Origin of the sequence: Thalassospira sp. NFXS8, from assembly GCF_040148805.1 — a bacterium.
Taxonomy (GTDB): Bacteria; Pseudomonadota; Alphaproteobacteria; order Rhodospirillales; family Thalassospiraceae; genus Thalassospira.
On the sequence record NZ_JAGEMF010000001.1, the window covers coordinates 1,902,866 to 2,018,208 of the forward strand.

The 115,343-nt window shown below is 53.3% G+C and carries 105 protein-coding genes and 1 riboswitch (2 of these 106 running past the window's edge); of the genes, 56 read left to right on the plus strand and 49 right to left on the minus strand.

All coding sequences use genetic code 11. The annotated features are described in order from the left end of the window. From J4E05_RS08625 to J4E05_RS08655, 7 genes are all read left to right on the plus strand, one after another. Nucleotides 1-226, plus strand: the 3' end of a protein-coding gene (locus J4E05_RS08625) for an aspartate-semialdehyde dehydrogenase (protein ID WP_085588494.1). Its footprint begins 794 nt before the window's first position; only the last 226 of its 1,020 coding nucleotides appear in the window; the start codon falls outside the window, past its left edge; its stop codon occupies nt 224-226. Between the two features lie 302 nt (nt 227-528). Further along, entirely contained in the window at nt 529-1,479 is a 951-nt protein-coding gene (locus J4E05_RS08630) for a sugar-binding transcriptional regulator (RefSeq protein ID WP_349594326.1), read from the plus strand. Nucleotides 1,480-1,677: 198 nt separating this feature from the next. Further along, nucleotides 1,678-2,991: an ABC transporter substrate-binding protein gene (locus tag J4E05_RS08635; RefSeq protein ID WP_085588490.1), complete on the plus strand. Its 1,314-nt coding sequence runs from the start codon at nt 1,678-1,680 to the stop codon at nt 2,989-2,991. 112 nt (nt 2,992-3,103) lie between these two features. Then, nucleotides 3,104-3,976 (plus strand): carbohydrate ABC transporter permease, encoded by an 873-nt coding sequence (locus J4E05_RS08640; RefSeq protein ID WP_085588488.1) that lies wholly within the window; start codon nt 3,104-3,106, stop codon nt 3,974-3,976. Nucleotides 3,977-3,985: 9 nt separating this feature from the next. Next, nucleotides 3,986-4,819, plus strand: a complete 834-nt coding sequence (locus J4E05_RS08645; RefSeq protein ID WP_085588486.1) for a carbohydrate ABC transporter permease — start codon at nt 3,986-3,988, stop codon at nt 4,817-4,819. Between the two features lie 40 nt (nt 4,820-4,859). Then, entirely contained in the window at nt 4,860-5,864 is a 1,005-nt protein-coding gene (locus J4E05_RS08650) for an ABC transporter ATP-binding protein (protein ID WP_349594330.1), read from the plus strand. Between the two features lie 89 nt (nt 5,865-5,953). Continuing rightward, entirely contained in the window at nt 5,954-6,724 is a 771-nt protein-coding gene (locus J4E05_RS08655) for an SDR family NAD(P)-dependent oxidoreductase (protein WP_085588483.1), read from the plus strand. Nucleotides 6,725-6,989: 265 nt separating this feature from the next. Here the strand turns inward: J4E05_RS08655 and J4E05_RS08660 are convergent, their stop codons facing one another. From J4E05_RS08660 to J4E05_RS08690, 7 genes are all read right to left on the minus strand, one after another. After that, nucleotides 6,990-8,228, minus strand: coding sequence for a winged helix-turn-helix domain-containing protein (locus J4E05_RS08660; RefSeq protein ID WP_349594333.1), 1,239 nt, complete (start codon nt 8,226-8,228; stop codon nt 6,990-6,992). A gap of 165 nt (nt 8,229-8,393) precedes the next feature. Beyond that, nucleotides 8,394-9,293: a bifunctional methylenetetrahydrofolate dehydrogenase/methenyltetrahydrofolate cyclohydrolase FolD gene (gene folD, locus J4E05_RS08665; protein WP_349594335.1), complete on the minus strand. Its 900-nt coding sequence runs from the start codon at nt 9,291-9,293 to the stop codon at nt 8,394-8,396. Nucleotides 9,294-9,295: 2 nt separating this feature from the next. Continuing rightward, nucleotides 9,296-9,625: a DUF167 domain-containing protein gene (locus tag J4E05_RS08670; RefSeq protein ID WP_349594337.1), complete on the minus strand. Its 330-nt coding sequence runs from the start codon at nt 9,623-9,625 to the stop codon at nt 9,296-9,298. Between the two features lie 33 nt (nt 9,626-9,658). Next, the gene (locus J4E05_RS08675; RefSeq protein WP_085588473.1) at nt 9,659-9,949 is read right to left on the minus strand and encodes a YggT family protein; all 291 of its coding nucleotides are present in this window, start codon (nt 9,947-9,949) and stop codon (nt 9,659-9,661) included. A 144-nt stretch (nt 9,950-10,093) separates the two neighbouring features. Continuing rightward, nucleotides 10,094-11,785 (minus strand): ABC transporter permease, encoded by a 1,692-nt coding sequence (locus J4E05_RS08680; RefSeq protein WP_349594339.1) that lies wholly within the window; start codon nt 11,783-11,785, stop codon nt 10,094-10,096. Between the two features lie 10 nt (nt 11,786-11,795). After that, nucleotides 11,796-12,752, minus strand: coding sequence for an ABC transporter substrate-binding protein (locus tag J4E05_RS08685; protein ID WP_349594341.1), 957 nt, complete (start codon nt 12,750-12,752; stop codon nt 11,796-11,798). A 16-nt stretch (nt 12,753-12,768) separates the two neighbouring features. Continuing rightward, nucleotides 12,769-13,902: an ABC transporter ATP-binding protein gene (locus J4E05_RS08690; protein ID WP_349594343.1), complete on the minus strand. Its 1,134-nt coding sequence runs from the start codon at nt 13,900-13,902 to the stop codon at nt 12,769-12,771. Nucleotides 13,903-14,149: 247 nt separating this feature from the next. Here J4E05_RS08690 and J4E05_RS08695 point away from each other — a divergent pair, with 247 nt between their 5' ends. Further along, the gene (locus J4E05_RS08695; protein WP_349594345.1) at nt 14,150-14,788 is read left to right on the plus strand and encodes a DNA-3-methyladenine glycosylase I; all 639 of its coding nucleotides are present in this window, start codon (nt 14,150-14,152) and stop codon (nt 14,786-14,788) included. A gap of 39 nt (nt 14,789-14,827) precedes the next feature. Here J4E05_RS08695 and J4E05_RS08700 read toward each other — a convergent pair whose 3' ends face one another. The 4 genes from J4E05_RS08700 to J4E05_RS08715 form a co-directional block, all read right to left on the minus strand. After that, complete coding sequence (locus J4E05_RS08700; RefSeq protein WP_349594346.1) at nt 14,828-15,799, minus strand: SMP-30/gluconolactonase/LRE family protein; 972 nt, start codon at nt 15,797-15,799, stop codon at nt 14,828-14,830. Between the two features lie 77 nt (nt 15,800-15,876). Then, nucleotides 15,877-17,154 (minus strand): TRAP transporter large permease, encoded by a 1,278-nt coding sequence (locus J4E05_RS08705; protein WP_085588464.1) that lies wholly within the window; start codon nt 17,152-17,154, stop codon nt 15,877-15,879. A gap of 30 nt (nt 17,155-17,184) precedes the next feature. Then, nucleotides 17,185-17,760, minus strand: a complete 576-nt coding sequence (locus J4E05_RS08710; protein WP_085588462.1) for a TRAP transporter small permease — start codon at nt 17,758-17,760, stop codon at nt 17,185-17,187. A 52-nt stretch (nt 17,761-17,812) separates the two neighbouring features. Beyond that, the gene (locus J4E05_RS08715) at nt 17,813-18,844 is read right to left on the minus strand and encodes a sialic acid TRAP transporter substrate-binding protein SiaP (RefSeq protein WP_349594348.1); all 1,032 of its coding nucleotides are present in this window, start codon (nt 18,842-18,844) and stop codon (nt 17,813-17,815) included. Between the two features lie 169 nt (nt 18,845-19,013). Between J4E05_RS08715 and J4E05_RS08720 the strand changes: the two genes are divergently transcribed. Beyond that, nucleotides 19,014-19,760 carry an FCD domain-containing protein gene (locus J4E05_RS08720; RefSeq protein ID WP_168184829.1) on the plus strand — a complete coding sequence of 249 codons (747 nt, stop codon included), beginning with the start codon at nt 19,014-19,016 and terminating at the stop codon, nt 19,758-19,760. A gap of 59 nt (nt 19,761-19,819) precedes the next feature. On the opposite strand, the gene J4E05_RS08725 is transcribed toward J4E05_RS08720, so the two are convergent. Both J4E05_RS08725 and J4E05_RS08730 read right to left on the minus strand, forming a co-directional pair. Beyond that, the gene (locus J4E05_RS08725; protein WP_246832842.1) at nt 19,820-20,917 is read right to left on the minus strand and encodes a LacI family DNA-binding transcriptional regulator; all 1,098 of its coding nucleotides are present in this window, start codon (nt 20,915-20,917) and stop codon (nt 19,820-19,822) included. Nucleotides 20,918-21,305: 388 nt separating this feature from the next. Next, nucleotides 21,306-21,920: an alpha-ketoglutarate-dependent dioxygenase AlkB family protein gene (locus tag J4E05_RS08730; protein ID WP_085588454.1), complete on the minus strand. Its 615-nt coding sequence runs from the start codon at nt 21,918-21,920 to the stop codon at nt 21,306-21,308. Between the two features lie 657 nt (nt 21,921-22,577). Here J4E05_RS08730 and J4E05_RS08735 point away from each other — a divergent pair. From J4E05_RS08735 to J4E05_RS08755, 5 genes are all read left to right on the plus strand, one after another. Beyond that, a complete protein-coding gene (locus J4E05_RS08735) occupies nt 22,578-23,810 on the plus strand; it encodes a methyl-accepting chemotaxis protein (protein ID WP_349594352.1) in 1,233 nt (410 codons plus the stop codon). 187 nt (nt 23,811-23,997) lie between these two features. Further along, nucleotides 23,998-24,354 carry an ArsR/SmtB family transcription factor gene (locus J4E05_RS08740; protein ID WP_349594354.1) on the plus strand — a complete coding sequence of 119 codons (357 nt, stop codon included), beginning with the start codon at nt 23,998-24,000 and terminating at the stop codon, nt 24,352-24,354. Further along, a complete protein-coding gene (gene arsC, locus J4E05_RS08745) occupies nt 24,351-24,764 on the plus strand; it encodes an arsenate reductase (glutaredoxin) (protein ID WP_349594357.1) in 414 nt (137 codons plus the stop codon). Before J4E05_RS08740 ends, arsC begins: the two co-directional genes overlap by 4 nt. Further along, nucleotides 24,764-25,489 carry an arsenical resistance protein ArsH gene (arsH, locus tag J4E05_RS08750; RefSeq protein WP_349594360.1) on the plus strand — a complete coding sequence of 242 codons (726 nt, stop codon included), beginning with the start codon at nt 24,764-24,766 and terminating at the stop codon, nt 25,487-25,489. The genes arsC and arsH overlap by 1 nt, the downstream gene beginning before the upstream one ends. A gap of 13 nt (nt 25,490-25,502) precedes the next feature. Beyond that, on the plus strand, nt 25,503-26,813 hold the full coding sequence (locus tag J4E05_RS08755; protein WP_349594363.1) for an arsenic transporter: 1,311 nt from the start codon (nt 25,503-25,505) through the stop codon (nt 26,811-26,813). Between the two features lie 20 nt (nt 26,814-26,833). On the opposite strand, the gene J4E05_RS08760 is transcribed toward J4E05_RS08755, so the two are convergent. From J4E05_RS08760 to J4E05_RS08775, 4 genes are all read right to left on the minus strand, one after another. Next, nucleotides 26,834-28,375, minus strand: coding sequence for an efflux transporter outer membrane subunit (locus J4E05_RS08760; protein WP_349594365.1), 1,542 nt, complete (start codon nt 28,373-28,375; stop codon nt 26,834-26,836). Next, the gene (locus J4E05_RS08765) at nt 28,375-31,515 is read right to left on the minus strand and encodes an efflux RND transporter permease subunit (RefSeq protein ID WP_349594368.1); all 3,141 of its coding nucleotides are present in this window, start codon (nt 31,513-31,515) and stop codon (nt 28,375-28,377) included. Before J4E05_RS08765 ends, J4E05_RS08760 begins: the two co-directional genes overlap by 1 nt. 1 nt (nt 31,516) lies before the next feature. Next, entirely contained in the window at nt 31,517-32,689 is a 1,173-nt protein-coding gene (locus J4E05_RS08770) for an efflux RND transporter periplasmic adaptor subunit (protein WP_349594370.1), read from the minus strand. Between the two features lie 302 nt (nt 32,690-32,991). Next, nucleotides 32,992-35,409: a methyl-accepting chemotaxis protein gene (locus J4E05_RS08775; RefSeq protein WP_349594373.1), complete on the minus strand. Its 2,418-nt coding sequence runs from the start codon at nt 35,407-35,409 to the stop codon at nt 32,992-32,994. A gap of 403 nt (nt 35,410-35,812) precedes the next feature. Here J4E05_RS08775 and J4E05_RS08780 point away from each other — a divergent pair, with 403 nt between their 5' ends. From J4E05_RS08780 to J4E05_RS08790, 3 genes are all read left to right on the plus strand, one after another. Continuing rightward, a complete protein-coding gene (locus J4E05_RS08780; RefSeq protein ID WP_349594376.1) occupies nt 35,813-36,700 on the plus strand; it encodes an AraC family transcriptional regulator in 888 nt (295 codons plus the stop codon). A gap of 88 nt (nt 36,701-36,788) precedes the next feature. Next, nucleotides 36,789-37,571 (plus strand): AzlC family ABC transporter permease, encoded by a 783-nt coding sequence (locus J4E05_RS08785; protein WP_349594379.1) that lies wholly within the window; start codon nt 36,789-36,791, stop codon nt 37,569-37,571. A 3-nt stretch (nt 37,572-37,574) separates the two neighbouring features. Then, complete coding sequence (locus tag J4E05_RS08790) at nt 37,575-37,895, plus strand: AzlD family protein (protein WP_349594382.1); 321 nt, start codon at nt 37,575-37,577, stop codon at nt 37,893-37,895. A gap of 294 nt (nt 37,896-38,189) precedes the next feature. Here J4E05_RS08790 and J4E05_RS08795 read toward each other — a convergent pair whose 3' ends face one another. Both J4E05_RS08795 and J4E05_RS08800 read right to left on the minus strand, forming a co-directional pair. Next, a complete protein-coding gene (locus J4E05_RS08795) occupies nt 38,190-38,846 on the minus strand; it encodes a hypothetical protein (protein WP_349594385.1) in 657 nt (218 codons plus the stop codon). 124 nt (nt 38,847-38,970) lie between these two features. Next, complete coding sequence (locus tag J4E05_RS08800) at nt 38,971-40,566, minus strand: peptide chain release factor 3 (protein WP_349594387.1); 1,596 nt, start codon at nt 40,564-40,566, stop codon at nt 38,971-38,973. Nucleotides 40,567-41,182: 616 nt separating this feature from the next. On the opposite strand from J4E05_RS08800, the gene J4E05_RS08805 reads away from it, so the two are divergent. After that, the gene (locus J4E05_RS08805) at nt 41,183-41,947 is read left to right on the plus strand and encodes a PhoH family protein (protein WP_085588759.1); all 765 of its coding nucleotides are present in this window, start codon (nt 41,183-41,185) and stop codon (nt 41,945-41,947) included. Nucleotides 41,948-42,054: 107 nt separating this feature from the next. Here J4E05_RS08805 and thiC read toward each other — a convergent pair whose 3' ends face one another. Beyond that, a complete protein-coding gene (gene thiC / locus J4E05_RS08810) occupies nt 42,055-43,872 on the minus strand; it encodes a phosphomethylpyrimidine synthase ThiC (protein ID WP_349594391.1) in 1,818 nt (605 codons plus the stop codon). A gap of 147 nt (nt 43,873-44,019) precedes the next feature. Beyond that, nucleotides 44,020-44,147, minus strand: a riboswitch (TPP riboswitch). Nucleotides 44,148-44,215: 68 nt separating this feature from the next. After that, on the minus strand, nt 44,216-45,226 hold the full coding sequence (locus tag J4E05_RS08815; RefSeq protein WP_349594394.1) for a cation diffusion facilitator family transporter: 1,011 nt from the start codon (nt 45,224-45,226) through the stop codon (nt 44,216-44,218). Between the two features lie 183 nt (nt 45,227-45,409). Between J4E05_RS08815 and J4E05_RS08820 the strand changes: the two genes are divergently transcribed. The 3 genes from J4E05_RS08820 to J4E05_RS08830 all read left to right on the plus strand — a co-directional run bounded on the left by J4E05_RS08820 (nt 45,410) and on the right by J4E05_RS08830 (nt 49,501). Next, a complete protein-coding gene (locus tag J4E05_RS08820) occupies nt 45,410-47,401 on the plus strand; it encodes a heme lyase CcmF/NrfE family subunit (RefSeq protein WP_085588421.1) in 1,992 nt (663 codons plus the stop codon). A 32-nt stretch (nt 47,402-47,433) separates the two neighbouring features. Beyond that, nucleotides 47,434-48,729 (plus strand): c-type cytochrome biogenesis protein CcmI, encoded by a 1,296-nt coding sequence (ccmI, locus tag J4E05_RS08825; protein ID WP_349594396.1) that lies wholly within the window; start codon nt 47,434-47,436, stop codon nt 48,727-48,729. A 331-nt stretch (nt 48,730-49,060) separates the two neighbouring features. Further along, the gene (locus J4E05_RS08830) at nt 49,061-49,501 is read left to right on the plus strand and encodes a response regulator (protein WP_085588417.1); all 441 of its coding nucleotides are present in this window, start codon (nt 49,061-49,063) and stop codon (nt 49,499-49,501) included. 73 nt (nt 49,502-49,574) lie between these two features. Here the strand turns inward: J4E05_RS08830 and J4E05_RS08835 are convergent, their stop codons facing one another. Continuing rightward, entirely contained in the window at nt 49,575-50,480 is a 906-nt protein-coding gene (locus tag J4E05_RS08835) for a LysR family transcriptional regulator (protein WP_349594399.1), read from the minus strand. A gap of 96 nt (nt 50,481-50,576) precedes the next feature. On the opposite strand from J4E05_RS08835, the gene J4E05_RS08840 reads away from it, so the two are divergent. Beyond that, nucleotides 50,577-51,419 carry an SDR family oxidoreductase gene (locus tag J4E05_RS08840; protein ID WP_349594402.1) on the plus strand — a complete coding sequence of 281 codons (843 nt, stop codon included), beginning with the start codon at nt 50,577-50,579 and terminating at the stop codon, nt 51,417-51,419. Nucleotides 51,420-51,590: 171 nt separating this feature from the next. Here the strand turns inward: J4E05_RS08840 and atpC are convergent, their stop codons facing one another. Genes atpC through J4E05_RS08865 form a run of 5 tightly spaced genes read right to left on the minus strand, consistent with a single transcriptional unit; the run spans nt 51,591 to nt 56,525 of the window. Continuing rightward, the gene (gene atpC, locus J4E05_RS08845) at nt 51,591-51,995 is read right to left on the minus strand and encodes an ATP synthase F1 subunit epsilon (protein ID WP_085588412.1); all 405 of its coding nucleotides are present in this window, start codon (nt 51,993-51,995) and stop codon (nt 51,591-51,593) included. 41 nt (nt 51,996-52,036) lie between these two features. Continuing rightward, on the minus strand, nt 52,037-53,455 hold the full coding sequence (gene atpD, locus J4E05_RS08850) for a F0F1 ATP synthase subunit beta (protein ID WP_085588410.1): 1,419 nt from the start codon (nt 53,453-53,455) through the stop codon (nt 52,037-52,039). A 51-nt stretch (nt 53,456-53,506) separates the two neighbouring features. Next, nucleotides 53,507-54,403, minus strand: coding sequence for a F0F1 ATP synthase subunit gamma (locus J4E05_RS08855; RefSeq protein WP_085588408.1), 897 nt, complete (start codon nt 54,401-54,403; stop codon nt 53,507-53,509). A gap of 32 nt (nt 54,404-54,435) precedes the next feature. Further along, a complete protein-coding gene (atpA, locus tag J4E05_RS08860) occupies nt 54,436-55,968 on the minus strand; it encodes a F0F1 ATP synthase subunit alpha (protein ID WP_085588406.1) in 1,533 nt (510 codons plus the stop codon). Next, nucleotides 55,968-56,525: a F0F1 ATP synthase subunit delta gene (locus J4E05_RS08865; RefSeq protein ID WP_085588404.1), complete on the minus strand. Its 558-nt coding sequence runs from the start codon at nt 56,523-56,525 to the stop codon at nt 55,968-55,970. The genes atpA and J4E05_RS08865 overlap by 1 nt, the downstream gene beginning before the upstream one ends. Before the next feature lie 229 nt (nt 56,526-56,754). Between J4E05_RS08865 and J4E05_RS08870 the strand changes: the two genes are divergently transcribed. Continuing rightward, nucleotides 56,755-57,054, plus strand: coding sequence for a hypothetical protein (locus J4E05_RS08870; protein ID WP_349594407.1), 300 nt, complete (start codon nt 56,755-56,757; stop codon nt 57,052-57,054). Between the two features lie 57 nt (nt 57,055-57,111). Here the strand turns inward: J4E05_RS08870 and J4E05_RS08875 are convergent, their stop codons facing one another. After that, nucleotides 57,112-57,408: a nucleoside triphosphate pyrophosphohydrolase family protein gene (locus J4E05_RS08875; RefSeq protein ID WP_349594410.1), complete on the minus strand. Its 297-nt coding sequence runs from the start codon at nt 57,406-57,408 to the stop codon at nt 57,112-57,114. A gap of 87 nt (nt 57,409-57,495) precedes the next feature. On the opposite strand from J4E05_RS08875, the gene J4E05_RS08880 reads away from it, so the two are divergent. Then, nucleotides 57,496-58,302: a substrate-binding periplasmic protein gene (locus J4E05_RS08880; protein ID WP_349594413.1), complete on the plus strand. Its 807-nt coding sequence runs from the start codon at nt 57,496-57,498 to the stop codon at nt 58,300-58,302. A gap of 48 nt (nt 58,303-58,350) precedes the next feature. Here J4E05_RS08880 and J4E05_RS08885 read toward each other — a convergent pair whose 3' ends face one another. Further along, nucleotides 58,351-60,564, minus strand: coding sequence for a primosomal protein N' (locus J4E05_RS08885; RefSeq protein WP_349594416.1), 2,214 nt, complete (start codon nt 60,562-60,564; stop codon nt 58,351-58,353). 135 nt (nt 60,565-60,699) lie between these two features. On the opposite strand from J4E05_RS08885, the gene fsa reads away from it, so the two are divergent. The 13 genes from fsa (at nt 60,700) to J4E05_RS08950 (ending at nt 72,436) form a co-directional block, all read left to right on the plus strand. Next, a complete protein-coding gene (fsa, locus tag J4E05_RS08890) occupies nt 60,700-61,356 on the plus strand; it encodes a fructose-6-phosphate aldolase (RefSeq protein ID WP_085588397.1) in 657 nt (218 codons plus the stop codon). 133 nt (nt 61,357-61,489) lie between these two features. Then, the gene (locus J4E05_RS08895) at nt 61,490-62,179 is read left to right on the plus strand and encodes a DUF484 family protein (protein WP_085588395.1); all 690 of its coding nucleotides are present in this window, start codon (nt 61,490-61,492) and stop codon (nt 62,177-62,179) included. Then, nucleotides 62,158-63,120 carry a tyrosine recombinase XerC gene (locus tag J4E05_RS08900; RefSeq protein WP_349594420.1) on the plus strand — a complete coding sequence of 321 codons (963 nt, stop codon included), beginning with the start codon at nt 62,158-62,160 and terminating at the stop codon, nt 63,118-63,120. Before J4E05_RS08895 ends, J4E05_RS08900 begins: the two co-directional genes overlap by 22 nt. Before the next feature lie 149 nt (nt 63,121-63,269). Then, nucleotides 63,270-63,563, plus strand: coding sequence for a YrhK family protein (locus J4E05_RS08905; protein ID WP_085588391.1), 294 nt, complete (start codon nt 63,270-63,272; stop codon nt 63,561-63,563). A 109-nt stretch (nt 63,564-63,672) separates the two neighbouring features. Then, nucleotides 63,673-64,278 (plus strand): glutathione S-transferase family protein, encoded by a 606-nt coding sequence (locus J4E05_RS08910; RefSeq protein WP_349594423.1) that lies wholly within the window; start codon nt 63,673-63,675, stop codon nt 64,276-64,278. A 12-nt stretch (nt 64,279-64,290) separates the two neighbouring features. After that, nucleotides 64,291-64,758, plus strand: coding sequence for a fosfomycin resistance glutathione transferase (locus tag J4E05_RS08915; protein WP_503012326.1), 468 nt, complete (start codon nt 64,291-64,293; stop codon nt 64,756-64,758). Between the two features lie 3 nt (nt 64,759-64,761). Continuing rightward, nucleotides 64,762-65,253, plus strand: a complete 492-nt coding sequence (locus J4E05_RS08920) for a class I SAM-dependent methyltransferase (protein ID WP_085588385.1) — start codon at nt 64,762-64,764, stop codon at nt 65,251-65,253. A 5-nt stretch (nt 65,254-65,258) separates the two neighbouring features. Further along, the gene (locus tag J4E05_RS08925) at nt 65,259-66,647 is read left to right on the plus strand and encodes a glutamine synthetase family protein (protein WP_349594426.1); all 1,389 of its coding nucleotides are present in this window, start codon (nt 65,259-65,261) and stop codon (nt 66,645-66,647) included. 207 nt (nt 66,648-66,854) lie between these two features. After that, a complete protein-coding gene (locus tag J4E05_RS08930; protein WP_349594429.1) occupies nt 66,855-67,646 on the plus strand; it encodes a DUF3800 domain-containing protein in 792 nt (263 codons plus the stop codon). Nucleotides 67,647-67,769: 123 nt separating this feature from the next. Continuing rightward, nucleotides 67,770-68,804, plus strand: coding sequence for a quinolinate synthase NadA (gene nadA / locus J4E05_RS08935; protein ID WP_349594432.1), 1,035 nt, complete (start codon nt 67,770-67,772; stop codon nt 68,802-68,804). Nucleotides 68,805-68,914: 110 nt separating this feature from the next. Then, nucleotides 68,915-69,754 (plus strand): carboxylating nicotinate-nucleotide diphosphorylase, encoded by an 840-nt coding sequence (gene nadC / locus J4E05_RS08940; protein ID WP_349594434.1) that lies wholly within the window; start codon nt 68,915-68,917, stop codon nt 69,752-69,754. A gap of 796 nt (nt 69,755-70,550) precedes the next feature. Next, nucleotides 70,551-71,285 (plus strand): LuxR C-terminal-related transcriptional regulator, encoded by a 735-nt coding sequence (locus J4E05_RS08945; RefSeq protein WP_349594437.1) that lies wholly within the window; start codon nt 70,551-70,553, stop codon nt 71,283-71,285. 455 nt (nt 71,286-71,740) lie between these two features. Next, on the plus strand, nt 71,741-72,436 hold the full coding sequence (locus J4E05_RS08950) for a response regulator transcription factor (RefSeq protein ID WP_085588375.1): 696 nt from the start codon (nt 71,741-71,743) through the stop codon (nt 72,434-72,436). 211 nt (nt 72,437-72,647) lie between these two features. On the opposite strand, the gene J4E05_RS08955 is transcribed toward J4E05_RS08950, so the two are convergent. Both J4E05_RS08955 and J4E05_RS08960 read right to left on the minus strand, forming a co-directional pair. After that, entirely contained in the window at nt 72,648-73,031 is a 384-nt protein-coding gene (locus J4E05_RS08955) for a hypothetical protein (RefSeq protein WP_349594440.1), read from the minus strand. A 345-nt stretch (nt 73,032-73,376) separates the two neighbouring features. Next, a complete protein-coding gene (locus J4E05_RS08960) occupies nt 73,377-74,015 on the minus strand; it encodes a hypothetical protein (protein ID WP_349594443.1) in 639 nt (212 codons plus the stop codon). A gap of 300 nt (nt 74,016-74,315) precedes the next feature. Between J4E05_RS08960 and J4E05_RS08965 the strand changes: the two genes are divergently transcribed. The 3 genes from J4E05_RS08965 (at nt 74,316) to J4E05_RS08975 (ending at nt 76,981) form a co-directional block, all read left to right on the plus strand. Continuing rightward, the gene (locus J4E05_RS08965) at nt 74,316-75,176 is read left to right on the plus strand and encodes a CsgG/HfaB family protein (RefSeq protein WP_349594446.1); all 861 of its coding nucleotides are present in this window, start codon (nt 74,316-74,318) and stop codon (nt 75,174-75,176) included. A gap of 5 nt (nt 75,177-75,181) precedes the next feature. Beyond that, nucleotides 75,182-76,465 carry a hypothetical protein gene (locus tag J4E05_RS08970; RefSeq protein ID WP_349594449.1) on the plus strand — a complete coding sequence of 428 codons (1,284 nt, stop codon included), beginning with the start codon at nt 75,182-75,184 and terminating at the stop codon, nt 76,463-76,465. 72 nt (nt 76,466-76,537) lie between these two features. Beyond that, entirely contained in the window at nt 76,538-76,981 is a 444-nt protein-coding gene (locus tag J4E05_RS08975; RefSeq protein WP_349594452.1) for a hypothetical protein, read from the plus strand. A gap of 214 nt (nt 76,982-77,195) precedes the next feature. Here the strand turns inward: J4E05_RS08975 and J4E05_RS08980 are convergent, their stop codons facing one another. The 3 genes from J4E05_RS08980 to J4E05_RS08990 all read right to left on the minus strand — a co-directional run bounded on the left by J4E05_RS08980 (nt 77,196) and on the right by J4E05_RS08990 (nt 82,383). Further along, entirely contained in the window at nt 77,196-77,942 is a 747-nt protein-coding gene (locus tag J4E05_RS08980) for a copper chaperone (protein ID WP_349594455.1), read from the minus strand. Between the two features lies 1 nt (nt 77,943). Then, nucleotides 77,944-79,491 carry a DUF7868 domain-containing protein gene (locus J4E05_RS08985; RefSeq protein ID WP_349594458.1) on the minus strand — a complete coding sequence of 516 codons (1,548 nt, stop codon included), beginning with the start codon at nt 79,489-79,491 and terminating at the stop codon, nt 77,944-77,946. Nucleotides 79,492-79,767: 276 nt separating this feature from the next. Beyond that, complete coding sequence (locus J4E05_RS08990) at nt 79,768-82,383, minus strand: DUF3772 domain-containing protein (RefSeq protein WP_349594461.1); 2,616 nt, start codon at nt 82,381-82,383, stop codon at nt 79,768-79,770. Nucleotides 82,384-82,664: 281 nt separating this feature from the next. Between J4E05_RS08990 and J4E05_RS08995 the strand changes: the two genes are divergently transcribed. The 8 genes from J4E05_RS08995 (at nt 82,665) to lpdA (ending at nt 94,903) form a co-directional block, all read left to right on the plus strand. After that, the gene (locus J4E05_RS08995; RefSeq protein ID WP_085588361.1) at nt 82,665-83,654 is read left to right on the plus strand and encodes a CorA family divalent cation transporter; all 990 of its coding nucleotides are present in this window, start codon (nt 82,665-82,667) and stop codon (nt 83,652-83,654) included. A gap of 254 nt (nt 83,655-83,908) precedes the next feature. After that, nucleotides 83,909-85,033, plus strand: a complete 1,125-nt coding sequence (gene zapE, locus J4E05_RS09000; RefSeq protein WP_085588359.1) for a cell division protein ZapE — start codon at nt 83,909-83,911, stop codon at nt 85,031-85,033. Nucleotides 85,034-85,886: 853 nt separating this feature from the next. Beyond that, nucleotides 85,887-86,837, plus strand: a complete 951-nt coding sequence (mdh, locus tag J4E05_RS09005; protein ID WP_349594466.1) for a malate dehydrogenase — start codon at nt 85,887-85,889, stop codon at nt 86,835-86,837. Nucleotides 86,838-86,984: 147 nt separating this feature from the next. Next, the gene (gene sucC / locus J4E05_RS09010; RefSeq protein WP_349594672.1) at nt 86,985-88,214 is read left to right on the plus strand and encodes an ADP-forming succinate--CoA ligase subunit beta; all 1,230 of its coding nucleotides are present in this window, start codon (nt 86,985-86,987) and stop codon (nt 88,212-88,214) included. Between the two features lie 2 nt (nt 88,215-88,216). Then, nucleotides 88,217-89,092 carry a succinate--CoA ligase subunit alpha gene (gene sucD, locus J4E05_RS09015; protein WP_085588351.1) on the plus strand — a complete coding sequence of 292 codons (876 nt, stop codon included), beginning with the start codon at nt 88,217-88,219 and terminating at the stop codon, nt 89,090-89,092. A gap of 69 nt (nt 89,093-89,161) precedes the next feature. After that, on the plus strand, nt 89,162-92,077 hold the full coding sequence (locus tag J4E05_RS09020; RefSeq protein WP_349594470.1) for a 2-oxoglutarate dehydrogenase E1 component: 2,916 nt from the start codon (nt 89,162-89,164) through the stop codon (nt 92,075-92,077). A gap of 114 nt (nt 92,078-92,191) precedes the next feature. Then, a complete protein-coding gene (gene odhB, locus J4E05_RS09025; protein WP_085588347.1) occupies nt 92,192-93,472 on the plus strand; it encodes a 2-oxoglutarate dehydrogenase complex dihydrolipoyllysine-residue succinyltransferase in 1,281 nt (426 codons plus the stop codon). 24 nt (nt 93,473-93,496) lie between these two features. After that, nucleotides 93,497-94,903, plus strand: a complete 1,407-nt coding sequence (gene lpdA, locus J4E05_RS09030) for a dihydrolipoyl dehydrogenase (protein ID WP_085588345.1) — start codon at nt 93,497-93,499, stop codon at nt 94,901-94,903. A 99-nt stretch (nt 94,904-95,002) separates the two neighbouring features. Here lpdA and J4E05_RS09035 read toward each other — a convergent pair whose 3' ends face one another. From J4E05_RS09035 to dctP, 6 genes are all read right to left on the minus strand, one after another. Beyond that, on the minus strand, nt 95,003-95,932 hold the full coding sequence (locus tag J4E05_RS09035) for a glycoside hydrolase family 18 protein (RefSeq protein ID WP_349594474.1): 930 nt from the start codon (nt 95,930-95,932) through the stop codon (nt 95,003-95,005). Nucleotides 95,933-96,073: 141 nt separating this feature from the next. Continuing rightward, nucleotides 96,074-97,063 carry an alpha/beta hydrolase gene (locus J4E05_RS09040; protein WP_349594477.1) on the minus strand — a complete coding sequence of 330 codons (990 nt, stop codon included), beginning with the start codon at nt 97,061-97,063 and terminating at the stop codon, nt 96,074-96,076. After that, nucleotides 97,060-97,413, minus strand: a complete 354-nt coding sequence (locus J4E05_RS09045) for a hypothetical protein (protein ID WP_349594480.1) — start codon at nt 97,411-97,413, stop codon at nt 97,060-97,062. Before J4E05_RS09045 ends, J4E05_RS09040 begins: the two co-directional genes overlap by 4 nt. Before the next feature lie 17 nt (nt 97,414-97,430). Beyond that, entirely contained in the window at nt 97,431-98,711 is a 1,281-nt protein-coding gene (locus tag J4E05_RS09050) for a TRAP transporter large permease (protein ID WP_349594483.1), read from the minus strand. 14 nt (nt 98,712-98,725) lie between these two features. After that, on the minus strand, nt 98,726-99,244 hold the full coding sequence (locus tag J4E05_RS09055; RefSeq protein WP_349594486.1) for a TRAP transporter small permease: 519 nt from the start codon (nt 99,242-99,244) through the stop codon (nt 98,726-98,728). A gap of 27 nt (nt 99,245-99,271) precedes the next feature. Next, nucleotides 99,272-100,285 (minus strand): TRAP transporter substrate-binding protein DctP, encoded by a 1,014-nt coding sequence (dctP, locus tag J4E05_RS09060; protein WP_349594489.1) that lies wholly within the window; start codon nt 100,283-100,285, stop codon nt 99,272-99,274. Nucleotides 100,286-100,418: 133 nt separating this feature from the next. Here dctP and J4E05_RS09065 point away from each other — a divergent pair, with 133 nt between their 5' ends. Beyond that, nucleotides 100,419-101,357 (plus strand): LysR family transcriptional regulator, encoded by a 939-nt coding sequence (locus J4E05_RS09065; protein WP_349594491.1) that lies wholly within the window; start codon nt 100,419-100,421, stop codon nt 101,355-101,357. A gap of 36 nt (nt 101,358-101,393) precedes the next feature. Here J4E05_RS09065 and J4E05_RS09070 read toward each other — a convergent pair whose 3' ends face one another. Continuing rightward, nucleotides 101,394-102,665 carry a family 8 glycosyl hydrolase gene (locus J4E05_RS09070; protein WP_349594493.1) on the minus strand — a complete coding sequence of 424 codons (1,272 nt, stop codon included), beginning with the start codon at nt 102,663-102,665 and terminating at the stop codon, nt 101,394-101,396. 87 nt (nt 102,666-102,752) lie between these two features. Here J4E05_RS09070 and J4E05_RS09075 point away from each other — a divergent pair, with 87 nt between their 5' ends. Continuing rightward, nucleotides 102,753-103,199, plus strand: a complete 447-nt coding sequence (locus tag J4E05_RS09075) for a methylglyoxal synthase (RefSeq protein WP_085588337.1) — start codon at nt 102,753-102,755, stop codon at nt 103,197-103,199. A 66-nt stretch (nt 103,200-103,265) separates the two neighbouring features. Next, complete coding sequence (locus J4E05_RS09080; protein ID WP_349594496.1) at nt 103,266-104,192, plus strand: AEC family transporter; 927 nt, start codon at nt 103,266-103,268, stop codon at nt 104,190-104,192. Here J4E05_RS09080 and J4E05_RS09085 read toward each other — a convergent pair. Next, nucleotides 104,118-104,909: an RluA family pseudouridine synthase gene (locus J4E05_RS09085; protein WP_349594498.1), complete on the minus strand. Its 792-nt coding sequence runs from the start codon at nt 104,907-104,909 to the stop codon at nt 104,118-104,120. The two genes, J4E05_RS09080 and J4E05_RS09085, sit on opposite strands and share 75 nt — an antisense overlap. A gap of 147 nt (nt 104,910-105,056) precedes the next feature. On the opposite strand from J4E05_RS09085, the gene J4E05_RS09090 reads away from it, so the two are divergent. The 3 genes from J4E05_RS09090 to J4E05_RS09100 are packed head-to-tail and all read left to right on the plus strand — an operon-like array spanning nt 105,057 to nt 107,082. After that, nucleotides 105,057-105,866, plus strand: a complete 810-nt coding sequence (locus J4E05_RS09090; RefSeq protein WP_349594501.1) for a DUF6134 family protein — start codon at nt 105,057-105,059, stop codon at nt 105,864-105,866. Further along, nucleotides 105,863-106,636 (plus strand): SDR family NAD(P)-dependent oxidoreductase, encoded by a 774-nt coding sequence (locus J4E05_RS09095; RefSeq protein WP_349594504.1) that lies wholly within the window; start codon nt 105,863-105,865, stop codon nt 106,634-106,636. The genes J4E05_RS09090 and J4E05_RS09095 overlap by 4 nt, the downstream gene beginning before the upstream one ends. Before the next feature lie 26 nt (nt 106,637-106,662). Next, nucleotides 106,663-107,082, plus strand: a complete 420-nt coding sequence (locus tag J4E05_RS09100) for a nuclear transport factor 2 family protein (protein WP_246832837.1) — start codon at nt 106,663-106,665, stop codon at nt 107,080-107,082. Here J4E05_RS09100 and J4E05_RS09105 read toward each other — a convergent pair. From J4E05_RS09105 to J4E05_RS09125, 5 genes are read right to left on the minus strand one after another with little or no spacing between them, the layout of a single operon-like run. After that, nucleotides 107,048-107,602 (minus strand): DUF3833 domain-containing protein, encoded by a 555-nt coding sequence (locus tag J4E05_RS09105; protein WP_349594507.1) that lies wholly within the window; start codon nt 107,600-107,602, stop codon nt 107,048-107,050. The two genes, J4E05_RS09100 and J4E05_RS09105, sit on opposite strands and share 35 nt — an antisense overlap. A gap of 31 nt (nt 107,603-107,633) precedes the next feature. Beyond that, on the minus strand, nt 107,634-109,082 hold the full coding sequence (locus tag J4E05_RS09110; RefSeq protein WP_349594509.1) for an MFS transporter: 1,449 nt from the start codon (nt 109,080-109,082) through the stop codon (nt 107,634-107,636). A gap of 34 nt (nt 109,083-109,116) precedes the next feature. Beyond that, nucleotides 109,117-110,436: a class I SAM-dependent methyltransferase gene (locus tag J4E05_RS09115; RefSeq protein WP_349594511.1), complete on the minus strand. Its 1,320-nt coding sequence runs from the start codon at nt 110,434-110,436 to the stop codon at nt 109,117-109,119. Between the two features lie 5 nt (nt 110,437-110,441). Continuing rightward, entirely contained in the window at nt 110,442-111,278 is an 837-nt protein-coding gene (locus J4E05_RS09120; RefSeq protein ID WP_349594513.1) for a DUF1365 domain-containing protein, read from the minus strand. Further along, nucleotides 111,279-112,604, minus strand: a complete 1,326-nt coding sequence (locus tag J4E05_RS09125; protein ID WP_349594516.1) for an NAD(P)/FAD-dependent oxidoreductase — start codon at nt 112,602-112,604, stop codon at nt 111,279-111,281. Between the two features lie 232 nt (nt 112,605-112,836). On the opposite strand from J4E05_RS09125, the gene J4E05_RS09130 reads away from it, so the two are divergent. After that, nucleotides 112,837-113,427 (plus strand): sigma-70 family RNA polymerase sigma factor, encoded by a 591-nt coding sequence (locus J4E05_RS09130; protein ID WP_246832836.1) that lies wholly within the window; start codon nt 112,837-112,839, stop codon nt 113,425-113,427. Beyond that, on the plus strand, nt 113,424-114,128 hold the full coding sequence (locus J4E05_RS09135) for a ChrR family anti-sigma-E factor (protein ID WP_085588316.1): 705 nt from the start codon (nt 113,424-113,426) through the stop codon (nt 114,126-114,128). The genes J4E05_RS09130 and J4E05_RS09135 overlap by 4 nt, the downstream gene beginning before the upstream one ends. A gap of 72 nt (nt 114,129-114,200) precedes the next feature. Here the strand turns inward: J4E05_RS09135 and J4E05_RS09140 are convergent, their stop codons facing one another. Continuing rightward, the gene (locus tag J4E05_RS09140) at nt 114,201-115,115 is read right to left on the minus strand and encodes a 23S rRNA (adenine(2030)-N(6))-methyltransferase RlmJ (protein WP_349594521.1); all 915 of its coding nucleotides are present in this window, start codon (nt 115,113-115,115) and stop codon (nt 114,201-114,203) included. A 7-nt stretch (nt 115,116-115,122) separates the two neighbouring features. Beyond that, nucleotides 115,123-115,343, minus strand: partial view of an rRNA large subunit pseudouridine synthase E gene (locus tag J4E05_RS09145; RefSeq protein ID WP_349594524.1) — the end only. The gene runs 724 nt beyond the window's last position; only the last 221 of its 945 coding nucleotides appear in the window; its start codon lies beyond the right edge, outside the window; it ends in the stop codon at nt 115,123-115,125.

Genomic DNA, 115,343 nt, shown 5'->3' on the forward strand with positions numbered 1-115,343 from the left:
ATTTCCGGGCGTATCTGTTATCGATCATCGCCAGGACGAAGGCTATGTCACCCCGCAGGAAGTCGCTGGCGAAGACAATGTCTTTATCTCTCGTATTCGCAAAGACCCCAGCAATCCCAACACCCTGTCGCTGTGGTGTGTCAGCGACAATTTGCGCAAAGGGGCGGCCCTGAACGCGGTGCAGATTGCCGAAATGCTGGTTTCGGATTACCTGCCGAAGAAATAACGCTTTTTTCTAATTTGGCACATTTTTGCTATGGCCGCCCGGTTCCGGGCGGCCATATTGTTTTATGGTGCTATTTGTGATTGGTACTGGTCATACCACTTAAAAAGAGCTAGAGGAAATCCTTGCTAACCCACTGTCAATGCGCTGCGGGTATCAAAAAATATGGCTGCCAGTCGGCATTGCCCGGCAACATGGTGCGCCGATTTTGATTTGCCCTGCCCGTTTGGGCAAGTTCATGGCAATAACAACGCAAAACTTTTACGCGCACGCACAGCCAACAAAAATAAAATCGGAAAACAGGGATGGTTAAACGTACCCGCAAAGAAGCAGCCCGCCTTGATGAAGCCGCCCGTGCCGGGTGGCTGTATTATTGCGCCGGAAACACCCAGGACGAAATCGCAACCAAACTTGGCGTCTCCCGCCCGACAGCCCAAAGACTGGTGTCGGCCGCAGTTAGCGAAGGACTGGTCAAGGTTCGGCTGGATCATCCGATTGCTGATTGCATGGAACTGGGCGCACGCCTGCGCGACCGCCACGAGCTGGAACATTGCGAAGTTGTGCCAACCGACCCTGCCGCCCCCGATGCCATGTTTGGCATGACACAGGCCGCTGCAATGTTGCTGGAACGCGTTTTACAATCCCCCGACCCCAAGGTGATTGCCCTTGGCACCGGGCGCGCCATGCGCGGTATGGTCAACGAAGTACAGCGTATCGATGCAAGTCACCATAAAATCGTATCGCTGGTTGGCACCATTGCCACCGATGGCGCCGCCAGCTTTTATGATGCCGTAACCGAACTTGCCGATTTAACCCGCGCCCCACATTACCCGTTATCTATTCCCGTGATTGTACCTCGCGCCGAACAGCGCAAACCAATGCAGGAACAGGCACCGATGGACAATATTTTGCATCTGGCCGCCCGTGCCGATGTCAAATTTGTCGGTATTGGTCAAATGGGTGACGATGCGCCGCTTCTGGTCGATGGTTTTATCACCCCGGCCGAACTTAAAAGCCTGCAGGAACATGGCGGCATTGGCGAATTGATCAGCTGGACCTTTGATAAAAACGGCCAAATCCTTGATCACGACGTTAATAACCGCGTTACCAGCGCGCCGTTGCAAATACCCGGGCAAAATACCGTTGCGGTTGCCAAGGGGGCAAAGAAAGTTTCCGCGATTCGCGGTGCAATGGCGGGAAAATTAATTACATCTCTGGTCACAGACGAAGCAACCGCACGGGCATTGCTGCGCTAATACCTGAAAATTAAAACAATAAAAACAATCAACTAAAGCAAACCCGCAGCATTAGACTGCGGGTTTTTCTGTTGCAACGCACAATCGAATTCGGTTGACAAGGGATGTGAAAATTGAGTGAATGCTCATGTCCTGAACAAATGATCAAAATGGATGACGAAGGTTGTCCGACGGGAAAGAGTCCTTTTGGGAGGAATTATGAGAAATATTATGGGAGCAGCGCTGTGTGCGCTGTTGGCCGGCGGCGTCGCTTTTGGTGCCAGTGCCGAGACCAAACTGACGATTGCCACGGTTAATAATGGTGACATGATCCGCATGCAGAAGCTGACGGATGACTTCACCAAAAAAAATCCCGACATCTCGCTTGAGTGGGTGACGCTGGAAGAAAATACCCTGCGTCAGCGTGTCACAACCGACATCGCCACCAATAGCGGCCAATACGACATCATGACCATCGGCACCTATGAAGCCCCGATCTGGGCGAAAAAAGGCTGGCTGGCACCGCTCGAAGATCTGGGCGCTGATTATGACGTCGACGACCTTATGCCCGCCATTCGCGCGGCACTGAGCAACGATGACAAGCTGTATGCGGCACCGTTCTATGCCGAAAGCTCGATGATGATGTACCGCAAGGACCTGTTCGAGAAAGCTGGCATCGAAATCAATGGTCGTCTGACCTGGGACCAGACCCTCGACATCGCCAAAAAGCTGCACGACCCGGATAACGGCGTTTATGGCATCTGCCTGCGCGGTAAAGCGGGCTGGGGCGAAAACATGGCGTTGATTTCGACCATGGGCAATGCTTATGGCGCACGCTGGTTCAACGAAGAATGGAAGCCGGAATTTGACGGTCAGGAATGGAAAGATGCCCTGTCCATGTATGTCAACATTCTTGGCAAATACGGTCCTCCGGGTGCGACCTCGAATGGTTTCAACGAAAACCTTTCGCTGTTTAACGCCGGCAAATGCGCCATGTGGATTGACGCCACCGTTGCTGCGTCCTTCGTGACCAACCCCAAAGATTCCAAGGTTGCCGATCAGGTTGGCTTCACCGAAGCACCTTGCGCTGTAACCTGCACCGGCGCCAACTGGCTCTGGGCATGGAGCCTGGCAATTCCGGCTTCGTCGAAAAACACCGAAGCAGCCGAAAAATTCATCTCGTGGGCAACTTCGAAATCCTATGCCGAACTGGTTGCCAGCAAAGAAGGCTGGGCGAACGTTCCCCCGGGAACCCGTATGTCGCTTTACCAGAACGAAAAATATCTTGATGCCGCACCGTTTGCCATCAAGACCCTTGCTGCCATCGACAGCGCTGATCCGATCAACTCCACTCTGAAACCGAAACCTTATGTTGGTGTTCAGTTTGCGGCCATTCCTGAATTCCAGGGTATCGGCACCGTTGTCGGTCAGCAGTTCTCTGCAGCACTTGCCGGTCAGGTCTCTGTTGACCAGGCTCTGGCAAACGCACAGGAAAGCACGGATCGTACCATGCAGAAAGCTGGTTACTACTGATCTCGATCCTGTGATCTGACCTCCTTGACCTGGTAGACTTGGGTGGCGGCAAAATTCCGCCACCCCTTTTCTTCCCGGGTCAGTCAAAGACACTGCAAACGGGGAGCGCACCATGTCGACACGGGCCTCGACCCTGGCCGGGCGCGTTATGTCCGCACCGTCGATCATCGCCTTGTTTTTGTGGATGATCGTGCCTTTGGGCATGACAATTTACTTCTCTTTCCTTCGTTACAACCTGCTAACACCAGGGATGGAGGAATGGATTGGTTTTGTTAATTATAAATTCTTCCTGACCGACCACGCCTTTTTTGCCTCCCTTGCCAATACGCTTGTTCTGGTAGGTTCCGTTCTGGTGATTACCGTTATTGGCGGTATTTTGCTGGGACTGATGCTGGACCAGCCTATTTTTGGCCGCGGCATTTTGCGTATTCTGGTTATTTCTCCGTTCTTTATTATGCCGACGGTGAATGCACTGGTCTGGAAAAACCTGCTGATGAATCCGGTGTCCGGCTTTTTCGCTTGGATATCAACATCGCTCGGGTTCCAGCCAATCGACTGGTTTACCAACGCCCCGCTTACGGCCATTATCATTATGGTGGCCTGGCAATGGCTTCCTTTTGCAACGCTGATTTTGCTGACCGCCTTGCAGTCGCTTGATCGCGATCAGAAAGAAGCCGCCCAAATGGACGGGGCCGGTCCGATATCGATTTTCTTTTATATTACCCTGCCGCACCTTAGCCGTGCGATCACGGTTGTCATCCTGATCGAAACCATTTTCCTGCTCAGCGTGTTTGCCGAAATTTTCGTCACCACGGGCGGCGGCCCCGGTTTGTCGACCACCAATATTGCCTTTCTCGTTTATACCCAGGCCCTGCTTCAATATGACGTTGGCGGTGCTTCGGCGGGCGGTATTGTTGCTGTCATTCTTGCCAATATTGTTGCGATCTTTCTGGTTCGCCTCATTGGCAAAAACCTGGACGCATAGGGGGCGACAATGGAAAGTAAATTCAAGACACCTTTCGGTCAGTTCGCCTATACGGTGTTTGCCTGGATTATCGGCCTGGCAATTTTCTTCCCCATCCTGTGGATGGTGCTAACCAGTTTCAAATCCGAGCTTGATGCGGTCAACATGCCGCCCCTGTTCCTTGATTTCAACTGGACGCTGGAAAATTATACCGGGATTCTGGAGCAGTCCAACTACTTCAAATTCGCCATGAACTCGGTCATCCTGTCGTTTGGGTCCACCTTTATCGGCCTGATCTTTGCGGTGACCTGTGCATGGGCCATGGCCTTTAACCCGACCAAACGCACCAAGGATACCTTGTTGTGGATGCTGTCGACGAAAATGATGCCGCCGGTTGGTGTGCTCGTACCAATCTATCTGGTGTTTCGCGACTGGGGCCTGCTTGACAACCGTTTTGGCCTGATCATGGTTCTGTTTTTAATGAACCTGCCGATCATGGTCTGGATGCTTTACACCTATTTCAAGGAAATCCCCAAAGACATCCTTGAAGCCGCCCGTATGGACGGGGCAACCCTGCCCAAGGAAATTATCTTTGTGCTGTTGCCCATGGCCATTCCCGGCATCGCATCCACCATGCTGCTGAACGTTATTCTCGCCTGGAACGAAGCCTTCTGGACGCTGAACCTTACGACGTCGGATGCAGCCCCGCTAACCGCCTTTATCGCGTCCTACTCCAGCCCCGAAGGGTTGTTCTGGGCAAAACTATCGGCGGCATCAACCCTGGCGGTTGCCCCCATTCTGATCGTCGGCTGGTTCTCGCAGAAACAGCTTGTCCGTGGTTTGACCTTCGGCGCGGTGAAATAAACCGCCGCCGGACCAAAATATACAAGGAAGGAACACCACAATGGGTGCAATCCGACTGGAAAATGTCAAGAAAACCTTCGGGAATATCGACGTTATTCCCAGTGTTAATCTTGAAATTAACGATGGCGAGTTTGTTGTATTTGTCGGCCCGTCGGGCTGTGGCAAATCAACGTTGCTGCGCCTGATTGCCGGGCTGGAAGACGTTACCGACGGCAAAATCATGATCAACGGCGTTGATATGGCAAATGAATCGCCAGCCAGACGCGGCCTGTCGATGGTGTTTCAGTCCTATGCGCTTTATCCGCATATGACGGTTTACAACAACATCGCCTTTGGCCTTAAAATGGCGGGTGAAACCAAGGCCGTTATCGACGAAAAAGTACGCAATGCGGCCAAAATCCTCAACCTGACCGACTATCTTGAACGTCGTCCGGGTGCCCTTTCGGGCGGGCAGCGCCAGCGTGTGGCAATTGGCCGTGCGATTGTGCGGAACCCCGCAGCCTTCCTGTTTGACGAACCGCTGTCAAACCTTGATGCAGCGCTCCGCGTGAATATGCGCCTTGAAATCACCGGGCTGCATCAGGAACTGAAAACCACCATGATCTATGTGACCCACGACCAGGTCGAAGCCATGACCATGGCCGACAAGATTGTGGTGTTGCAGGCAGGTCGGGTCGAACAGGTTGGCAAACCGATGGATCTTTATGCCAAACCTGCCAACAAATTTGTCGCAGGCTTTATCGGATCGCCCAAAATGAATTTCATTGAAGGGGATTACGCCAGGGCCCGTGATTGCGCCTGTGTCGGTGTCCGCCCTGAACATTTGCTGCTAAGCACAGAGCAGGGCGACATTGCAGCAACCGTCAAGATTGCCGAACATCTTGGTGCTGAAACCTATTTGCATGTGAATGCAGACAATATTGGCCCGATGACGGTCCGTGCTACCGGCGAAGTGCCGCTAAGCGGAAATGACCGCATCTGGTTAACGCCGGACCCCGAACGTATTCACCGCTTTGACAAAAACGACAAAGCCATTTCGAACTAGGGCTGGCACCAATCCGGACTTTCGGCTGGAAAATTGAATAAACACCGGCCGAAGGCCTATTTTCCCACTGACCAAACTGCGAGATCAAAATGTATCTGAAAATGTTCGATCTGACCGGACGCCGCGCCTATGTCACAGGGGGTGGCCGCGCCATTGGTCTTTCCTGCTGCGAGGCACTTGCAGAGGCAGGGGCACATGTGGTTATCGGCGACATCAGTGCAGAAGTTGCCGAAGAAGGCCGCGACTACCTGAAATCCAAGGGCTACGATGCCAGCATCGACCTGATGGATGTCACCAACCCTGACCAGGTTCGCACCAGTGCCGCCAAACAGGCGGAACATGGCGGCATTGACATTCTTGTCAACAATGCTGGTATCGCCCGTTCGGAAACCCCGGCTGAAACCGTGGCCGATGAACATTGGCGCAATGTCATTGACGTAAACCTGAACGGTACGTTCTGGTGCTGCCGCGAATTTGGCAAACAGATGCTGGAAAAGAAACGCGGTGCCATCGTCAATATCGGTTCCATGTCGGGCTTCATCGTCAACAAGCCGCAGGAACAGGCCTATTACAACGCATCAAAGGCTGGCGTGCATCACCTGACCAAATCACTGGCCGCCGAATGGGGTGCCCGTGGGGTTCGCGTTAATGCCGTTGCACCAACCTATATCGCAACGCCGCTGAACGAATTTGTCAAATCAAAGCCGGAAATGTACGACGCCTGGATCAGTGGCACGCCGATGGCACGCCTGGGTGAAACCCACGAAATCGGGTCTGTCGTTCTGTTTTTGGCATCTGATGCCGCAAGCCTGATGACCGGTTCCATTGTTTTGGCTGATGGGGGCTATTCCTGCTGGTAAGGAGGCAGGATTAGCCGACGATCACATTGTCCTGAAACTCATTTGTGATCGGGTCAAGACAACGGATGAACGGGGCGTGGTTGTGGGACCTACGCCCCGTTCGCTTTTACAGGACCACTTTCAACGCACGTGACTTATCATCGTTTGATCACATCTGATTGCACCCAAAAGCCCCCATCGCCGGGCACTGACGAGTAGGCAAACGACGGCGAGGATCCCTGCCCGCCTGCGGATCGCAACACCGGCTGAAATTACAGTATTTTCCTTACGCCATCGCCCGTTGCCCGGCGAGACGTTTGGAAAACCCGTTCATTTCCGTTATGTCCACCGCGTCCATCTCAAGGAATTGCGCCAGTTGATGCAAATGTGCATTTAACTGTGCTGCGACATGATCGGTATCACAGCCCGGTTCGGCATGGGCCGAAAATACCCGCAACAATTTGGCTTGCCGGTCGGTTTTCAAATCGACACGGGCAACAAAATCCCCATCAAGCATAAAGGGCAGCACGTAATAGCCATATTGCCGTTTTTCCGCGGGGGTATAAATTTCGATACGGTAATTAAAACCGAAAATCCGTTCTACCCGGTCGCGTTCCCACATGACCGGATCAAACGGCACCATCAGGGCTGATGGCGTTGCCCGACGGCGTATTTTAGCATCAGGTGCAATAAAGCCCGGCTGTTGCCACCCCTCAACCAATGCCGGAATCAAATCGCCATTTTCAACCATTTCGGCAACACGGGCCTTGGCATCTTCGGTTGGCAAGCGAAAGTATTTTCTTAAATCGGCAATGGTGGCAACGCCCATGGCAACAATGCCCTTTGCAATCAGGGCGCGCTGGGCCACATCGCGCGGTAATACAGACTCATGTGCGACGTCGCCAATAATACGGTGGGGCAAATCATATTCACGCTCAAACGACCCCCGCCGTTTGCGTGCCATGACCTGCCCGCTCCAAAACAGATATTCCATCGCCGTTTTGGCCTTGGTCCAGCCCCACCACTGGCTGCCGCCTTCGCGGGGTTCTTCATTTAAGGTACTGGCAGCCGTTGTGCCTTCGCGTTCCAGATGGCGCAAAAGACTGGCAACAAAATCGGGTTCATCACGTGCAATGGCCGCCATTCGGCCCCACATCCCCTCGCCGCGCAGGGCATCTTCCATCCGCCAGCGATAAAGCGGGTAATCCTCCACCGGGATCAGCGATGCTTCATGGCCCCAATATTCAAACAATTTGCGTTGTTTTGCCGTGCCCCAGCTTAACTGGTCCAGCAAGGCACGGTCATAAACACCGAGCCGGGAAAATACCGGCATGTAATGTGCCCGGCTTAGCACATTCACGCTGTCAATTTGCAGCATGTTGGTTTTGCGGATCATCTTCATGATGCGGCGCCGATCCACCGGGCGCGCGGGGTCCGGCGTTTCAAAACCCTGCCCGGCCAGCGCCAGGTGGCGGGCCTGTTTTGCAGAAATCGAAACGGGTTTTAGCTCGGTGACATCAGGCATGGCTTCCCCAAAGAAAACGTCTTCTGATCATACGATCAATTGGTTGAGCCGATGCTATCACACCCTGCTGACAAATTTGGCAGGAGCTTTTCTGTTTTTGTTCTTCTACACGGCCATAAAAAAAGGGCGGGCAAAACTGCCCGCCCCAAAATAGGAAAACCCAGATCAGCCGCCAAAACCCAGCTTGGGTGGTGTTATGCCATTGGCACGACACGCCGCAATCAGGGTGTTATTAAGCAGGCAGGCAATGGTCATGGGGCCAACACCGCCGGGAACCGGGGTAATGGCACCGGCAACCTCAACGGCGCTGGCAAAATCAACATCACCCACCAGTTTCATTTTGCCGTTGTCGCCTTCAATGCGGTTAATCCCCACATCAATCACGGTGGCGCCCTTGGCAATCCAGTCACCGGTAATCATGTTTGGGCGGCCCACAGCGGCAATAACAATATCGGCACGGCGCACTTCATCTGCCAAATCGCGGGTGCGCGAATGGGCAATGGTCACGGTGCAGTTTTCTTTCAGCAGCAACTGTGCCATCGGCTTGCCAACAATATTGGACCGGCCCACAACAACCGCCCGCTTGCCCGACAAATCGCCCAGCGTATCTTTTAGCAGCATCAGGCAACCATAAGGCGTGCAAGGGGCAATGCCATCGCCGCCTGTTGCCAGCGCACCGGCATTGATAATGTGAAAACCATCCACATCCTTGGCCGGGTCAATCGCGGCCAGAACGGCGTTTTCATCAATATGTTTGGGGACGGGCAACTGGCACAAAATGCCATGCACATTGGGGTCATTGTTTAACTGGGTAATGATCGCCAGCAAATCTTCCTGGCTGGTTGCCGCCGGAAGTTTATGTTCATAGGAATTCATGCCGCATTCAAGGGTTTGCTTACCCTTGTTACGCACATACACTTGGCTGGCCGGGTCTTCACCCACCAGCACCACGGCCAAACCGGGAACAACGCCGTGGTCGGCTTTCAGCTTGGCAACTTCGCTGGCAATATCACCGCGCAGTTTTGTGGCAAATGCCTTGCCATCAATAATTTTTGCACTGCTCATATCTAATCCTCGCCCGTCCATAGATTGATTTGCGCCACAATCTGCGCTGCATCACCGGTAATGGTCAAAACCTTGTTACGGTCGGTCTGGCCGCTAACAATGGTAAATGCCGATTTAGGCCACCTGGCCGTTTTTGCCAGCAACTTAACCAATGCGTCGTTTGCTTTACCATTTTCTGGCACGGTGGTTACCATTGCCTTCAAACGTACCTGTCCGTCTGCGTCCTGATATAGTCCACCCACGTGATTACGCGATGCCTTGGGTGTCAGCCTTAAATACAGCCGAACATCCTTGCCACCGGGTAAAATTTCACCTGCGGGTTTTGCTATCATTAACGTGCCGTTATCAACAGGACAAAGGCGACGTTAATACATCATCTGTGCGAACAATTCGAACATCAGGCTTTTAAGAAAGCTCAGCAGCAAAATCAGCACGACAGGCGACAGATCAATGCCCCCCATATTGGGCAATATCGCCCGAATTGGTCGCAAGGCAGGCTCGGTAATCCGATACAGAAAATCCCCAACCATATAAACGAAACGGTTACTGGTGTTGATCACGTTGAAAGCTACCAGCCAGCTCAGGATTGCCTGAAGAATCAGACACCAGATATAAAGGCTGATTACTGTGCTTATCAGCATCAGGACAGACTGCATTACCGCTCCTTCTTGTTGTCGGGCCCGTGCCGGTGACGGAAACCAATTTCATCGCGAAGGTAATGACAAGGACACAGTGGCGCAAGCGCCAAGCCACCCAAACGGGCGGATTTGGTCAATTTTCCCTGTATTTCCAATCAAAAATCAGAACAACCGGCCCTGTTTGCGCGCCCAGATAGCCACAGCGACCGGAATGGTCATGGTTATGGCAATTGCCATCACGCTCATTGCCATGCCCATCCCGACCGATCCCTGCTCGAACTGCCGCCAGATAAACAACGCGACCGTCCTGGTTCCGATCGGGGCTAACAAAATGGTTGCCACCAGTTCGCGCGCCGCCACAGCAAAAACCAGCAACATGGCAGCCAGAATACTGGGAAAAATCAACGGCATCAAAATGCGAAAAAACACCTTGATACCGCCGGCCCCGGCCACCCGGGCGGCATCTTCCAGGCTGACACTGACCTGCCGCAGGGCCGCATTGGCATAACGCACCGGATAGGGCAGCAACAAACAGCAATAAGCCAGCACCAAAATACCAATGGTATTATAAGGGGTTATTGGCAACCACGGCTGGTTCCACGCCAATATAAGGCCAACTGCCACCACAACACCGGGAATGGTATTGGGCATCAGCGTTAGAAAATCGAGGATACGCGACGACACTGTGCGCTGGCGCACCACGACATAGGCCGTCATCGTACCTAAAATACCCGTAATCAGCGCAGCACCCAGCCCCAGCGACAGGCTGGTGCCCAGAGCCTCCATTGCACCGCCGGAATTTGCAAAAATTTCGGTGAAATTATCGGTCGAAAAATTATCCGCTGCCAACCCGCCTGAAATAGTCCGGGTCGATGCCGTTAAAATCACCGATAAAATCGGCATTACAGCACCCAGGAAACCGATAACGGCAAAAAACATTACCACCGGTATCCGCCATGCCCCCAGTTCAGCCGGGCGGCTGGCACCGGGTTTGCCCGAAACTGTCTGAAAATCGCGGCGCAAAACAATGCGGTTTTGCAAAACAAAGGCCGCCATCGCGATTAAAACCAGAATAACCGACAATAGCGACGCACCGGGCAAATCAATCGGATAATCCGACAGACGTTGTTCAATACCGGTTACCAGCACCAAAAATCCACTGCGGGCCGCCAATGCCGCCGGTGTGCCAAATTCTTCAATCGCCATGGCAAAAACCAAAAGCAGGCTGGCGGCAATGGCCGGGGTCGTCAACGGTAAGGTGATCCGCCAGAACGACCGCATTGGCGGACAGCCCGACACACGGGCCGCCTCAAGGTAACGCCCGCCAATCGAGGCCACCATGCGCGACACCGCAAAATAGACAACGGGAAAAACATTCAGCGTCATGACAAAGACGACGCCCCAGAATGAAAAAAGAAACCCGCCAAAATTAAGACCGGTGATTTGTTCCAGATACCCGCGCGGCTGCAACGCCATAATCCAGCCAAGGGCGGCTATATAGGGCGGAATGGTAAAGGGCACCAGAAACACCACATCCCACAGCCCGGCAAAGGGAATGCGAAACAGGCCACGCAAAATACCCAGCGGCACGGCAACCAAAGCAGACACCAGCACAACACTGCCGCCCAGCATCAGGGTGTTTAACGTCCAACTGATCAGATGTTTGTCAAAAAGCGTTTCGACAAACCGGGAAAACGGATTGGCAAAAATACCCCGCGCGATATCGGGGAAAATGGCCTGCAACACCACAAACAGCAGCGGAAACGCCACCAGAAGGGTCAAAACAGGGGCAACGGCGGCAAAAATCATGCCGCCGTTGCCAAATACTCGCGATTTCAAAGATGTCAGGCGCACGTCGGGCCTATTATTCCAGACCAAAGGTTTTCGCGAAGCGATCGAGAACAGCCTTACGGTCGGTTTTCGGATCAACTTCCAGAATTTTCAGATCCGCGATCAACGGACGGTCGGCTTTGACATCGGAACGGGCCGGCATCAACTGGGTTTTAGCAACCAGTGCCTGACCGGCATCGGACAATACATAATCGATGAATTTTTTGGCATCGTCCTGATGGGCCGAGGTTTTTAATATCATCATCGGACGCGGGGCAATCACGGTCCCGCTTTTCGGGAACACCACTTCGATGGATTCGCCTTTGGCCGCCTGTGCCAGACCAATATAATCAACTGCGCCAAAAACAACGGCCTTGGCACCTTGCAAAACCGGGTTAAGGGCCTGGGCATTGGCACCGGGAACAATCATTTTGTTTTCAGCCAAACCTTCAAACAGTTTCCAGCCCAGATCCGGCTGTGCTGTCAGGGCGGCTACCAGTTCATAGGCCGAACCGGACTGTGCAGGGTCGGGCATCGTGATCAGGTCGCGATATTCCGGTTTGGTCAGGTCTGTCCAGTCTTCCGGTTTTGGCGTGCCGCTTTTCGGGTTCCAGGCGATGGCCAGAGCCGAAATGCCCTGCGCGACATAACCCGGACCTTTCAGAAAGTCAGGAACGTTTTTGGCATTGGCGCTGGTGTAATCCAGCAGCATGTCTTTTTTGGCAAAGCTGGTGGCGGTTTTCCACGATGCCGAAATAACAATATCGGCAACCGGGTTCGAGGATTCAGCTTCCAGGCGCGCCATCACCTTGCCGGTGGTTGCCTGAAACACGTTTACATCAATCCCGCTTTCATCCTTGAAACCGGCAGCCAGTTTTTCAATCAGGCTACCCGGGCCAGCGGTGTACACGGTAACACTTTGCGCCATGGCCGTACCGGAAAGTGCCAGGCAAGCAAAACCGGCCAGCAAAGCAGTCTTAAAGCTTTTCATCGTAGATATCCCCATTTTACGCGTTATGTGTATGGTCGGTCTGCACGTCTTCATGCGGAAACCAGAAAGCCCGGTCCCACGAAATATCAAGGTCATGGATGGTGCCGTCGCCCAGGCGGGTCGTGCTGAACATTTCCAGCGAAATATCGTTGTCAAAGCGCATCTGCACGGCATAGCCATCCCCCCGGAACATGCTATGTACAACGGTGCCACTTATGGCATGTCCGGCAGCGACCCGATTTCCACCGTTTGACGGTAAAAGAGCGGACCTTGGCAAAAACAACTGGCCTGATCGGCTGCCGTTTACCAGCCCGGCGGGCGGGCTTAAGCGACGCGCCCCACCGCCGATCATTAAATCGCCCCCCTGCACATCGGCAGGTAACACCAAGCCCAGTTTCAAAAAATCGACAACAATGGGCGAAGACGGATTGCCGACCAGTTGTTCCGGTGCGTCAATTTGCAAAATGTTGCCGCTGTGCAAAATTGCGACACGATCGGCAATGGCAAAGGCTTCGCCGTGATCATGGGTTACATAAACCGCTGTCATGCCCAGCTTGCGCAACAAGGACGCAATATCGACCACAAGGCTTTCGCGTAATTCACGGTCCAGGTTGGATAAAGGTTCGTCAAACAAAACAAGGCGTGGCCGCGATACAATCGCACGTGCCAACGCCACACGTTGTTGCTGCCCGCCCGACAATGTTCCGGGCTGACGATCTGCCACATGGGCCAGGCCAACCATGCCAAGGGCTTCGGCAATGCGGGTATCGCGTTTAGCACGGCCAACATTTTGCATTTCCAGCGGAAAGCCTACATTTTGCGCCACTGTCATATGCGGCCACAGGGCATAATCCTGAAATACCATGCCGATCGACCTGCGCTCGGGCGGCACAAACGTTCCGCCGCCGGCATCGGCCACCAGTTGATCACCAATATGGATTGATCCGGTGGTTGGGCGCGATAACCCGGCCAGTAACCGCAACAAGGTTGTTTTTCCACAGCCCGACGGCCCCAACAAGGCAACCACCTCGCCCGGGGCGACGTTTAAATCAATGGTTTTAAGTACGGTATTGCTGCCGAAACGTTGTGAAACGCCGGTCGCAATTACCGGGGAACCGGTTTGCAGGGAGGGGTTTGCAGCATTGACCATGGGGGGGCGAACGGACTTTTGTAATTTATTGACCGCCCAAGGATTTATCACGCCGAATTTATTTCAATTTTTAATATTCGGTTGCATTTTCATTGCACATTTATGTCACTCCACCCCAAAAGGCAAAATTGCACAACATTTGGGCAACCCGGCCGTTTAAAGAGTTGAACAATCGTGAATTAGGCCCTGTTCCGACCCCCAAATATTGCTATGCTGCCTGTCCATTGCCCGCAACCAAGGCCCATCCATGACCAACAGCATAAAACAGGCCAACACTCCGGCTGGTACACCTGCACCAGCTGCAAATGCAGAACCGCCGCGATGCCAATGGGCGTTAACCCATATCGATAAACCGTTTTATGTTGCCTATCATGATCACGAATGGGGCACGCCAGTACATGATGACCGGCATTTTTTTGAAATGCTGATACTGGAAGGGGCGCAAGCGGGGTTAAGCTGGCTAACGGTTTTATCACGGCGCGAGCAGTACCGGGCGGCCTATGATAATTTCGATGTGCAAAAAGTCGCCGCCTATGACGATGCCAAACAGGCCGAATTACTGGCAAACCCCGGCATCATCCGCAACCGGTTAAAAGTTTCCAGCAGCGTTGGCAATGCCCGTGTTTTCCTGAAAATCGTCGAGGAATTTGGCAGTTTTGATGCCTATGTCTGGCGGTTTGTCGGCGGTGCGCCCATCGTCAATCACTGGCAGAACCACAGCGACGTTCCCGTTACCACCGATGTCAGTGATGCCCTGTCAAAAGACCTTAAAAAACGCGGTATGCGGTTTGTGGGATCAACCATCATCTATTCATTTTTACAGGCAACCGGCCTGATCATGGATCACACTACAAATTGTTACCGGTACCGCGATCTAAGCACCTGAAACCCGAAATGTCAGCCTGCCCGCCCTGCCGCTGTCATCCTATCCCCAATTCCAATGCACTGGCGGCATCCCGGCCACAGGGGAGCGAAAGCTGGCAATTTTCCCGTCATGAAGGCAGCCCAGATAAACTGTGCGTAAATCGGGGCCGCCAAATGCCACACTGGAAACATTGGCAAGGAAACGGCCCCGCGATTCCGACATGTGTTCGGCGCCAAAACGACCGGCAAGAAATGCCTCCTCAACGAACTCAACCCGTTCGGGATCGCTGTCTTCAAGCAAAATTTGCGGGTCCTCGCCAGGGACCACCCGGATCAGCCGATTGCTAATAACACTGGTCAGCCAGATTGCCCCGGTGCTGTCAAAGGTCAAACCATCGGGAAACGTCCCATGACCAAAGCTTGCCACGACCTCGCGCTTTCCCAGCGTGCCATCTGCGCGCAATGCCAATCGCGTCAGGCGGCGACCAAACGTTTCATTCACATAAAGCCATTCCCCTGCCGGATCGACGGCGACCTCGTTGGTAAACCCGAAACCATCCGCCACAATCCGGGCACCATGCTGATCGACGACAAAAACAAAACCGTCATCGGCATCAAGCCGGTTGGCGCGCGTACGTGGCTGTAATCGGGTACTAACCGTGCCCCAAATCCGGCCTTTGGCATCAAGGGCAACAAAATTACAGGGCAATAGTGGTTCACCATCGACCTTGGTAATAAAAGGCGTTACCTGCCCATCCGGGGTTATTCGCCAAATACCACCGCTATCGGCCAGATTGGCAGCAAGAAACGACCCGTCACACATCAGGGCAATGCCATTTGGCAAAAGTGCGGATGAACCTGGTGCTTTTGGCACGCCAATAAAGGATTGCTGACCATCCGCGCCCAACCGGACGATGCCGCCGCGCCAGTCACATACAAAAACAGATCCCGACGCAGTGGCCAAAACGCATTCCGGGCGTTCAAGCCCCTGACCAAGATAGGTTAACCGGGACGGATCGATTGGAAATGACATGGTTCGGGTAACCTCGCAAACTCACGCAAAGGACGTGATGACAAAATAACAATTTATAACAAGGCTTTAATATGCGCCTAACGATACAAAGCCGTTGGCAGCCACATCGAGAATTGGGGCACAAAAGTAACCAGCATCAGCACGATCAACAGCGGCACGAGGAAAGGCATGGTGGCACGCGCCGATTGCTCGAAGGTGACATTGGAAACCTTGGCAAGCACATAAAGGACCATGCCGACCGGCGGGGTTAGCAGGCCGATCATTAAATTTAGCACCATAATCACGCCGAACTGCACCGGATCCACGCCAACGCCAACAGCAAGTGGCAACAAAACCGGAACCAGAATTGTAATTGCCGCCACCGTTTCCATAAAACAGCCCACCACAAACAGGATCAGATTGATCAGCAGCAAGATTGCGATCTTGTTGTCGGTCGTCATCGAAATCATGTGGGCGAATTGCTCGGGCACGCGGTTTTCAGTCAAAATCCACGAAAAAATCGACGCGCTGGCGACAACGAACAGGATCACAACGGTGGTTTCCATCGATTCCCGGCTGACCGCGACAAAACTTTTCCAGCTCAGATTACGATAAACCACGGTCCCCAGAAACAAGGCCCAGGCAACGGCGGCAATTGCAGCTTCAGTCGGGGTGAAAATACCCAGCAAAATGCCACCAACAATCAATAACGGCGTCATCAGCGACAGAAAGGCGCGCGAAAAACTATGGGCCAAAAGCCGCAAGGCAAACCTGTTGGCCGGGGTATAACCGCGCTTTCGCGCATACCAGGCAACCATCACCATAAGGGCAGCAGCCATCAAAAGACCCGGCACCATGCCCGCAGCAAAAAGCTGCCCGATCGAGGCTGAAGCCAGAACCCCGTAAATCACCATCGGCAAACTGGGCGGAATAAGCGGCCCGATTGTCGAGGATGAGGCGGTGATCCCGATTGAAAAGTCGGTATCATAGCCGGCATCGCGCATTGCCTTGATCTCGATCGCCCCCAGCCCGCCGGCATCGGCAACCGCCGCCCCCGACATGCCGGCAAACAAAACCGAAGCCCCGACATTCACATGCCCCAGGCCTCCGCGCATCCAGCCCACTACGGCGGTCGCAAATCCAAAAATCCGCTCGGTAATCCCGGTCGAATTCATCAGGTTACCCGCCAGAATAAAAAACGGCACGGCCAGCAAAGGGAAGGAATCAACACCACCGACCATCCGGTGAATAACCACCAGCCCCGGAATATGTCCGGAAACCAGAATATAAATCAGCGACGATCCCGCCAGTGACAGGCCAATGGGCAAGCCCAGAAAAATGAACACCGCCAACGCAGCAAACAAAAGAATAATCAACGGAAGGTCTCCCGAAAAGCGTGGCGCAGTTCAGCGTTCGCTGTAGCGTTGCCTGATATTACGGCGCGCGATAAAAAGCGTACGCACGGTCATCGCGCCAATGCCAACAGCGACAGTCCAATAAACAATCCCCATCGACATATTGATGGACGTCATGGGCTGATTGCCCATCGCATTGGCCAGCTTGATCGCGAAATAGGTCAGCGCCCCAAGGATGACGATGCTGAACAGGTCAATCAGCGCGTGCATCACACGGCGGACCGGGGCGGCAACAATCGTATGAAAATAGGTCATGTTGACATGGGCGTGACGCCGGACCGCCGCTGCCGCCCCGATAAAGGTCATCCCGATCAAAAGGTAGCGGCCAATTTCCTCGGTCCAGCCAAAGGAATCGTTCAAGGCATAACGGGTAAAGAACTGCAAAAAAATGACCGCGCCGGTTACCCAGAAAAACCCCAGCCCCACCATATCCTCGACCCCGAGGCGGGGTACTGGCGCATCCTTAACAACGGTTATTCCGTCTGTTTCACCCGATATCGCAAATGGCGGTTCGGGGTGCCCCCGCTCAAAGAGCGAGGACACAGGTGTGCGTTTTTTGTCGTCCATTTTCTTTACCCCGGCACATTCCCAAAAGATCTCGTACCAATGAGCACCATAATCAGGTGATCAGCTGCACTTTTTCATAATCGGACTTGCTCCACGGCACGTTCTCGCCAGTCAGTTCCGGGATCATCTTTTTGCGGAAGGCTTCGCGATCAACCTCATCAACCGAGACATTGTATTTTGTCTTGAAATCATTGATCAGCGACATTTCAGTGGCACGCACCTCGTCGGTGCATTTCGCCATCGCTTCATCGAAAACCTGCGAAAATATCTGTTTGTCTTCGTCTGAAAGCTGCGACCACAACGAAGAACTGGTCATTGCGACCAACGTATCGATCATATGGCCGGTCAGCGCGATATGCTTTTGAACTTCATAGAATTTCTGGGCAAAAATCGTCGGTAACGGGTTTTCCTGACCATCGACCACACCTTGTTGCAGGGCCAGATAAACCTCGGAAAAGGCAATCGGGGTCGGGTTGGCACCGACCGAGCGCGGGAACAAAAGGTAAAGCGGCACATTGGGAACGCGGAGCTTCAGCCCCTTCATATCATCGGGTTCGGCAATTTTTTTGTTCGATGTGACATGGCGCAGCCCGTAATAAACCGTGCCAACAACATTCAGGTTCGAGCGTGTGTTGAATTCGGCAGTTACCTGTTTGCGCATGTCGCTGTCGCGATAGGCGGCCCAATGATCGAAATCGCGGAACATATAAGGCCCGCTGATCAATGCCATCGGCCCATAGGCACGGCTGGCCGTCGGGCTGCCGGTAAAGCCCATGTCAATCGTACCAAGGGTCAAACCCTGATAAATCTCGACCTCGCCCCCCAGCGAGGATGACGGAAACACACTGATTTTGTAACGACCCTGGGTTTTCTCAAGAATTTGATCAGACGCCCACAACACCCATTTATGGAAGGGTTGGCTATCATTAAAGATATGAGCAAATTTTACCTCCTGGGCTGCGGCAAAGGCCCGGGTGCTAAAGCTGCTCGCAGCAAAGGTTGCCGCAGCCGCCATCCCGGCCCCTTTTAAAAACTGACGCCGCCCAACACCCCTAACAGACCCGTTCCGGTTTTCTTTCGACATGAATTCCTCCTGTGTTATTTTTTATCTGCGTCATACTTCTTGTATTTTTCGCATGTCCCGCTGGTTTACCAGTGGCGTTTGAGCTACACTAACAGCGACCTATCAGATAGGTCAACAGGCAAAAGAAGAGACCTGAAGGTTTGAGATGAAAACACGCAGAAAAACGAAGATGAATGAAGCGGTTTCCGCTTCTGGCAAGGCATTGCCGGAACGCCGGGTCAAGCGCCAACGCCTGCACGAGCAGGTCGCCTTGCAAATCGAAGACATCATTCGTGACAATTACAAACCAGGTGATCCGCTGCCATCTGAACGGGAATTCATGGAGTTGTTCGATGTCGGGCGCTCTGCCGTGCGCGAGGCGCTGACCCTGCTATCGCGTATGGGGCTGGTTGTGGTGCGCAACGGCGAAAAGGCCCGGGTTGCAGAACCAACCGCCAAGGCCATGATCGACGATTTATCGGGGGTGGCACGCCTGCTTCTTGCCGATGCCCAAGGGATTCATCATTTTCAGGAAGCGCGCGCGTTACTGGAAATCGGGCTGGTGCGAATTGCAGCACAGCAAGCCACTGACAAGGATTTGCAGGTTTTACGCGCATTGCTAGATGACAATCGCGATTCCCAGGACGATTCCGAAGCCTTCCTGCGCAGCGACGAGGCCTTCCATATCGCGATTGCCAAAATTGGGGGCAACCCCATTTTTACGGCCGTTTATACCGGTGTTGTCGAATGGCTAGACGATCAGCGCAATATTTCGGCCAAATCGCTGGACGGTAACCGGACGGCCTATCAGGCGCATGAAAAAATCTATGCCGCAATTGCCGCCCACGACCCGGTAACAGCCGAACAGGCGATGGAGGACCACCTGACCGCTGTCGCAGAACGTTACTGGAGGATGAAGGCAATTATTGAAGCATAAAAACACAATTTCATGAGGAGCGACGGATAAGCATGGCGGGTTCGTCAGCCACCTTGCTATCAGGAAACAGTTGTGTCTGTGCTGCTGCCACGAACCAACAATCGCGTTTTTAACAAAACCGGCTCGGCCACATCTTCGCCCGCCAGTGCCAGTTCGGCAGCGATCCGGCCTTTTTCAACCGAATTTTGCGCCACACTGGTCAGTGGGGGTGTGGTGCGGGCACCGCGTGCAACACCATCAATCCCCACCACCCGCACCTGGCCTGGCACGGCACAGCCAATATCGGCCAATCCCTCCAGGGCGCCAATAGCAATGACATCGGACATTGCCAGAATACCATCAATATCGGGAAATTCAGCCATCAGTGCCACCACCTGCGCCCGCACATTTTCCGACAGGTTTTCGCATTCAATATGCACAATATCGGCAACCGCAATTGCGCCATCACGCAGCGCGGCGTGATACCCGGCCAGCCGCTCGCGCACCACACGATGACTAACCGAACCGCGCCGTCGGGCATCCATCAAACCAAACTGCCCTTGTTCGTCGGCCTGAAGCGATAAAATGGCAAATTTGCGCGCCCCGCATTCCAGCAAGTGCCGGGCGGCTGTTGCCGCCCCTTCATAATCATCAAGTACAACCGTCGCCGTCGCCCCCACAATATCGGTATCAATACCAACCATGGGCAGATTACGCCGCCGAATGGCCGCGATAATTTCATTATTGTCAGAATAACAATGCACCAGAAACGCATCGACCGCCGCGTTATTCACCGCGGATACCGCCTGTTCCTGATTTTCGGCCGAAATGATCATCATGTTTACGGCCTGTCGCGCACATTCCCGGCCAATGCCGCGTAACAGCTCAATCGCCACCGGGTCGCTAAAGGCATATTCAAGGTTATCGGGGAAAACGACGCCCAGCGCACCCGCCTTGCCGGTGCGCAACATACGCGCCATCACATGCGGGCCGCGATAGCCAAGGTCGCTTGCAACGGCCAATATCTTTTCGCGCAATTCATCCCGCACCAGATGCGGTTTGCCAAAAGCATTTGACGCTGTTCCCTGGGATACGCCCGCAGCCCTGGCGACATCTACCAGTCGAACCCGTTTTCCCATAAGCCGATATTCCCCCGGTTTGTCTGCGTCATTTTGCATGACACAATCGCATAGTCGATGACATTTTTTTGAATCGGTTCAACATAATATTGACAGATGCCACATTGCATCGCCACAATGCATTCATTGAATCGATTCATTCCGGTTCTTCCCGGCGAATTGCCCCTTGCAATTTGCCATGCCGCGCGCTGTTGGTGTTTGCGGTTTTCCCGGCAATCTCGTATTGCACTTCGATATCCTGCCGCCCCGATTGGGGCGGTTTTTTTTGCGTCGGTTCAAAAACCTATGCCCTTAAATAATGCCCGCATGAAACAGGAAACCATCACATTGCCCTGGGCCTTCCCTTCGTTATTGAGCAAAGACATACGACCCGCCACATAATATGGCGGTGCGAGGGATATATGGCAGGGCGTCACGGCACAAGGTGTTAACTGCGACGATCGGCAACGGTTTGACGGAAGGTCAGGTTAATGCGGGGGGATACCGGACGGGCCGTTTTGGGAATTTGATGAACCCAGTGATGCTGGGTCGCACCCGCCATCACCAGCAGCGAATTATGGGGTAAATCAATATTAACCCGTTCGCCATTCGTTTTATGGCGCATGTGAAAACGCCGTTCCCCCCCAAATGACAGGCTGGCAATAACCGGGTTTTCACCCAATACATCTTCGTCATCGGCGTGCCAGGCAACGCTATCGCGCCCGTCACGATACAGGTTCAACAATACGGTATTAAAAGTATGGGCCGATTTTTCTTCCGCCAGTTGGCGCAAGGGTACCAGCACCTTGGGAAACGGCGCAGCCGGGTGATAAACACCGCTATAACGATAGGCAACCTCGCCATACCACGATGTCAGACGCGGCACCGCAACATCCCGCCCCATAATAAACGCCGTTTCCTGCTGCCAGTTCAGGGCTGCGTGCAAGCGCTCAAACACCCGGTCGGCTTCGGCGGTTGGCAACACATCGCGATACAGCCATGCCTCGCCATCACATGGCAGAATGTTTTGTGGTGGCTGGTCGGCAAACAGATCGCGTATCATCCCGTTCTTTCCTGGCTGGAATGGGCAACTTCCATAACAAAGGTTTAGGAGGTTTTGCGCGAAATTTGAAGTATTGACCTGCCATACGACCCTGCCGGGGGTGATGTCCTTCATATTGCAGCGCAATAATTTGACAATCCAGCACCGCAAAAACAATTCACCGAAACATTTCACATAACCTACCAAGACACGAGTTTTCTCCGCCCGCCATATTTATTAATGAACAAAAATCAATAAACCATTCATTATCATTATCTTATACGCAGACAGCAAAACCATTACGGCACGCTTTCGGGCTAAAACCCGTCGCAATACCGACACCGTCCATCATGCGACTCCTTATGTCGCGCCGCGAAAACGATTCGACAGGCCTGTCGTTCTTACCGTCCAAATTTACAGGCAAAATTATCGTAAAACACATACGTAAGATTATAAATACTATGCCCTAAACACAGGACACACCGCCCGTTCGGAAGGTGCTTCGCAGGCAATTTTCTTTTCCATTTGATATCGCGCCCAAAATCCCGCGACATACACATTCTGGCTACGACACTTTTCAACTTTGGATGCCAATAATGCAGGCAGGGGTTCCGGGGGAAAGTCGCCAGACAGCAAGCCATCACAATGGCTGCTGAAGGTTCTAACAGGGGGAATAAAATGTTTCTGTCGAAACGCAACCAGATCGCCGAAAACCAGGCCGCCCTTTCACAGGCGCAGGCCCTGCAGCAGGAAGAAGCGCTGCTTTACAAACACATTCTCAATGCCATTCCCAGCCGTCTGCTTGCCTGCGACCTGGATGGGGTTGTGCGTTATATGTCCTATGGTTTTGGTGAACTGATTTATTCGGGTCGTGGTGAAGCCGCCGCATCGGCCAAAGGCAAACGCATCAATGATCTGCATCGCGTTTTGGGGCAGGACAAATTTCGCAACATTGGCCGCTCGCTTAACCGTTTACCGCTGGAATACCGCGTCCGCATTGAAGAAGACACCATCCTGATAGCCATCACGGTCATGAAAAATGATGATGGCACCCCCAATGGTTATGCCCTTTCTGCCGATATCATCACCGATGAAGTCACGATGGGTAAAAGCTGCGTCGATCTTTCCAGCGAAGTCAGCAATTCGGCCGTTGCCCTTAAAAAGCTGTCGGGTGAACTTACCCAGACATCAGCAACCAGTGCGGACCTGGCCGGTTCCGTGCGCGGGGCTGCCGATAATACCGCCGTCACCGCCCAGCGTGTTGCTTCGGCCTCCGAAGAAATGACCCAGTCAATCAATGAAATTTCCAGCCAGATCGACCGTTTGACCGAAATCGCCAACCGTGCTGTCAAGGAAATGGACCATACCGGTTCGGTCATGAACCAGCTAAGCGAAGCTGTTGATGAAATTGGATCGGTTGTGAAAATCATTCAGGATATCGCCAGCCAGACCAACCTTTTGGCCCTGAATGCCACCATCGAAGCCGCCCGTGCCGGGGATGCCGGCAAAGGTTTTGCCGTGGTTGCCAACGAGGTGAAAACCCTTGCAACCCAGACCGCACGTTCCACCCAGGAAATTACCGATCGCATCAGTGCCATTCGCGACAATACCAGCCGCGTTGTCAATGAACTGGGCGATACTCGCACCGTGATCGAGGAAAACGAGGAAATCGCCGGTAATCTGGGCGCCGTTGTTGAACAGCAGCGTTCTGCGTCCCAGGAAATCACGGTTAATATTCAGGAAGTCGCCAATGGCGTGCAACTGATCTCGCGCGATCTGGGTAATCTTGATGCACTTGCCGATCAGGCATCGGATCAGGCCGGCCGTCTTGCCAGCTTCTCGTCCGATTTGTCGGGTCATTCCGAAACTCTTTATAGCCAGGTTAAGAGTTTGCTAAAGAACGCCGAGTAATCTTTCGACATCAAACTCGCCCCTATGCGAACCCCGCCAACATTTTTGTTGGCGGGGTTTGTTTTTAAATCCCGTTTCAGGTTCCAGCAAAAAAGGGCCGTGGCACCGCTGGCCCCAAACCTCCCGCCTTCCCCGATCATAAAAAAGCACCTTGCCTGTGATTTAATATGTCCATATTATTGGACATATGGACACAAACGAAATTATCGAAGCCTTTACGGCCCTGTCACAGATCACCCGGCTGGATGCCTTTCGTCTGCTGGTGCGCAATGAACCTGCCGGTCTGGCTGCGGGTGAACTGGCGCGGTTGCTTGATGTGCCCCATAACACCATGTCATCTCATCTTGGTGTGTTGTCGCGATCCGGGCTGGTCAAATCGAAACGCCAGGGGCGGTCCATCATTTACCGCGCCAGCCTAAGCCGAATGAACGACATGCTGGGTTTTATGGTCAATGATTGCTGTGCAGGCCACCCGGAACTTTGCCAGCCCCTGTTGCAGGAATTATCCCCTGCCCCTTCCTGTAAAACGGATCCGAAAACATGATCACACTGATTTATCACAACCCCGATTGCGCAACATCGCGCAACACCCTGGCCATGATGCGCCAGTCCGGGGAAGAACCCCATGTAATTGAATATTTAAAAACGCCACCGACGCGCGAAAAACTGGTGGAACTAATCACCGCCATGGACATCACCCCGCGCGATCTGTTGCGCCGCAAAGGTACCCCCTTTGACGCGCTGGGGCTTGATGATGAAGCTAAAACCGATGCCGAACTGATCGATGCGATGCTGACCCACCCCATCCTGATCAACCGGCCGATTGTGGTGACTGAAACGGGCACCCGCCTGTGCCGCCCCTCGGAACTGGTGCTGGGTCTTTTGCCCCATCCAGCCACGACATTCACCAAGGAAGACGGCGAAACCGTCACACTCAAGGCCCCGACCACATAATGTCAGACAGCGATTTAACCAACCTTCCCAACATCGAGGCCGCAAATTTGCAGCCGGTTGATTTTTCATCCCTTGCCGGGGCAGATGGCCCCCGTCATGCGCCGCGTATTCTGGTACTTTATGGCTCATTGCGTGACCGGTCCTATTCGCGACTGGTGGCCGAGGAAGCAACCCGCTTGCTGCAATGGTTTGGTTGTGACGTTAAAACCTTTAATCCCACCGGCCTGCCCCTGCCCGACGATGCAGGAACCGATCACCCCAAGGTGCATGAATTGCGCGGGCTGGCAGAATGGTCCGAAGGCATGGTCTGGGTAAGCCCGGAACGCCACGGCGCCATGACATCGGTAATGAAAGCACAAATCGACTGGATCCCGCTATCGCTGGGCGGGGTGCGCCCGACCCAGGGTAAAACCCTGGCGGTCATGCAGGTTTCGGGTGGCAGCCAAAGTTTTAACACCGTCAATCAGCTACGCATTCTTGGCCGCTGGATGCGGATGTTGACCATCCCCAATCAATCGTCCGTCCCCAAGGCATTCAATGAATTTAATGAACATGGACGGATGAAGCCTTCCCCACTTTATAACCGTATTGTCGATGTGTGCGAGGAACTGGTCAAATTCACCTGGCTCACCCGCCATCGCACGCCTTATCTGACCGACCGTTATTCCGAGCGTGTGGAAACCGCCGACGAACTTTCGCGGCGCGTCAATCAACCTTCCCTTTGATCAAGGAACAATCATGCTTGCGCTGCTGATTTTTGCGGTCACGCTTATGCTGGTGATCTGGCAACCCCGCGGCCTTGGCATCGGCTGGAGTGCGATGGCTGGTGCCATCGTAGCCCTGGCGCTGGGCGTGGTAAACTGGGGCGATGTCATCATTGTCTGGGATATCGTCTGGGATGCGACATTCACCTTTGTCGCCCTTATTATTATCTCGCTTGTTTTGGACGAAGCAGGCTTTTTTGCCTGGGCGGCCTTGCATATCGCCCGCTGGGGCAAGGGCAGCGGGCGATTGTTATTTCCATTAATTATCGTTCTGGGCGCAGCAATTTCGGCGTTTTTTGCCAATGACGGGGCGGCATTGCTGTTAACCCCGATCATGCTTGCCATTCTGACCCGGCTGGAATTTAGCGAAAAGTCCGCTCTGGCCTTCATCATCGCGACCGGTTTTGTTGCCGATTCCACCAGCCTGCCGCTGGTAATTTCCAACCTGGTCAATATCGTCAGCGCCAATTTCTTTGATGTCAGTTTTTCGCGCTATGCCCAGGTCATGGTGCCGGTCGATATTGTATCGCTGCTAGCCACCTTGCTGGTTTTATGGCTGTATTTCCGCCGCGATATTCCCCAAAACTACGCCCTGAACAGGTTGGAAGAGCCCGGCCACGCCATTCGCGATCATCAGGTTTTTTATGCGGCTTTTCCCATTATCGCAATTTTGCTGGTAGCCCTGTTTGTGACCGCACACTGGAACATCCCTATTTCGCTGATCATGGGCCTTGCCGCCCTAACCCTGATCACCATTGCCGGGCGCTGGTTAACAGGCAAACAAAAACCGGTTATTTCCCTGCCGCATGTTCTTAAAAATGCACCCTGGCAAATTGTACTGTTTTCGCTCGGTATGTATCTGGTGGTTTACGGGCTGGGTCAGGCATGGCTTACCAACCGGGCAGCAGGCGTTCTGGCAATGCTGGCAACACACGGCAACATGGTGGCCACCATCGGCACCGGCTTTGCCGCGGCCGTTTTGGCATCAATCATGAACAATTTGCCCGCCACCCTGATCGGCGCATTGGCAATTGATCAGGTTCATGTCCCGCAAATGACCCAACAGCTGATGGTTTACGCCAATGTCATTGGCAATGATCTGGGGCCAAAATTTACCCCCATCGGCAGCCTCGCAACCTTGTTATGGTTACATGTTCTGGCGGGCAAGGGCCACAAAATCAGTTGGGGCCATTATATGAAAGTGGGCGTTATCATCACAACGCCGGTGCTGTTTATTACGCTGCTGGCACTGGCAATCTGGTTACCAATGATATCCGCCCCGTAAACCCGAACGTCAATTTCACTTTACCCGGCAACATTATGTGTTGCCGAGGCAGACGCATTCGGGGTGTTCCGGGCGGCATCCGCCGTTGGCGAAACAAAAAACGGATCAAACGGCAGGCTATCACGGTTGGTTGTTTCCGCCATTTTATCCACTTCCTCGGCATCCAGCCCGACGGCGGAATAAAGATTAATGGTTTCAAGTTCCAGGCTGGTCTGGGCATCCGCCAGATCCTGTTCCGATTTGGTCAGGGTTCGCTGGGCGTCCAGCACGTCGAGAAAGTTTGACAGGCCTTGTGTATAGCGTACCCGCGATTGTTCAAACGCCTGTCGATGATGGGCGACCGCCAATATCAGGCTGTCGCGTTGTGACACCGCCCCGACATAACCAAATATTGCCGATTCAACATCGCTGATCGCAGCCAGCAAGGTTTGCCGATACTGGTAAAATGCCTGGTGGGCACGTTCCTCGGCCACGGTGATGTTGGCCTTGCGCACCCCGCCATCGTAAAGGGTGGCATCAATTACCGCACTGATCGCGGCCAGGGCCGTGCGCACGATTGGCCCGGTGCCAAAGCCTGTTGCCGCCATCGACAAACTGCCTTGCAGGGTAAGTTCCGGGTATAAATCCGCCGTTTGCACACCAATTTCGGCGGTTGCCGAAATAAGGCCCAGTTCGGCAGCACGCACATCGGGGCGACGGCGCAATAAATCGGCAGGCACACCAATCGGCGGGGCACTGTCAAATTCGGGCAAGGCATCGGCCCGGCTTAGGACATCACGGTACGTGCCGGGCTGGGCACCGGTTAAAATGGCAATGGCGTTAATCGACCGGTCGATGCTGGTTTGCAATATCGGCAAGGTCGCCTCGATATCCGCAACCTCGGCCCGGGCACGCGAAAGGTCCAAATCGGATGCCAAACCGGACTGCGCCCGCAAATCAACGATGTCACGGGTTTGTCGTTGCAAATCAAGCGAATTACGCAGCAAGATCTGGCGTTGCTGGGTGCCACGCAGCGTAATGTAATTGCGGATAATATCGGCAATGACGGTGCGATACACATCTTCGCGCAGATAAACCTGCTGCAAAATGTCGGCCTCGGCCACCTGGCCTTCGCGCGCCTGCCCGCCCCATAAATCTGCCGTCCATGACAGGTTCAAGCCTGCATTCGCGCCAAAATCATCCTGATAATTACCGTCTTCCCTGGTTGACCATTGCCTTTCGGCACTGCTCCCGCCCGATGCGGTTACCCTGGGGCCATTATCGCCGCGCACACCACGGGCAACGGCGCGGGCCTCGGCAATGCGACTGGCCGCAATTTTAAGGTCGATATTACTTTTGATCCCCTCGCTGATCAGCTGGCTTAATACCGGGTCCGACGTGCTTTCCCACCAGCGGGTCTGATCTGGTTTATGGTCGGCAATTTGCGGCACCTGCGGGCTATAGGTTGCCTTTAAATCAAACCGGGGCGCTTCATATTCCGGGCCACTGGTGACACACCCGGCAAGAATCAGAAGTGACAAGGTTAAAACCGGGCTTCGCATGAACATTGTTCGCATCCGCATCAGCCCGCACTCCCTTCATATTCATCCTTGTCGGGAATGGTTCGGGCAATACGAAGCTGATCTTCCAGTTTCTGGCTGCCATCAACACGGGCCGCCACCAGCGGGGCCAGCAACAGATACAAAACCGGCGTTAAAAACAGGGTAAATACCGTGGCAAAACCCAGCCCGCCAAAAATAACCCAGCCAATGGCGGCACGGGCTTCGGCCCCGGCACCCGTGCCCAAAACCAGCGGCAAACCACCTAACACGGTTGAAATCATGGTCATCATAATCGGCCGCAAACGGATCATGGCGGCATCATGAATGGCATCACGCACCGATTTGCCCTGATCGCGCAGCTGGTCGGCAAATTCCACCACCAGAATCCCGTTTTTCGCCATCAGCCCCACCAGCATCACAAGCCCGATCTGGCTATAGATGTTGATCGATGTATGACTGATCACGAGGGCAAAAATAGCAGCAGCCAGCCCAAACGGCACGGTTAGCACCACAACCGACGCCGACATGAAACTTTCAAACTGCGCAGCTAACACCAGCAACACGACCAGTACAGCCACCAGAAACGTAATCACAACGTCATGTGAAGTTTCGCCAAGGGCCGCCGCATCCCCCAAAAACAGCAATCCGGTGCCGGTGGGCACAACGGATTTCGCTGCATTTTCAATGTCACCCACAGCCTGTTGCAAGGTGTAACCCGGCGTCATATTGGCCGTAACGGTCACGGCACGTTGCTGCCCTTCGCGGTCCAGCTGCGACGCCACCGCTTCTTCATCCAGGTGAATAATCGACGATAGCGGCAATATCCGCCCGTTTTTACCGGGCACAAACAGGTTATCAAGGTCGGAAGGGTCGTTAATGGCCCCCGCACTGCTGCGCAATTTCACCGGCACAGTTGTGTCATCCACCGAAAGATCGGTCACTTCGTAGCCGTCAATCATGGCGCGAAGCGTGGTATCGAGACTATCGATCGACACGCCAAGATCAAAGGCGCGTTGCCGGTCGATATTCACCAATAGCTGCGGCTGTGTGGTTTGATAGCCCACCCGAATACCGGTGATATTGGGATAATTCTTTTCCAATTCCTTTTGCAGGGCCTGGGCATTGGCGGCCAGCTTGTGGTAATTCGTGCCTGTCAGGGCAAATTCCAGGCTTTCACCCGAACTGCTGCCGCGCAGCCCCAATGAATTGGGCTGATAAACAAAGGCCTGCACACCGGGCAAGGCATTTAGCTGCCCCCGGATCGATGCCGTAATTTCCTGCTGGCTGCGGTCACGTTCTTCCCACGGGGTCAGGCTGGCAATAACCAATGCGCGGTTATTATCGCGAAAACCAACAATGGTATAAATGTTCTGGGCTTCGCCACGGTTCACAATTGGCCGCAAAATGTTTTCAACCGCTTCAACCTGGCGGTCCATATAATCAATACCGACCCCGTCCGGCCCGCGCAAAGACACCAGCAACCGGCCCCGGTCTTCGTCGGGCAGCAGTTCCTGTTTAACCACTTTGAACGCCCCGATGGCCAGTACCGCGACAATGATCGATGCAATCACCGTCATGACCGGAAATTTCAACACCAGTTCGAGAATGCGTTTGTAAAGCCCACCGAAAAAATCGCCGGTCCGATCCAGTAAATGAAGTTTGCCATCGCCTTTTTTCGGGGCTTCGGGGTCAATATGTTTTAACCGTGATGCCAAAAGCGGGCATAGCGACAAGGCGACAAAGGACGAAATCGCCACCGACACCGCCAGCACAAAGCCGAATTCCCGAAACAGGCGACCCGCCGTACTGGGTAAAAACGAAATCGGCACAAACACCGACATCAATGTAAGGGTGGTCGCGATAACAGCGAAAAACACCTGCCGTGTGCCCAACACCGCCGCAGCCAGTGAACCTAACCCCTGATGCCGCCGCCGCTGGATATTTTCCAGCACCACAATCGCATCATCCACGATCATGCCGGTGGATAAAACCAATGCCAGCAAGGTTAGAATATTGATCGAAAACCCCAGCATCCAGACCGCTGCCACCGTTCCAATCAACGCGATGGGAATGGTCACGGTTGGAATGAGTGTTGCGGTAAAGGACCGTAAAAACAGATACAAAACCCCGATCACGATCACAACCGCCAGCACAAGGCTGCGGATCACTTCCCACAGTGCCCCTTCGATAAAAACCGCATCGTCGGAATTAACCAGCACCTTAACCCCGTCAAGCTGGGTATTGAGCTTTTCGGCAGTCGCGCGCACGCCCTTGGAAATTGAAATGGTATTCGATTGCGCCTGGCGCACAATACCAAGGCCAATCACCGCCCGGCCATCAAGCCGGACATAGGATGTGGCGTCATCAGGGCCATAATAAATATCGGCCACATCGCCCAAACGCACACCGTCGCGCACGAATATGGCCTTGATGTCTTCGGGTTTCCAGACCGATGCATTGGCACGCACAAACAGGTTCTGGTCGCTGGAATCAAAACTGCCTGCCGGAATGTCGAACTTCGCGGTTTCAAGAACGCTGGCAATATCGTCAATCGAAAAGCCGTGGCTGGCAAGGCGCAGCGGGTCCACCCGCACATGCAGCACTTTTTCGCGGTCGCCGTTTTCGTTGACCTCGGCCACCCCGGGTACCGATAACAGGGCCGGTATCACCTGGTCTTCGACCACATTTGCCAGTTCATCCTCGGTCAAACGGCTGCTGACTACAGCCAGCCGCATGATCGGGCTGGCATCTGAATCGGCCTTGACCACACGAATATCGTCAACCTCGTCGGGCAGGCTGCGCTGCGCCCGGCTTACGGCCTCGCGAATGTCATTGGCAGCATCGTTAATTTCAACATCAGGTGAAAATTCAATGCGAACCCGCGACCTGCCCTCTTCGCTGGTCGAACTGATATCCTGCACACCGCTCACCCGCGATGCTGCCCCCTCTATCACGCTGGTAACTTCGGTATCCACCGTTTCGGGCGATGCCCCTGTATAGGTTGCCGATATGGTAACAACCGGCCGGTCGACATCGGGCAGCTCCCGAATTTCAACGCCGGTCATGGCGGCCAGGCCCGCCAGAATGATCAACAACGAAATAACAACAATCAGGATCGGTCGTCGGACACTCAGCGACGCAATATCGTTATTTTCCGACATATCAGGAGCCCCCGTCTGAAGACTCGTTTCGTTGTGCAATGCCCGGCTGTTCATCCCCGCGAATGGTGGCGGCAACATCGCGCCCCGGCCGCAGGCGCTGAACGCCTTCCACCACAATCAGGTCGCCTTCTGCAACGGGGCCATCAAGCAATATGTGGCCATTGGTACGCTTCACCACGCGTACCGGCACCCGATTGGCTTTTCCATTTTCGATCCGCCAGACATAGGTGCCGCCATCGCCCCACAAAACCGAAATTTCAGGAACGGATGGATAAGACTTACCGGCAATATCAATATAAACGGCAAAAGACATGCCCGAGCGTAACCGCCCACTGGGGTTGGGGATGCGGGCACGTACGCTAAAGGTCCGGCTTTCGGGGTCCACCCGGCTGCCAATGGCATCTACCACACCTTCAAATTTCTCGCCGGGCAGGCTCCATGTTTCCACGCGCAGGGACTGGCCCGGTTGCACATCGCGAAACCGGGTTTCTGAAACCTCAAAATCCACCAGCACGCTTTCAACGTTATCAAGCGTGGCAATCATGGTGCCTGTATCGATCCGGTCACCGGCTTCGACGGCAGGAATACCCATCATCCCGTCAAACGGGGCCAAAACAGTGCGATCATCCAGATCGACCCCGGCCTGATCCAGGCGAATGCGCGCCTCGGCCAGAGCGGTGCGGGCTTCGTCAACTTCACTATCGGAGACAGCCCCCTTGGGACGGGCTTTTTCGTAACGATCCAGCATCTGTTTGGCATCCCGCACCTGAACAGCAGCAAGGTCACGCGCCAGTTTTTCCCGTGCGGAATCAAGGATCAGCAACACCTGTCCGCGTTTCACCTGGTCGCCTGCATGAACCAGAACGTCTTTAACCTCGCCTGCGACGGGCGGGTAAAGCTGCACCCCCATGGCAGACCGGCCCGTACCCACGGCTTCGACCACCGTATTATCAGCAGTTAAAACAGCATGTTCGGCGATAACAGGCAAAGCCGGGCCCGATGACGCCGGTTTGGCAGGGCTGCCCGCCCCAGTACCACTACCGGCTTCGTTTTGAACAATAATCGGTCCATCACCAGACAGGAACGGCAGTTTGCCATCGCGATAGGCAATCAAGCCACCGCCAATGGCCACCGCCACCACCAAAATCACAATCAGCCTAACCATTCGTGACATCGAATGTCCCGTCCCCTGAATTCAAATCGAGAAAAGCCCCTCAACAGGTTTGAAAGAAATTAAAAACCCGTTGCCCGGTTTTTGAAAACCGCCCTTGGAATTACACTGCCACCCACTGCAAAAATGTACGAGTGTAAAATTGTACGTCATTGTATCAAACTGTACGGTCCAATGCGGCCCCACCATGACGTATATGTCCAAACGCTGCACAATCACCCGTTTGGCATAAAAACAGCCGGGCGACGAACATATCGTCACCCGGCCTGCCATCATTTCAAACTCGTCAAAGGCACCGTTCGGCGTTATCCGGCAATCAGCCGGGAATCGGCATATAAATCATTGGCGACTTCGGCACGAAGCCGGTCTGCATCGTCCACGATAACATTGGCGTCGGTCAGGTGTTTTTGCCACATACGGGCAACAAACATCACCAGATCGCCGCGCTGCTCCAGCGGGTCGATAAATTTCAACCGCATTTTCGGTGCATCAAGGCCCCTGCGGCTCATGACTTCAACGTTATAGCGCCCTTTAAGACCGGCAATTTCAACCACCATTTTGCGTCCCCGTTCCCAGTCCTGCGACGGGGTAACCGAAATCCCCCCAATCGACAGGTCATACAGGCTGGTTTGTGTCATTTTGCCCTGATCATGAAACGTCACGCGAATATCACGCCCTGCCATAACGCGCGGGTCCTTGCCATCGCCATCATCTTTTTCGGCAGCATCGCGCACCGCCCGGTTCAACGACAGGGTAAGTTCGCTTACATGGGCGGTTACATCTTCGGCGTGTCCGGTTAAATCCAGGCTCAGGCTGCGGGTATGGTCAATATCGCGCGATACTTCCAAAATCGCATCACCCACATTTTTTGCCGCATCACTGGCCGCCCGAATGGCAATTGAAATTTCTTCTGTCTCGCGGCGCTGCTGTTTCACATCCCCGGCAACTTCATCTGAAATTGCCATCATGTCGCGCACGGTAACACCCACATTTTCCATCGCTGCAACACAACGGTCGGTCACATTGCCCATGGCCCCAACATGGGTGGTAATCTGCTCGGTCGCTTCGGCAGTTTGACCGGCCAGGTTTTTAACCTCGGCCGCCACAACGGCAAATCCACGCCCGGCTTCACCCGCCCGTGCGGCCTCGATGGTGGCATTCATTGCCAGCATGTTGGTCTGGGCGGCAATACCCCGAATCAGGTCCACCATCTGTTCAATACTGCTGGCAACCGTGCGCAAATCATCAACGGCAGCGGCCGATTCACGCGTACTATCCACAGCCGATTGCGCGATGGTGCGCTGGCGGTCCACCCGCCCGGCGATGGACCCGATGGCACCGGACAACCGGGTTGCCGCATCACTAATCGACTGGGCATGTTCCCGGCTTTGATCGGCAGCGGATGTTGCGGCCTCGGTTTGGCCGTTTACCCGGTCGGCGGCGGCGGAAACTTCGTTTACGGCATCGCGCATCCGGTTTACCTGGCGCGAAACCGATTCAACCAGCCCCGATGTTTCACCCTCAATGGTTTCGGCCATGCCGCCCAGCGATGCCCGGCGTTTTTCTTCTTCCTGGCGTTGCAATTCAATGCGGTCTTCGGCCATGGTTTCAATTTTCAGGGCGTTATCGCGAAAAATTGAAACGGTGCGTGCCATGACACCAAATTCATCACGGCGGGCAATGTCGGCAAGGTCAATATTGGTATCGTTGGTGGCAAGGCGGGACATATCGCCATTCACCCGGCGCAGAGGGCGCAAAATGCTGGTTGCGGTTCCTGCTGCCAGTAAAATGGCAATCAACGCCCCAACCATCGCCACTACCATATTGGTCATGGCCGAGCTTTCGGATTTGCCGTGAACCGCTTCTACCAGTTCATTCTGTCCGGCAATCGCTTCCGCACGGATTTGGCCGGTAATTTTTTGTACTTCGCGCACAGCCGCCTTAAAATCATTCATCGACTGGCTAAATCCGCTAAACGATCCTTCCAGCTGGTTTGCCCCCTGTTTTAACAAATCATTGTCGCGCGTAGCGTATGAAAACAGCTTTTTATCCGCGCGCTTTAACGACCCCATCGCCGTTTTGATTTCCTCGTGCAAATCGGTCAGTGACGACGTGGCATTACGGGCTGTTTCAAGGGCCGCGGGCGTATGAACAATGGCGTATTCCAGATTGCTCACAATTGCGCTTAAATTATCCTTCGACAGGCGATCACCATATTTTTCGGCAATTTCAGGATCACGCTTATTGATAAACGACACCAGATCCGACGATGAACCGCCCATCTGGTTGGCACCCAGCAAAATGGTATCTGCCGATGCCGTCATGTTTTCGGCACGCAATACCAGCGGCTCCAGCGTGGCAATATATTTTTCCGCCAGCACCTTCAGGTCATTGGCCTTGTCATCATCCCCAATCGCAATAAGGGCGCTGGTCAGGTCTTCGCGGCTGGAAATTGCGTTGTCCTGAATGGTGGCAATCTCGCTGCGAACTTCAGGATCCACCGTTTGCGCATACAGCAATACCTGGTTTGAAAGCCGTTCCAGCTTCAGGGCGTAATCATTGGCCAGGCCGACCAGTTCTGTTCGCTTGGCAATGCGGTCGGCATCACCGGCAAACCCCAGCAAGTACCATGACGACAGCGCACTTAACCCCAGCAGCATCAACACCAGAATTAAAAAACCTGCATAAATGCGATGGCTAATGCGAATACGGTCAAACAACATGACGTCTCCGAAGGTTCGGTAAAAAAACGTTCAGGTTGTTGACTTACAGCCAAACCGGCGCCGTTTTTGTAACACTTCCATGAAGATCATGTTTCAGCCGCTTTATGACCGGAACGACCAGCTAAAAAACATCAAACGAACTTTTTTCCGCATAAATACGCATCAAACGAACCTATTCTTCCGGGCAGGAATAATATTTTCCGCATCCGCGCTTTAAACTTCAGGCGAATCGTAAGTTTACGTGCATTCATATGGAATTTCCCGGCAACGAAAGCCTGCCTGATACCGGTGCTATCACGCCGAACCGGTTTTCAAATACAGCGCATTTCATGTTTCATCGGTGAAATTGTATCGCATCAATATAGTGCAAGCTGACACCCGAAAACCGCGTTATACTTGCCCCATGACCCGTTCAAACCAACCGCGCAGTGCCGCCCGGCACCGATCAGAAAACCCGCGTGATTATACACGCGAACATGCGCGCCACTGGCGGGCAGCGGATGGTATTGACCTGTTTGAAGCCGACTATAAACGCTTTACCTTTCCCAAACACAGCCACGATTATTACGCCTTTGGCACGATCCTGAACGGGGCCGAAAAGTTTCTGACACGCGGCACCAGCCATGTTGCACGGCGGGGTCAGTTGTTATTGATGAACCCGATGCAGGTACATGATGGCGGCCCGGCCTGTGATGAAGGTTATCATTACCAAATCATGTTTATTGCCCCGCAAATCTTTGCCGGTCTGGTCGATGAAATATCACCCAAAAGCAAGGGCCTGCCGTTTTTCAGCCAGCATGTCATCGACGATCCGGCCCTGCATTTGCAGTTGCAAAAACTGCACCGCATGTTTCTGCCCGAAACCCGGCATTTAACCAGCACCCTCGAACGCGACAGCCAGCTTTTATACAGCGCTGCCCGCCTGGCCCTGCGCCATGCCGATGCCCCGCCGTTTGACTTTCAACCCGGTGCCGAAGACAGACGCATTCGCACGGTCATTGATTATATGATGGCCCATCAAGAAGAAAACATATCGCTGGAAACACTGGCGACACTTACCGGATTAAGCCGTTTTCATTTATTGCGCGTTTTTCGCGATGCCACCGGTTTACCGCCGCATACTTACCTTAACCACATGCGCCTGCGCCGGGCCAAACGCATGTTATTTGATGGTCACAGCATTGCCGATACCGCCGCGGCCACCGGTTTTTCCGATCAAAGCCATTTAAGCCGGCATTTCAAAATCATGTGGGGGGTTAGCCCCGGTATTTTTATCGCCAATCGTCGATAACAGCAATTTCGTTCAATATCAGAACGGGCGAAGGCGGGCATAAATCATTCCAATGATAAATGCCTTTAAGAAATGTCGGGAAAACGTCATGTCATCCGCTCCGCATTTTACCGCTGCCTCCCTTCGGCGCGGTGCCATTGCCTGTCTGCCGCTGTTGCCAAGCACGCTTATTTTTGGCGCGGTTCTGGGGGTGCTTGCCACCCAGCGCGGCCTAAGCCTCGGTGAACTGTTATTCATGAGCCTGACCGTCTTTGCCGGTTCGGCACAGTTCGTATCAGTCGATTTGTGGCGTGAAACCATTCCCTCGCTCACCATCATTGTCGCCACCATTGTCATTAATCTGCGCTATGTGCTGATCGGGGCGTCCCTTCGTCCGGTTTTTCGGGGTCGCCCGTTATGGGTTAAAATTTGCGGGATGCATATGGTGGCCGATGAAAACTGGGCCATGACCATGGCACAGGAAGAAACGCCAATACCGGGTTTCCTTTTGGGCGGCGGCATTTTTCTTGCCATTGTCTGGGGGACGGGCAACACAATGGGCTATTTGCTGGCGGGTGGTATTCCCGACCCCAATGTCTATGCGCTTGATTTTGCCTTTACCGCCATTTTTGCCGCACTGACGGTAGGCATGTGGAAAGGTCAGGCCGACCTGCTGCCCTGGATCGCAGCCGCCATTGGCTCGATCGTTGGTCATTACCTGTTGCCTGGCACATGGTCCATTCTGGCAGGTGCAGGGGCCGGTGTAGTGGTTTCTGCATTAACATGGAAAGGCGACACACCGGGCAACCAGAATAACGATGCAACACGCCCGCAAACCGACCTTAGCCCCACTGATGGTCCCTATTCCCCTTCCCCGCGCGCCGGAGAATAACCCATGACCGATTTCATGACCTTCACCCCCGAAGCCATCCTGACCATTCTGGGCATGGCTGTTGTGACCTATGGCATGCGTCTGGGCGGGCTTTTAATGGCAGACCGTTTGCCACAAACCGGGCGCTGGGCCCATGTGCTTGAACGTCTGCCCGGTGCGGTTTTAATTTCGGTCTGGGTGCCAAGTGCTCTTTCTGCCGGGGTGATTGGCATGACCGGGGCAGCAGCAACCCTGATCGCCATGGTCGCCACCCGCAACCTTTTTGCCGCCATGATTGCGGGTATGGGCCTGGTGGCCCTTGGCCGCTATTTTATCGGATCATAATGATAAATATCTCCGAAATTGAATCAATTCACCATGCGCTATATTTAATGCTGAAAAACAGAGAAAAATATTATAAACTATAACAATTAAAATTCACGGAATTCAAAACTCACTTAGCATGGAGCTTACACATGACCAAAGACCTCGGACATAAAGGTTATCGTCCATCTACTGTTAATGATGGCGTACGTCCGTCACCAACGTCTCAATCCCCCTCACAACGCGGAATTACTCCAACCCAAACATCTGGAAACAGTCAAACTAGCACCCCAACTCCTAACAATGGAACTCCGCCTAAGTAGCTTTGACTGCGCGAACCTCAACGCGAGATATTTCAGATACAGGTATCCACTGTATTTTCACTCCCCATGGATCTTCAACATGAAGATCCTCAACTTTCACCCATTCTCCAGATTCTTCTGTTCGAATTCTATTGGCAATAAAATAAACATCACCCTCCGCACAAGTATAGTGAGAATAAAGCCCTATTTTCATCCATTCTTCCTTTGAAAAATACGACGTGTCATCACATTTAAGTGAAACACCGTTCTTCATATGAACAGTTATCTGGCTTAAAGAAACTTGAGGATTATTAAACAACTGCATCCAAGGAGATGAATTATTATCTTCATTGGTAACTTTGATTTTATACAAAAATTTGTGAAATCTTGTGTGCCCAAATAGACGCCATAACAAACCCAACACAATCGCTATCGGCGTACTTATCAGCGCAAAAACATAGCTTTGAAGAACAAAATTTAAGTCAAAAAAGGCATAAACCATGCCAAACACAATCAAATAAGAAAAAAATGAGAAAACTAAACTTCCATAGAAAACATTGATCGGCGACAAATTATTCCAAGACTTATCTATGAAGTAAATTCTAAACCCCAAGTATCCAGGAAATAAAAATGAAAGAATAGAAAACGCCTCATTCGTGAACTGAAACACAGCATTCAGCCTTTCAACTTGAAAAAATTCAAACTAAAACTTAGCACAAACTATAAAATATACTAACAAAAAACCCGCTAGCCTTATAAAGCTAACGGGTTTTTAATAGAAACATCCAAAACTCTTAGGTCAAAACCATATTCTGTTCGCGGGTAGCTTCAAATTTGCATTTCGGCCAGTCGCGCTGCGCTGTTTCCAGATGCCAGGCATTGCGGGCAATGAACACCAGGGTTTTGTCATGGTCTTCAAACAAGGCCGACTGGTTGGTATCGCGGAACTTTTTAAGTTCGATCGGGTCATCACACATCACCCAGCGTGCGGCATAGGCTGGTGTCTGTTCAAAATGAACCTTGATGCCATATTCCGCAGCAATGCGTTCCTTTAACACTTCAAACTGAAGCTGACCGACCACACCGACAATCCAGTCCGCCCCCATCATGGGTTTGAACACCTGTGAAGCACCTTCTTCGGCCAGTTGTTCCAACGCACGCTGAAGATGTTTGCCCTTTAACGGGTCATCCAGACGCACTTTTTGCAACAATTCAGGCGCAAAGGCCGGCACACCGCGGAAGCGCAAGTCTTCGCCTTCGGTCAGGGTATCGCCAATGCGCAGCGTACCGTGGTTGGGAATACCGATAATATCACCCGGCCAGGCTTCCTCGGCAATGTCGCGTTCATTGGCAAAAAACAGCATCGGGTTATGCACCGCCATTTGTTTGCCCGCACGCACATGTTTTAATTTCATGCCGCGTTTGAAATGCCCCGAACACAACCGGATAAAGGCAATACGGTCACGGTGGTTCGGGTCGATATTGGCCTGCACTTTAAATACAAAGCCCGAAACCTTGGTTTCGTCAGCCTTGACCGTGCGGGTTGCGGCTTCTTGCGGGCGCGGGGTGGGTGCATTTTCGGCAATGCCACGCAACAATTCACGCACACCGAAATTGTTAATGGCAGAACCGAAAAACACCGGGGTCAAATGGCCTTCGCGATACGATTCAATGTCGAATGGCGGGCACATTTCGCGCACCATTTCCACATCTTCACGCAACTGCGCAACCAGATAATCCGGCACCAGCTCGTCCAGTTTCGGGTCATGCAGACCTTTAATCTGAATGGCTTCCTTAACAACCTTGCCGCCCTTTTCCATGAACAGGATCTGGTCGTTGATCAGGTCATAACAGCCATGAAAATCACGGCCCGACCCAATCGGCCAGGTTACCGGCGTCACATCCAGCGCCAGATCCTGTTCGATCTGGTCCATCAGTTCAAAGAAATCCCGCGTTTCGCGGTCCAGCTTGTTCACAAACGTCGTGATCGGCACATCACGCAGGCGGCAAACCTCAAACAGCTTGCGTGTCTGGGCTTCGATGCCCTTGGCGGCGTCAATCACCATCACCGCACTGTCAACGGCGGTCAGAACCCGATAGGTATCTTCGGAAAAATCTTCGTGGCCTGGCGTATCAAGCAGGTTGAAGATGTTATCTTCAAACTCGAACGTCATCACCGCCGAGGATACCGAAATACCACGGTCCTGTTCGATTTTCATAAAGTCCGAACGCGCCCCGCGCTGTTCTTTCTTTGCCTTGACAGCACCGGCCATCTGAATGGCACCGCCGAACAGCAACAGCTTTTCCGTCAGCGTGGTTTTACCCGCATCGGGGTGCGAGATGATGGCAAAGGTCCGGCGGCGCGAGACCTGATGGTCGATCGACGACATGGTGGTTCCAATAATCCTGAGACATTCAATTGCGGCGCACTGTACTGATTTTTAGCCATGATACCACAATGAAATCGTCATATCGGGCATGATGCGCGCCATTCAGGGGCAAAAACACACCCTGCCGCCGCTATGCCAACAACGACACGGCCCGACCCCGCCATAAAAGCAGTCAAATTTTACCGCCCGTTCCGACAAATCACTGTTTTTATGCCGCAGCGAAGCAATTTTTTTGTTCGCAGCTGCAAGATAAACATTTGAAAACAGACCGTTTGCGAATTCATTCAAATTTAACAATGCAAAAAAGGATGACAAGCCCCGACATGCAGGCGTAGGATTCTGGTGTTCGGTCAGGAGCCGAACTCAAAAGGGGACAAACGAGTGCCGCAAAACAGCGTCTCACATCGTATCTTTTCTCCCCCCGGATCGCAGATGCGAAATGCATTAGGGTCCGGCACCTTTCCTAGCCGTCCTCTTATTTACAAGATGAAGAATGTTCGCGCGCTTTTCCAACACTGGAATGGCGCGTTTTGCTTTTTTGCACAACGTAAGTCGAACGCCGGCGAAATTTCATGTGTTTTGGCCGGCTTTGACTTCAAATCGCGAGGTGATCATCATGGGTAAGCGCGCAGCACGCCGTCGGAGCCATCCGCAACAGTCAGATGGCAACATCCACGAACTGTTCGACGAGAACAAATCGACCTGGGACCCCTTGGCAGAGCAGGGCCAGACTGTGCCCCCAACACATCGCGATCAAAGTTTCCGCCGCCATATCCGGCCAAAAAGCGAAAATCAGGCAGCCCTGATGGAAGCAATCGATAATTTCAACCTGGTCCTTGCCCTTGGCCCGGCGGGTACCGGTAAAACCTATATTGCCGTTGCCAAAGCCGTCGAAGCCCTTGATGCCGGGGACATTGGCCGTATTGTCCTGGCCCGCCCGGCTGTTGAAGCAGGCGAAAATATCGGTTTTCTTCCCGGCGATGTCGAAGCCAAAATGGCCCCCTACCTTCGCCCGCTATACGATGCCCTGAACGACCGGTTGGGCAACAAACGCCTGCGGACCTACTTATCGGATGGCACCATTGAAATTGCCCCCATCGGCTATATGCGGGGCCGCACGCTCAACAACGCCTTTGTCGTCATCGACGAAGCCCAAAACTGCACCTATGGCCAGCTTAAGATGCTGGTCACCCGTTTGGGCTGGAACTCCACCATGATTTTGACCGGCGACCCCGACCAAACCGACCTTCTGCCAGAACTGTCGGGCCTTTCGGAAATGGCAGATCGTCTGCAACATGTCGAAGATATTGCCTGTGTTCAGCTGCGCGACAAGGATATTGTTCGCCACCCGCTGGTCGCCAGCATGTTGACGGTGCTGTAATTTTCCGATCATAAACAGGTTCCAACATAATAAAGGCGGCCCTTAATGACCGGGCCGCCTTTATCATTCCTGATTGCAGGCCAGGCTATTATATTGTCAATCGTTGCTCAAGGTGCCGGTTGGGTCATGTAAAGGTCACCGCCATCGCGGTATTTTTCAGCCATGGCAGCCATGCCTTCTTTCTGGGCATCGGCACGAATATCGTGTGAAATCCGCATTGAACAAAACTTTGGCCCACACATCGAACAAAAATGCGCCACCTTATGTGCCTCCTTTGGCAAGGTCTGATCGTGAAAAGACCGGGCCGTTTCCGGGTCCAATGCCAGGTTAAACTGGTCTTCCCAACGAAATTCAAACCGGGCACGCGACAAGGCATCATCGCGCATTTGTGCGGCCGGGTGCCCTTTGGCCAGGTCGGCGGCATGGGCGGCAATTTTATAGGTAATCACCCCGGTTTTCACATCGTTACGGTCCGGCAGGCCCAGATGTTCCTTCGGTGTCACGTAACACAGCATCGCAGTGCCAAACCAGCCAATCATCGCCGCCCCAATGCCCGATGTAATATGGTCATATCCCGGTGCAATATCGGTGGTTAGCGGGCCAAGCGTATAAAACGGGGCTTCGCCACAAACTTCCAGCTGTTTGTCCATATTGTGTTTGATCTTGTGCATCGGCACATGGCCCGGCCCCTCGATCATCACCTGGCAGTCCTTTGCCCAGGCAATTTGGGTCAGCTCCCCCAGGGTTTCAAGTTCGGCAAACTGTGCGGCATCGTTGGCATCGGCAATCGATCCGGGGCGCAACCCGTCCCCCAGTGAAAAGGTCACATCATAGGCACGGCAAATGTCGCAAATCTCGGCGAAATGTTCGTACAGAAAACTTTCGCGGTGATGATGCAGGCACCATTTCGCCATGATCGAACCGCCACGCGACACAATGCCTGTTACCCGGTCCACCGTTAACGGAATATGATGCAGGCGTAATCCGGCATGAATGGTGAAATAATCCACACCCTGTTCAGCCTGTTCGATCAGGGTATCGCGATAAACCTCCCAGGTCAGGTCTTCGGCAATGCCATCCACTTTTTCCAATGCCTGATAAAGCGGCACCGTGCCAATCGGTACCGGCGCGTTCCGAATAATCCATTCGCGGATGTTGTGAATATTTCGCCCCGTTGAAAGGTCCATCACGGTATCGGCCCCCCACCGGGTCGCCCATACCATTTTTTCAACTTCTTCTTCCATCGACGACGTCACCGCCGAATTGCCAATGTTGGCATTGATCTTGACCAGAAAATTCCGGCCTATAATCATCGGTTCCGCTTCAGAATGATTGATATTGGCAGGGATAACCGCCCGCCCGCGGGCTATTTCATCGCGCACAAACTCCGGCGTAACAAAATCGGGGATAGCGGCACCAAAGCTGTCGCCATCCCGTTTGGCGGTTCGTGCGGCATTAATGGCCCGTGCCCGGCCCAAATTTTCGCGGATGGCAACAAATTCCATTTCCGGTGTCACGATGCCGGCCCTTGCATAGGCAAGCTGCGTGATCGCGGTTTGGCCAACGGCCCTAAATGGCCGGTATTTAACCGGGAAATCCTCTACCGCGTGGCGCGTTCCCGGGGCCACACCGTTATCAACCTGCTGCACATCCCGCCCGTCATACGACGTGACTGTTCCATTATTCTTATGCCAGTGCTGGCGCAACCGGGCCAATCCCTGCCGGATATCGATGGTCACATTCGGGTCGGTATAGGGGCCTGACGGGTCATATACCCGCACGGGCGGCTCGCCCGCCGTGGGGTGAACCGAAATTTCGCGCATCGGAACGCGAATTTCAGGATGAAGAGTGCCGGGAATGTATATTTTTTGCGAGGCCGGTAACGGGCCACACGTAATTTCAACGTCCGGATTTAAAGCAGGCATAAAAGGCTCCTTTGCAAAGGCAATGGAGACCCAGTTCCGCGTCAGGTTTCAGATGAATAAATTTCCCCGATCACAGCAAGCAAAGGAATAGCTGCAACGCAGCAGGCCCTTTGAGGCTGTCATCAGTGCCACGTCCGTCTGATGAAAGACCCGGCATCTGCACCATCCCTACGCCAGTATGAACTGGATCAGGTTCAAAGGGTCACTGCGCGTAAAGTCTGAAACTTTACCCAGCAGAATCTCAGCCCCTTGCCGGGGCCCCCCAGGTGATCGAGGATCATAGTTGCAATTTAAAATCGCAGGTGTCAATCGCCGGAATATTTTATCTGAACAGATATTCGGTCTAGCGGCCCGTCGCGAGTTCGCTGTTGGAAACAGGGATATCATCCAGCCCCACCTTACGCGCCCGGGCTTCGTGCCAAAATTCGGGGTCTTCGGTGTAACCGCTAAATTCATCAAGATGAATATCTTCGGGCGGTTCGGGGTGGATGGTAATATCAAGGTCGGGATATTCGCCGCGAATGCTGTCCATCACCTGATGGCAAATAGTATGGGCTTCGCGCATCAGCATCCCGCCATCCATGATCAGTTCAATTTCAGCAAAGCGATGCACCCCCGATGAACGGGTGCGCAAACGGTGAATACCGATTACAGATTTGTGTTTCATGGTCAGTTCAATAATGCGCTGGCTATCGGGTTCGGGTAATTCCCGATCCATCAACACCGAAACAGCATCGCGGCCAACCTTGCCTGCCGAATACAGCAGGAAAATCGCAACAATACCGCCAATCACCGGGTCGGCCCATAAAAAGCCCGACCCCACCAGCAACAGCGCAATAATAACAGCCGCATTGGCAAGAATGTCGGAACTGTAATGCAGCGAGTCGGCCTCGACCGCCATCGAACCTGACATCCGCATGGCCTTGCGTTGCAGCAAAACCAGCCCCACTGTCATCACCAGCGATACAACCATGATATAGATTGCTTCATTGGCAAGGCGCATCGGTTGCGGGTCCACCAGGCGCGAAGATGCCTCGGCCAATACCAGTACGGCAGCACCCAGCATAAAGGCGGACTGGAAAAGCCCCGCCAGCGGTTCAGCCTTGCCATGGCCAAAACGGTGGTCATGGTCCGCCGGACGCCAGGCACTACGCACCGCCATGAAATTGATCACGGACGTACCGATATCAAGCATGCTATCTATCATGGAAGACAGAAGGCTGACCGAATCCGTCATGAACCACCCGATTGCCTTAAGGACAATCAGGGTCGCAGCAATAATAATGGAGGCCGTCGTCGCCCGACGCGCCCACATTTCTCGCTGTGCAATGTCAATAACCGGACATTGGTTCATTGTACGACCCTTTGGTATGGCTTGGGTCTGGACCCAAACTGTGCGCTAGAACAGGCTGTATATAATAATTCTATTTAATGCGCCCGTGCAAATAGCGCAAATTTGATATTCCGCAAGGTTTCCAAACTTTGCATCGCACATTATACCGGCTCGAACCTGTATATAAAGGATTGGCAAGCCCCCATGATCGTTGAACTCGGACATTATGCCCTCGTATTGGCGCTGGCCATGGCGTTTGCCCAATCCACGGTGCCGTTTCTGGCCGCAGCACGGGGCGATAGTGCCTTGCTGCGTGTTGCCCCGCGCACAGCGATTGCCAGCTTTGTGCTGATCGCATTTTCTTTTGGTGCCCTGACATACGCCTATGTCACGTCCGATTTCTCGGTTCTGAATGTGGTGGAAAACAGCCACACCGCCAAACCGCTGATCTATAAGATCACCGGGGTTTGGGCCAATCACGAAGGATCGATGCTGTTATGGGTCATGATCCTGTCGCTGTTTGGTGCGGCGGTTTCGGCCTTTGGCCGCAATTTACCGCCCAGCCTGCTTGCCCGGGTTGTTGGCGTAATGGGGCTTATCGCTGTCGGCTTTTTGCTTTTCATCCTGCTAACCTCAAACCCGTTTGAACGCATTGCCAACCCGCCGTTAAACGGCCAGGGCATGAACCCGTTATTGCAGGACCCCGGCATCGCCATTCATCCGCCGTTCCTGTATCTGGGTTATGTCGGCTTTTCGGTGGCCTTTGCCTTTGCCGTTGCTGCCCTTATTGAAGGCCGGGTTGATCCGGCCTGGGCGCGCTGGGTCCGCCCATGGACACTGGCCGCTTGGGTATTTCTTACCGCGGGCATCGGGCTTGGTTCGTGGTGGTCCTATTATGAACTCGGCTGGGGCGGCTGGTGGTTCTGGGACCCGGTTGAAAACGCATCCTTCATGCCATGGCTGGCGGGAACCGCCCTGCTACATTCGGCCATTGTGGTTGAAAAACGCGATGCCCTTAAAAGCTGGACCATCTTTCTTGCCATTATCGCCTTTTCATTTTCCCTGCTTGGCACATTTCTGGTGCGTTCGGGTGCATTAACGTCGGTTCATGCCTTCGCCACCGATCCGAAACGCGGCATTTTCATTCTGATATTGCTTGCCCTGTCAGTTGGGGGGTCGTTTGCGCTGTATGCCTGGCGTGCGCCCACCCTGAAGGGCGGCGGGCTGTTTCAACCGATCTCGCGCGAAGGGGCACTGGTTTTTAACAATGTGCTGCTATCGATTGCTGCGGCGATGGTGTTTTTGGGTACGCTTTATCCGCTGTTCCTGGAAACCCTGACCGGCGAGAAAATATCGGTCGGCGCGCCATTTTTTGATGCCACCTTTGTCCCGATCATGACGCCACTGATCATCGCCATGGCGATTGGCCCGTTTTTACCGTGGAAACGCGCTGATCTGCTGGCAGCCATAAGCAAACTAAAACTCGCCATCGCCATTGTTGTCGTCACGGTTCTGGTAACCTACTGGCTTTCGGGTGGCCCGGCCTTTGCCCTGTTTGGCATGGGGCTCGCGGTATGGCTGTTTGTTGGCTCCGTTCTGGAATGGGCAGGGCGAATAAAACTGTTTCGCGAACCGTTGGGCACCAGCTTTCGCCGTATGCGCAATTTGCCACGTTCCGCACATGGCATGATGCTGGCCCATGCAGGGGTTGCCATTGTCATTGCCGGAATCACCGGATCCCAGGCATGGACGACCGAAGCTGTGCAGTCCATGGCCATAGGCGATAGCGTACAGGTCGGGTCCTATAGTTTCACCCTGAACGACATCAGGGAAATTCAGGGACCAAACTATATGGCCCGCCAGGCGCATATAACGGTTAAACATCCCGGCGATAAAACAACTATTCTGGCACCGGAAAAGCGGATTTACACCGTTGAAGGCCGTCCCACCACCGAAGCCGCCATTCAGTCATCCTTTACCGGCGATGTTTATGCCGTTTTGGGCGATCCCGACGAAAACAACAACTGGGTAACACGGTTTTATATCAAACCGATGATTCCCTGGATGTGGGTTGGTGGCCTGGTCATGGTGTTTGGCGGGTTAATGTCGCTTTCTGACCGTCGTTATCGTGTTGGCGCGCCAAACCGGTCGCGCAAGGCACAAAAAAACACCCATGCGGCCCAACCGGCCGAATAAACGGCAAAAACGAAAACAGGATACCCCACCCCATGACTGTCTGGATTGTTTTTGCCCTCGTTACCGTTGCCATTGCAGGTTACGTGTTGTGGCCGGTTTTAGCCGGCCCGAAAAAAAGCCGCCCCCTGCCATCGAATGGCAGCGCACATAACGATGCCCAAAACAAGGCCGAGCATAACGCCGAACTGGTTGATCAGGATGAATTACAACGGGATTTGACCGTTTACCGTGACCAGCTGGCTGAAATCACCCGTGACATTGATCGGGGTGTTTTAAACGCCGAACAGGCCGATGCTGCCCGCATCGAAGTACAACGCCGCATTCTGGCAACCGACCAGCGTATTCAAACCCGGGCGGCAAGCCGCGTTGGCAAAACGCCCGGCGCCTTTGCCCGCCCTGTCGCGATTGCCCTGATATTGATCGGCATTATCGGCGGGCTTGGCCTTTATCTTGATATTGGTCATCCTGCCCTGCCCGACCGCCCCATTGCCCTGCGTACCGACGAAATAATGGCGGCCCGCAATGCGCAAAACAATAACCAGGAACGCGACCGCGCCCTGCGTAACGCCGTGGCCGACCTTTCCAACAAACTCATTCAAAACCCCAATAACCTTGAGAACTGGGAATTGCTGGGCAACAGCCTGCTGGCGTTAAACCGCCCGCAAGAAGCCCAGACGGCTTTTCTTGAAGCCGTAAAACTTTCCAATCGGGATGGCGCCTATCTGGCGATGTATGCCGAAGCCATTATCCGTGCCAGCGACGGGCAGGTTACAGCCCCGGCGCGTGGTGCCCTGGAAGAAGCCGCAAAATCCGGCAATGACAACCCGCGAATCGGCTTTTATTTAGGTGTTGCCGATTTACAGCAAGGCCATGCCGGGGCTGCCGTTGAACGCTGGATCACGCTGGCAAATTCGGCCCCGGCCGATGCATCGTGGTTGCCAATGGTTGTGCGCCAGATCCAGCAAACCGCCCAGGCTGAAGGCATTGACATTACCGGCCGTCTGAAACCGGCATTGCCCCCGTCTGCACCTGCGCTTGCAGGCACTGTTGGCCCCAGCCAGCAGGACATGAAAGCAGCAGCCGACCTTACCCCCGAAGAACGCCGCCAAATGATTGAAGGCATGGTCGGCCGTCTGGCATCGAAACTTGAAGAAAACCCGCAAGACCCCGATGGCTGGGCCCGCTTGATGCGCGCCTACATGGTCATGGGCATGAAAGACAAGGCACAACAAAGTTATCAGCAAGCGCAAGAAGCCCTGAAAGATAATCCCCAGGCCCTGAACCAGCTTGCGGCTATCGCCGGTCAGGCCGGCATTGCAACTAACTAGGATATATAAGAAAATTTGCAATCAGGAGTCGCATCCATGCTATCCTTTTGCGACTCCGTTTTTGCCCGTTTTAAATGATCGAAAACAGGAAAATACAACTGCTTTTCCGGCAGCAATTATCGAAAAAAAGCGCGTTTTCTTCGCTGTGCTGGCAATAATCAGGTCTAAAAATCGAAAAAATGTCGATTTTTACCCGTAGAAAACTAAATTGCGAACGACAATCAAAAACCAGTCATCTATAAACATTCAGGAATGCTATAATCAAGTTTAGTATGATGCTAGCTAACCGGGGTGTTACCCCTGTTCTTAAGAATAATGGATCCAGGTGGAGATGTCAGCGGTGAAGACGCCCAGCCATTTATTGCTGATTGAAGACAACCCCGGCGATGCAAGGCTTGTTGAAGAAGCCTTAAAGGAATTTTCGCGCCCGGTAAATCTTCATCACGTCAAAGATGGCATCACGGCCCTTCAGTTTCTGCAAAAGGATGGGCAATACCGCAACGCACCGCGTCCCAAACTGATCTTGCTGGATTTGAATATGCCGCGCAAGGATGGTCGTGAAATGCTGCGCGATATTCGTAGCGACCCGGCCTCGGCCAGCATCCCCGTCATTGTTTTAACAACATCAGGTGCCGAACGTGATGTTGATTTATGCTATGCTGCGGGGGCTAATTGCTATTTGCGCAAACCGGTGGATGTGGTTGAATTTATCGATCTGATGAAAATGATCGAAACCTTCTGGCTTGATACCGCCCTTACCCCGTCACACTAGCCCATATTTACCTGCGTTTTTGGCTTTGCATCCCTTATTTTGGCATGCCCGGCACCTATAATGGCTGTACCTTTCAGCTGTTCCCGCGTGTACTTGCTTTCATTACATCAATAAATGCCCTCAATCCCGAGGGTACATGCCGATGACCGGGATAATACAAATACAAACCGGCAATTGGCGGGCACCAGTCGTCAAGTACGGTTATCAGGCTTCCGTTTGCAAGCGCGTCTTGGGCAACTGTTTGCGGCACATACGCAATGCCAAGCCCGGCCATGGCGGCCTTTACCATCAAAACAGGATGATCCAGCGTTAAACTGCCTGGAACATCAATATGTAATTCCTGTCCGTGACGGGCGAATTCCCAATGATAGGGTTTGCCACTGGGCAAACGATACCGAATGCAGCGATGAAATTTCAGATCGTCCGGTATGTGGGGCACGGATCGATTGTTAAAATAAGACGGTGCTGCAATAGCAACAAACCGGGTCTCTTTGCCAAATCGCACTGCAATCATATCTTGCGGAATGGCCTCGCCTAACCGGATACCGGCGTCGAAACCTTCAGCCACAATATCCACCAGCCGCCCGTCCGTCACCAGATCCAGCGACATATCGGGATATTGCGCCAAAAAGTCCGGCACAACTGCATCCAGCAACATTGCAACAGCAATGTCACTGGTGTTAATCCGCAGCATACCGCTGGGCCGATCTCGAAAATGGTTTACTTCTTCAAGCGCAAAATCAAGGTCGCGCAAGACCGGTTGCAACCGGGACAACAGTTTTTCGCCCGCCTCGGTCAGGGCCACACTGCGGGTCGTACGATGAAACAGACGCACCCCCATATTTTCTTCCAGGGTACGGATAACATGACTTAACGTCGATGGGGCCAACCCCAGTTCGTCGGCTGCTTTGCGAAAACTCTGCCATCCCGCAATACAGGCAAACGCCTTCAGATCGTTAAGGCTGGGGGTATAATTCATGGGTATTTACCATCAAGTCATGCCAATTAGGCAGCATAGACCCAATAATCTAAAAATCTATAGTCATGCATATCTTCTCCAACCAACGAGGTATGTATGACCCGCACATGGTTTATCACCGGCACGTCTTCCGGTCTTGGTCTGGAAATGACCAAAATCCTGCTCGCGCGTGGCGACACAGTCATTGCAACAGTTCGTAAAGCCGGCATTCTCACCGACCTGATCGCCCAATATGGGGATCGGTTAGATGTGATGCAGCTTGATGTCACCGATACGGCGCAAATCCGTGACGTGATCAACCAGGCATTTGCCCGATATCGCACAATTGACGTCATCGTTAACAATGCCGGTTATGGCCTGTTTGGTGCTGCCGAGGAACTTGGCGATGATCAAATCGTTCATCAGATCAACACCAACATTATCGGGTCAATCCAGGTGATTCGCGCGGCCCTGCCGCACTTACGTGCGCAAAAACACGGCCGTATTTTACAGGTATCATCCGAAGGCGGACAAATCGCCTATCCTAATTTCAGCTTGTATCATACCACCAAATGGGGAATTGAAGGCTTTGTCGAAGCCGTCCGGCAGGAGGTTTCAGGTTTTGGCATCGACTTTACCATCATAGAACCCGGCCCCACCCAAACCGGCTTTGGGGATGGCCTTATCAGCCCACCCCCGTTAGATGCCTATAAGGGAACACCGGCCCACCAGGTTCGCGAGGCGATAGCCAATGGTGATTTCACCATCAAGGGTGATGCGGTAAATACAGCACAGGCGATGGTTAATGCCGTAGATGTAACACCTGCCCCGCTTCGTGTCACACTGGGCAGCACCGCCTATCACGCAATCCACGCAGCCTTGCACGAACGCCTTCGTAGCCTGGAGGCCCAAAAGGACATCGCCTTTTCTGCCGACCGCAGCGAAACACAACGCCCCTGACGATTTTGATACCGGATAGACACGTCAAACAAAGTGACATGAGCAGACTGTAAAACAGGCGATATTCACCATCACGATACGTTCTGACCATATCTGCCCTGCGACAAGACAACAAAAAGGGCCGCTATCCTTATCGGATAGCGGCCCTTTTATTGTGACATTGCTGTCAGATCAGTTGGTCAAAGCAGCAATCTGTGCGGCAGCAATTTCGACTTCACGTTCGGCATTTGCCTTCTCGTGATGCGATTTTGCAGCATCAAATGCAGCCTTCGCAGCTTCCAGACGGGTCTGGGCGGCGTCAGCTTTGATGTCGGCCACCGAAATCGCTTCTTCGGCCAGAATGGTGCAACGCTCAGGATTAACCTCTGCTACACCGCCAGCAACAAAAATGCGTTCCGAAACCTTACCACCTTTGTAGATGTCAATGACGCCCGGACGAATGGTCGAGATCAGCGGTGCATGCTTGGGCAGCACACCAAAGTTCCCTTCCGTGCCCGGAACAACAACCATCTCGACCGGCTCGGACTTGAGCAGGGCAGACGGTGAAACAAGTTCCAGTACAGTCGTATCAGTCATGACAGTCCTCGCTCCTTACCCGGAGGGGGACCGAAACCGCCTTAGGCAGCTTCGGCCATCTTCTTGGCTTTTTCGATAGCTTCTTCGATGGTGCCGACCATGTAGAATGCCTGTTCAGGCAGATGGTCATATTCACCAGCGCAGATAGCGGCGAATGCCTTGAGGGTGTCTTCAAGCTGAACGAACACGCCCGGCGTACCGGTAAACACTTCTGCAACGTGGAACGGCTGGGAAAGGAAACGCTGGATCTTACGGGCACGGGCCACAACCAGTTTGTCTTCTTCCGACAGTTCGTCCATGCCGAGAATTGCAATGATGTCCTGAAGACCTTTGTAGGTCTGCAAAACACGCTGCACTTCACGGGCCGTTTTATAGTGCAAGTCACCAACAACACCCGGATCAAGCGCACGCGAGGTGGAGTCAAGCGGGTCCACAGCCGGGTAGATGCCAAGTTCGGCAATCTGACGGTTCAGCGTGGTGGTCGCATCAAGGTGAGCAAACGATGTTGCAGGCGCCGGGTCAGTCAAGTCGTCGGCAGGGACGTAAATGGCCTGGACCGAGGTAATAGAACCTTTTTTGGTCGAGGTAATACGTTCCTGAAGGGCACCCATGTCGGTTGCCAGCGTCGGCTGATAGCCCACAGCTGACGGAATACGACCGAGCAATGCCGACACTTCCGAACCCGCCTGGGTGAAACGGAAAATGTTATCGACGAAGAACAGCACGTCCTGGCCTTCTTCATCACGGAAATATTCCGCGAGGGTCAGACCGGTCAGAGCAACACGGGCACGGGCTCCGGGGGGCTCGTTCATCTGGCCGTACACAAGTGCGGCTTTTGACGACCCTTCGAGGTTGATAACGCCCGAGTCCATCATTTCGTGATACAAATCGTTGCCTTCACGGGTACGTTCACCCACACCGGCAAAAACCGAATAACCGCCGTGGCCTTTGGCCACGTTGTTGATCAGTTCCATGATGAGAACGGTTTTACCCACGCCCGCACCACCGAACAGACCAATTTTACCACCCTTGGTGTACGGCGCAATCAGGTCGATGACCTTGATGCCCGTAACAAGGATTTCGGTTTCGGTCGACTGATCCACGAAAGACGGTGCTTCGCGGTGGATCGGCAGTTTCATCTTGGCATTGACCGGACCACGTTCGTCAACCGGCTCGCCGATGACGTTAAGGATACGACCAAGTGTTTCCGGTCCGACCGGAACCAGGATCGCATCACCGGTATCGATGACTTCCTGACCACGACGCAGACCTTCGGTGGTGTCCATAGCAATCGTACGGACTGCACTTTCACCAAGATGCTGTGCAACTTCGAGAACCAGACGCTGCCCGTTGTTGTCAACTGTCAGCGCGTTCAGAATGGGCGGCAGTTCGCCGTCGAATTTAACGTCGACGACGGCGCCCATTACCTGGGAAATTTTCCCCGCCTTCTTGTTCGCCATAGGTATTGTCTCCTGCTCGGACAAATCTATCCGTTAGTTCCTGCGACCCGCTTACAAAGCCTCGGCGCCGGAAATGATTTCAATCAGTTCGTTGGTGATCTGGGCCTGACGTGAGCGGTTATACTGAATGCTCAGTCGGTCGATCATATCGCCGGCATTGCGGGTTGCGTTATCCATAGCGGACATTCGCGCACCGTGCTCGGAAGCACTGCTTTCCAGCATCGCCCCGAAAATCTGGACGCCGACATTACGCGGCAGCAAATCAGCCAGGATGGCTTCTTCCGACGGTTCATATTCGTAAACCGCAGAAGCACCGGTTCCGGCAGTTTCCGGTTCGTCTTTGGCAGCTTCCGCTGCAAAGGGAACCAGCTGCTGTTCGGTAACAATCTGTGAAATCGCCGACACGAATTTGTTGTAAAACATCGTGCAAACGTCGAATTCACCTGCTTCGAACATTTCCAGAATTTTGTCAGCTACCGAAGTCGCCTCGGAGAAGTTAATCCCCTTCTTGCCTTCGATACCGGTATAGCGCGCAACAATCGCATCGCCGTGTTCGCGTTTGAGGGCATCTGCCGCCTTACGACCAACACAAATGATTTTAACTGTCTTGCCTTCGGCTTTCAGCGCCCTGATCTTGAGACGCGCAGCCTTGACAATAGAAGCGTTGAAACCACCGCACAAACCGCGATCAGCCGTAAAAACAACAAGCAAATGCACGTCGTTTTTGCCGGTCCCGGCCATCAGTTTCGGCGCCCCTTGCGAGCTACCAACCGCAGCTGCAAGCCGACCCAGCATCGTCCCCATGCGATCAGCATAGGGACGGGCTGCCTCGGCAGCATCCTGCGAGCGACGGAGCTTGGACGCGGCCACCATCTTCATCGCCGAAGTAATTTTCTTCGTCGATTTGACGCTGGCAATGCGCGAGCGCAAGTCCTTCAAACTAGCCATTGCGTTTCCTCCTTCGCCTAAAGTTCAGACTTTTACGCGAAGGTTTTCGCGAACTTGTCGAGGAACGCTTTCAGTTTAGCTTCGGTATCAGCCGACAGAACTTTCTCGTTGCGGATCGCATCAAGAATATCTGCGCCAGCCGAACCGACTTCGGAAAGAAGCTGTTCTTCAAAAGCGCGGATTTTCGGGATGGCGATGCCGTCGAGATAGCCCTTAACACCGGCATAAATCACGACAACCTGTTCTTCGACCTTCAGCGGCGAATATTGCGGCTGCTTGAGCAGCTCGGTCAGACGCGCGCCACGTGCCAGAAGTTTCTGGGTTGCCGGATCAAGATCCGATGCAAACTGGGCAAAAGATTCCATTTCACGGTACTGGGCAAGTTCCAGCTTGATCGAACCGGCAACCTGTTTCATTGCCTTGATCTGGGCTGACGAACCCACACGTGAAACCGACAGACCAACGTTCACAGCCGGGCGTACGCCCTTATAGAACAGGTCGGTTTCAAGGAAGATCTGACCATCGGTGATCGAGATAACGTTGGTCGGAATAAAGGCCGACACGTCGTTACCCTGGGTTTCAATAACCGGCAAAGCGGTCAGGGAACCAGCACCGTTTTCGTCATTCATTTTCGCCGCACGTTCCAGCAAGCGGGAGTGCAGATAGAAAACGTCGCCCGGGAATGCTTCACGTCCCGGCGGACGGCGAAGCAGCAAGGACATCTGACGATAGGCAACAGCCTGTTTGGTCAAGTCATCATAAAAGATGGTGGCATGCATGCCGTTGTCGCGGAAATATTCGCCCATGGCGCAAGCAACAAACGGAGCCAGGAACTGCATCGGTGCCGGATCGGAAGCGGTCGCGGCAACAATGATGGTGTTTTCCATCGCGCCACGTTCTTCCAGGGTTTTAACAACCTGGGCAACGGTCGAACGTTTCTGACCGATAGCAACATAGATGCAGAACATCTTGTCGCTGTCTGAAGCAGCGGCATCGTTGACCGGCTTCTGGTTCAGAATGGTATCGACGATGATCGCGGTTTTACCGGTCTGACGGTCACCAATGATCAGCTCGCGCTGGCCACGCCCGATCGGAATCAGCGAGTCAATTGACTTGATGCCGGTCTGAACAGGTTCGTGAACCGATTTACGCGGGATAATGCCCGGTGCCTTGACGTCGGCAAGACGACGCTGGGTCGTTTTGATTTCGCCCTTGCCGTCAATCGGATTGCCAAGTGCGTCAACAACGCGACCCAGCAGTTCCTTGCCAACCGGCACGTCAACGATGGAACCGGTACGCTTTACCTGGTCGCCTTCTTTAATCGTGCGGTCAGAACCGAAAATAACGATACCGACATTGTCTTCTTCAAGGTTCAGGGCCATGCCCTTAATCCCGCCGGGGAAGTCTACCAGTTCACCAGCCTGAACATTGTCAAGGCCGTGAACACGGGCAATACCGTCACCAACAGAAAGAACCTGACCGACTTCGGCCACTTCGGCTTCAGCGCCAAAATTGGCAATCTGATCCTTGAGAATAGCGGAGATCTCCGCGGCGCGGATTTCCATCACGCAACCCCTTTCATAGCGAGCTCGAGCTTCTGCAATTTGGTACGAAGCGAGGCATCAAAAACCCGGGAACCGACCTTGACGACAAGGCCGCCAAGAACCGCCGGATCGACATTCAGGTCCACCTTGACAGTGGCACCGACTACTTCCTTAAGAGCGCCGGTTACGGCTTCGATCTGCTCGTCCTTCAACGCGGTAGCAGAAGTCACCTGTGCGGTTACTTCCCCACGATGCGCGGAGAGCATGGAAAGGTAGGCTTTGATTACGCCCGGCAGGACGAACAGGCGCCGTTTCTGACACAGAAGGCCAACCGTCTTCTTGGTCAACTCGGAAGCCCCGAGTTTATCAAGAATGGCTGCCATAGCATTGGCCTGCACGTCCCGGGAAATCACGGGACTACGGAGCACATTACGCAGATCATCGCTTTCGACGATGGCCTGGTCGAGCAATTCAAGATCGCCTTTAACCACATCAAGCTGGTCAGCCGAATTGGCCAACTCAAACAGTGCAGTAGCATAACGTCCTTGCAGCCCGGTCGCGGCAGTATTTTGGGACACCGGTGAAAGCCCTCAATTCTGGTTATGAGAACGACTCGGATACATATAAAAAAATGATCCCCCGAAGAGATGGCCCTTCGGGAAGCGAGCGTTTGGTAGCACATGTCCCAGTAAGGAGCAACCCCCGCGCAACCGCAATTGTGACGAGTTTGGCAACTCGCGGCACTCTATGGGCATCATCCTTGAAAAATCGCGGCTTTTTGCGCCTTAGCCCGGCTTGCCTGCCCCTATGGAAACGGCCCTTTTTTACATGTCTAATGGTAAAAACACCGCGAATCTTGAAGATTCAGGCAAAATTAAGCCATCGCACCTGATCAACCGTGACGCAACTGTGAACCAGCACACAAGCAACCCAACCCAGAGGAGAAAACAAAACCGCCCACATGTCACTATTGGTCGATTCTTTTTTATCCTGGCAAACGCAATGTCGCCTGGCCGTCCTGTTGCCCTTCCCGGCCCGGCAAAACAGTTCATATTGAACCCGCCATCGCGATCCAGCCAACAAGCCCTGGGCAAAGAGTTTCGATAAGGCTCAAACAGCCCTGCTCTTCTTCACATCGCCTCCGGGCACATGCAAATCAGCTGATCAGACGTGCGATCCGGTTCCGTCGCCCTTGGCGCGCCACACGCGCCCCCGATTAATGACCATCTTGGCATCGGTCTGTTCATTCAGGTTTTGGTCAAACTGTTCTGCCAGCCGGTACAGCAAAATCATCACATCGGCACTTTCCTTGCCAATCTCGGCGATGTCACCGGCTTCAACCGCTTCGCGCAGTTCCTGCATTTCCATCATCGCCCGGTCTACCAGTGCAACCGGGTCGGCAACGGGACCAAACGTATCATCTGCCCAGCGGCAAATACTGGCCTGATTTTCTGTTGGCATGTTCCATCCTTACGTAAATTGTTATGCGAATAATCTGCAATCATATAAACTTATGCAAAAGGGGTAACCACCAAACTGGAGGACCAAATGGCACAAGGCAGGCATCCTGTCTGTCGCATCGTCTTCGGCCTGTTAATCGGGCTGATTGTGCTATTGCCATTCCGGGCCATGGCCCGCCCCCTGATTATCGAAGGCCTTAGTGAAGCACCGCTGAAATGGCAGGATAACGGGAAAATTCGCGGAATTGATATCGACATCATGAAAGCGGTTCTTGCCGAAATGCACATTACCGAATTTGAATTTCGTCTGGTCCCCAGTGGTAACCGCCTGCTTTATAATGCCCGCGTTGGCGAAAGCGACATTGTCCTGTCCCTGTCCCAATCCACCGAACGCCAGGAATTTCTGTATTACCCGAACGAAGCCCACCTGTTGCTGGACTGGCGCTTTGCTATTCGCAAAGAAGATCGCAACCGCATTTCATTTAATGACTTTAACGATCTGGCCAACCTGCATATCGGGGCTGCCGCGGGGTTTTCCTATACCCCGGCCTTCTGGAACAGCGGCCTGAATATAGAAACCGTTGCCAAAAACAACCTGCTTATCCCCATGTTATTACGCGGCAGGTTCGATACTGTCCCGCTTAATTACATGACGTCGCTTTACGAGGCCCGCGAAGAAGGCATTGCCGACAAGCTGGTGTTTTTATATCCGCCCATTCGCCAGGCCGCTTATTATAATGTGTGGTCCAAAGCATCCACCTATGGCGGCAAGCAGGATTTTCAAAAACGCTATGACGCCATCATTCGCAAATTGCAGCACGATGGCACCATCGCCGCCATTATCGAAAATTATCTTGGCCCGCTAAACGATCCCAACAGGCATTATTCCCAATAACAGCTAAACATGCCGCCCCTCCCAGACCTGCCGGGTCGGAACCGGCCACTACATAAAGCTATAAGGGTCAATATCAATCTGTACGCGGACACTGCCGGGCGTTTTGACCCTTGCCAGCCATTCCTGTATCACGGCCTGCACCTTTACCGATTTATCGGTCCGCAACAAAAACCGCCGCCGAAACCGCCCACGCAATAACGAAAGCGGGGCCGGGGCAGGCCCTAATACGACAATACCATCCCCGCGCGGGGCCACACGGCCAATGCGCCAGGCGGCTTCATCAACCTCGTTTTCCTTTTTGCCTGATACAATCAAGGCGGCCAGGCGCCCGTGCGGCGGCATGCCGTATTTCAGTCGTTCCGACAGTTCGACCTGATCAAACGCATCGCGGTCCCCCGCCGCAATCGCCTTGATCACGCGGTTGGTGGGGTCGGCTGTTTGCAACAAAACCGTCCCGGGGCGTTCGCCACGCCCGGCGCGCCCTGCCACCTGTGTTAGCAACTGGTAACTGCGTTCAGCCGCACGCAAATCACCCCCGGCAAGGCCCAGATCCGCATCAATCACCCCCACCAGCGTCAGCATGGGAAAATGATACCCCTTGGCCAGAATTTGCGTTCCGATCAGCAAATCCACCTCGTGGTTATGCACCCGGTCCACCAATGCGGCGGCGGCCTTTGGTCCGGCAATATTATCAGATGTGGCGACTTCTATTTTCAAGTCAGGAAACGTCTGGATGGCTTCTTCATACAGCCGTTCCACGCCAGGGCCACAAGGAGCAAGTTTTTCCTCGGCCCCGCAGGCCGGGCAGGTATCGGGGATTTTGGCGTTATAACCACAATGATGACATTGCAATTTACCCCATGCCCGATGTTCCACCAGCCACGCAGTGCAATTGGGGCATTGAAACCGGTGCCCGCAGGCCCGGCACAATGTAAGCGGAGCATACCCACGACGGTTCAGAAACAACATTGCCTGTTCACCGGCAGCAAATGTTTCGAGCAGCCGCTTATGCAGGGTCGGCGTAATCCAGCGTTGGCGTTCGGGTTTATCCACCCGGATATCAACAATTTCCACGCTGGGCAAAACGGCCACCCCGTGACGTTGCCCCAACACCACCCGTTCGTAGCGGCCCGCCTCGACATTGGCCAACGTTTCGAGCGAAGGTGTCGCCGATGCCAGAATAACCGGGAACCCGCCCAAATGCCCACGTGCCACCGCCATATCGCGGGCATGGTAAATTACGCCATCTTCCTGCTTAAAGGCATGTTCGTGTTCTTCATCAACCACGATCAGCCCAAGGTTTTTATAGGGTAAAAACAGGGCGGAACGCGCGCCGACAACCAGTTGCGCGCTACCATCAGCCACGGCGCGCCAGGTTTCGCGCCGGCGCGCCTGCCCGACTTCCGAATGCCACAAGGCCGGTTCCACACCAAACCGGACGCGAAAACGCTGTAACCATTGCGCTGACAGGGCAATTTCAGGCAGCAGCACCATTACCTGCTGCCCCGATGCCAGGGCTGCCCGCACGGCTTCAAAATAAACTTCCGTCTTGCCCGAACCGGTAACACCATCAATCAGAATGGTTGAAAACCGGTTTGCTGCGACCTTTTCGCATAAAAAGTCAGCGGCCTTTTCCTGATCATCGGACAGATCGGGTCGACCGATTGTTAAATCCGGCGGACTAAAGGGCGACGGTGGAGCCACTTGCTCGCGCTTTACCAGCCCGGCATCGACCAGACCTTTTAAAACACTGGCCCCGGTTCCGGTTTCACGCAGGATATCGGCCTGATCGATAAAGGGATGATCGCGCAAAAAGCCTAAAATGCGTTTTCGCGCCGGCGTAATACGCACATTATGGTCCGACTCGGTAATACCCCGCGCCAAACCAAAGCGAAAAACAGGCTTTGGTGCGTCAAGAGCATCGCTTACACTCATGCCCATGCGCAAAACAGCCCCTTGCGGGCTTAGGGTATAGGCCGAAACCCAGTCGATAAATTTGCGCGCAACAGCGCCCATTGGCGGCACCGGCAGCACGCCATAAATTTCTCGCAGCTTGGCCGGGTCAACATCGCCTTTGGCCTCGCCCCACACAACACCACGCTGGGTTTGACGTCCCAACGGAATTTCGACAAAATCACCTGGCTCAATGTCCAGGCCTTCGGGAACAACATAGTCATACGGCCCCGCCAATGGCAGAGGGGGCAGCACCGACACAGTGCGTCGTTCAAACAGATTTCCCGTTATGGCCTTTGCGGCGCACATATATTATAAACCCCGTCACGATAGGCTGGCGTGATCCGAACCGTTCGCGGTACGGTTACCCGGCGCGAAACGGTCCCACAGCCAATAGCAGTAATCTGCGTAATCGAACAACGGTCTTCATCAGCAGGAATTACAATGAAGTTCTTCATCGACACCGCCGACATCGACGCCATCCGTGAACTTGCCAAATCTGGCCTGGTAGACGGCGTCACCACCAATCCGTCGCTGGTTGCCAAGGCTGGCCGCCCGTTTATCGACCTGATCAAGGAAATCTGCGACGTCGTAGACGGCCCGGTTAGCGCCGAAGTTGCCGCCACCGATTATGACACCATGGTCGCGGAAGGCCGCAAGCTGGCTGCGATTGCCGATAATGTCGTCGTCAAATTGCCGCTGACCCCGGACGGGCTTAAAGCCTGCCGTACCTTTACCGACGAAGGCATCAAAACCAACGTCACACTTTGCTTCTCGGTTGGTCAGGCCATTCTGGCTGCCAAAGCCGGTGCAACCTTTGTTTCGCCGTTTGTTGGCCGCCTTGACGATATCTCCAGCGATGGCATGCAGCTGATTGCTGATATTGTTGAAGTTTACAACAACTACCCGAACTGGGAAACTGAAGTCCTGGTCGCTTCCGCCCGTGGCCCGCAGCATGTTGTCGATTCGGCCCGTCTGGGTGCCGATGTCGTCACCATTCCGCCGCAGGTTCTGGGTCAGTTGTTCAAACACCCGCTGACCGAAAAAGGCCTGGAAACCTTCCTGGCCGATTGGCAGAAAACCGGTCAGTCGATTCTTTAAGGCTTTTTAGCCCTGCAAAGAACTGACCTGTAAAAAGGAGAGCGTTTTTACGCTGCCCTTAATCAGCATTTAACCCGGTTGCCTTCATTCTGGCAGCCGGGTTTTTTATATGACAACAAGATTGCCGGGACCAATGGAACAAACTGCTTTGCATGCCGAAGACATCGCAAAATATCTTGCGGACAACCCAGATTTTTTCAAACATCGCCACGAACTTCTCGACAGCCTGGAAATGCCGGTGCGCCATCATGGTTCGGGTGTTGCCGACATGCAGCAATATGTTGTCGAACGCCTGCGCGCCGAAAGCGACCGGTTGCGCGGCGCCACCAGCGAACTGATCAATATTTCCAAATCCAACCTTGAAACCCAGCAGCGCATTCACCGTGCCGTTCTGGCCCTGCTGAATGCCCGTGGTTTTGACACCTTTGTCGAAGCCCTGCAGGATCTGGTCCCCGACCTGCTGGATCTGGACTGCATCGCCATTTGTTTTGAAGAACATCCCGAAAACCCGATTCCGCGTTGTGGCGGCCGGGTTCGCCGCCTTACCCACGGTGCGGTTGATCAGGTTCTGGGCGAGGACCACGATGTCTGGCTTGTACCAGAACATGCGGGCGACGAAGCCATTTTTGGCCCCAAGGCCGATATCGTCAATTCAGCCGCCCTTGTACGTCTGGCCCCGTTTTATGGCGACCCGGTCGGGCTGGTGGCCTTTGGTGTTGCTGAACCCGGTTATTTCAGCCCCGCCCAGGGCAATGATCTCATCATGTTCCTGTCGTCGGTAATTGAATTTGGTGTACGGCGATGGCTGACAAACCCGGCATAACCCCGTCCAGCGCATTAACCGCCCTGTCGCTGCCGGTTGATACCCGCAAAGCGGTTGATAACTGGCTGCAATGGCTACGCAGTGAACGGCGTGCATCTGCCCACACGACCGAAAACTATCTGGTCGATCTTTATGCCTTTCTGGCATTTGTCGACCTGCATCGCGGTGGCGCACCCGATATGGCAACGCTTCTGGCACTAACCCCGCGCGACTTTCGCAGTTGGCTGGCCCATCGTAACAATGCCAACATGGCAAAATCATCCACCGCGCGCGCCTTGTCGACATTGCGCAATTTTTACCGTTTTCTTGACCGCACGGGGCGCGAGCAAAATGCCGCCATCACCACCATTCGCAATCCGCGCCTGCCGCAATCAATACCCAAACCCCTGTCACCCGACGATGCCCTGGCCGTTATCGACAATGCCGGGGCCTTTCAGAATGAACCCTGGCTTGCCAAACGCAACCTTGCCCTGTTCACCCTGCTATATGGTTGCGGCCTGCGTATCGCCGAGGCGCTGACCCTTAATGCCGATCAACGCCCGCAAGGCACCTCGCTTGTTATTACCGGCAAGGGCAACAAACAACGGCTGGTGCCGGTTTTGCCCGTGGTGATTGAGGCGATTGACGATTACATCGCGGCCTGCCCCTATGCGCCATCGGGAAAAGACCCACTATTTTTAGGGGCACGGGGCAAGCGCCTGATCGCCCAGGTGGCCCAGCGCGAAATGCGCCGGATCCGCGCGTTACTTAACCTGCCCGAAACGGCAACACCGCACGCCATGCGCCACAGCTTTGCCACCCATCTTTTGGCCGGAGGTGGCGATTTACGTACCATTCAGCAACTGCTTGGCCATGTTTCACTGTCCACCACCCAGCGCTATACCTCGGTCGACAGCGAACGTTTAATGGCCGTTTACAAAGGGACGCATCCGCGCGCGTAAACTTTGCTGTGACCATAAAATGACCACCCCGCGCCGGGCAACTTCATGCCTTCACCTTGCAAATGCCATAAAATCAACAGTTTGACGAAACATTCCGGGGGCTAAAGCGTTGCATTGCCATGCGCATTCCCTGAACAGGAGTCTCCACCGTGAAACTGTTTCGTACCCGCCGGTTCGACCAGACCCAACGCCACCGCGAAGTTTACAGCATGTATGAACTGATTTATTCCGGCGTTGATCTGTTGGCTGCCATTGCCTTTATCGTTGGCAGTATCTTTTTCTTTTACCAGTCCCTGATGGAAGCTGGCACCTGGCTGTTTTTAATTGGCAGTATCTTTTTTGCCCTGCGCCCCAGTGTTCGTATGCTGCGTGAACTGCACCTTGCCGCCCTGTCACGCAATGAACCGGATGAAGCCGACGCCAGCCCCGGCTATCAGGGATAACGCGGTATTTCTCCGCCATTGATTAATCCCGGAAAATTTGCTTTTCATCAGGCAGCATTTTGCCATTACACTGCGCCAATAAATTGTTTTGGCACAGAAAGGCCATCTGATGATTCTTCGAAGCTCCGTCCCCTCGCCGTTTGGTCGCAAGGTCAAAATGGTGGCAAAATATCTTGGCGTATATAACGACCTGAGCGTTGAAACTGCCGACACCAACAACCCCGCCGACACCTTGCGCCAGCAAAACCCGCTGGGCAAAATTCCGATCCTGATTTTGGATGATGGCCGTAAATATTACGATTCGCGCGTGATTTGCGAATTTCTGGATTCCAAAGCCGATGGCCGCACCCTGCACCCAACCGAAAGCGACGCCCGCTGGGAAGCGCTAACCCTTCAGGCACTGGGCGATGGCATTGTCGATGCGTCAATCTTGCAGGTGTACGAAAAACGCATGCGCCCGGAAGAAAAATTGCATCAGGACTGGGTGGATTATCAGGCTGAAAAGGTCCGTCGCGCCCTTGACGAACTTGCCGCAACCCCGCCCGTCCTGGACGGAGACCTGACAATTGGCCATTTTGCCGTTGCCTGCGCACTCGGCTATCTTGACTTGCGCTTTGATGGTGCATGGCGGGTCAAATACCCCGCCCTTGTCACCTGGCTGGATACTTTCCGCGATCTGGTTCCGGCCTTTGATGCGACCAGCCCCAACACCTGACTGGCCTGCACCTTGATCAACGGTTTAAACCACATCACCCTTGCGACACATGATGTCGCGCGCAGCTTCATCTTTTATACCGACATGCTGGGGGCAAGGCCCCTGGCACGTTGGGATAAAGGTGCCTATCTGCTGCTGGCTGATGTCTGGCTTTGCCTAAGCCTTGATCGTGATGCACCGCCGCCAGCGGCCAATTACACCCACATCGCCTTTGGCGTCAGGGACGATAATTTCGCCGCGATGGTGAAAAATCTGCAAAACGCGGGTGTTATTGAATGGAAAACAAACACCAGTGAAGGCGCGTCGTTTTATTTTCTCGATCCCGACGGCCACCGCCTGGAACTTCATGATGGCGACTGGCAAAGCCGCCTGGCCCATTATCGCCAAAACCCGCCACCTGGCATGGTGTTTTACCCGGTTGTCAACGCCAGTGCCGATATAAAACCTTCCCGCCCGCAAACGCCCCGATCGGAGAATTAAACGATGTCCCGTCTCAACAGTGTTATCCGCCGTCTGCAAGCCCAGCGCGATTGCCTGAATGCATCCGCTGTCATGATTGATGGCCTTGAAGGCATCGTTCTGGAAATTGGCCTTGGCAATGGCCGCACATTCGACCATCTGCGCGAAATTATGCCCGATCGCGAAATTTACGTGTTTGACCGCCAGATCAACGCCCATCCCAAATGCATCCCGGCCGATGACCATTTGTTTTTGGGTGATATTTTTGAAACCCTGCCCAAAGCAGTTGAAAAGTTCAAAGGCCGGGTTGCCCTGGTTCATTCCGATGTTGGCACCGGAGATGAAGACCTGAATGCAAAAATCGCATCCTTTATCGGCAATACCCTGCCCCCGGCCCTGATCAAAGGTGCCATTGTGGCATCGGACCAAAAAATCGATGTGCCGGGCACCATTGCCGAACCTCTGCCCGAAGGCGTACCGCAAGATCGATATTTCTTCCGCCGTTTTCAGGGGTAAAAACCATGAACAGAAACACGGAAATTGCCCCAACCGGCGCCACACTTGCCGAAGCCCTGGCATTTCTGGAAAAATATCCCGACGTTCAGGCAATTGATGTGTTTCTGACCGACTGCCACGGCATTGGTCGTGGCAAAACCATTCGCCGCCACGAGCTTGAAGGGCTTTTTACCAGTGGCCGTGCCCTGCCCATGTCCCTGTTCGGGCAGGATGTAGCGGGTATTGATGTTGATGCCTCCGGCCTTGTTTTAACCGGCGGGGGTGGCGACAAACGCTGCTGGCCCATTCCCGGCACACTGGGCTATTTGCCCCATGCCCATCGCGGGCAAGTGTTGATCACGATGTTTGACGACGATAACACCCCCGTCAAAGGCGAACCACGCCCGGCACTGGTCCATCAGATCAATCGCGCAAAAAAGGCCGGTTTTACGCCAATGGGGGCGTTTGAACTGGAATTTTACCTGATCGACCCGCAACGCCTGCCCGATGGTCGCTTTCAACCCGCACCCTATGTGCTGACCAAACGCAGAAGCGGGCAGCGCAACACCATGTCGGTTGATGAACTTGACGAAATGTCACCTCTGTTTGATGCGATTTACGAAGGCGCAGCGCATTTGGGGCTGACACTGGAAACCCTGATTTCCGAATATGGACCGGGCCAATATGAACTGACCATTCGCTATCGTGACCTGCTTCATGCTGCGGATGACGTGATCATTGCCAAACGCCTGATTCGCACCTGCGCCCGTCGCTTCGGGATTGAAGCCTGCTTTATGCCCAAACCATTTGGCAATGAAGCCGGATCCGGGATGCATTTGCATCTCTCCCTTGCTGATCAGAACGGAAATAACCTGTTTGCCGACCAGCAGGACGGCACGCTAAGCCCCCTGATGCGAAACGCCATTGGCGGATTGCGCCAAACGGTGGGCGACACCATGCTGGTACTGGCCCCGTTTATGAACAGCTGGCGACGCTTTTCCTCCAGCGTTTATTCGCCCGCCTCCGATGACTGGGGCGTTGAAAACCGCAATGTCGCCATTCGTGTCCCCGGCCATCCCGGCAAAACCCGCCATTTTGAACATCGCGTTGCCGGGGTCGATGCCAACCCCTATATGGTTGCCGCCGTCACCCTTGCCGCCGCCCTTGACGGCATTGAAGCCAAGACCGACCCGGGGGCGCCCTGTATCGACGAAATGGATGCCACCAAAGCCCCCCACGATCTACCGCGTAGCTGGCTTGAAGCCATCGACCGGTTCGACCGATCCACCTTTGCCCGCCATGCGCTGGGCGATTGCCTGCATACCGCCTTTGGCGCCATCAAACGCGCCGAATACGAACAAATGGCGTTGGAAGTGACCCAGGCTGAATGGGATCAGTATGGGTTTACGGTTTGAAATTAACCAAACCAATACCCCTTTTAAAATTCACTCATGCACCAAGCTATCTTGATCACAGCCGGAACCAATGGCAAAATTATTGACAATCGGGTCAATTCTACTTACAAAAGACGTCGAGACGCATTTATGGAAACATATATGCTCTCTTTCCGAGACCCATGCCATGTGCATGGGTTTTCGTGTATCTGGGGGACGGGGCAGATTATGACGCTTTTCAATGTCTATCTTGACGAGTTTGGTCACATCGGCCCTTATCTTTCTCGGAAGCATCCAAAGTACAAAGAAAGCCCTGTTTTCGGGTTAGCCGGGTTTATTATTCCGACCCACGAAATACGCGGCTTCAGTACCTGGTTCTACCAACAAAAATGCCGATTACTTGATTTTGAAATTAAACGCTCTCATGCACATCCTGCGACTTGGGAAAAGAAAGGATCAGCTCTTTACACGGTACATAATGTCGAAAAATACCGGGAACTGAGAAATTTCACCAACCGGCTATTCAATAAAATTGACCGGTTGGGAGGCCACTTGTTTTATGTCGGACTTCGAAAAACCTCTCCGATAGAAGAACATAATCCTAAAAGCCTTTACCTTGCTGTGCTTCGCGAAGCCATCAAACGTCTCAACAGCTTTTGCGAAGAAGATTGTCAGGACAGTGCGTTGTTCACCCTCATCATGGATGAGCATGAACAGCGGCTTCAGTTTGTAACAGAAGCCGCTCGTGCAATGTTCAATAGTAATAAACCACGCAGATGCCTTGTTGAAACGCCTTTTCAAGTAGAAAGCCACCTGTACCAAACAGTACAGGCCGCAGACTGGATTGCGGGCCTCGTAGGACGTATGGGATGTCACTGGCAAGCCCATGAAGAATATCCGGATTTTGAAATATTTAGCACTTACTTCGAAACAAGACTGAACGCAGCCTCGGTCAGAAGCGGCATCAGATCGGATCCCAAAAATATGCCGGGCTTCATCTCTGACGCCTCTTTGGACTAAACGCCCCATTCCCTTGCCATCCTCGATCAATAGCGATATTGAGGTTTCATACAGTCATTAACTTGCAACATCGGGTCCCGCTTCTTACTTCCCGGTTGCAACAAGGCGAGATGAGACAACGCCATGAACCAAATTACCACCATTGCCGAGGCGCGTGCCGGTGCAATGTCTGAAACCCAGATCGATCCGACGCTTGATCTTGAGGCGGAAATTCAGCGCCTGAAGAAAGAAAAAAACGCCATCATTCTGGCGCACTATTATCAGGATGGTGAAATTCAGGATCTGGCCGACTTTGTCGGTGATTCGCTGGATTTGTCGCGCAAGGCCGCGGCAACCGATGCTGATGTGATTGTGTTTTGCGGTGTGCGTTTTATGGCCGAAGTTGCCAAAATCCTCAGCCCGGAAAAAACTGTGCTGCTGCCCGACTCAAAGGCTGGCTGCTCGCTCGAAGATTCCTGCCAGCCCGAAGCCTTTCGCAAATTTCGCGAACAGCACCCGGACCATGTATCGATCACGTATATCAATTGCTCGGCCGAGGTAAAGGCCGCGTCTGATATTATTGTGACATCGTCAAATGCCGCCGAAATCATCGACCAGATTCCGCTGGATCAGCCCATTTTATGGGCGCCGGACCGCCATCTTGGCAGTTACCTTGCCAAGAAAACCGGCCGGGATATGGTTTTGTGGCAGGGATCATGCATTGTGCATGAGCAGTTTTCCGAACGCGAACTGATCCGTTTGAAAACCCAGCATCCCGATGCCAAAATTGCCGCCCACCCGGAATGCCACGACGGCATTTTGCGCCATGCCGACCAGATCGGATCAACCCGCGCCATTCTGGAATATGTGATTGACGGCCCCGATCAGAAATTTCTGATCGCGACCGAACCCCACATCATCCACCAGATGGAAAAGGCCGCGCCGCACAAAACCTTTATTCCGGTGCCTGGTGCCGATGGCAGCTGTGCGTGCAACAATTGCCCGTTCATGGAACTTAATACGCTGGAAAAACTCTATCTGTGCATGGTCAATAACGGCCCGCAGATCGTGATGCCCGAAGATTTGCGCCTTAATGCCGTCAAACCGCTTGAACGGATGCTGGAAATGTCGAAAGGCATTCCGCTGAAAAAAGAGGCCTCGGCCGAAAACGCCGCCTGATCACAAATATTCAGGCCCTGCACACTTGTTGCGGGGCCTGTTTTTTCTGCGCATTTCATGCGCTTGCACGTTCCTGCCCGACATCCCCATCCAACAAACCGGCGCATCCCATGACTGAATTGACCCAAAGCGAAATTACCGATTTTATTGACCGTGCCTTTGCCGAAGATATCGGCACAGGCGACATCACGTCGGACAATGTCATCCCTGAAGATGCCCGCCTGCGCGTCGCGGTGGAAACCCGTGAAAGCATTGTGGTTGCCGGGCTGGATATTGCACTGGAATGTTTTCGCAAACTGGTACCCGATGCCAAAATCGAAAAGAAATGCAATGACGGCGATACATTGAACCCGAAATCGGTTCTTGCTGTAATTGAAGGCCCGGCGCGGGGCATTTTAACTGCCGAACGCACCGCCCTTAACACCTTGCAGCATCTGTCGGGCATTGCCACTACCACCTGCGCTTATGTACAGGCCATGGGCAAAACATCGGCCACACTGCTTGATACCCGCAAAACCCTGCCGGGCTGGCGCAAGATGGAAAAATACGCCACCCGCATGGGCGGCGCGCAAAACCACCGTATGGGCCTGTATGATGGCGTCATGATCAAGGACAACCATATCGGCGTTGTCGGATCGATTACCAAATGTGTGGAAATGGCCAAAGCGGCCAACCTGCCCAAGATCGAAGTTGAATGCGATACCCTTGATCAGGTGCGCGAAGCGGTTGAAGCTGGCGCCGATATTGTCCTGCTTGATAATATGGGGCCCGATATGCTGCGCAAAGCCGTCGCGATTGTCGAGGGCCGCTGCAAAACCGAGGCATCGGGCGGTGTGCGCCTGGATACCATTGGCGATATTGCGGCAACCGGCGTGGATTATGTATCAGTTGGCCGCATCACCCAAAGTGCGCCTGCCGTCGATATCGGGCTGGATGTTGCCATCCTGTAAAGCCATCCCCGGCAACAACCGCCCGAAACGGGTGTAGTTTTCCTACAGATTCTTCATTCATGGTGTGGGCTAATTTTGTGCCACGAGCACTTTACTAGTCGTTCGTATAATCCCACTCCTCTCGGGGTGGAAAATGAGTTGGGCACCCCATCCTGACTACAACTTAATTGCTGAAAATGTTGTTTCTTTTGCGCAGCTAGTCAGAGAATCGGCGCGCGAAATTACATCAATCATAACGATCACGAGAAAAACTTGTCTCTTTGGTATAGGGACAGAAACTTCCTTAAGGGTAGCTACACCCTACTGTTAGCCTGCAATGAAATGTAGCTAATTGTTTCAAATAGTTTGCCCCTGCACCGGGCAACAAATTATTTTCCTTTAATAGGCATTCATTACTGAATTCGGCCTAATAGACTGATAAAAAACAAAAAAAATCAAAAAAAATTAGCATCACATTAAGGTCTGGCTTTTTTTTTCGGTACCAATCTTTGCTTGTTAAATTAGGTAAATATAATTTATTTTTTATTCAGGTATAAAATTAACCCATCCGTATAGCTTAACCACAGATGAAAAATAAGACTCATCCCCTCTACCCCTGATGATGCAAAATGCGTCCCTCATACCTCGCTATAGTTATGGAACGGTGAAAAACAGGAGATTAACCTTTTACTGCTGAAAGGATAATTGCTGCGGGCAACTCACCCATAAAAAAGCAAAAAAATCAGCAAAACCGTCCAGAATGGACCCTTTGGGATTCATTGAACTGACAAAGCCAACCAGCTTATTTGGGGGACCTATGACTTCACTTGAAGAAGGCACAACACAACATGTTGTCGTTGTGCATCCGGGAAATTTAATGCGCCACGCCCTGACATCAATCCTGGGAGAGTTCAGGGATATATCAATTTCCAGCGTAACATCACTGGAAGAACTTCAAACCAATCTGACGATGGCATCCGCAGCCGATGTTATTCTTTTCAATATCGAAAACATCCAGCAGGACGTCATCTATCTCACAACATTGCGGGCCCAAAATCCACGACTAAAAATGCTCGCCCTGGCACATCATTACGAGCTGGAAGACCTGTTTGCCCTGTTTCAAATCAATATTGACGGGGCGTTGCTGGATGATGTTTCACAGAACACACTGAAACTTGCCTTTAAGATGCTAAAGGAAGGTCAAAAGTTGTTCCCGTCAAACATAGGGCAAATCCTGATGGCCCGAATGCTAAGCCCTTGCGCCCCTCTGCCAATAGGTGCGTTGGACGAGGAAATTGAACTGTCGCAGCGTGAACAGGAAATTTTACACTGTCTTGAAAATGGCGAGGCAAACAAGCGAATCGCTCTTCGTCTCGACATTGCCGAAGCCACAGTCAAGGTGCATGTAAAAAGCATCTTGCGAAAAATCGGTGTCGATAATCGTACGCAGGCTGCAATCTGGTCGCTGCGCCAACGCACGTATCCCTGGGGGCAAACCTGTCTCCCCGCAATCCCGGACACGCTCCATTATTGTACTCACACAAGTACATGACCGTATAAAGGGAACTGTATGGATATTGTGGCCCAATTAATGACAAAGCGGCCAATTGCAAAACCCGATTCTTATACGACAGAAACGATTGAGCCATTGGGCTTGCACATATCGGCAAGCCCTTTTTCGTGGGCCGCTTGGGCAGTTAACGCCTTATTATTACCTTGGAATCACTCTAATAAATAAGCAGACCTCCTTGAACCACTAAAACATGCCACAGTAGTCACCCGTAATAGTTACCCGTAATAGATAGAAAATACACTTACACTACCCCCACTGGAGCATAGATTTGAGAGCATTTGATAGCTATCCTGATTGTGAAGGCAGGGGGAAAACAACCCGGAAGACTCTCATTTTACTCGAAAGGCTAAAATGCTTAAGCATTCTGGACGTGTTTTATTTTGTAAAACAATTTCCCCGAATACTTAAAAACATCAAATACAGGGATAACGACAATGCGGACGTCAAGGAACTCTGCAGAAATACTCGTCGCAGTAGTACATTCAAGCCTATTATTGCGTACCGGCCTAACCAGTCTGTTGGCACATACCAAAAATGCCGAAATTATCGATGCTCCTAACCTGGATGACTTGATTTCTGTAACACCTGCAGATCGAAAAATAGACGTCGTACTGGTCAGCATCGATAATTTTCAAAGCCAGATGACCTCTTTGGCAACCTTCCGGGAACACAATCCCGGTGTCAGAATTATCACTCTTGCCCACGAATATGATGCCGAAAGCCTGTTTGCCCTGTTTAGTCTGGGCGTAAATGGTGCATTACTGGACGACGTTTCACAAACAGCCATCGAACTGGCATTTCAGCTCATTACCGAAGGCGAAAAAATATACCCGTCAAATCTTGCGTCCATCATGATGGAACGCTTTCATTTCATGTCATCACTTGAACTTGAAAATATCGATATGCTCGATATCGAACTCTCCCCGCGCGAACATGAAATTCTTGAATGTCTGGCAAGCGGAGATTCCAACAAACGAATTGCCATTCGGTTAAATATTTCAGAGGCAACCGTCAAAGTGCATGTCAAAAGCATTCTGCGCAAAATCAAGGTTGATAATCGTACGCAAGCAGCAATTTGGGCACTTCGCAGCCAACCCCGCACGACCGGTTATACCGCATCGCTCAGCTAGAGATCGATCACGCGAAAACAGTACCGGTGTAAAACAGTTCCTCTCTGGAACGTAAATGGAAAGAAAGCCCGACATCTTGCACAAACCACAATTTCTGCGTTCACTCACGCACCACAAAGATAAATTCGGCTTTTTCCTGCAACCCTTAAATAAAACGATCTAACGCCCCGCCAGCCTCTGTCGGGGCGTTTTTTTTGTGGCAGTATCAGGGTCATAAACCCGCCGCCATCCAGATCCAGCCATCTATCGGCGATGCGGTAACCGGCGGGATAACGGTGCGGCCATCGTGCGACAGCATATTGATCCAGCCGTTAATTGTATAGGTGGCAGCCATACTTTGAAGCGGTGCATAGCGCCGGTCGTTATCTGCCGCCATAAAATAGGTGTTGAAAACACCGACTGAAATCCCCGCCGTAGAAATGGAGGTCCCCCGAAACCCTGGCAATATTTCGCCATCGGCCGTCCGAACAATCGCAGTACCGCCTTTGCTTTTTTCAATCGATAACAAAGCCCCCGAAGAATCACGCAACATGTTTTCCGGGCGGCTATTATAAAGCTGATCGTTTATAATAGCCTGGCGTGCAGCCTGGCTCATACCCGGCGCCCCTGTTGGCGTGCTGAAAGAATAGGGTTTATTATTGAATTGGGCCTGTCCGGGTGATGAAAAACTGACAGCACAAACCACGCCTGCCAACACCGGAACTCCAAATCGAAGTATCTTTTTCAAGTCCGCAAACCAGATCATGATGTCCTCATCCTTTTATGACGAATAGGTTCCATAAACCGCATATGGTCTGTTTTTGTGGCGAAGTCAGGCGTAAAAAACCCCATAATACCAATGCCCTGCAAATACTCCGGACGTTATGGGAAGGGTCCGTTTTAGTCCTGCCAATAATGTGACATTCCTTCTCCGAACGGTACACGCCACTACTTGCACAGATTACCGATCAACATGTTGTTCGATAAAATAGGCAACAACAGCTGCCTGAGTGCGGGTGACAACCCCAAGGCAACTGAATATTTCAAACAACCAGCTTTTGATTTCAGGCTCGCTTCGATTGGCATACCGCGCAATTTCAGCGTTACTTTTTCCTTTCTGAATTTCACGCAACAAATGCCAGTCCAGAACGGTCAATCTTTTTGACATTGCCTCGGCGCTATCGCCCAGCAACAGGGAAACGCCATCAATTTCCCCTGGCAGAAGCCAATAACCCTCGTCTGATAAAAGGCATATTTCTTCCAGAAGATCGGCTGTTGAAGAAAACATCAATGCGTTACTGCCGCAGTCAAAGCGCTGCCCCACAATATAATGCCCGTCGGCAACATACGTAATCAGCGGCATTTTACGGGCGACGCGGTACAAATAACGAATTTGCAGATGACTTAACAATTCAGTTTGTCGCTGGCCGATTAAAGCCGCACAAAACCGACCCTCATCCCGTGCCGCCAGATGAAAATCCGGATCGGCGACCGCAGTCCAGCCGGCATCCTTATTCATCAGGGCATCAAGTTCTGATGGTCGAAAGCCAATTGCCAGTACCTGACGGTTGTTTTTGGGGGCATCAATGAAAGCGGTCATATCAACTTCTTTTCTGGCAACGAATAACAGGCTTGATTCAAAACGCTTTTCCCGGCCAAGGCAATATGCCCTATAGCATATTCGTATATAAAAAGTAGTATCCACAAATAATTAATCGAATAATCAATAATAAAAACATAACCATAATTTGACTAAAACATGTAACCACCTTTATCACCATAATAATCATTTATGTAATATAGAATAAATAATCAATTCCTGCATAATAAACCCAAGCAAACAGCACAACAAAATTTGCCGATTGCGCTTTGGGGAAAGAAAACAGCAGGGATTGGAAAAATGTTACGCAAGTTAGCAGCAGCTGCACTGACGGTCACAAGTCTGGCGGCGTGTGCTCCAGGTCCAGGGTCCTATTCACAAAATCGCATCGACCCGATGATATCCTTTCCGGTCACCGATAATGAGACACCCTATAGCGCCTGCCTGCGCCTCCTTAAGGATGTTCCAGCCAACCGGCTGCCGATCTTTGCTGTTGGCGAAGTCGCCGACAAAACCGGCCAGCTGAATTACGACGAAAACGGCCACGCCATATCACAAGGCGTCAGCGAAATGGTCATGAGTGCCCTTTACAAATCGGGCCGGGCAAATCTGGTCGAACGGTTTGATCTGCGCATTCCTCTTGCTGAAGTACGCCTGTCCGAGCAGGGCCGCCTGACCCGATCAATCGATCAATACGGGAAAATTCCCGCGTCCGATTTTATCCTGGTCGGGGCCGTAACCGAGCTCAATTACAACATCCTTAGCGAAGGCGCACAGCTTTATGTCCGGGGCATTGGCGGCGGCGGAAGAACCGTCGTGATCAATGTTGCCATGGATTTACGTGTCATCGATTCAAAGAATTTCGCCGTTCGATATGTCAGCTCGCTGCAAAAGCAAATCATGGGCTACGAAGTCAGCGCCGGCGTCTTTCGTTTTTTCGGAATCAATCTTGTCGAATTTGACGCCGGGCGCATCCGGAACGAGCCGCTACAGCTTGGCGTCAGAGCGGTTGCAGAAATGGGGGTCTATCAAATCATGACAGATTTCTTGGGGCTGCCGCAAACACCGGAATGCGAGCTTAGCAAAACAAGCGACATGAGCGCGCATCTAGAGCGGTTTTCGTCACTTTCCAAAACGGAAAAAAGTAATCAACAGGAGTAACCAAAATGCTTAAGACCAAACTGTTGCTGGGCACCATCATAACTGCTGGTGTACTGGTAATCGGGGGCCCTGCCTTTGCGTTCGATAATGTTGAATGGTCATGGGATGGCGACGTCGACACCAATGTCGATATCGATCTCAATATCGACGATCCCGCAGAATTTTCGATGGTCGAAATCCTGCAGGAAAAGCTTGGCAGCACGTCGGCCACCTCCAATGTGCATGGCATTCACAACAACCAGCCAATCATGAGCGAAACCTCAGGTACTTTCACCTTTGAAGGTGAAGCCTGGTCAAACAACTCGCCGTCCAGCCTGGACCCGGATGTCGCCGATTTCAGCGAAACCACATCGGGTAATGTTGATGGTATTGATGCCGGTCAGGGGACAAACCCGTCCTCCTTTGGTATTGCCAATGGTCCGGCTGGTAACAACCCGGATTCCGAAGGCGGCATTGCCTCTGCCGGTGGTGCATTTGAAGGGGCTGACATCACGGTTACCGGTGCCGTATACGACCCGTTCGGTGCCGATGGCGTGGGTAATGGCGAAAGCGACGGTGTGATTTTCACCGTGAATGTTGATAACATTCAGCCCAGCGACAGCTATGACGCTGCAACCGAACTGCCTGCACTTAATGCCACCGCAACTGCTCTTGCCAACAACGCATCGGTTTCCGGTGAAGGTGTTGTCAACGTTCATGCTGGCCAGTTTGCCTTTGACACCGTAACCGGTGGCGATCAGTCCTCTGGTGGCGATGCTGCTTCAACCAATTACAGCATGGGCAACCAGACAGGCCCGAACACCAATCTTTCCGGTGCCATCGGCCTGACCCTGCTTGCCTTAAATGGCGACATCGCACCGTCGTCGGTCACGGCAACGACCAATGCCTATGACATCAACAACTTTTCCGTTGATGCCAGCGCAATGGCTCTGGCCAATAACATGAATATTTCGGTTCAGCCTGTATCGGCAGCCGAAACACCGGTCGATGAAACCCCGGGCGGCGATGCGCAATCAATGTCCGCGGCCTTCTATCATGGTGGTAACGGCGGCGGCAATGGCGGCGGTGATAACACCGATATTGAAGGCATCCAGCCTGACGTAGCCTTGATCTCGGATGTCACGCAGTTCGCCTATGCGAATGTTTCTGCCTCCAGCAATGTCTACGACGTCAATCTGAACCACTATACCGGCCTTGGTTCACTTGATCAGCCCGTTATCAATGGTGCGGCAACGGCCATTGGCAACAACCTTTCGATCAAGGTTGGCGCGCCTGCAATCAACGACTGACCCGGCAAAGAAGAAAGAGGGATGCTTCATTCCCTCTTTCTTTCCAACCCTGCCTGATGAAAGGAAAATCTGATGTCTATGGTTTCCCGGCCTGTCCTGGCCAGTCGCATTGCACCCCATGCGAAAAGCGGGGCAAAAATCCTGACAATTGCCGCCATCCTGTCAGCATCGGGGCCCCTTTCCGCGATGGCACAAATGTTTGAAAAGCCCTGGTCGGCCCCCGACCAGAACCGCGCTTCACTTGCCGTTGTTATGAAACAGGCAGAATCCGGATTGCTTAGCGGCTCTGGCAGCGCAACCGCATCATCTGGCACAAGCAGCCTGACCCAGCTTGTCTGTGGCGGCGGTGGCGGCACAGCCAGCTCAACAGCCAACTCGGCCTGCGTTATCCTGAACAATTCAAATGGCTCGGTAAATGCGGGGCAAGATTCAACTGGTGATCAAACAGCTGATTCAAACACGCAAACCAACACAACAAATTTGAGCGATGCGCTCGAAAACCTGTCCGGCAACTAATAATCAATCAACCAATTCGCCGGTCGCCGCCCTTCCCCAACCTGTCCCAGGGTGGCAGCCCTGCTCGTTCTGACCCCAATCAGGAACGTTTTCCCGGCCCACACAACTCCCCATCACCCCACGGGCCGGGATTTTTTTTTCAAACCAAGCCAGCCACAAAACCGGCCTGCGTCACCATCCACAGAGCTGCCAGCTATCAGGGTTTTGCACAAATTCAACGCCCGACCGGAAAACGCCACCGCACAGGTTTGGCCGGCTGCAGCCGTTCAATCACCATGACCACTGCAATAATCACCATCAGACCCAGATGCATTGGCATATCGATTGCCGTTATTGGCACCAGCATCAACGCCCAACAGGTGCCAACACACCAAAGACCATTGACCAGGCCATAACGGGCACAATCAGCATCGGCGGACCAGCCAAACGCCCCAAGGCGCGGCGTCCAGTGACACCGGTTCAGGCAAAACTGTTTAACCGGCGACGCCTGCCAGACCAGGGCAATTGCAACAGCAAGGCCGCCAACCGGCACAGAAAACCACGTTGCCGCAATGCGCAAAAGCGCTACGAATAGAACCAATACCGGCGCCATCCCCATCCAGACCACAAGATAGGCCGCAATAAAAACGCCAATCGCCCGCCAGCGCCGGCGGGCCAGGCTGCGCACCCATAAATGATATAACGGCCCGGCCAGAATTGGCGTCATCATGGCAGTTAACATTAACAACCATGACAGGGCGATATGGGCCGGCGAGACAAATGCCAGCATTGCCTGCAATGATCGCCAGCCCTGATCATACCAGGCCCCGGTTGCCGCCACACAAAGCGACGACAGGGCCAGTTCTTGGCTAAACAGCAGCATCGCCCCCCAGCCAAGCATTGTAATCACAATCAATGTTGGCCATGGGGGCTCTGCCATAAGGGAATAAACGGCACGAAGCCGCCCGACCCGGGAAGCCAAATTACTGTTCCTGGCGATAGACGCTGATCCGTTCCACCGTAATGCCGGCATCCTCGCTAACAGCTTTACGCGGAATAAGGTCGATGCTTAAATTATCGACAGCAAGGGTGCCTTCGGCTTCCAGGTTTTCAACGATACGGGTAATATCAAATACTTCGCTAATCCCCATCCCCCCATGGGGCTGATCGGGAAGGGATGCCTTACGCACACCGAAAAAGCCGATCGTCCCGGCCAGAAGGTCCAGCCGGTCTTCCGGTTTGGCCCCGTCAGGCAGGTTCACATAAACATCCACCACCGCAGCATCCCGCGCCGCACGGATGTTTTCAATATTCAGCAACACATGGTCGCTGGTGGTTGGCGTTGCGTCCCCTGCTGTTGGCGAAGACGCGGCAAATGTCCGCATTGATTTGAAACTTTGCGTAACCTTGCGGCTTAATGCACTATCAAGTTTGACACTGGTTTTCGCACCAACCCCGACCAGCGAAAGTTTCGCGGCGTTGGCCCCAACCAGTTCGGCCGGTTTTTCATCTTCCATTGCCATGCCCTTTGCCTGTGTCCCGGCCTGTCGTGCCACCGGTGCCGCTGCCATCCGTGCAACATTGGCTGATGCCTGCTGCTGATCATAAATATAGTTCAGTGGGGCAGCCGTGGTATCCTGCATTTCATCCGGGGTATAAAAATAATCGGCCCCGTCGACTGTCGGCATCACAAATTTCCGATCCATCGGCCCGTTAAGCCATGCAGCATCCGTTGGGTTCAAATGGCCCGGCGTGCTATTCCAAACCATCCACAGCCGGTCAATATTGGCATGATGCAGCCAAAAAATCGGGTCCAGCCCGGCAGTGTCAGGGTCTGACATCAACCCTGGCCCCATGTTGTTTTCGCCACCAACATCGACATGCACAATGTTATGGGGGTGGTTTTCAAGCCGCCCGCTGACCATTCCGCTGTGGGAAAACCCGGTTTTAAGGCCACCAAAGCCGCTTAGCGCCCCGGCCCCGGTGCCGGTAAAGCGGGGTTGTAACAGCGCTTCAAGTGTTACATCCGCCGCAGGCAACACAAGGGGCAAGGTACCCTGCCCGTAACGCTGGGCAACATAAAGCGGGTTTTCACTGTTATCCGGCAGCGTTTTGCACGCAAAAGCCGGGGGTAACATGCGGGCCTGCGGGTTTTGGGTGTCGCTGTAATTCCAGTAAGGCATTGCCCAATCTGCCGGGCCGCCCTGCTTGACAATCTCGGCCCGCACCAGCCCCTCGATCGACCAGACATACCCGCGATGCCATGGAATAAAATACCAGGTTTGGTGTTGGCACTGATTCCAGAACAGATCCTGGTCGGCCTGGGACGGCATTGTTTCACCCGGCGTATAATAACCATATTGCTGCCAAAGATTTTTATCGATGCCGTGTACCGCCGCCATAAAACGCCAGCCTGTTTTGTCCGACAGCGGCTTTTGTTTTAGTGCGCCAACCCCCTTGGCATACCAAAACAGAATCGGATCAGAAAAACCGCCGCCATTCGCCCAGACACTTTTGCGCACATAAACCATAGCCGCCACCCCTACCCATGATTGAAAAACAAGAAGGGATTTAACTTACATCAGGATTATAAAAACAGCACAGCTTAAAAGTTCAAATTTTTAAGTATTATCGTTTTAAACGTGCATATCGTCAAATTATGCCGTGATGGCGGTCGTTTGCGATCAGGCCAAAAGCGCGCCGCTTCCATTCGTTTTTCCCAACAAAAAATCCCGTGTCACGCCCTGTCTCAACAGGGGCGCAACACAGGATTTTTCTTTTTGCAAAAAACTTAAAGCCAGCCTTTTCTATCGTTCCCCGTCAGGCAAATCCCGTGTCGCCGGGGTGGCTTGTGCCGGGCTATCCTGGGTTTTGGGTTGATCATAACCGGTGTCTGAACTTTGCTGTTCCGGCTTCGCACTTTGGGGCTGGGAAACAATCTCGCCGGCCTGACGGTACTTGCCGGTTTCTTCGTCACCATCCTCAACCGCGGCTTTATTTTTACGTACGCGCGGCTCGCCCGAAAGACTGCGAATGGCAGCTTCCAACCGGTCCATATCACGCAAGTTGATGTCGCGTTGCGGAAATGGAATTTCGATACCTTCCTCGCGAAAACGTTCCAGCAATTCAAAACGAATCGCACTGGCAACCGCCAGCACATCGCCAATATCGCGCAGGAAATAACGCAATTCAAAATCAAGCGAACTATCGCCAAAACCCAAAAACACGACCTGAGGGGCAGGATAACTTAAAATTTCACGCCGCTTGTCGGCCAGTTCGAGCATAATATCGCGAACCTTGTTCGCATCTGTCCCGTAAGAAACCCCGATGGGTACAATACCCCGCCCGGAACGTTCTTTCAGGGTCCAGTTCAATACGCGGTTTGAAATCAGTTCCGAATTGGGGATAACCACCGATGCCCGGTCAAAGGTTTCAATTTCGGTAGCACGTACCCGGATGTCTTTAACAAACCCCTGATCAGCCCCGACCACAATCCAGTCGCCAACCTTGATCGGCCGTTCAATCAGCAAAATCAGGCCGGAAACAAAGTTATTCACGATACTTTGCATCCCGAAACCGATACCAACCGAAATGGCACCGGCGATGATGGCCAGATTGGACAGGTCAACACCGGCTGCCGACACCGCAATCAGTATTGCCAGGCCAATCCCGACATAGCCAAAAATGGCCGAAACCGAATGCTGCAAGCCCTGATCAAGTTTGGTATTGGGTAAAACACGGGTGTTAAGCATACGCTGGAAAAACCGCATCAGGCTTAACAGCAGCAAAAACAGGAAGACACCAATCAGAATGGCCCGAAGCGAAATATTGATACTGCCAATCTGAATACCGACAAAAGCCGCCTCCACCGCGCTAATCAAATCGGCCCAGGCAATATCGGTAAACACCATAATCGCGGTTGGAAAAGCCACGATCATCATCATTGCGTCGATGGTGACCCGCAACCAGAAATATAATGTGCCATGCACAGCATCACTGGTGCTCTCATCCTTTACGGCCTCCGGTTTGACCAGATAAGTATGAATGAGGGCGCGCAAAAATTCGCGCAGCAGCCAGTAACTGGTGGCGAATGCAAGCGCGAGCATCATGTTTTCCAGCACAAAACGCGCCAGCGCCACATACCCGATAAATGACAGGATGGGCAACAACACCGATACAAACAGCACCACCCGGCGACAGCGGCGCTCAACCTTGCGCCACCAGTTTTGTTGTTCGTCTACCGCGTCATGTTCCCACCAGGTTCCCAGGGCAGCCACAAACATCACGGCACAGATCAGCGTGATATTACTAAGGCTTTGCACAAGTGCCAGATCAAGAGAAGCCCCAATGGTGGTTGCCCCTTGCAGCAAGACAATGTCCGAAGCAAAAATTATAGCAGCAAAAAGAGCAGAAAACCCGACAACCCTGGCGCCACGAACAGTCGTCCCGGCCGATCGCATTTGCGGGGCAAACGGCGAAAAAACGCTGCGGATCGACGCGCCGACAAACATCAGGAACAGGGCAGCAAAAAAGCACTGATTAATCAGTTCGCCACCGCTGCCCACCATCAGGTCATCCTGAGAGATCAGAATGCGATAAATCACAAACAGCAGCAAACCCGGCACAATTGCAGTCAACGAAAACCGCGTACCGGAAATCAGCGCCATTCGGTCTTCGTCTGATGTGTTTCGCCACCGTGCCGGTAAAAACCGAAAAACCAGCACCTCGCCCCCAATCAGGGCCGATGCAATGGCAAACAGTAAAAACACCAGTTCCGGGGCAACATCTTCCAGTCGGTCGCCAATATGGTCCACCAGATTAACATCCGAATACCGGCTGCGCACGACATCGGGAAGCTGCATGGCTTCGGCCCAGCTTTTTTGCCAAACCGTCGGGTCCCACGGCACATCGGCACGGCTGAAAATGCGGCGGGTAAAACGTTCGCGCGACAGCCGGCCAACCTGGTCAAGCAACTCCCCGGCGCGAAATGCTGCCAGTTCACCCTGCTTCTGGATGCCGCTAACCCGCGAAATTTCCTTGTTTAAACGGTCACGCTCTGCCGTAACGGCAGGAACTTCGCCTGCATCCCCTTCGGGTTTAGGCCCCAACTTTCCCAAAGCCGCATTCAGCCTTTCCAGCTTGGTCTGCGCCAGGGCTTCAAGGTCGCGTGTACCATCAATCGAGCGTTCAAGTTCGGTTCGGCCATCGGCCAGTTCGCGTCCGCTCACCCCGGCACCCGACAACTGTTTTTCAACCTTGTCGAAAATCCTGTTCCAGCGCGTCAGGGACTTTTGCGAATTTTCAAGGATGTTCGTCTCGTCGACACCATCAACCTTGCTTTGTGCATGGCCAGTCCCTGGTGTTCCCATTGCCATTACCAGCGCAAAAAGAACCAACAACATGACATGGCGAAACTTTTTCATATTTTCCCGAACCATCGTGAATTTTTAATTGCCTTGCTGGGCATCTGATTTGTGCCCGAATTATCACGCCAGATCAAACGATCCCGTATCGGTATCGTTCCCGTATTATAATAATAACCCGCCCTGCGGCGTTTTACCTTTTACGACAGGGCACATCCCAGCCACATGAACAGGAATTGCATCAATCGCCCAAATTATCGAACCGCCACATAACTGCCTTTAAACATTTGTCATGTTAAACCTGTTTGTGCCCAACCCAAAACCGCCACGGACCAGAACCAATGACCCCAAAAGCACTGATCAATGCCTTTCGGATTAACAATAAAGGTAAGGGTGTTGCCCTATCCGGAGACGAATTTACCACATCATTTCCTGAAGTTGATGACGGTGAATTCATCTGGGTTCACCTTGACTGGATGGAACCAGGTGTTGCGTCATGGTTAACCGAGCAAGCAGGCCTTGAGGCCAGCATTGTCGAAACCCTGGCGACACGGGGCACCCGGCCATCGGTTCTGTTTTACGATCATGGCTATTCAATGAATTTACGCGGGGTAAACCTTAACAGGGAATCAGACCCGGCAGACATGATCTCGGTGCGAATATGGTGCAGTGACAAACTGGTGATCACCCTGCGCAACCAGCATATGCGTGCCTTTGACGATATCCGGGCCAGTATCGCCGAAAACGCGGCCCCCGGCAGCAGCGATGCCTTCGTGCTCACTCTGGCTGAACGGCTGGTCTTTCGCATCGATGCTGAAATACGCAATCTGGAAGAAAACCTCGACGATCTCGAAGATCAGATTGAAGATGTTCCCGAAACCAGAACCCTGCCTTTGCGCATGAAAACAGCCGATATGCGCCATCGGTTATCGCGATTACGCCGCCATATATCGCCCCAGCGCGATGCGATGGCAAAATTTGTCGAACAGAAACCAGCCTGGAGCGACAAAATACACAAACGCCGCGCCCGCACCCTGACCGACCGCGTCACCCGATTGGTCGAAGAACTCGACAGCTTGCGCGAACGCACCCAAATCGCCAATGACAGCCTGATGGCAGTTGAAACCGAGCGTATGAACCGGACCATGTACTGGCTGACTGTCATTGCCGGGCTGTTTCTGCCGATCAGTTTTGTCACCGGGCTTTTGGGTGTCAATGTGGGCGGCATCCCTGCTGCCAATAATTCCTGGGGGTTCTGGGGGGTATCAATCCTGCTCGCGGCACTTGTTGGTCTGGAAGTCTGGCTGTTTAAAAAAATGCGCCTGATCTGAGGCCTGCTGCACCTCCTGCATCCTTCAGCAAAGCCCGTTTAGACCCCGTGTACCCGCGTAACAGTTTTCGTCGCGGCATAAACAAAGCTGCATCACGCATATTGCATTGCACGATAGCGATGTTTTATGTCTTCTTATTCCAAATGGCCCGACAGAACGCCGGTATTGTTTTATGACTGGCACTTTCGGGCCAAAAATGTGCCGGATCGCAGCAAACCGGTGCGCCGCGTGTCCCACTGCCTGGAAGTTATCGAATGTCTGACGGCCCTCTTGCCCGGTATCGCAAAAAAATCGCTGATGGCGAACTGACCCATGATGCGATGCAGGAACTATGCGCTGAAAAGCTGCAAAGCCTGTTTAATGCCTTGCGCAATTATCGTCCCAATAATGGCAAGGGCACCTGGTATGAACGATTTGGCCTGACCAAACGCCGTAACGACCCTGAACCGCCACAGGGCCTTTATATTTACGGCGAAGTCGGGCGTGGCAAATCCATGCTGATGGACCTGTTTTACGAAACAGCCCCGGTTGAACATAAACGTCGGGTCCATTTCCACGATTTCATGCAGGATGTGCACGAACGGCTCCATAAATTTCGCAAAAGCCGCACCAGCGAGGAATCCGACCCAATTCCGCCGATCGCCAAAGACCTGGCCGATCAGGCGTGGCTGTTATGTTTTGACGAAATGCAAATCACCGACATTACCGACGCCATGATTGTCGGGCGCCTGTTTGAGCAATTATTTGATCATGGTGTGGTGGTGGTGACCACATCGAACCGCGTGCCCGATGATTTGTACAAGGATGGCCTGCAACGCCAGAATTTTGTGCCTTTCATCAATATGATCAAGGAAAAGCTCGACGTTTTAGAACTGGCCAGCCGCACCGATTACCGGATGCGTAATCTGACCGCAGCCGATGTATTCGTGTATCCGGCCGATGACAAAACCCCGGCCCGAATTGACGAATTATTTGCCAAGGTTACCGAAGGTGCCCGCGTTGATGCCGATAGCCTGCGTGTTAAAGGCCGCGACATTGCCATTCGCGCAGCAGGAGCCGGGGTCGCCCGGTTCAGTTTCGAAGAACTATGCACGCGCCCGCTTGGCCCCGGCGACTATATCGCGCTGGCGACCCATTTTCACACCATCGTCATCGATCTGATTCCCCAGATCGATGCCTCGCGCAGCGATTGGGCCAAACGCTTTAACACCCTGATTGATGCGATGTACGAACATAAAACCAACCTGATTTGTGCCATGCAAACCAGCCCCGAGGACCTCTATACAAAGGGCGATTTTTCGTTCGAGTTCCAACGCACAGTGTCACGGCTAACCGAAATGCGCAGCCAGGAATATCTTGATCAGCCGCATCTGACCTGACGGCTTATCGCCAGGCTCTCTGAATAAAACAGTGTTTTCTGTGCCGCGCCGGCCAACACATTTAAATCCTGAATGCTTGGTAAGGCACGGCTGACACCCGGTTTTACCTGCCGGTTTTGGCCAACATGTGGTGTATTGCCGCCCCCATCAATACGCGAAAACCGGCACGCGCATTGGCCCGGGTCGGGGCTTTGCACCTGCCGGCACACCGCCCCCCGGCAGAAAATTCAAATTTCAAACAAAACACCCCTGTGAAAGGGCAATGCTACCGGGAACTTTGATGTTGCCTGTTCCACCATCCGGTTTTTTTCGCAATCACAGGCCTTGCCCGCATCGACTCCAATTCGACCCGATGTTGGTATTGCCGCATAATTCAACCTGCACACGATCCGGTCGACGTGGAATATTGCGCAAAAGCTGTCATAAACGGTTTCAAACGGCAGAATATTTGATCAAATCGCGTAAGATAACGTCCCGCTGATCGCATGGCTGATCCCCGGTTCGCGCAAACCTTGGAGTTTTTAAAAGGTAAACTGCTGCAATTTTGTACCACTGCCAAACTGTTAGGCAGGGCCAAGCTGTATACAGAGCGAGAGTTTGCCACGCCTTTCGCTTGTTTCGCAGTCGCAACATGATCGCTTTTTAAGCGTTTAGACAATAGTTGCAACAAACCCGGAACTGGCGGTTTTCCGCGTCAAAACAACGGCGTTTCCCCTTGTAAAACGGGACGAATCGGTTTACCACACACGATGTTTGCGAACGATTGTTTCGCGTTCGCAGGTTTACATTTTCAATCGCGCTCCCCAGTTAAGTTTCAACGCCCCGGAAGCGCAATAGGGAAGAAGGTAACGGAATGGCCCGCAACAAGATCGCGCTCGTCGGCGCTGGCAATATCGGTGGAACTCTGGCCCACCTCGCTGGCCTGAAAGAGCTTGGCGACGTCGTCCTTTTCGACATCGTTGATGGCATGCCGCAGGGCAAATCGCTTGATATTGCTGAATCCTCACCCGTCGACATGTTTGATGCCGACCTTAAGGGTACCAGTGACTATGCCGGTATCGCCGGTGCCGATGTTGTCATCGTCACCGCAGGTGTCGCCCGCAAGCCGGGCATGAGCCGTGATGATCTGATCGGCATCAACACCAAAGTCATGACCCAGGTTGGTCAGGGCATTAAAGAACATGCCCCGGATGCATTTGTTATCGTCATCACCAACCCGCTTGATGCAATGGTCTGGGTGATGCAGCAGGCAACCGGCTTTGATCCGAAAAAAGTCGTCGGCATGGCCGGCGTTCTGGACTCTGCCCGTTTCCGTTATTTCCTTGCCGAAGAATTCAAGGTTTCGGTCAAAGACGTCACCGCATTCGTGCTGGGTGGCCACGGCGACACCATGGTGCCGTCGATCCGTTACTCGACCGTTGCCGGCGTTCCGATCCCTGATCTGATCAAAATGGGTTGGACCACGCAGGAAAAGATCGACCAGATCGTTCAGCGCACCCGTGATGGCGGTGCCGAAATCGTTGGCCTGCTGAAAACCGGTTCGGCATTCTATGCCCCGGCAGCATCAGCGATTTCAATGGCTGAAAGCTACCTCAAAGACCAGAAGCGCGTCATGCCGGTTGCTGCCTACCTGAGCGGCCAGTACGGCGTTGATGGCCTTTATGTCGGTGTTCCGGTTGTTCTTGGCGCTGGTGGCGTCGAGCGCATTGTCGAGATCAATCTTGACGAAGAAGAACAAGAGAACTTCAACAAGTCCGTGGCGGCCGTTCGCGGCCTTGTCGACGCCGCCAAGGGCATGCTGTAAGAAACGCGGAACGGGCTGGTTTTTAGACTGGCCCGTTTTTCTGTCATTGCCGGGATTGGAATTTTTCAAGGTAATGGCCGCGCGGATCGCAACAACGTCCCTGTCTGTAAGCGGGACATTGAAACCACGATTTCTGACCCACAGGAAATCGTACGGAAGGCAAGAAAGCGACCGAACATGAACATTCATGAGTACCAGGCGAAAGAAATTCTTCGCAAATACGGTGTGACCGTGCCGAACGGCAAGGTTGCCTATACCGCACAGGAAGCTACCGAGGCAGCACAGTCTCTTGCTGGCCCCATTTATGTCGTCAAGTCCCAGATCCATGCTGGTGGCCGCGGCAAAGGGACCTTCAAGGAAGCCACTGCCGGTGACAAAGGCGGCGTTCGCGTCGTTAAAAGTGTCGAAGAAGTCGGCACCAATGCAGGCCAGATGCTGGGCGCGACCCTGGTTACCCACCAGACCGGGCCGGACGGCAAGGAAGTCAAGCGCGTCTATATCGAAGAAGGTTGCGACATCGCACGCGAACTTTATCTTTCGATCCTCGTAGACCGCGCTTCATCACGCGTTATCTTCATGGCCTCCACCGAAGGTGGCATGGACATTGAAGAAGTCGCTGAAGCAACCCCGGACAAGATCGTCACCGTTGACATCGATCCGGCATCGGGCTTCTCGGGCTTCCACGGCCGCAAGCTGGCATTCGCTCTGGGCCTTGAAGGCAAGCAGGTTTCCAAGGCCGTCAAATTCATGACCGCCATGTATAAATGCTTCCTCGAAACCGATGCTGCCATGGTTGAAATCAACCCGCTGGTCGTCACCGGTGATGGCGACATCATCGCGCTTGATTGCAAAATGAACTTTGATGACAACGCATTGTTCCGCCATGCCGACATCGAAGAACTGCGCGACGAAGACGAAGAAAACCCGGCCGAACTTGAAGCTGCAAAACACAGCCTCAACTACATCAAACTTGATGGCAAAATTGGCTGCATGGTCAATGGTGCCGGTCTGGCCATGGCAACCATGGACATCATCAAGCTGTATGGCGGTTCTCCGGCAAACTTCCTGGACGTTGGCGGCGGTGCCACCAAGGAACGCGTGACGACAGCTTTCAAGCTGATCCTGTCTGACTCGAATGTCGAAGGCATTCTGGTTAACATTTTCGGTGGCATCATGCGCTGTGACGTTATTGCCGAAGGCGTTATCGCCGCAGCACGTGAAGTCAGCCTGAATGTTCCGCTGGTCGTTCGCCTTGAAGGCACCAACGTTGATCTTGGCAAGAAGATCCTTGAAGAATCCGGTCTGCCGATCGTGTCGGCCGACAATCTTGCCGATGCCGCCGAAAAGGTGGTTAAAGCTGTGAAGGAGGCCGCGTAACCATGGCTGTTCTCGTCGATAAAAACACCAAAGTTATCTGCCAGGGTTTCACCGGTTCGCAGGGTACCTTCCACAGCGAACAGGCCATTGCCTATGGCACCAAAATGGTCGGTGGCGTTACCCCGGGCAAAGGTGGTACCAAGCACCTTGACCTGCCGGTTTTCAACACGGTTGATGAAGCTGTTCATGTTACCGGTGCCAATGCATCGGTCATTTATGTGCCGCCGCCCTTCGCGGCTGATGCCATCCTTGAAGCAATTGATGCCGGTATCGAACTGGCTGTTTGCATCACCGAAGGCATTCCTGTTGCCGACATGGTTCGCGTCAAGCGCGCCCTTGACGGTTCCAAAACCCGCCTGATCGGCCCGAACTGCCCGGGTGTTATCACCCCGGACGAATGCAAGATCGGCATTATGCCCGGCCACATTCACCGCCGCGGTAAAATCGGTATCGTTTCACGTTCCGGCACCCTGACCTACGAAGCCGTTGCCCAGACCACGGCAGCCGGCCTTGGCCAGTCAACCTGCATCGGTATCGGCGGCGACCCCGTTAACGGCACCAACTTCATCGATTGCCTTGACCTGTTCCTGCGGGATCCGGAAACCGAAGGCATCATCATGATTGGTGAAATTGGCGGTTCTGCCGAAGAAGAGGCTTGCGAATTCCTGCAGGCATCCAATGTTAAAAAGCCTGTCGCCGGTTTCATCGCCGGTGTTACCGCTCCTCCGGGTAAACGCATGGGCCATGCCGGTGCAATCATTTCCGGTGGTAAAGGCACTGCGGATGCTAAAATGGAAGCAATGCGCAGCGCAGGTGTACTAGTTGCCGATTCCCCGGCAAGCCTTGGCTCGACCATGCTCAAGGCTTTGAAAGGGTAATCAGGGTAGTCAGAGGAAAGGCAAAGGAAGGCGTAGCCCTTTTGGGGTCATCGCCTTCCACGACCACAAATGAAACCTCAAGATCTTGACACGATTCTAACCGAGTCGAATGCAACCTATATCGCGGAACTTTACGCCCGGTATCTGGAAAACCCCCAGTCGGTAGACCAGAGCTGGGCCGAGTTTTTTGCAGGGTTGCAGGACGACGCATCCGACCTCCTCGCTGAAATGCGCGGGCCGACCTGGCAGCCACGGGAAACCAAGGTTGTCGGCGGTATGGAAGGTTACGACGTATCCCAGGGATACAGCGAACGTCCGGTCAATGGCGGTTATGCCCCGGCTGCGGTAGCACCCGCATCCCAGGGCGCGGCCGTTAATTCCGATGCCATCCGGGCGGCCGCAAATGATTCAATTCGCGCCCTGATGCTGATCCGCTCCTATCGCGTGCGCGGCCATCTGGAAGCCAATCTTGATCCGCTGGGCCTTGCCCCGCGTGATCCCCACCCGGAATTGCATCCGAAAACCTATGGCTTCACCGAAGCTGATATGGATCGTCCGGTTTTCATCGCCAATGTTCTTGGCCTTGAATCGGCAACCATTCGCCAGATCGTATCGATGGCCCGCAAAACCTATTGCGGTTCTATCGGTATTGAATTCATGCATATTCAGGAACCTGAGCAGAAAGCATGGATTCAGCAGCGTATTGAAACCATCGGCAATCAGACCGAATTTACCAAGCGTGGCAAGGAAGCCATTCTGGATCGCCTGATTGAAGCCGAAGGGTTTGAAAACTATCTTCACACCAAATATGTCGGCACCAAACGTTTTGGTATCGATGGTGGCGAAGCCCTGATCCCGGCCCTTGAACAAATCCTGAAACGCGGCAGCCAGCTTGGCATCCGTGAAGTTGTGTTTGGGATGCCCCACCGTGGCCGTCTGAACGTTCTGGCCAATGTGATGGCCAAGCCGTTCCAGGCGATTTTCTCGGAATTTATGGGCAACCCGTCCAAACCCGACGATGTCATGGGTTCTGGCGACGTTAAATATCACCTTGGCACCTCTGCTGACCGTGAATTTGACGGCAACGTTGTTCACTTGTCGCTGACAGCGAACCCTTCGCACCTTGAGGCGGTTGATACCGTTGTTCTGGGTAAGGTTCGTGCCAAACAGGCACAGCGCAAGGATACCGCCCGCGAACAGGTTATGGGTATTCTGATGCATGGTGACGCGGCATTTGCCGGTCAGGGCCTTGTGGCAGAAACCTTCGATCTGTCGCATCTGAAAGGTTATCGCACCGGCGGTACCATTCATTTTGTGGTCAACAACCAGATCGGCTTTACCACCAAACCGTCTGACTCGCGTTCCTCGCCCTATTGCTCGGATATCGCCAAGGTCGTTCAGGCCCCGATCATCCATGTTAATGGCGATGACCCCGAAGCCGTGGTTCATGCTGCGCGCATCGCGACCGAATTCCGCCAGGAATTCAAACAGGATGTCGTGATCGACATGTTCTGCTATCGCCGCTTTGGTCACAACGAAAGCGACGAACCGGCCTTTACCCAGCCCAAGATGTATGACGTGATCGGCAAACACCCGACCGCCAAAGACATCTACGCCCAGCAGCTGGTCAAGGAAGGCGTGTTCACGGAAGAACAGGTCAAGGAACGGCTTGAAAAATTCCACGCCCATCTGGACGAGGAATTCCAGGCGTCCGAGAACTATCGTCCGAACAAGGCCGACTGGCTTGAAGGCAAATGGTCAGGGCTGGCATCCAGCCATGGCGAAGATGCCGACTGGATTGGCGAAACCGGTGTTGATGAAAACCTGTTGCAGGAAGTTGGCCGTGCGCTATCGACTGCACCAAGTGATTACGACATCAACCGCAAGATCCTGCGCCAGCTTAAAGCCAAGGCCAAAATGTTCGAGACCGGCGAAGGGATCGACTGGGCCACGGGCGAAGCACTGGCATTTGGTACCTTGATGTGCGAAGGCACCCCCGTGCGTCTGTCCGGTCAGGACAGCCAGCGCGGGACGTTCTCGCAACGTCATGCCAAACTGATCGATCAGACCACCGAGGCCAAATACACCCCGTTAAACAACATCCGTACCGGCCAGGCCGAGCTTGAAGTTCTCAACTCGCCCCTGTCCGAAGCCGGTGTTCTCGGGTTTGAATATGGCATCACCCTGGCAGAACCGCATTCTCTGGTTCTGTGGGAAGCACAGTTTGGCGACTTTGCCAACGGTGCCCAGGTGATCATTGACCAGTTCATCAGTTCGGGCGAAGCCAAATGGCTGCGTATGTCCGGCCTGGTCATGCTGTTGCCGCACGGCTTTGAAGGTCAGGGACCGGAACACAGCTCGGCACGTCTGGAACGGTATTTACAGCTTTGTGGTGAAAACAACATGCAGGTGGCGAACTGTACCACCCCTGCAAACTATTACCACATTCTGCGCCGCCAGATCCGCCGCAGCTTCCGCAAGCCGCTGATCCTGATGACGCCGAAATCGTTGCTGCGTCACAAGCAGTGCGTATCGAACCTGTCTGAATTTGCAGCAGGCACAACCTTCCAGCCCGTTCTGGCCGAAACCGCCAAACTGGTTGACGACAAGAAGGTCAAACGTGTCGTTCTGTGTTCGGGCAAGGTTTATTACGACCTGCTGGCAGAGCGTGACAACCGCGGTATCGAGGATGTCGCCATTGTACGTGTCGAACAGCTTTATCCGTTCCCGGAAAAGGAACTGGGTGCACAGCTGAGCCGATACAGCAATGCCGATGTGATCTGGTGTCAGGAAGAACCTGAAAATATGGGTTCGTGGTACTTTGTCGATCGTCGTATCGAAAAAGTCCTGACCGCCATCAAACACAAAACATCCCGTCCGGTATATGTCGGTCGTTCCACCGCTGCGTCGCCGGCAACCGGTCTTCTCAAGATTCACCTGCGCGAGCAGGCCGAACTTGTTGATGCCGCGCTCAGCGTCAAATGATTTCACAGACAGGCAGGGACCACTCCCTGCCTGTCTGGTCTGATCTGGTCACAACATATTTTTATTTGAAATCGGCAGACCCACACTGCCTTTTTAAAAACGGTCGAGGAAAAAATGGCGACTGAAGTTAAAGTTCCCGCGTTGGGCGAATCTGTTAGCGAAGCCACCATTGCCAAATGGTACAAAAAAGTCGGCGACACTGTTGCTGCTGACGAACCGATTGTTGAACTTGAAACCGACAAGGTTACGGTTGAAGTCAACTCTCCGGTTGCTGGCGCTATTGCCGAACTGATTGTTGGTGAAGGCGACGAAGTTGAAGTTGGTGCCCTGATCGCCATGATCAGCGAAGGCGCTGAAGGAACATCAGCCAAGGAAGAAGCCCCGGCTGAAGCCAAAGCTCCGGCGAAGGAAGAAGCTGCCCCTGCACCCAAGGAAGAAGCCAAACCGGCGGCTCCTGCTGCAGCAAGCGCACCGGCAACCCAGTCCGCCAACACCGATCACCCGCTGGCACCGGCTGTGCGTAAACTGGTCGAAGACAACAACCTTGATGCCTCGAAAATTCCGGCATCGGGCAAAGATGGCCGCCTGACCAAGGGCGACGTTCTGGATTATCTTGAGGGTGGCAAACCGGCCCCGCGTGCTGCTGCACCGGCCCCGGCAGCACCGGCAGGCCCGAAACCCCAGCGCGAACTGCGCGAAGGCGAAGAACGGGTTAAAATGTCCAAGCTGCGCCAGACCATTGCGCGCCGCCTGAAAGAAGCCCAGAACACCGCCGCCATGTTGACGACCTATAACGAAGTCGACATGACCAACCTTCTGGCGTGCCGTAACAAATACAAAGACGGCTTTGAAAAGAAACACGGCGTGAAACTTGGTTTCATGTCCTTCTTCATCAAGGCTTGCACAACCGCGCTGAACGAATGGCCGGCAGTGAATGCCGAAATCGACGGCGACAGCTTTGTTTACAAAAACTTCTGCGACATCGGCGTTGCCGTTGGCACCCCGCAGGGCTTGGTTGTTCCGGTAATCCGTTCGGCTGAAAAGAAAACCTTTGCCGATCTGGAAAGCACCATTGTCGATTTCGGCAAGCGTGCGCGTGACGGCAAATTGGGCATGGACGAAATGTCAGGCGGCTCCTTCACCATTTCCAACGGTGGTGTTTTCGGCTCCCTGCTGTCTTCGCCGATCCTCAATGCGCCGCAGTCGGGCATTCTGGGCATGCACAAAACCCAGATGCGCCCCGTTGCCATTGATGGCAAGGTTGAAATCCGTCCGATGATGTATCTGGCCCTGTCCTACGATCACCGTGTCATTGACGGCCGCGAAGCTGTTTCGTTCCTCGTGCGGGTTAAAGAATGCATCGAGAACCCGGAACGCATCCTGCTCGACATCTGATCAGACAAAAGGATCAAAGAACTCATGAGCGAGACCTATGATATTGTCGTGATCGGCGGCGGACCTGGCGGTTATGTATGCGCCATCCGTGCCGCACAGCTTGGCCTCAAGGTTGCCTGCGTTGAAAAACGCGGCACCCTGGGCGGCACCTGCCTGAATGTCGGATGTATTCCGTCAAAGGCATTGCTGCATTCTTCACACCTGTTTGAAGAAGCCGACAAGCATTTCGATACCCACGGCATCGACATCAATACCCCGAAGGTCAATCTTGAAAAGATGATGGCCCGCAAGGACAAGGTGGTTGATTCCAACGTCAAGGGCATCGAATTCCTGTTCAAGAAAAACAAGGTTACCTATGTCAAGGGTGCGGGCGAAATCGTCTCGGCAACCGAGGTTAAGGTGGCCCTGCTTGATGGCGGCGAAGAAACCCTGAACGCTAAAAACATCGTTATCGCAACCGGCTCGGAAGTAACCCCGCTGCCCGGCGTTGAAATCGATGAAAAACAGATCGTTTCCTCAACCGGTGCTTTGGAACTGTCATCTGTTCCCAAGAAACTGGTTGTCATCGGTGCTGGCGTGATCGGGCTTGAGCTTGGTTCCGTCTGGCGTCGTCTGGGCTCGGAAGTGACGGTTATCGAATATCTCGACCGTATTCTGCCCGGTATGGATGGCGAACTGGCCAAACAGACCCAGCGCATTTTCGCCAAACAGGGCCTGGATTTCAAACTGGGTCATAAAGTGACCGGTGCGAAAACCGCCAAAGGTGGTGTTAAGCTGACGGTTGAACCCTCCAAGGGGGGCGATGCCGAAGAAGTCAAGGCAGACGTTGTTCTGGTAGCCATCGGGCGTCGTCCGTTTGTCACCGGCCTTGGCCTTGATAATGCCGGTGTTGAGCTCGATGATCGCGGTCGCGTTAAAACCGACGAACATTTCCAGACCAACGTGCAGGGCATTTTCGCCATTGGCGATGCCATTGTTGGTCCGATGCTGGCGCATAAAGCCGAAGAAGACGGTGTCGCCCTGGCTGAAATGCTGGCCGGTGAAGAAGGCCATGTCGATTACGGCAAGGTCCCGGGTGTTGTTTACACCTGGCCGGAAGTTGCGGCGGTTGGCAAAACCGAAGAGCAACTGAAGGACGAAGGTGTCGACTATTCGGTTGGCAAATTCCCCTTCACCGCCAATGGCCGTGCCAAGGCAATGGAAAGCACCGAAGGTTTCGTCAAAATCCTGGAAGACAAGAAAACGCACCGCGTCGTCGGTTGCCACATTGTCGGCCCGGCTGCTGGCGACCTGATTGCCGAAGTTGTTCTGGCGATGGAATATGGCGCTTCTGCCGAAGACATCGCGCGCACCTGCCATGCCCACCCGGCCCTGGGTGAGGCCGTCAAGGAAGCCGCTTTGGCCGCCGATGACCGTGCGATCCATATGTAATTTCTGACATACCCTGTCAGCCAAACGGCCGCTCCTTTCGGGGCGGCCGTTTTTGTTTGGGCCAACATAACCTGATGACATTTGTTGGTCGGCTAGTGTTTATCCGGCATTCCCCGTCAGGGCATCGGCAACCGTGCTGATCCAGTCATATTCAAGGTCGGTGCTATTGGGGGACTGTGCCAGTTGCCAGCCCATCACCCCGCCAAAATCCGCACCATATTTGTGCACCAGCGGGGCCACGACATCCTCGCAAAATTCACCAACTGGCAAAAAACCGCTCCCGGCATTTTCGGGAGAGGTCGGTTTCCCCACCAACAGCTTTTCCACCGGCAAGCCCTGCCCGACCAGACCGACAATACTTGTCGGATATGGCGATGAGCCCGCCGTTCCCGCCACTTTCACCGTCTGTTCGGGGCCAGTGGTGCCAACAAAGCTTTCATTGTTGTAATATTGGATGTTCAGATAGTCGATCGCATCCCCCGCCAGCTTCATCACCTGCATATAGGTGCCACCGTAAAATGCCGGATCAAAATAAGGCGGTTGTGGCGCATGGGTGATGATATATTGCGGTGCAGGCAAGCTGGCACGTAGTTTTTTGGTCAGATTGACAAGAAACGCCACCGCATCATAGCACTCTTCTTTCTTGGCAGAATCGCCCATATAGACCAGGTCGGTCGTATCTTCCCAGTCGATGTCGATACCGTCAAATTTATGCTCTTTGACAAAATCAACCAATGCCGCGACAAAGGCATTCAGGTTATCGGCACACCCCTTCCAGGACGGCGTATCAAAGGTGGCGCCGCCCACGGCGACCAGAATTTTGCGCTTGCCGCCTTCCTTTGCCTTTTCAATATCATTGTTCTGGATCGCCGATTGCAAAGGCCAGTCTGCGTGAAGCGTACAGACACCATTGGCAAAATCGACCTGTGATATAAAGCTTTGAATCCCGATGCTACAGGCTGTACCCACCAGTTTTGAAACCGGCGCATTACCGTTATCGGTATAGATCACATTTTCAGGCGTTCTCATGACGTCCCCCTTCTATCGCGAAAGATTGATGCAAAACAGCACCCCTCGACGCGCCATCAAAAGCGATGTGATCAAAAAAAGGGGGGATATAGCCAACGCTATATCCCCCGCAAAATGTACTAGTCCTGCTGCCAGGGCGCGCTATTTTGCCGCAACCTGGTTTTGCGCCATCCAACCAACAATCATCGCAGCAATATCGGCACTATTGTTATCCATCATCGGAACATGGCTGTTGCCGCGAATGCCCATTAACGGCAAATCCATTTCGCAGCTGCTTTTCCCCGCAGCAGTCAGCACCTCTCGATACTGATCCGTCGCGCTCCGGTATTTTTTCCAGGATGGGACCTCGTTAATGAAATCACCCCACATAAACAAATGAGGAATATCCCCCATACGGGCGACATCTTCCGCTGTCAGTTGCGGCGCACCGGCAGGTTCAATCACCACAACCGATTTCACCAGATGCGGCACCCGTTTCACCATGTTAAGCGCAAACCAGCCCCCCTGGCTGTGCGCCACCAAATGCACCGGCCCGACCTTTTCCAAAGCCGCCTGATAGGCATCAAGGGTCATATCGTCATGGGTGGTCCAGCGCGGTACAAGCTGGGCGGCCAGCGCATCAAATGCCGACACCGGAAAGCGCTGTCCGTCAAAAGGAATGCGGGCATCAAACTCGGAACGTGCCCCCACCCGATACATGCTCCAGGCTTCTTCCTTGGTACGGAACACCGGCCCGGTATCGTAAATCTGCGGATAGGGCGACCAGGATGCCCGGCCGCGTTCCACTGCATCGGTGACAATAACGTCATACCCCGCCTGCAAAAACAGCCACTGCCAGCCCGGACGACCATCGGGCGTTGTTTCCCAAGTAACGCCGGTCATGGCCCCGCCATGCCAGAACATGACCGGATCATCATGGTGCGGGGCAGCCAGTTTCACATGGTTGGCATAAAGCTGACCGGTAACATAGGACCCGTTCAAATCCACTTCGCGCGCCATGCCTTCACCAGCAACCCGCATCATCAGGCGGGGCTGGTCGCTGAGTTCAACGGTTTCGCCGCCAATGTGAAAACTGCTGATTTCCGAAATCGTCACATTTTGCGGTTCGATTTTGCATAACGGCATCGTCATGATCGTGCCTCCACGCCAATATCGGACGCGGCAATATCATCCGGGTTCAACGCAATCAGCCGCACCCGAACGGACGTTTCGAACTTTTCGGCAAGGTAGCGGCAAATCGCATCAGCACAGGCCTTTCTCACAGCAGCCGGGCGGCTGTCAGAGGCGCGATGATCCATTCTGGCAAGCAAGGCACAGCCGGTTACCGCCCCAAATGCCGGAACAAACATGATTTGTTCCGTGCCCGCGCGCGGTGCGAGATGCTGATGAATGATCGCCAGTAAGTTTTCGGCGGTATCCGTGGCATCAAGGCTGACTTTTTCAACCAGTTCAGGACTAACAGTTACGGTCAATATTGGCATATCGCGGATTTTTCCAGTTAACGACCATAGGCAAGGTCAGGCAGCCACAGGCTGATCTGCGGCACAAAGGTCACAATCAGAAGCAGGAACATCAGGATCAGCACGAATGGCAGGGTTCCGCGAATGACGGTCGCCATCCGTTCACCTGAAATGTTCTTGAGAATGAAAAGGTTAAGGCCAACCGGCGGCGTCAATAGGGCCAGTTCCATATTCAGAACCACGACCAGACCGAAATGCACCGGGTCAATACCGAGATGGCTGATAATGGGCAGGACCAGCGGCACAAAAATCAGGATGACCGAAATCACCTCGAGGAACATGCCCAGGACAAACATGATCGCGTTTGCCAAAAGCAGGAACTGCCAGGCATTAAGGCCCCATTCCGTTACCATTGTCGCAATCGACCGGGTCACACCGGCACTGGTCAACCAGTGACCAAAGGCCAGCGCAGACAGAATGATCACAATGATCACCGCCGTTTGACGAATCCCGTCGGACAGCACATCGGGGATCTCGCGCAAGGGGACTTCGCGATAGATAAACACGCTGACAATGATCGCGGCAAAGGCAGCAACACCGGCGGCCTCGGAAACCGTGACAAAGCCGGTATAAATGCCGCCCAGCACCACCAGCGGAATAAACAGCGCCGGTACCGCCTCGCGACAACATTTAAGGGTTTCGGCAAAGGACATCCGGTCTTCAAGCGGCAATTTGTTTTTGCGCGAATACCAAATGATATAAGCGACAAACAACCCGCCCTGCAGCAAACCGGGAATCACCCCGGCCAAAAACAGGCGCGGGACCGATGCCTCGGCAATCAGACCATAAATCAGAAGCGGCAGGCTTGGCGGAATAAGAATGCCCAGGGTTCCTGCGGCCCCCACCGTTCCGACCGAAAAGCTGGCCGGATAATTCCGCCCCGCCATCGTCGGAATAAGGGCCGTGCCCATTGCCATTGCGGTTGCCACCGATGAGCCGCAAATGGCGGCAAAAAACGTGGTCGCAATCACGCAGACAATGGCCAGGCCACCCCGGTTACGCCCGGCAATGGTGCTGGCAAAATTAATCAGCGCCCGGGTGATACCACCACGTTCCATAAAGGTGGCGGCAATCACGAATAACGGCACCGCAACCAGCGTTTGCGAGTTCATTTCATTGGCAAACTGCTGGGCCAGCGAAATAAGCGGCACGCCATCCACCAGCCAGCCAATTACCGCAAGCGAGCCAAGCACAAGGTATATAGGAACCCCTGCCAGCAGCATCACAAAGAACAGCGCCAGCATTAACCAGATAATCATGGGAAATTTGTCCGTTAATCAACCGTCACAGAGGACGTTCTGCTTTCGGTCAGGCGTGTGATTAAAAGCATCACGTAACGCAGCAGTGAAAATCCGTAGCCAAAAGGCACAGCGAGATAAAAAATCCACATCGGGAAACTTAGCGAACTGTCGCTGATCTCGCCGAACCGCAGGCCAAACTGCACCACTTCGATCCCGGCCTTAAGGATGATCGCACAAAAAACAATGCCAACCAGCAAGACAAGAATTTCAAGGACCTTGCGCATTCTACGAGAAAACATGTCGACCACCAGGTCAGCACGAACGTGTTTATCCTGTGCGACAAGCGAGGGCAGACTTAACATTGTCGCCCAGCCCACCAGATAGACAGTCACCTCGGCCCCCCAGTCCGGCAAATAGGCCGGTGCCAGATAGCGAAGAACCGTCTCCCCCATGATCAGGATAATCGCCAGAATGGCCATTATCCCGATCAGGAATTTCTCAACACATTTAAGAACGTTCGAGACCCGGTATACGAAATTTAAAATACTCACGTTCTGCTCCGTACCCGGTTCAGGAATTTACTGTGCAGCGGCAATCGCGGCTTGTGCCCGGGCGATGAAGTCCTTGTCCATGTCAAGTTCATCAACGATTTCGGGTTGGGCCTTCATCAGTTTCTCACGCATTGCGGCCAGATCGGCAGGTTTGGCATCAATGGTTTCAATACCGTGTTCCGCATTGGTCTTACGGGCGTCAATCTGGGCCCGGGCGGCAACATCACGCACCTGGTCAACCATATTTTCCCACGTATCGCGCATCAGATTTTGCAAATCTTCCGGCAATTTGGACCATGCAGCCTGGCTAATGATCGGCACATATTCAATAAAAGCCTGCTTGTCTTCATAGGCGTATTTAATGCCTGCATCCCACAATTTCGAGCTGGCAACCGATTCCTGCGTTGCCCAAATCGCCGAAACCACATCGGTCTGCAAAGCCTGCGGTACATCGGACCAGGCAATTTGAACCGGATTTGAGCCAAACACCCGATAGCGTGCCAACGTTGCTGCACCGCCCGGAACACGAACAATCTTGTCCTTGAAATCATCAGGAGATTTAATCGGAACATCGGTGGTGAAAGCAGTGCCATAGCCAAGGTCAAACGGACGGCCCAGCACAACAACACCCAGCTTGTCTTCTATTCGCTGGTTCAATTCCTTGCCGATATCGCCATCGACAATCTTGTAAATCACATCTTTGCTTTGCCCGTAAAACATCGGCAACAACAACATTCCCGCTTCCGGAACATATTTGGAAAGATGCTGATGTGCCGGGGCTGCCATATCAATCGCACCCTGGGCAACGGCGGTTGCCACCATCGGCCCCTTGTATTTCGATGCCGAATCAAACACCCGCATTTCAAGCCGCCCACCCGACTTTTCGTTCAGGGCTTCGGCGAATTTACGGAATGACACGTTACGAACATGGTTGGGTGACGTATCAAGCGACACATCAATGGTATATTCGGCGGCATGTGCCTGCGGCAAGAATATCGCGCCAATCAATGCGGCAGCGGTAAAAAGTGCTGAAATCTTCATTAATCTGTTCCCTCCTGATGTGGCTATTGTTGATTTTTAGCCATGCGGACGCTAGCACTGCACCTATTGAAAGAGTAATATATAATTTCTAATTACCCATATCCAAAAATTATACCTTAATAGCTGAACAGAAATGAAACAGGCACAACATCTTCTAAACCTGCCACGATTGGCCGCATTTGTAGCGATTTGCGAAGAAGGCAGTCTTAGCAAGGCATCGCATCGTCTGGGTATTGCCCAGCCTGCGTTAAGCACCACGATCAAGAAAATCGAGGATGATCTGGGTGTCCCTGTTTTAACACGACATGCACGCGGATCAGTCCCTACCGCCGCCGGGCGTGTCTTGCTTAAAAGTGCCTATGAAATGCTGGGTATCGCGGAAGCTACTCTGGAAGAAATCGGCACGACCAGTTCCGACCCCGAAGGCGAGGTTGCAATTGGGCTACCCGCAGCAACCTCGATGGTTTTGGCCGTACCACTGATCAAACATCTGCGCAAATCGTTACCAAAAGTCTCATTGCGCGTCGTTGAAACCTTTTCCGGTTATTTATGGAACTGGCTTCAAGACGGTAATCTTGATGTCGCCGTAACGTTTGACCGGGTTTCCATCCCCGAAATCGTCTGCCTGCCCCTATGCAAGGAAGACCTGTTCCTGATCGGAAATTCCAAACTTCTAAAAAACACGCCGGACCATATCAGCCCCCACAACCTTTATAAATTCCCTTTGATTCTGCCCTCGCGCATTCACGGCATTCGCGGCAAGGCCGAAGCCTTTGCCGCCTCTGGCAAGGGGTTGGACATTCGGATGGAAATTGATGCCAGCACACATCTGGTCAAACTGATTGCCGCAGGCGAGGGCTTTGGCCTTTTGGCAAAATGCGCCGTAACAGACGAACTGGCACAAAAAACCGTTCGTGCCATTCCGCTTGAACCCAGTCTTTCACGACAGGTTTCGCTGGGGATTCGCCGCATCAAAATGCAAAACCCGGTCGTCGCCCGCGTGGTTGAGGAAATGCAACATATCAGCGCCGATCTTATCCGTGCGGGCACATGGCCCACCAGCGACACCTGAAAACCGCGTTTAGGCCATATATGACCCAAACGTAAATTATTCCAACGCGCCCGACGGCGACCAGAAATTTCCCGTCAACACCAGCAAACACAGTAACGTCACGCTATCCTCGTAATAGTCCATATGACGGTCGCGGATATTGGCATACAGATCATTCAGCCATTCCTGCCCATCGGGCAGCAACATGGATGCCACCGCCATTGGCGCAACAAACAAGGTACTGTTTTCGGTTTCATAGGGAAGCGGTAACCCGCTTAGCAAATAGCCTGACTGAATTTTGCCCGGGTCGCCTTTGACCCGTATGCGCATCCATGTTGCCATACGCCGGGCAATGGTTGCGGCTTTTGTATCATTTTCCAACAAGGCATCACTGGCCATGCGCCACGGCACGCGGGCTGCATTAAAATAATACGCACCATCATAATACCCCTCCAGATATTTCGGCGGCGCGGCATGGACAGTGCCATCAGGTTCGACAATAGCAAAATCGGGCAGCAACCCGGTTCGCGGCGAAACCTCCTGTTGCAACGCGCTGGAAACATCCAGCACCCGATTTCGCACCTGCGTCCACAGTGGATCCCGCGTTGCCCGGCCAAAGGCGGCAAAATGACCCGGCATAAAATCAGACGGGCGCGTTCCCCATTGGTCATATTCCTCGCCGTTCGGTTCCACCCAGTCGCCCAGCAAGGGCAATAAACTGTCTGGTCCAATTGTGCTTTCTGCAATTCCCGCAATCACTTCGCGGGCCGCCTGCAAATAGGCCGGTTGCTGCCACTGATCGGCGGCCAATAACAGGGCAAAGGCAATATCGACATCGCCGTCAAAGGCATTGTCGTTTCTCTTGGGATCAGGCGGAATTTGCCATCCCATCAGGCGGGGGTCTCCATCGCTGGGCCATTGGCGGGCAAAGCGCCACATGCCATCAAACAGGGGCTTGGCATCCGGGTCCGCCCCTGCCATCAGCGCGGTGATGATCATGCCATATCCCTGCCCTTCCGACACGGTGCGCCCGGCTTCATCATGACCAAAAGTCACCCGGTACTGCACCCCTTCGACGTTTGTGACCTCAACCTTGCGCACATAATCGGCTTTCCATTGCTGGTAAAATTCCGCAACATCCGCATCGCGTTCTTGCGCGGTCCAGCGCGACGGAAATAGCGCACCGGCGGCATAGGTTTGGTGCCAGGGAAAAGGCCGCGTGGCCTTCTCGGCTGCTTGCACACTTGTAATCAGGCCACAGCCAGCAACCATGACGGCCCCGGTTACAATCATCGCCAGTGCAAAGTTACCTTTAAAATCAACCGTCATTTAACCCCCTTATTTGCAATGCCGCGTGACCATTCGACGCATTATATGCTTAATAAGAACAACTGTATCGTTCCCAGGAGCATTGCCATGACCTTATCAATCGGAGTTGTCGCCCATGACCGTCGCAAACGCGAAATGGCAGAGTGGCTGGAAACCCATAAAGACCAGTTTGCCGATGCCCGCATCTTTGCCACCGGGACGACCGGACGTGTTCTTTTGGAACGCTTTCCCGACCTTGATATTTTTCCGTTAAAAAGTGGCCCGTTTGGCGGTGATCAGCAACTGGGATCCATGATTGCGCATGGCGAATTACAGGCCATGTTTTTCTTTACCGATCCGATGACACCCCAACCCCACGATGTTGATGTGCGCGCCTTGATCCGGCTGGCAAACATGTATGAAGTGCCCATTGCCTGCAATCGCAGTACCGCCGACCTTTTGATCAGCAATCCGAAATTCGAGGAAATCTGCGAGCAATATCGTGGTCATTCCCCCGAACAGGCTTTTGCCGATTATACCAATCGCAAACTTTGACCTGGCAAAATACGCCCGATCCCCGTCACCGCCCCACCTGACATAAATCCAACCAATAGGCGCCCCATGTCTTTTGCCTATACCCTGATCGCCGCCATCTTTCCGATTTTTGCCACCATCATTGTCGGCGCCGTGCTTAAAAAATACCTGATCCAAAGTGGCGAGGTTTGGGCGGGAATTGACCGGCTGACATATTATTTGCTGTTGCCGGCCCTGTTAATGATCGGCATTTACCATGCCGATTTCAGCACTGGCCATGCCGGCACCGCCGTTGTCATTACCATGGTGGCAACACTGGTGCTGGCGGCCAGCATGTTGATATTTCGCCGTGTCATCACCAAAAACACGCCGCTTTTCACATCGATATTTCAGGGATCGGTCCGCTATAACAGCTATGTTTTGCTCGCCGTTGCCGAAGCCCTGTTTGGCCGCGACGGGCTGGCACTGGCGATTGTGTTTATTGCCGTGATGGTGATTGTCACCAATATTCTGGCTGTGGTCGTGCTAAATGCGCTTAATGGCCGGGGCGGCAATTTTAAACGCATTGCCATTGGTCTTGCCAAAAACCCCATCATTCTGGCCGCCGGAGCCGGGGCAATTTTAAACATCGCCAATATTCACATCCCGTTGCCAATTGAAAACACGGCATCCCTGCTTAAAACCGCGGCCTTGCCGCTCAGCCTGCTATCGGTTGGGGCGGGGCTTAAATTTGTACTCGACCGTCGCTCGTTGGGGGCAATCGCCTTTAGCAATCTGGTCAAGCTGGCCTTTTTACCGCTGATCACGGGCATTGCCCTGCACCTTGCCGGGATTGACGGCATGGTGCTGGCAATGGGGGTTTTATATGCCGGTATGCCATGCGCCGGGAATGCCTATATTCTGGCCCGACAACTGGGCGGTGATGCCGATGTTATGGCCTCAATCGTCACCATCGAAACTTTGCTCTCCGCGCTCAGCATTTCCGTTATCGCCGCTATATTGACTGTCAATTGAGGCCCGGTGCGGGGCAAAATCGCCGTCATAGCCACATGCGATCAACGCATCACGCATCAGTTCGGGCGGCGGGGCATCCACCACAACCGGCTCGCGTTCGGCGTGAAACGGCACCACAATGCGGCGTGACAATAAATGCAGGGTCGGCGGGGCACCAAAGACAGGGGCCTTGCCGGTGCCATAAAACGGATCGCCGATCACGGGGAAACCGATATGGTCCAAATGAACACGTAACTGGTGAGTCCGCCCGGTGTGAGGCACCAGTTCCAGCCAGGTCATCCCCTCGGCCCGGCCCAGCACGCGATATTCGGTGCGTGATTCCTGTCCGCTATCATCAACCACCATGCGCCAGCCGCTTTCATCATTAAACTTGGCAATTGGCGCATCGATAAAGCCATGATCGTCGGGCACGGTGCCACGCACCACCGCCCAATAGGCCTTGTCGATTTTCTTTTCGGTAAACAGCCGCGTGATCTTTTTTGATGATTTGGCATGGCGACACAAAAGCAGGCATCCTGCCGTATCGCGGTCCAGGCGGTGCGCCAGCGTCGGGATCGAGGCAATACCAAACGTCAGATCGGGCAAGTAGGCATCAACGTGAAAATAGGTTTTCGGCCCCCCGTGCGATGCCAGCCCCGGTGGCTTATTCAGAATAATCACATTTGAATCGCGGTGCAAAACACAGGCGATCAGGTCTTCGGCAATGGGATGGGCCATAAAAAGGTCACTTCCTGACGGGGCTAACAACGAACAAACAAATAACAAAACAGATCACAGGCCAATACCCCTGATCCAACATCACTAAAACTGCGTACGGAATATATGGATTATGTCACAATAACAACAGCGCCAGGGACCAAAACAATGAAAGGGCGTCACAACACAAGTGATCCTACCGCGCTGGCATCTCCCCTGGTCATTACCATCCCGATGCGATTTTTGATTATTCTGCTCTTGACCGCCACGATTCCGGGCTTTTGCTTTTCTGCGGCGGCCCATGCGGCATCTTCTTCGCCTTTGCCTTCAGCCACCTGCACCGATATCGATCCAGTGAAACTTTATGGCAGCACCGAATGGGTATTTCAAATCCGCCGTGAAGGATCGCCCGTTGGCACCCACAAACTGCAATTTCACACCGGCAAGGATGGCATTCAGGTCATTGCACAAAGCACGATCAACATTTCATTTCTGGGCTTTTCCGCCTACCGGTTTGATTATCGGTCTGAAAGCCTGTGGCAACACGATCGTCTCGCAAAACTTGCCGTTAATGTCGACGATGACGGCGACCAAACCAGTCTGAACGCCCGCTATGACAGCAAAACCGACATGTTGCAGGCCACGGGCCCCGACGGCGAAAGAACCTTGCCTGCGGGCACCTTTCCCACCAATCATTGGCATTGCGGCGTGTTATCGCAAACGACAGTCCTAAACACCATCACCGGCCAGCCCAACAATGTCACCATTCGTAATATAGGGCAGGAAAAGATTATTGCAGGCAATGGTGGTGTAAATCGCATCGATGCAACCCACTTTCAATATGACGGCGAATTACGCACTGATGCCTGGTACGATGCCGATGGGCGATGGGTCAGGCTGGCATTCAGGGCGCGGGATGGATCGGAAATTGTTTATCGCTGTTTGACCTGCACCCGGAATATAAAGGCCGCACAATGAAACACAAAAACTGGCAAAATATTTGGGTAATTGGTGCCTCGTCGGGCATTGGTGCCGCCATTGTGCAAAAATTCATTGTCGAAACCAATGAAAGCACGACCAGGCACATAACAATTTCCGCGCGTTCACACGCGGCATTGCAGGAAATGGCACTGGCAAGCCCACGCATATCGGCAATGCCCTGCGATGTCACAAACCCGGGTTCGGTTGATCAGGTCCTTGAACTGATCGAAAGCGAACATGGCCTTCCCGACCTGGTGATTTATTGCGCCGGATTTTATAACCCGATGCCGGTGGAAGACTTTTCGCGCGACACTGTTGCCCACCATATTGCGGTGAATTACCAGGGCGCTGTTAATTGCCTGGAGCCGCTTTTACGCAAAATGCGCGCCCGCGGGCATGGGGAAATTGCCATTACCGCCTCGGTCGTTGGGTATCGCGGCCTGCCAAAAGCCGGTGCCTATGGCCCTACCAAAGCCGCCCTGATCAGTTTATGTGAAACATTGCGTGAAGAACTGACGGGCAGTGGCGTCATCATGCGCGTAATTAACCCCGGGTTCGTGAAAACCCCGATGACCGACCAAAACGATTTTGACATGCCCTATTTGCAAACACCACAACAGGCGGCGGATTTTATCTATAACGGGCTGTGCAAAAATGATGATTTTGAAATTGCCTTTCCACAGCCCTTTGTCCGCCAGCTTAAACTGGCCCGCATCCTGCCTTATCGCTGGTATTTCAAATTAGTTGAACGGCTGGTACAAAAATGAGCACTCCCGCGCCAAATGATCCCCGGATGACAACACTGCAAAACTATGCCGATGTTTATGCCCGCCTGACACCCGGCACACTTAACGCCCTGCGTGATGTTACCACGCCCGATATCTGCTTTACCGACCCGTTTACAACCCTCAACGGGCATGATGCGTTATGTGCCTATATGGGGAAAATGTTTGAAGATGCGCAAAATGCACAATTTGCCATCAGCCATCAAATGATATGCCAGGATATGGGGTTTTTACGCTGGCATTTTTCAGCAAAGGTTCCTGTTATCGGTCAATGGGAATTTACCGGTATGTCCGAAGTTACCTTTAACGCCGATGGCACATTGATCGCCAGCCATACCGACCATTGGGATTCCGGCAGTAAATTTTATGCTCGCATCCCGGTTCTGGGTTGGATCATTCGGCGGCTTGCGAAAAAAGTTGCGCATTAGGTTTGGCAAAAAACAGCGATATTTCGCCAATTTCCACGCCCCATTTGCGCACCCGGGCGCGGTTAACCAATACGCCATTCGGCTGTAAAAACATCCAGTCGTCGAAACTGACGCGCCAGGTGCCATCGCCAACCTTTAAATCCATATCGTAATTCCAGTTCAACGCATTGCCATATTGCACGCCCCTGGCGATACCGACAATTTCGTCAAACGTACCTTCATATTCGTGATCGGCAGTTTTACTAATTTTCCATACCCGCTGATCGGTTTCGCCGTCGTCATACACAAAATCTTCGGTCAGGGTTAAAACCCCGTCCTCGACAACGCCGTTAATATCAACGGTAAACTGGCGGCGCAGCTTGCCAAACCGGTCTTCAAAAATACCCCACGCACGGCTGTGTCCCTGAAAATAGGCAAAAACATCAAATGCCGGTTCTTTCTGGGCAAAATCCTGTGGTTTCATCGCCCCGCACCCACTGATAAAAACGACCATAAAAAAGGCCAACCCCAACCGCAGCATCGCGTTATTCCTTTTGCTAAAATTGCGACTTTCACCTTCTGCGGTGTTCAAGACGCCGTCGCAGCGCGAACTGCTGGCGGGCACCAAGCGGAAACCGCCACATCATTGCAACCGCCATAATTTTCAATACGATGGGAACCACGGCATAGATCACCAAAAGCATTGTCAATGCTGCAGGATGTTGCGGCGATGCATCGTCAGCACCTCCGCCCCCCGCCGTTAGCAAGCCCAGAAAACCCAAAACAGGAAATGCCACCCCGGCCGCAACCGCCATGGCCAGCTTGTTGGTCATGTTCCACAGCGCAAACAAAAGCCCGGTACGCGATGCGCCAAACCGGTATTTGTCCCAGTCATCAACATCGGCCTGAATGGCCGGAGGCAGGGCCAGATCAGCGCCCAGCGCCGCCCCTGTCACGGCACAAATAATTGCAAACCCACCAAAATCGCCACTTGCCAGAACCGGAACAAAGGCAAACGCAACGATTGCCATGATCATGGCACCACACCACACACGATGTTTGCCCATAACCCCGCTGGCAATGACCCATACCGGCATTGCGACCACCGCACAGGCGAAATAAAGCAAAATCAATATATTCTGGTCACTTTGCCCCAGCCCCAGGCCATATTTAACAAATAATGGAAAACAAACGGCAGGGAGCCCATTGGCCAAACCATTAATCATCCAGGCTGCCAAAAGACGGACAAACAGGCGATTTTGCCGCAATCCCTGCCATTGCGATGGCGAAACCACGGCGCCCCCTGGCCCATGCCCCGCAGAGGACGGCAATGCCTGAACGTCCTTCAAACCCGTGGCTATCAAACTGCCCGTTGGCTCCGCCGCCCCCTGCACCGGGGCCCGCGCCACCTGATCGGAACTGTTCCTTTTGTTGCGCAGCATATCGGGCACAAACAGCAAAACAAGGGGTACAGTTATCGCCCCCAGCACAATACTTGCCGTTGCCAGCATGCCGGTTTGCGCCAGGGCGCCGTTCACCGCCAATATCACCGGCAACCCGCCGGCACATAAAATGCCGATTAAACCGGCCCCTTCACGCCATGCACTAATTCGGCTGCGCTGTTTATAATCGCCCGAAAGCTCAGCCCCCCACGCCAGATAAGGAACTTGAAACATCGTCCAGCCGACAAACAGCACACTGGCCCAAACGAACAGATAAAACGCCGTTGGATGAGGCGGCGGATTAAACAAAAACCAGATCCCAATACCAGCAACCACGGCCCCGCCCGCCACCCAGGGTTTGCGCGACTGGCTACGATCGGACAAATAACCCACCAACGGGTCGGTCACCATATCGATCAAACGAATGGCAAAAAATACCAGCCCGGTCAGGGTTAAACCCAAACCCAGTGTGTCCCCATAAAGACTGGGAAGTAGTACATAGGCCGGAATGGTCGGGATGGCCGCAGCAAGGGCGGGTAACGCATAGATCAAGGGAAGCAGACGGTTTTGTCGCGTCATTTAAAACAGCTCCCTTTTTCGTGCCTGATTATGATTATCGTGATGCGTTTATGCCATGGCCTGTGCCTGCCGGCAGACCCCAGTCATTTTGATCGTCATGCGTAATCACGAACAGGCCGACATCAATGGTTCCGGCTTCAAACCCGGTCTGGCAATAGGACAGGTAATATTCCCACATCCGTTTAAAACGCAGATCAAACCCCTGCTTGGCGATCGCTTCCCAATTATGTTGAAAATCCCGCTGCCATTCGGCCAGGGTGCGGGCATAGGATTGACCGAAAAATTCCGAATGCTGCACCTTTAACCCCGCAGCAAAAACCGCTTCTTTCAATGCTGTTGGCGATGGCAACATACCGCCAGGGAAGATATAACGCTGAATAAAATCAGCCCCTTCGCGATAGCCCTCAAACCGGCTTTCATCAATGGTGATGATTTGTAACACCGCCTTGCCACCAGGGCGCAAACGGTTGCGAATCATATCAAAATAGGTCGGCCAATGCTCTTCCCCCACCGCTTCAAACATTTCGATGGATACCAGTTTGTCATACTGGCCTTCCTGATGGCGGTAATCTCGCAATACCATGTTGGTTTTGTCCGCCAGCCCGACTGTTTTCAAGCGCATTTCAGCATAGGAAAGCTGTTCCTGCGACAGGGTTAAACCCTCTACATCGCAGCCATAATTTTGCGCCGCCATTTCGGCAAACCCGCCCCAGCCGCACCCGACTTCAAGCACTTTTTCCCCAGGCATCAATGCCGCCAATTCGCAAATACGGGTATATTTGGCAGTTTGCGCATCCGCCAGCGGCTGGTCGTCATGGCGATATAACGCCGAAGAATACGTCATGCCGGAGTCCAGCCACAGACGGTAAAACTCGTTCCCCAAATCATAGTGATAGGAAATATTGCGCCGCGAACCCTCGATTGTGTTGGCATTACGCAAATGGGCCAGCCGATGCACCAGCCGCGAAATCAATCCGGCGGCAAACCGGGCCTGCACAATGGGTTCGTTCAGAATAGCCAGCTGCATCAGACGGGTTAAATCAGGGCTGCGCCAGTCACCATCAATATAAGCCTCGGCAAAGGCCAGATCGCCCCCGGTGGCGAGTTTGCGGATGGCGCGCCAATGGCGCACATCAAGCACAGCATGCAAATCAAGCCGTTCGCGCCCGGTAAAATTCAACGTCCGCCCATCAGGCAAAACCAGTGCCAAACGCCCGTAATGCAAATGCGACAAAACCCGCACCAGCATGCGTTCCAGCATTGATTTGGGCCGGACAACACTGCTGATCAGCGGTAAAATGCGGTCGCGCAATGAACGGGCAAGTGTTGAATTGGGCCGGGAACGATCAGGCATGGCGTTTACCTTTTTCCTGCATCAGGGACGACAGACGGGCCGGGTGTAATAAACGTAATACGGTGTTGCGGCGGGGTTGGACGTTTGTGAAAGGTAAATCCCTTGCGCCACAAATGCAGGGCTTCCCAATGGATGCCTGCTACCACCTTCAAGGTCATCAGCGGATAACGAATGAATGCAGAAAACAGGTTCCGGTCGCTAAGCGCACGGCGGTCCCCGGCAAAGGCAGCGTTTAAAAACAGGCCATCGTCATCGCTTTCAGCAATGGAAACCGCAACACGATCTTGTGGTGGTTTGATACGAAAACGGTAATCGGCCTTCATGCCGATAAAGGGTGATACATAAAATTCCTTGGCACATTTTTGATGCACAATACCTTTGGTGTCGTGGCACCCCGATGTTACCGGGATCAAATACCCGTGCCGGTCGCCAAACGTGTTTGACACGTCATGTAAAATCGCACCCAGATCACCATTTTTGCGGTAACAAAAATAAACGCTAAGCGGATTAAACACAAAACCCAGAATACGCGGGTAACACAACAGATCGACCCGGGCGGCACAATCGGCCAGGTTATTTTCAACCAGCATTTGCGTGATACGGGCGCGAATATTTACGCCCGTACCGTCCCCGCCAAAATCACGGTCATGAAACGAAAACAGATTAAACCGGTTACGACTAAACAGTTTTAACCGTGCACTTAAATGATCAATTTCATCGAGATCGAACAAAAACGACACCACCCGATACCGCAAGCGGTGCTGACGCGGACGCAGGCGGTGATGCGTGACCACACCTTCATACAAGGCCGAACCACCCTGTTTTGCGCCCATCACTGTCATTTATGCCGCCTCGCTGTTTTTGCGGGGGGCTTTTAAAAGCGGGGAAACATGAATACGCCCGCTTTCATTTTCAACATTCCACGGGCGCCGCACACCGCCCACGGCCTCGGCCACAGCAAGGCCCGATTGAATCCCGTCTTCGTGAAAGCCATAGCCAAAATAACTGCCGCAATACCAGATATTTTGCGTGCCCTGAATGTTCCACAACATGCGCTGTGCAGCCATGGCCCCATTGTCAAATACCGGATGGTCATACAAAAACGACCGGATAACCGATCCATCACGCGGGCTGACTGGCGGGTTTAGCGTCACAAAAAGCGGCTGGTTTTCCTCAATATGCTGCAACCGGTTCATCCAGTAGGACACACATACTTTTTCCTCGGCGCCGATTGTCTGGCGCAGGTAATTCCAGCTCGACCACACCTTGGGGTTTTTCGGCATCAAGGCGGGGTCATTATGCAAAATCGCCAGATTACGTTCATAGCGAAATGCACCTAGCAGCCGGGCAACAGCGGCATCCGGGGCGCTTTGCATCGCCAGCGCCTGATCGGCATGACAGGCCAGAATAACGTGGTCATATTCATCACGCTGGCCATAGCGGTCCTGCACAAAGGCACCCGTTCCCGTGGCGGTTGGCCCCACCTCGGCCACCGCACGGTCCAGCACCACATTGCCGATACTTGCCATCATTCGGATTACATATTCGCGCGATCCACCGACAACCGTGCGCCATTGCGGGCGATCCTTTATTTGCAGCAAACCATGATTATCGCAAAACCGCACAAAGGCCGCGACGGGATAGGCCAACATCATATCCACCGGCGTTGACCAGATGGCAGCGCCCATGGGCAGCAAATGATCATTGATGAAGGCCTTGCTATAACGGTTGGCGGCCAGATAATCGCCCAGGCTTTGCGCCCCGGCATCGGCATCTTGCAAAACCGCCGGTGCCTCGCGATAGAACCGCAAAATATCGCGGATCATGGCCCAGAAACCGGGCCGCAACAAATTGCGTTTTTGCGCACACAGGCTGGCAAGGTCGCTACCGCCATATTCGATCCGGCCCTGATCCAGAGACGCGGCAAACGACATATCCGTTGCCGCAGTTGGCACCTTCAAATGATCAAACAGGGCACATAAATTTGGGTAACTGGCAGTATTATAAACGATGAAACCGGTATCAACCGGGGTGCCAGCAGCACTGACAGTATTGGAATGACCTCCGGGGCGGTCGTCTTTTTCATACAGGGTGACGTCATGCTGTTTTGACAAAAGCCACGCTGCTGACAGGCCGGAAATACCGGAACCGACAATAGCGATTTTCATTCTCGAACCGGTGCCATTCATTCTTTGTGCCTGCTTGCAGTTTGTTGGTATAGATTACATATGACTACGAGCAATTCGTTTATCCGGATCAAAAAAATGCAATGCCCGTCAATTAATTAGGGGGCGATGATCAAATCTTTCAACCCGGATGATCCAACAGATAACAAAGACCGTATCTCGACTTATGATGCACAATGTCGTGGTTCGGTCCGATGAAGGGCCAGGGAAACATATGAACGGCACAGCGACAAACCGACGCGCCCCGGCCAACCCGGAAGAAGCACGTCAGTATGCCGACTGGATTGTTGCGGTTGCGGCCTCTCGCGACCGGGCAGCATTTGCCCGGCTATTCGCCCATTTTGGGCCGCGGGTTAAGGCCTATATGTTTCGCTTTGCCGGCACACAGGAAATGGCCGAGGAACTTGCACAGGAATCAATGATGCAGGTTTGGCGCAAGGCCCATCTGTTTGACCCGCAAAAAGCCGCGGCCAGCACATGGATTTTTACCATTGCCCGTAACCTGCGGATCGACCGGTTACGGCAACGCAAACATATCGAAGTGGATGAAAGCGACCCAACGCTGATTGTTGACGAAAGCCCGATTGCGGACGAACTCGTTAATCAAAGCGAACAGGCCGCCCTGATACAGGCAGCCCTGGTCGAACTTCCACAGGATCAACGAGTGGTCGTAGAATTGTCGTTTTTTGAAGAAATATCGCATAGCGAAATTGCCGAGCGGCTGAAAATTCCGCTAGGTACGGTAAAGTCACGCTTGCGACTGGCGCTGGGTAAAATGCGCAGTGGACTGGAAGGTGTGGCATGAATATCAAACATCACCCAACCGACGAAACGCTGCTGGCCTATGCCGGCGGATCGTTATCGCAGGCCATGGAACTGGTCGTTGCCACCCATATGACCTTATGCCCGCACTGCCGCGAGAAGGTTGCCGAATTTGAAGCCTGCGGCGGCGCCATGCTGAACGACAATCAAAGCCTGAGCATGGATAGCGACGCACTGGACCATGTTATGGCAATGATAGAGCAGGAAAGTGCCAATGAGAACGCCCGCACAGCACCGGTAGAAATGCCGCGCCGCGTGGCCGTTGGCGGCAGCATTACCGGCAGTGCGGTGCCATCGCTTCCAACCCCGCTGGCAAGCCTGTTGCCCGATAACATTTTATCGCTGGAAGACATTCCGTGGCGCTCGCTGGCGCCGGGCGTAAAGCATTTTCCGTTAAAATCGGTGCAAACCAGGGGCACGGTACGGCTACTTAAAATTGCGCCGGGTGTTAGCATTCCCGATCATGGGCATGGCGGGCACGAAATGACCCTGCTGCTGAAGGGATCCTATATCGATGATGTGGGCCGTTTTCGCGCGGGGGATGTTGCCGATCTGGCCGATGATATCGATCATCAGCCGATTGCCGACACCGCCGAAGATTGCATTTGCCTGATTGCTACCGATGCACCGCTTAAATTCAACGGTATTTTGCCCAAATTATTGCAACCCTTTATCGGGATGTAACATGCCGGTTTGACCGATGACAGTTTACTTGCCGACTGCACCAGCCCTGCAATATCAGGGGCTGGTGCTTTTTTATTGGGCTTTCACCAGCCAGTCCTGAAAATGCACACCGGGGCCAGGCAAATGCACCACATCGCGCAACCATTCGCCAATGTCTGCCAATTGTTCATCAAGTTGATAGGGCGGATTAACAATCAGCAGGCCCGATCCCAGCATCCGCCCCTTGCCACCACCGTGACTCGCGGCAATTTCACTGCATAAAACACCCCCGGCCGCCGGGATTTCGCGAAACATAGCATGCAATTCGTGGTCAAACCCGTCTTCGAGAATTGGATACCACAGCATATATGTTGCCGTTGCCCAGCGACGATGGGCCGCAATAATCGACCGTGCCGCACGGGCATAATCCTGCTTCACATCGTAACTGGGGTCCATCAGAACCAGTCCCCGGCGAATGGCAGGTGGCACCATGGCCACCAACCCTTCATACCCGTCGCGTTTTTGCAGGGTTACCCGGCGATCATGATATATGCGGCGATCCAGTGTTTCGTATTCGCGCGGATGTAACTCCATCAAAGCCAAATGGTCATTTTCGCGCAGCATTTTCTGCACAATAAAGGGGGATCCCGGATAATAAAGTGGCGGTTCCTGATATGTATCGCCATCCGGGCCCACGTCACCTTCCGCACCGGAATCATCGGAAAATCCACGATTTTCCGGTATGAAGTCTTCAATCAGATCCAGATACGGCACCATTGCCACCGGCACCTGATTCTCATGCTGCACCGCAGCAATTCCACCTTTCCATTCGCCGGTTTTCTGGGCCTGCAGGCTTGATAAATCATACCAGCCTGCCCCGGCATGGGTATCAATCACGCAAAACGGTTTGGTCTTTTTTTGCAGGTGCGCCAAAATCAGCACCAATGCCGAATGTTTATGAACATCGGCAAAATTTCCGGCATGAAATCCGTGCAGATAGCTTAGCATATCCTGATCAATCCTTTATTGGGCGGCGGGCAGGCCGCCCCTTGCCTTCGTGCCGTTTGTTTTTTGATTTTGTGTTCGGCGGGCCACTGTTACCACGCCGCGGCGGACGGGTTGCACCTGCATCGTTCAAACCGGCATCTTTTCCATCGGCCTGGCGGTTTTCCTGGCGCGAAAAAGGCTGCCTTTTATATTTTGATACCCGCCGGTTTTCCACCGTATCGAACCGCC

Coding starts and splice junctions, on each gene's coding strand:
- J4E05_RS08630 (WP_349594326.1), top strand. CDS start 529: ATGGTTAAACGTACCCGCAAAGAAGCAGCCCGCCTTGATGAAGCCGCC.
- J4E05_RS08635 (WP_085588490.1), top strand. CDS start 1,678: ATGAGAAATATTATGGGAGCAGCGCTGTGTGCGCTGTTGGCCGGCGGC.
- J4E05_RS08640 (WP_085588488.1), top strand. CDS start 3,104: ATGTCGACACGGGCCTCGACCCTGGCCGGGCGCGTTATGTCCGCACCG.
- J4E05_RS08645 (WP_085588486.1), top strand. CDS start 3,986: ATGGAAAGTAAATTCAAGACACCTTTCGGTCAGTTCGCCTATACGGTG.
- J4E05_RS08650 (WP_349594330.1), top strand. CDS start 4,860: ATGGGTGCAATCCGACTGGAAAATGTCAAGAAAACCTTCGGGAATATC.
- J4E05_RS08655 (WP_085588483.1), top strand. CDS start 5,954: ATGTATCTGAAAATGTTCGATCTGACCGGACGCCGCGCCTATGTCACA.
- J4E05_RS08660 (WP_349594333.1), bottom strand. CDS start 8,228: ATGCCTGATGTCACCGAGCTAAAACCCGTTTCGATTTCTGCAAAACAG.
- folD (WP_349594335.1), bottom strand. CDS start 9,293: ATGAGCAGTGCAAAAATTATTGATGGCAAGGCATTTGCCACAAAACTG.
- J4E05_RS08670 (WP_349594337.1), bottom strand. CDS start 9,625: ATGATAGCAAAACCCGCAGGTGAAATTTTACCCGGTGGCAAGGATGTT.
- J4E05_RS08675 (WP_085588473.1), bottom strand. CDS start 9,949: ATGCAGTCTGTCCTGATGCTGATAAGCACAGTAATCAGCCTTTATATC.
- J4E05_RS08685 (WP_349594341.1), bottom strand. CDS start 12,752: ATGAAAAGCTTTAAGACTGCTTTGCTGGCCGGTTTTGCTTGCCTGGCA.
- J4E05_RS08690 (WP_349594343.1), bottom strand. CDS start 13,902: ATGGTCAATGCTGCAAACCCCTCCCTGCAAACCGGTTCCCCGGTAATT.
- J4E05_RS08695 (WP_349594345.1), top strand. CDS start 14,150: ATGACCAACAGCATAAAACAGGCCAACACTCCGGCTGGTACACCTGCA.
- J4E05_RS08700 (WP_349594346.1), bottom strand. CDS start 15,799: ATGTCATTTCCAATCGATCCGTCCCGGTTAACCTATCTTGGTCAGGGG.
- J4E05_RS08710 (WP_085588462.1), bottom strand. CDS start 17,760: ATGGACGACAAAAAACGCACACCTGTGTCCTCGCTCTTTGAGCGGGGG.
- J4E05_RS08715 (WP_349594348.1), bottom strand. CDS start 18,844: ATGTCGAAAGAAAACCGGAACGGGTCTGTTAGGGGTGTTGGGCGGCGT.
- J4E05_RS08720 (WP_168184829.1), top strand. CDS start 19,014: ATGAATGAAGCGGTTTCCGCTTCTGGCAAGGCATTGCCGGAACGCCGG.
- J4E05_RS08725 (WP_246832842.1), bottom strand. CDS start 20,917: ATGCAAAATGACGCAGACAAACCGGGGGAATATCGGCTTATGGGAAAA.
- J4E05_RS08730 (WP_085588454.1), bottom strand. CDS start 21,920: ATGATACGCGATCTGTTTGCCGACCAGCCACCACAAAACATTCTGCCA.
- J4E05_RS08735 (WP_349594352.1), top strand. CDS start 22,578: ATGTTTCTGTCGAAACGCAACCAGATCGCCGAAAACCAGGCCGCCCTT.
- J4E05_RS08740 (WP_349594354.1), top strand. CDS start 23,998: ATGGACACAAACGAAATTATCGAAGCCTTTACGGCCCTGTCACAGATC.
- arsC (WP_349594357.1), top strand. CDS start 24,351: ATGATCACACTGATTTATCACAACCCCGATTGCGCAACATCGCGCAAC.
- arsH (WP_349594360.1), top strand. CDS start 24,764: ATGTCAGACAGCGATTTAACCAACCTTCCCAACATCGAGGCCGCAAAT.
- J4E05_RS08755 (WP_349594363.1), top strand. CDS start 25,503: ATGCTTGCGCTGCTGATTTTTGCGGTCACGCTTATGCTGGTGATCTGG.
- J4E05_RS08760 (WP_349594365.1), bottom strand. CDS start 28,375: ATGCGGATGCGAACAATGTTCATGCGAAGCCCGGTTTTAACCTTGTCA.
- J4E05_RS08765 (WP_349594368.1), bottom strand. CDS start 31,515: ATGTCGGAAAATAACGATATTGCGTCGCTGAGTGTCCGACGACCGATC.
- J4E05_RS08770 (WP_349594370.1), bottom strand. CDS start 32,689: ATGTCACGAATGGTTAGGCTGATTGTGATTTTGGTGGTGGCGGTGGCC.
- J4E05_RS08775 (WP_349594373.1), bottom strand. CDS start 35,409: ATGTTGTTTGACCGTATTCGCATTAGCCATCGCATTTATGCAGGTTTT.
- J4E05_RS08780 (WP_349594376.1), top strand. CDS start 35,813: ATGACCCGTTCAAACCAACCGCGCAGTGCCGCCCGGCACCGATCAGAA.
- J4E05_RS08785 (WP_349594379.1), top strand. CDS start 36,789: ATGTCATCCGCTCCGCATTTTACCGCTGCCTCCCTTCGGCGCGGTGCC.
- J4E05_RS08790 (WP_349594382.1), top strand. CDS start 37,575: ATGACCGATTTCATGACCTTCACCCCCGAAGCCATCCTGACCATTCTG.
- J4E05_RS08800 (WP_349594387.1), bottom strand. CDS start 40,566: ATGTCGTCGATCGACCATCAGGTCTCGCGCCGCCGGACCTTTGCCATC.
- J4E05_RS08805 (WP_085588759.1), top strand. CDS start 41,183: ATGGGTAAGCGCGCAGCACGCCGTCGGAGCCATCCGCAACAGTCAGAT.
- thiC (WP_349594391.1), bottom strand. CDS start 43,872: ATGCCTGCTTTAAATCCGGACGTTGAAATTACGTGTGGCCCGTTACCG.
- J4E05_RS08815 (WP_349594394.1), bottom strand. CDS start 45,226: ATGAACCAATGTCCGGTTATTGACATTGCACAGCGAGAAATGTGGGCG.
- J4E05_RS08820 (WP_085588421.1), top strand. CDS start 45,410: ATGATCGTTGAACTCGGACATTATGCCCTCGTATTGGCGCTGGCCATG.
- ccmI (WP_349594396.1), top strand. CDS start 47,434: ATGACTGTCTGGATTGTTTTTGCCCTCGTTACCGTTGCCATTGCAGGT.
- J4E05_RS08830 (WP_085588417.1), top strand. CDS start 49,061: ATGTCAGCGGTGAAGACGCCCAGCCATTTATTGCTGATTGAAGACAAC.
- J4E05_RS08835 (WP_349594399.1), bottom strand. CDS start 50,480: ATGAATTATACCCCCAGCCTTAACGATCTGAAGGCGTTTGCCTGTATT.
- J4E05_RS08840 (WP_349594402.1), top strand. CDS start 50,577: ATGACCCGCACATGGTTTATCACCGGCACGTCTTCCGGTCTTGGTCTG.
- atpC (WP_085588412.1), bottom strand. CDS start 51,995: ATGACTGATACGACTGTACTGGAACTTGTTTCACCGTCTGCCCTGCTC.
- atpD (WP_085588410.1), bottom strand. CDS start 53,455: ATGGCGAACAAGAAGGCGGGGAAAATTTCCCAGGTAATGGGCGCCGTC.
- J4E05_RS08855 (WP_085588408.1), bottom strand. CDS start 54,403: ATGGCTAGTTTGAAGGACTTGCGCTCGCGCATTGCCAGCGTCAAATCG.
- atpA (WP_085588406.1), bottom strand. CDS start 55,968: ATGGAAATCCGCGCCGCGGAGATCTCCGCTATTCTCAAGGATCAGATT.
- J4E05_RS08870 (WP_349594407.1), top strand. CDS start 56,755: ATGGAAACGGCCCTTTTTTACATGTCTAATGGTAAAAACACCGCGAAT.
- J4E05_RS08875 (WP_349594410.1), bottom strand. CDS start 57,408: ATGCCAACAGAAAATCAGGCCAGTATTTGCCGCTGGGCAGATGATACG.
- J4E05_RS08880 (WP_349594413.1), top strand. CDS start 57,496: ATGGCACAAGGCAGGCATCCTGTCTGTCGCATCGTCTTCGGCCTGTTA.
- J4E05_RS08885 (WP_349594416.1), bottom strand. CDS start 60,564: ATGTGCGCCGCAAAGGCCATAACGGGAAATCTGTTTGAACGACGCACT.
- fsa (WP_085588397.1), top strand. CDS start 60,700: ATGAAGTTCTTCATCGACACCGCCGACATCGACGCCATCCGTGAACTT.
- J4E05_RS08895 (WP_085588395.1), top strand. CDS start 61,490: ATGGAACAAACTGCTTTGCATGCCGAAGACATCGCAAAATATCTTGCG.
- J4E05_RS08900 (WP_349594420.1), top strand. CDS start 62,158: ATGGCTGACAAACCCGGCATAACCCCGTCCAGCGCATTAACCGCCCTG.
- J4E05_RS08910 (WP_349594423.1), top strand. CDS start 63,673: ATGATTCTTCGAAGCTCCGTCCCCTCGCCGTTTGGTCGCAAGGTCAAA.
- J4E05_RS08920 (WP_085588385.1), top strand. CDS start 64,762: ATGTCCCGTCTCAACAGTGTTATCCGCCGTCTGCAAGCCCAGCGCGAT.
- J4E05_RS08925 (WP_349594426.1), top strand. CDS start 65,259: ATGAACAGAAACACGGAAATTGCCCCAACCGGCGCCACACTTGCCGAA.
- J4E05_RS08930 (WP_349594429.1), top strand. CDS start 66,855: ATGACGCTTTTCAATGTCTATCTTGACGAGTTTGGTCACATCGGCCCT.
- nadA (WP_349594432.1), top strand. CDS start 67,770: ATGAACCAAATTACCACCATTGCCGAGGCGCGTGCCGGTGCAATGTCT.
- nadC (WP_349594434.1), top strand. CDS start 68,915: ATGACTGAATTGACCCAAAGCGAAATTACCGATTTTATTGACCGTGCC.
- J4E05_RS08945 (WP_349594437.1), top strand. CDS start 70,551: ATGACTTCACTTGAAGAAGGCACAACACAACATGTTGTCGTTGTGCAT.
- J4E05_RS08950 (WP_085588375.1), top strand. CDS start 71,741: ATGCGGACGTCAAGGAACTCTGCAGAAATACTCGTCGCAGTAGTACAT.
- J4E05_RS08955 (WP_349594440.1), bottom strand. CDS start 73,031: ATGAGCCAGGCTGCACGCCAGGCTATTATAAACGATCAGCTTTATAAT.
- J4E05_RS08960 (WP_349594443.1), bottom strand. CDS start 74,015: ATGACCGCTTTCATTGATGCCCCCAAAAACAACCGTCAGGTACTGGCA.
- J4E05_RS08965 (WP_349594446.1), top strand. CDS start 74,316: ATGTTACGCAAGTTAGCAGCAGCTGCACTGACGGTCACAAGTCTGGCG.
- J4E05_RS08970 (WP_349594449.1), top strand. CDS start 75,182: ATGCTTAAGACCAAACTGTTGCTGGGCACCATCATAACTGCTGGTGTA.
- J4E05_RS08975 (WP_349594452.1), top strand. CDS start 76,538: ATGTCTATGGTTTCCCGGCCTGTCCTGGCCAGTCGCATTGCACCCCAT.
- J4E05_RS08985 (WP_349594458.1), bottom strand. CDS start 79,491: ATGGTTTATGTGCGCAAAAGTGTCTGGGCGAATGGCGGCGGTTTTTCT.
- J4E05_RS08990 (WP_349594461.1), bottom strand. CDS start 82,383: ATGAAAAAGTTTCGCCATGTCATGTTGTTGGTTCTTTTTGCGCTGGTA.
- J4E05_RS08995 (WP_085588361.1), top strand. CDS start 82,665: ATGACCCCAAAAGCACTGATCAATGCCTTTCGGATTAACAATAAAGGT.
- zapE (WP_085588359.1), top strand. CDS start 83,909: ATGTCTGACGGCCCTCTTGCCCGGTATCGCAAAAAAATCGCTGATGGC.
- mdh (WP_349594466.1), top strand. CDS start 85,887: ATGGCCCGCAACAAGATCGCGCTCGTCGGCGCTGGCAATATCGGTGGA.
- sucD (WP_085588351.1), top strand. CDS start 88,217: ATGGCTGTTCTCGTCGATAAAAACACCAAAGTTATCTGCCAGGGTTTC.
- J4E05_RS09020 (WP_349594470.1), top strand. CDS start 89,162: ATGAAACCTCAAGATCTTGACACGATTCTAACCGAGTCGAATGCAACC.
- odhB (WP_085588347.1), top strand. CDS start 92,192: ATGGCGACTGAAGTTAAAGTTCCCGCGTTGGGCGAATCTGTTAGCGAA.
- lpdA (WP_085588345.1), top strand. CDS start 93,497: ATGAGCGAGACCTATGATATTGTCGTGATCGGCGGCGGACCTGGCGGT.
- J4E05_RS09035 (WP_349594474.1), bottom strand. CDS start 95,932: ATGAGAACGCCTGAAAATGTGATCTATACCGATAACGGTAATGCGCCG.
- J4E05_RS09040 (WP_349594477.1), bottom strand. CDS start 97,063: ATGACGATGCCGTTATGCAAAATCGAACCGCAAAATGTGACGATTTCG.
- J4E05_RS09045 (WP_349594480.1), bottom strand. CDS start 97,413: ATGCCAATATTGACCGTAACTGTTAGTCCTGAACTGGTTGAAAAAGTC.
- J4E05_RS09050 (WP_349594483.1), bottom strand. CDS start 98,711: ATGATTATCTGGTTAATGCTGGCGCTGTTCTTTGTGATGCTGCTGGCA.
- dctP (WP_349594489.1), bottom strand. CDS start 100,285: ATGAAGATTTCAGCACTTTTTACCGCTGCCGCATTGATTGGCGCGATA.
- J4E05_RS09065 (WP_349594491.1), top strand. CDS start 100,419: ATGAAACAGGCACAACATCTTCTAAACCTGCCACGATTGGCCGCATTT.
- J4E05_RS09070 (WP_349594493.1), bottom strand. CDS start 102,665: ATGACGGTTGATTTTAAAGGTAACTTTGCACTGGCGATGATTGTAACC.
- J4E05_RS09075 (WP_085588337.1), top strand. CDS start 102,753: ATGACCTTATCAATCGGAGTTGTCGCCCATGACCGTCGCAAACGCGAA.
- J4E05_RS09080 (WP_349594496.1), top strand. CDS start 103,266: ATGTCTTTTGCCTATACCCTGATCGCCGCCATCTTTCCGATTTTTGCC.
- J4E05_RS09085 (WP_349594498.1), bottom strand. CDS start 104,909: ATGGCCCATCCCATTGCCGAAGACCTGATCGCCTGTGTTTTGCACCGC.
- J4E05_RS09090 (WP_349594501.1), top strand. CDS start 105,057: ATGAAAGGGCGTCACAACACAAGTGATCCTACCGCGCTGGCATCTCCC.
- J4E05_RS09095 (WP_349594504.1), top strand. CDS start 105,863: ATGAAACACAAAAACTGGCAAAATATTTGGGTAATTGGTGCCTCGTCG.
- J4E05_RS09100 (WP_246832837.1), top strand. CDS start 106,663: ATGACAACACTGCAAAACTATGCCGATGTTTATGCCCGCCTGACACCC.
- J4E05_RS09105 (WP_349594507.1), bottom strand. CDS start 107,602: ATGCTGCGGTTGGGGTTGGCCTTTTTTATGGTCGTTTTTATCAGTGGG.
- J4E05_RS09110 (WP_349594509.1), bottom strand. CDS start 109,082: ATGACGCGACAAAACCGTCTGCTTCCCTTGATCTATGCGTTACCCGCC.
- J4E05_RS09115 (WP_349594511.1), bottom strand. CDS start 110,436: ATGCCTGATCGTTCCCGGCCCAATTCAACACTTGCCCGTTCATTGCGC.
- J4E05_RS09120 (WP_349594513.1), bottom strand. CDS start 111,278: ATGACAGTGATGGGCGCAAAACAGGGTGGTTCGGCCTTGTATGAAGGT.
- J4E05_RS09125 (WP_349594516.1), bottom strand. CDS start 112,604: ATGAAAATCGCTATTGTCGGTTCCGGTATTTCCGGCCTGTCAGCAGCG.
- J4E05_RS09130 (WP_246832836.1), top strand. CDS start 112,837: ATGAACGGCACAGCGACAAACCGACGCGCCCCGGCCAACCCGGAAGAA.
- J4E05_RS09135 (WP_085588316.1), top strand. CDS start 113,424: ATGAATATCAAACATCACCCAACCGACGAAACGCTGCTGGCCTATGCC.
- J4E05_RS09140 (WP_349594521.1), bottom strand. CDS start 115,115: ATGCTAAGCTATCTGCACGGATTTCATGCCGGAAATTTTGCCGATGTT.